This window comes from Speluncibacter jeojiensis (assembly GCF_029589495.1).
GTDB classification, from domain to species: domain Bacteria; phylum Actinomycetota; class Actinomycetes; order Mycobacteriales; family Mycobacteriaceae; genus Speluncibacter; species Speluncibacter jeojiensis.
Genome location: NZ_JAAIVF010000001.1, coordinates 1 through 114,166, shown reverse-complemented (window position 1 = coordinate 114,166; position 114,166 = coordinate 1). Strand labels below are relative to the sequence as shown.

Below are 114,166 nucleotides of genomic sequence, written 5' to 3'. Positions count from 1 at the left end.
TGCACGCCGACCTGACCGGGGGCCTCGGCGAGGCGGAGCTGGATCTGGCGGCGCTCGCGTCGGACCGCGCGGACGAGACGGCCGACGCGGAGGACGGGGCCGAGACGGTCGACGGTGTCGACGCGCAGGCGACCATCGCGGCGCTGCCGACCCCGCCGGGAGCCGAGGCGCCGACGGCGCGGCCGAGCTGGCCGACCGTCGAGGCCCGTCCGGAGGACCTGGTGGTTGTCGTCGGCGCCGGTGAGCTCGGGCCCTACGGCTCGTCGCGCACCCGCTTCGAGGTCGAGGTCGACGAGAAGCTCTCCGCCGCAGGCGTTGTCGAGCTCGCGTGGACGACGGGGCTGATCACCTGGGAGTCTTCGCCGAAGGCCGGCTGGTACGACGCCGAGAGCGGCGAGCTCGTCCCGGAGGCCGAGATCGCCGATCGGTACCACGACGAGGTGCTCTCGCGCTGCGGCATCCGCACGTTCGCGGACGACGGCGCGATGGTCGACCAGACCGCCCCGCTGCTCACGTCGGTCTTCCTCGACGACGACCTGAGCTTCGTGGTCTCGAACGAGGCCGAGGCCCGAGCCTTCCAGGACGCGGACCCGGAGCGCACGGTCGTCACCCCGGTGGCCGACAGCGGGGACTGGAAGGTCACCCGCAAGGCGGGCACCGAGATCCGGGTGCCGCGCAAGGTCAACCTGACCCGCACGGTCGGCGGCCAGATCCCGACCGGGTTCGACCCGACCACGTGGGGCATCCCGGCCGACATGGTCAGCTCGATCGACCGTGTCGCCCAGTGGAACCTGGTGTGCACGGTGGACGCGTTCCTCGGCGCCGGGTTCACTCCTGCGGAACTGCTGCGCTGGGTGCACCCGACGATGGTGGCCAACACCCAGGGCACCGGTATGGGCGGAATGTCGGCGATGCGTTCGCTGTACATCGACAACCTGCTCGGTGAGGCGCACGCAAACGACACGCTGCAGGAGGCGCTGCCGAACGTCATCGCCGCGCACGTGATGCAGTCGTACGTCGGCGGCTACGGCGCGATGGTGCACCCGGTGGCGGCGTGCGCCACGGCCGCGGTGTCGGTCGAGGAGGGTGTCGACAAGATCCACCTCGGCAAGGCGCAGTTCGTGGTGGCCGGCGGCTTCGACGACCTGAGCATCGAGGGCGTCGTCGGTTTCGGTGACATGTCGGCGACCGCGAACTCGGCGGCCATGGCGGCCAAGGGAATCGACGAGCGTCGGTACTCGCGGGCCAACGACCGTCGCCGTGGCGGCTTCGTCGAGGCGCAGGGCGGCGGCACGGTGCTGCTGGCCCGCGGCGACCTCGCCCTGCAGATGGGACTGCCGGTGCTCGGCGTCGTCGCGTGGGCCGGTTCGTTCGCGGACGGCGTGCACACGTCGATCCCGGCCCCGGGCATCGGCGCGCTGGGTGCGGCCCGCGGCGGCAGCGAGTCGGCGCTGGCCCGCTCGCTGGCGAAGCTGGGGTTGACCGCGGACGACATCGCGGTGATCTCCAAGCACGACACCTCCACGGCAGCAAATGATCCGAACGAGTCCGAGCTGCACGAGCGGATCGCCTCGGCGATCGGGCGCAGCGAGGGCAACCCGCTGTTCGTGGTCTCGCAGAAGTCGCTGACCGGTCACTCGAAGGGCGGCGCGGCCGCCTTCCAGCTGGCCGGCCTGTGCCAGGTGCTCGAGCACGGTGTGGTCCCGCCGAACCGCAGCCTCGACTGCGTCGACGAGAAGTTCGTCGAGTACCCGCACCTGGTGTGGGCGCGCGAGCCGCTCCGGTTCGGTGCCGACATGCCGCTGCGCGCGGGTCTGCTGACCAGCCTCGGCTTCGGACACGTCGCCGGGTTGATCGCGATGGTGCACCCGGAGGCGTTCGTCGCCGCGCTGGCGCCGGCCGAGCGCGAGGACTACGTGGCGCGGGCGACCGAGCGTGCGGTGGCGGGCCGGCGGCGCATCGCCGAGGCGATGTGCGGCGGCGAGGCGCTGTACCAGCGTCCCGAGGGCACCCGCTTCGACGGCTGCGGTTGCGGCCCGCAGGACCAGAAGGTCTCCAAGCGTGAGCACGAGGCGCAGGTGCTGTTGGATCCGCGGGCGCGGCTCTCGAGCGAGGGCGTGTTCCGGTTCGAGGGGGCGGGGGAGGATTCCGCTCGATGAGTTCGGTGCTGGGTGTCGGACTGGATCTGGTGTCGGTCTCCGAGTTCGCCGAGCAACTCGGCAGGCCGGGTACCGAGGTGCTGCGCAGTTTCACGGCGGGTGAACGCCGGGACAGCGCGCAGCGCTCCTCCGATCCGGCCCGGCACCTGGCAGCCCGGTGGGCCGCGAAGGAAGCGGTGATCAAGGCATGGTCCGGGGGCAACTTCGCCCACCGGCCCGCCCTGGATCAGGTCCGGCCCGAGGAGATCGAGGTGGTCACCGACGCGTGGGGGCGGCCGTCGATCCGGCTGTCCGGCGCGGTGGCGGCCGCGATGCCGGATGTGCGCATCCACGTGTCGCTGACGCACGACGGCGACATGGCAGGCGCGTTCGCGGTGATCGAGAGCGCCTGAGCGCGTTCAGGACTGAGTAATACAGCGGCACCCCCGGATTCTTTCGGGGGTGCCGCTGTGCGTCGTGGGGACGTTGACGAGGGGCGTGGGCGGGCCTACGAGGGGTCCGGGTCGTCGTCCGGCTCCGCATCGCCGTCCTGGGCGGCGAAGATCAGGTACGCGCGCATCATCCGCTTGAGCTCGACGACCACCTCGGTGTGGGACTGGCCGTCCTGCACCGAGAAGTTCAGCATCGAATAGACCATGTGCACGAGCACGTCGGCCATGATCGTGCGCAGGTGCCGCCGGTTGCGGGGGATCAGCGGGGCCAGCGCACGCGCCACCTGCTGCGCCAGCGCACGCTCGTGGATGGCGGCGGTGGCCCGGGTGGCCGGAGTGGCCTGGACGGCCAGCCAGACGGCTCTACGGGACGGGTCCGTCAGCCACAGCTGGGCGAGGTGGTCGACGAACCGGTCGAGGAAGCGCAGCCAGTCGAGCGAGGGGATCTCCCCGCCGAAGTCCGACAGCTCCTGCTGGACCGCCACCAGGTCCTGACGGTCGAGTTCGCACACGATGACGTACTTGTTCGCGAAGAACTGGTAGAGCGTCCCGATCGGCACCTCGGCCCGGGTCGCGACCTCCTCGCAGGTGAACGATTCGAAACCGACGTCGACCAGCAGTTCCCGCGACGCGGTGAGCAGGGTGTCGAAGCGTCGCTTGCTACGATCCTGGATCGGTCGACGACGGGGCACCAGTTCCAGGGGTTCTTCGGCGGCCTCCACAACCTGACGTTATATGTGAACGGCGGTGTTGGTGTCCAGGACGCGCCGCCGCCACGGTTGTCGTACGCGCGCACCGGATGCCGCTCAGTGGGCTCACAGCTTCGGATGGTTTCATGGACTACCCGACCGGGGTCGCTCCTCGGTCCTGCTCGGCGTGTGCCACGGCACCGACGGACGACGGCTATGGCAGACGAGGAGGCCCTGTTGGCAGTCCCGCCTGGACCCTCCCGTCACTCGCGCCCCAGCCACAGTCGCAGTCACAGCCGCAGAGCCAAGAGCAGCAACAGCCGCGCAGCCAGGACGAACGGTCGCGGAGTCGTCGGCAAGCTGCGCCCCATGGTGTTCCTGCGCGTCGTCGTGACGCTCGTCGCGATCGCCGTGGTCGCGGTCACCGGGGTCGGCTGGGCCGCTTATCGCAGCGTCACCACCGGGTTCACCCAGTCCGATGTGCTGGCGGAGGGCAACCAGCCCAAGTCGGCCGGCGGCGACCAGAACATCCTCATCATGGGTCTGGACAGCCGGCTCGACGAGAAGGGCAACCCGCTGCCCGCCGCGATGTATCAGGCGCTGCACGCGGGCGACCAGGAGAACGGCGGCTACAACGCGAACGTGCTGATCCTGCTGCACGTGCCCGGCGACGGCTCGAAGGCGACCGCGATCTCCATCCCGCGTGACGATTACGTCGACCTCGCCGGGTGTCCCGACGACCAGTGCAAGGGCAAGATCAAACAGGCCTACGGCCTGGCGGTCGCGCAGGCGAAGAACGAGCTCGACGCGCAGGGCGTCAAGGATCCGGTCACGCTCGAGCAGAAGGCGCGCGAGGCCGGCCGCAAGTCCGAGATCGCGACGGTGCGCCAGTTCCTCGGCGGCGTCCCGATCGACCACTTCGTCGAGGTCACCCTCGCCGCGTTCTTCCAGATCGCCGAGGTGGTCCAGCCGATCAAGGTGTGCCTGAACGAGGACACCTCCGACAGCTACTCGGGTGCGGACTTCCACAAGGGCGTGCAGGAGATCAACGCCTCGCAGGCGATGGCGTTCGTGCGCCAGCGGCGCGACCCGAACACCGACCTGAACTTCACCGACCTGGACCGCACCCGGCGCCAGCAGGCGTTCATCATCTCGCTTGCGCATCAGCTGCAGCAGCGCGGCACACTGACCGACGTCGGCCAGCTCCAGGGCATCCTCGACGTCGCCAAGCAGAACATCGCCGTCGACTCGGGGCTGAACCTGATCCAGTTCGCGAAGAACTCCACCAACCTCAGCGGCGCGAATACCACGTTCTTCACGCTGCCCGTCGACCACTTCGGCATGGATCCCAACGGCGAGGACGTCAATTTCGTCGACCTGCCATCGATCCACGCCATCGTGCGCCAGCTGCTCGGTCCGCCCAAGGGCAGCGCCGATCCGTCGGCCACCGCCGGCCCGTCGCCGGCCGCCACCCCGACCCCCGATCCGACCGCGAGCACGATCGACAGCGCGTCCGGGGTGGTGCTGAACGTGGTCAACTCGTCCGGTCGCAGCGGACTGGCCGGTCAGCTCGAGGAGTCGCTGTCTGCGCGCGGGTTCACCAGGGGCTCCGCGACCACCGGGTCGATCCGCTCGAGTTCGGTCGTCGAGTACGGCTCCGGGGCGGCCGCTCCGGCGCAGCAGCTGGCGAAGCTGCTCGGCGGGGTCACCTACGAGTCGAACTCCGATCTGGCCGCGGACACGGTGCGTCTGGTCGCCGGGACCGGACTGTCCGTGCCGGCGTCGCTGGGCGGGTCGGCCTCCGGCAGTTCTGACGGCTCCGATTCGTCGGACGGCTCGGACTCGACCACCCCGCCGACCCCGGTGACCGCGGTGATGGCGACCGGCAAGGGTGAGGATGCGCCGGCGCCCACCAACCTCAGCCAGATGGACAGCGGCGGCATCCCCTGCGTGAAGTGAGCGCCCCCGTGGAAGCGGGCCGCCGGGTTCGCGGTCAGGTCGTGACTTCGCCTGCCGCCAACAGTTGTCGCATCTTCGCCGCCGTGTCGCCGCGGTGGTCGGCCAGGTAGACGACGAGGTGGACGTCCGGCAGGTCCGAGGGGATGAGCCGGTGGTGCTCGAACACCAGCTCACCGGCCACCGGATGCAGGAACCGGCGTTCGCGGGATTCGAATCTCTCGACCCGGTGCGCCTGCCACGCGCGCTCGAAGTCCCCGCTCGTGGCGATGATCCGTTTGACCAGCGCGACGTGCACAGCCTGGCCCAGCAGCGGCCCGGCCGAGCCGCGGTACTCGGCGAGGAACCGCCTGCTCATGACCTCCCAGTCCGGCAGCAGATCGCGCACGTACGGATCGGTGAAGATCAACTGCAGCAGGTTCCGGTCCTCGGGCGCGACGGTGGCCACCCCCGGATACAGCGCCTCGTAGGCGCCGTTCCAGCCGGTGATGGTCCAGTCCGGGGAGACGGCGAACGCCGGAGACGGAAGCTGGGCGTCGAGCAGCCGCTGCAGATGTGCAGGCAGCGCGGACGGTAGGAGGGGACCGGCGGCGGAAGCCGGCGTGTATCCCGCGAGCGTGTACAGGTAGTCCTGTTCTGCGGCCGACAGACGCAGGGTGACGGCCAGGGCGTCGAGGACCTGCCGTGACGGGTTGATGTCACGACCCTGTTCGAGCCATGTGTACCAGGTGATGCTGACCCCCGCGCGATAGGCGATCTCCTCGCGGCGCAGGCCGGGTGTGCGACTGCGCCCGAGTGGGGGCAGGTCGAAGGCGGCGCGGTCGAGTTGCTCGCGACGACTGCGCAGGAACGCACCGAGTTCGGCCATCTTGCCGGGGTTCTGGCCCATCGGCGGATGCTAGCAGTCTCACTACTAGCATCCGCGCAGTCTTCCTCCACGACCGCGCCGATGGCGGAATGGACGTATGCCCACACTGCGCTCTCGAACCATCACCCACGGCCGCAACATGGTCGGCGCCCGCGCCCTGCTGCGTGCCGCGGGAGTCGACGGATCCGATTTCGGAAAGCCGATCGTCGCCGTGGCGAACAGTTTCGCCGAGTTCGTCCCCGGCCACACGCACCTGCAACCGGTGGGGCGGATCGTCTCGGACGCGATCCGGTCGGCGGGCGGCATCCCGCGCGAGTTCAACACCATCGCCGTCGACGACGGTATCGCCATGGGCCATGGCGGGATGCTCTACTCGCTGCCCTCCCGGGAACTGATCGCGGATTCGGTGGAGTACATGGTCAATGCGCACTGCGCCGATGCCCTGGTGTGTATCTCCAACTGCGACAAGATCACTCCTGGGATGTTGATGGCGGCCCTGCGCCTGGACGTCCCGACGGTCTTCGTCTCGGGAGGGCCGATGGAGGGCGGTACCGCGACACTCGTCGACGGCACCGTGCGCCCACGGCAGCATCTGATCTCGTCGATGTCGGCCGCGGCGGACGACAACGTGTCGGATGCGGATCTGCTGCGTATCGAGGAAAATGCATGTCCGACATGCGGTTCGTGTTCGGGAATGTTCACCGCGAACTCCATGAACTGCCTCACCGAGGCGTTGGGCTTGGCGCTGCCGGGTAACGGCACGACGCTGGCGACGCACACTGCCCGGCGGGCGCTTTACGAGCGGAGCGGGCAAGTGATCATGGATCTCGCACGCCGGTACTACGACGAGCACGACGCCCGAGTCCTTCCGCGGGCCATCGCCGGCGGGGCCGCGTTCGAGAACGCCATGACGATGGACATCGCGATGGGCGGTTCGACGAACACGATCCTGCACCTGCTCGCGGCTGCGCACGAGGCCGAACTGGATTTCACCCTGGACGACATCGACGCGATCTCCCGCCGCACACCGTGCCTGAGCAAGATCGCCCCGAACGGCGACTATCTCGTCGAGGACGTGCACCGCGCCGGCGGTGTCCCGGCGCTTCTCGGCGAACTCGATCGCGCCGGATTGCTCCATCATGATGTGGGCTCGATCCACAGTGACACGCTTGCAGGCTGGCTGCGCGACTGGGACGTCCGGGGCGGTGGTCCGACGCGCGAGGCACTCGACCTCTTCCATGCGGCACCCGGCTGCGTGCGGTCGGCCGAGGCGTTCTCCCAGTCCGAGCGGTGGGACACACTCGATCTCGATGCGGCCCAAGGGTGCATCCGCGATGTGGCCCACGCGCACTCCTCCGACGGCGGACTGGCGGTGCTGCGCGGCAACCTCGCTCCGGACGGATGCGTCGTCAAGACGGCCGGCGTGGACGAGTCGATCCTGCGTTTCACCGGACCGGCCGTGGTCCTCGAATCGCAGGAAGACGCCGTCGAGGCGATCCTTTCCGGACGCGTCCGGTCCGGCGACGCCGTGGTCATCCGCTACGAGGGCCCGCGGGGCGGCCCCGGCATGCAGGAAATGTTGCAGCCCACATCGTTCCTCAAGGGCCGCGGACTCGGCGGACACTGCGCACTGATCACCGACGGGCGGTTCTCCGGCGGCACCTCGGGACTGTCCGTCGGTCACGTCTCGCCCGAGGCTGCTGCCGGAGGGCCGATCGCATTGATCCAGGACGGCGACCTCGTGACCATCGACATCCCCGGCCGCCGCCTCGACCTGGACGTCACCGATGACGAACTCGAACACCGCCGCGCAGGATCGGCATCGGCGGGCGGCTACCGCCCCCGAGGCCGCGTTCGACGGATCTCGCCCGCCCTGCGCGCGTACGCGGCCTTCGCCTCGTCCGCCGACAGGGGTGCCGCCCGGTGGGTGCCGGAGCCGGACCTCACGATCGACTGAGCGTGCACATCCGGCGGACCGACGCGGCCGCCTGAATTGGTCATCGCGGTTGAACGGTGCATAGGTGTCAAAGGCGCGGCAGGAGAACGTGTCGACGACCTCGAATCCTTTCTGGCCGAGCGGTTGCCCGAACGACCTGATGTACGGCCGAAGCCGCGGCGCTCCGCCTCCGCTGCGCGCCCGCGACGGAAGCCGCCATGCCGGCCCCGACACCGGCGAAGTCGCGGCCCGGGGTGCGCGGCACGGTCGCGGGGTGAACTCGGCTCTGCACGACACGATTGCGGGCGTCGCCGGCCTCGACGCGCTGCGTCCGATGTTCGAGTCGGGCGACCTCGAACCGCCCGTGAATGTCTTTGCGCGACCGCTCTCCGCGGCGGTGGAGACCTACCGCGATCTCGCGGCGGGAGCGCCGGGGAAGTTCGTGCTGGTACCGGAGGCATGAGAACCGACGTCATGCCGTCGCCTCACCTTCAGGATACGGCCGGCACGGGGACTTGCGGCAAGGCCCGGGTGATGAGGCAGACTCGCTCGTCCAGCCCGGCGGACGAGAGGATCACAGATGCCCGGAGTGCTCGACGAGGGACCGTTCTTCCACGGCACGATCGCGGACCTGCGGGTCGGCGAGCTCCTCACGGCAGGCCGCAGATCGAACTACCGTCCCGAGATCGTGATGAACCACATCTACTTCACCGCGCTCGTCGACGGAGCCGGCCTCGCGGCGGAGATCGCCGCGGAACTCACCGCGGGCGAAGCGCTTCCGCGGGTGTACGCGGTGGAGCCGACGGGAGAGTTCGAGAACGACCCGAACGTGACCGACAAGAAGTTCCCCGGCAACCCGACCCGGTCGTACCGCAGCGGCGCCCCACTGCGCATCGTCGGCGAGATCACCGACTGGACACGACTGACCCCCGACCAACTGCAGGCCTGGCGGGAGCGCTTGTCGACGCTCCTCTCGGACGGGGGCGGCGAGATCCTGAACTGACGGGCGATCAGTCCCGGTCGCCGAACGCGGGCACTGCCGCTCTCACAGCAGCCCGCGTTTGCGCGCCTCGACGACGACCTTCGTGCGGCTGTCCACGCCGAGCTTGCCGAAGATGTGCACCAGGTGCGACTTGACGGTCGCCTCCGAGATCGTCAGTGCGCGGGCGATGTCGCGGTTCGAGTCGCCGTGCGCGAGGCGCCCGACGATCTCGAGTTCGCGGGCGGTCAGCGCCGTGTCGGGCGACTGCATCCGTCCGAGCAGTCGCGAGGCGACAGGGGGAGCGAGGACGGTCTCGCCCTCGGCTGCCGCGCGGATAGCGCGGATCAGCTCGTTCGGATCGGCGTCCTTGAGCAGGTATCCGGTCGCGCCGGCCTGGACGGCACGGAGGATGTCGGCGTCGGTGTCGTAGGTGGTCAGGATCAGCACGTGCGGCGGATCGGGAAGTGCGCGGATCATCTTGGTGGCCTGCACGCCGTCCGCGCCGTCGCCGAGTCGCAGGTCCATCAGCACCACGTCCACGTCACCGACCCCCGCGCGGGCTACCGCGTCGACGGCATTGCCTGCCTCCCCGGCCAATTCGAGCCCCTCGGCGGGCTCGAGCACCGCGCGCAGCCCGGCCCGCACCACCGGATGGTCGTCGACGAGCAGCAGCCGGATCACGACGGCACCCCCGGACGCTCGTCCGCGGAAGAGGGTTCGGCCGCCGCAGGTTCGATCGGCGCGGGTTCGACGGGGACGGTGGCGCGCACCGCGGTGCCGCGGCCGGGCTCGGATTCGATGGTCAACTCGCCGCCTCTCTCGGTGATCCGTGCGCGCATCGAGGTCAGACCATAGCCGGAGCCGTCCGCGCGGATCCCGCCGACCGCGGCCGGGTCGAAGCCGGCGCCGTCGTCGACGATGTCGATGCTGATCTCGTCGCCCTGGAAGGTGAGCGTGATGGTGGCGTGCCGGGCGCGGGCGTGTTTGCGCGCGTTCGACATGGCCTCCTGGGCGGCACGCAGCAACGCCACCTGCACCGAGGTGTCGAGCGTGCGGACAGCGCCGTCGTGCCGGAACTCGGTGGGCAGGCCCAACTCGGTGCTCTCCTGCGCGAGCGCGCCCAGTGCCTGCGTCAGCCCGTTGCGTTCGATGGCGACAGGATCGAGGCCGCGGATGAACTGCCGGGTCTCGGCGAGCGCCGCCAGCGTCGTCTCGAGCGCGGTCCGCAACTGGTTATCCCGTTCCGACTGCGGGTCATCGGATTTCGCCGGGGCCAGCGCGGCCCGCAACAGCAGCGCAACACTGGCCAGGCTCTGTCCGACGGTGTCGTGGATCTCGCGGGCCAGGCGCTCACGCTCGCCCAGCATGCCCGCCTCCCTTTCGCGAGCCGCCAGCGCCTGCTGGGTGGCCATCAACTCCTGCAGCAGCCGCCGGCGTTCCTCGGACTGCGCGCGCAGCCCCTGGTACACACCGGTCATCACGACGGCCGAGGCGATGCCGACCGTGGGTCCCAGGATCGCGCCGATCACCCACTGCCCCTGGTGGATTCCGAACGCGACGACGGTGGCGACGGTCACCGTGATCACCAGCGGGAGTGCGGCGCGCGGCGGAAACAGATGCCAGATGAGCATCGCCAGCAGGAACGCGAGCCAGATGAACTCCGAGGAAAGGCTGATCAGCCCGAACCACAACACGATCAGCCCCAGCAGCCACAGCCGGGGGATCAGCGCGCCCGGCTGCCGCGACGCCCACACGGCGCCGGCGCAGTACCAGAGGGCGGTCACCACCGCCGCGCAGATCGGCGCCCACTCGGTCGACGTGGTGAGCACCGCCCGGATGGTGCCGATGGCCAGCAGCACGGTGAACAGCACGTGCCCGGCGATCAGCACGTACCGGTCGGCCTCGGCGGTGCGCTCGGGACTCTCGATGGGGGACTGCACGCGTCCAGTATGGGTGGAATCCGCGGTCGTCGCCGCGTCTACGACTTTTGATGGATACGGACGTCAACCCGATGACGGCGAAAGACCCATCCGCGCACCGATGTGCCGTTGACCTCGGGAAACGATGCTGGATGGCAACAGTTGACGTGGCTCGCCCCGCGTCTGCCGGCTAGCCAGGAGGTTGACGCCGATGTTCATCGGTATCCGTGACATCAAGTACGCCAAGGGACGCTTCGCGCTCATCGTGTCGGTGATCGCGATGATGACGTTCATGGTGGTCGCGCTGTCCGCGCTCACCAACGGATTGCAGAGTCAGTCGATCTCCGCGATCACGCGGCTGCCCGGCCAGACCCTGGTGCTGCAGTCGGGCATCGACGGCCAGGCGCCGACACTGTCGGAGTCCACGCTCGGCGACGCCGAGGTCGCCGCGCTGCGACAGCAGCACCCCGGCGATGTGGCCGAGCTCGGCGTGACCACCACCCGTCTGATGCACGACGGAAAGGCCACGGCGGCAGCGGTGTTCGGTGCCGATCCGCGACTGATGCCGGGCGCAGCCGACGGGTCGCAGCCCAACTCCGGCGGGTTGATGCTCGACTCGACCACCGCGGACGACCTGGGCGTGAGCATCGGCGACACGGTGACCGCCGGCGGGGTGACCCTACGGGTCGACGGCATCGGCGACACGGGCTCCTACGCCCACACGCCGGTCGTCTACGCACCGGTGGACACCTGGAACGACATCTCGCACACACAGGGTCTCAATGCGGTCGTGTTGATGTCCGGCAGCTCGACGGTGTCCGGGACGACCGCGCTGCCGATGGACAAGGCCACCACCGCGGTGCCGGGGTACGGCTCGGAGCACGGGTCGCTGCTCGCGATGCAGGGACTGCTGCTGGCCATCTCGGCGCTGGTCGTCGGCGCGTTCTTCGCGGTGTGGACGATCCAGCGGCTGCGCGACCTCGCCGTCGTGCGGGCCATGGGCGCCGACCGCTGGTACCTGCTGCGCGACGGGCTCGGCCAGGCACTGCTGGTGCTGGTCCTCGGCGAGGCGATCGGCGCGGCCCTGGGCATAGGGCTGGCGCTCGCGGCCGCCGGTGTCGTACCGATCGCCCTCACGGCCGGCGGCATCGTCGTGCCGATCGCGGCGATGACCGTGCTCGGTGCACTGGGCGCGCTGCTGGCGGTCCGCAAGGTCACCGTGGTGGACCCGCTGGTCGCGATGTCCGCCTGAGTCCAACCGAACCGACCGAACCGACCGAACCGAAGGACGAGGAGCCGAAACAATGAGCCTGAACCTGTCGAACGTCACGCTGACCTACCCCGACGGCCGTGAGCGGCTGACCGCGCTGGACTCGGTCGACCTATCGGTGCGCGCAGGCGACTTCGTCGCCGTCACCGGACCGTCCGGTTCCGGCAAGTCCAGCCTGCTCGCGGTCGCCGGGACGCTGGTCACGCCCGACTCCGGCGTGGTCGTCGTCGACGGCATCGAGGTGTCGGAGCTGTCCTCCGCGGACCGTGCCCGGGTGCGCCGCGACCACATCGGCTTCGTATTCCAGCAGGACAACCTGTTGCCGTCGTTGACCGCGCTCGACCAGTTGCTGCTGACCGCGCACGTCCGCCGGCGTCGGCCGTCGAAGCATCGCGCCGAGGCGATGGCACTGCTCGACGAGGTCGGTCTGGCCGACTCCGCGCAGCGCCGCCCGCACGAGCTGTCCGGCGGCATGCGGCAGCGGGTGAACATCGCCCGCGCGTTGATGGGCGAGCCCTCGCTGCTGCTCATCGACGAACCGACGTCCGCGCTGGACATCGAACGGGGCCGCGCCGTGGTCGCGCTGATCTCGCGCCTGGTGCGCGAGCGGAATCTGGCGGCGGTGCTGGTCAGCCACGATCTGGACACGCTCTCGCCCGGACAGCGCACCGGGGTCGACGCGACGGTGCACATGCAGGACGGCCGGATCGACACCCGCGTCGCCCACGCGGCGGCCTGACCGAGAACCCTAGTCTGCGCGGAGAAGGGGAGGATCGTCGATGTCGCTTGTGCACGACGTGCGGTCGGCCGCGGATCGGCCGCGGATCGGCCGGCGTCGGACGGCCCGTCCGGGGGCCTGGCCGTGAGCTGCCTGGAACTGGCCACGCTCACGGTCGAGCGCGGGCACCTGCCCACTGCCGGTGAGCTGACGGCGATCCGGTCGCACGCCGCGGACATGACGCGCGCCGGTGTACCGATCGAACGGGTGCTCTCGGCCTGCCACTGCGCCATCGAGTCCGCCCACGACCGCGTCCTCGACCGGATGATGCCGGGCGAGAAGCGGATCCAGGACAGCGCCCACCTGTTGTTCGCGCTTGCCCAGCAGGTCAGTGTGGTCGCCGCGACTGCGTGTGCGGTGGAGACGCTGCGGCCCGGCATGGACGGGACCGACGGGACCGTGAACGTCGCCGCGCTGGTCCGTGCGCTGCTCGGCAGCGCGGACGCGTCCTCGACGCTGCTCCGATGGGGTGTCGAGGTCGCCGACGAGTATCTGGTGGTCGTGATCGCGGCCGACGGTACGCAGGCGGCCGACGCGCAGGAACCGCTGCTGACGGCGCTCCAGACCGCGCTCGGAACCGATTCGGGTGCACCGCTGTTGGCGTCGTCCGATGCGGGCCACGTCACCGTGCTGCTCCCCGGGACCCCCGGTCGCGACGAGGTGGCCGCGGCGCTGCGCCGAGCCTCGGCGGCGGCCGGGGCCGAGCTCGTCGGGGCAGCCGTTCAGGCCGCCACCGCGTTGCTGCGGCCCGCGGCGGATCAGGCTCTGGACCTGCTCGCGCTGGCCTCGGTGCTGGGTCGGGCACCGGGCCTCTACGGCGTCGCCGAACTCGCGCTGGAATACCAGCTGACCCGTCCCGGTCCCGGTCGCACCCGGCTGTGCGGGCTGCTCGATCCGCTGGACCGCAAGCCCGAACTGCTCGACACGTTGCGCGTGCACCTGCGCAACGACCTGAACCGGCAGCGCACGGCCGGACTGCTGCACCTGCACGCCAACACCGTCGACTACCGGATGCGGCGGATCGCGCTGCTCACCGGGTGCGACCCGGGGCGGCCGTCGGGCGCGCGAAGGCTCAGCGCGGCGATCCTGGTCCGCGACTATCTGCGGACGAGGACCGACTGACCGGACCGCTCAGAGCGACAGGTCGCGTCGCAGCTTGGCGACGTGCCCGGTGGCGCGCACGTTGTACTGCGCGACCTCGATCTTGCCGTTCTCGTCGACGAGGAAGGTCGAGCGGATCACGCCTTGTACGGTCTTGCCGTACATCTTCTTCTCGCCGAAGGCGCCCCAGGCGGTCAGCGTGGTCTTCTCGGGGTCCGACAGCAGCGGGAAGGTCAGCTCGTCGCGCTCGCGGAACGTGGCCAGCTTGGCCGGCTTGTCCGGCGAGATGCCGACGACGTCGAGTCCGGCGCCGTTGAGTTCGGCGAGATTGTCGCGGAAATCGCAGGCCTGCTTGGTGCATCCGGGGGTCATCGCGGCAGGGTAGAAATACACGATGACCTTGCGGCCGCGGTAGTCCGACAGTGACACGTCGTTGCCGTCCGCGTCGGGCAGGGTGAACTCGGGTGCGGTGTCGCCGGGAGACAGGCGGTGGTTGTCGGTCACAATCGGTCACATTACCGATCGCGACGCATCCCCGAGCGGACCGCTGAACTACGGTTGTCGAGTCGTACGAACACATTGGAGGACACGTGCCCAGGGACACCGAGAGCATCGAGCGTGAGATCGAGCGCGCCCGCGACGAGCTGGCCAGCACGCTCGACGAACTGACCGTGCGCGCCAATCCCAAGCGTCTGGTCGACACGGCCAAGCAGGCTGCCTTCGCGAAGCTGAACGAGCCGCCGGTGCGCTACGGGCTGATCGGCGCGGGTGTGCTCGCGGTCGTGATCGTGGCGGTCAAGATCTTCCGCTGATCCGTCCGGACGGGCGGTTGTACGGACATCGGCCGGGAGCCGATCCGCGCAACCGCCCTTTCGCGTATCGCGGGGCCCGAACCGTAGCCGGACAGACGAAAAACACCCCATCCTCATCGAGAGGACGGGGTGTTTCGCTGTGCGCCGCCAGGGACTCGAACCCCGAACCCGCTGATTAAGAGTCAGCTGCTCTGCCAGTTGAGCTAGCGGCGCGTACGCGCCTCGGGGACATTCCGTTTCCGGTTGCTCCCTCGGTGCGAAGAGAACATTAACAGCTGTTGTGTCCGGATGTGAAATCGCCAGGTGAAAGTGGGAATCGGCGGCCTTTGTGGGCGTCGTCGGGCGTGGGTGCACAAGGCGTCGGACGGCCCGGTGCTTCGATTCATCCGATCGGATGAATCGGCCCCCTCGATCTACAGGAAACCCGCAGGTGAAATGGGAGTGTTCCGGGCGGGTCCTTGTGTTATTGGACGCATGTCCGTATAAAAGCGCGGGAGTGTTTCAACTCACATCGGGCGACGGGCGACCAGCCTTCGCACCGCACCCTCTCGTGCAGCTTTTGATCGGAGTTCCCATGTCCCGCATCTCGATGCGCCGCGCCGTCGCCACCGCGGCTGCAGCCACCATGGTCGGCGCCGGCCTCACCGTCGGTCTGGGCAGCGGCATCGCCGCGGCCGCCGATGCGCCGGTGTGCTCGGCGTCCAGCCACGCCACCAAGAACGACATCAGCACCGTGGGCGTCACGCATACCTACGACAAGTCGGTGACGGAGCAGTTCGTGGCCGTCGGCACGACGGTCACCTACAAGATCGTGGTGGGCACCACCGGCATCGGCAACCCCTACGTCAACACCATCACCGACTATCCGCCGACTGGGTTCGGCAAGCCGATCTCGGCGAGCGTGACCGCCTACCACCTCGGCATTCCGAACGGACAGCAGACCGAGAAGGTCACGCCGGAGCCGAACGGCGCCGGCTGGAAGGTCACCAGCACCGGATGGTTCGTGAACTCGGGAAACCCGGTCACTGCGACCTTCACCTACGCGGTTCCGGCCGCGGTCAAGGTGGGCCAGCAGATCACCAGTGGCGGCATCTCCACCGCCGGCACCGTGGGCGTCGGCACCACCCTGACGGACCTGACCGCCTGCTTCACCGCGCGCGCCAAGAACGCAGGCGAATCGGTCACCGGCAGCCTCGGTCAGAGCGGCCTGGGCTCGTCCGAGGGGCAGCTCTCGAGCACGGGCTCGGTCAGTGACGTTCTCGGCGATGCGATCGGCAAGGCGATCGGCGGAATCCTCTGACGCCCTAGCTCTGCGCCGCTGGGCCCGTCCCCCGAGTTCAAGGGGGGCGGGCCTTCGGTGTCGTCGGGCCCGATCAGGCGTCGGCCGCAGCGACGACCGCGCGCGGCTCGGTGAAGACGACCGGTCCGGTGACGATGGCGGGCTCGGCGATCGGGAACTCGGTGAGCTGGACGTCGACCGCCCCGCGGGGGCAACCCACCGAGTGGATCGTGCAACTGGACCTCCTCTGCACGGACACCTCGCAGCCGGGCCGCGCCTGCTGCCACCACCCGGCCACGGCGAGGACGACGTCTCCGCACCACGGCGTGGAGTAGCCGACGTCGAGGCGGGTGCGCACCGAGCGGCCCGCGGTGATCGCCCTGCCGATCGCCTGTTGCGCCGACCGATGGCGGTGAGGGCCACGGTTCGACTGGTGCGCTCGAAAAGTATTGCGCCGACGTGCCGTTCGAGGGCTTGATGGCCTGACTGATTCGGCCGGGGGTGACGTGGAGCCGCTGCGCGGTCCGCCCGAAGTGTAGTTCGTCGGCGAGCTCTCAAACGGACCCCGGGGCGCGAACTGCAGGTGCACGGAGCTGGGAACTGGCCCGCACGCTGCACCATGTGGGTGTCGTCGACGAGTACCGCTTGCTGGTCTTCCCGGTGACCGTCGGCCCGGGCAAGCGACTCTTCGGCCCGGGCAGCTCGCCCGCACAGCAAAGAGGCGCCCACGAAACTCGTGGGCGCCTCTTTCGGTGGGGTGAGTGACGGGGCTCGAACCCGCGACACCTGGGATCACAACCCAGTGCTCTACCATCTGAGCTACACCCACCATCGTGCTCTCGCCGCCGTGCGTCGAGAGCGAACCGATACTAGCGTGCCTTCACCCGTCGGTGCCAATCGGCAGGTCAGGACGTGGGCGGAACCACCTCGGCGGCGATCGCGGCTATCTCGCCGGTCGACGGTCCCGGGCTCGCGACGAACGCGGTGCGGCGGTAGTACTCGAGTTCGCGGATCGACTCCTCGATGTCCGCGAGCGCGCGGTGCGACAGCCCCTTCTCCGGCTGCCCGAAGTAGATGCGCGGGTACCAGCGTCGGCACAATTCCTTGATCGAACTCACGTCGACCATCCGGTAGTGCAGGAACGTGTCCAGTTCCGGCATGTCCCGCGCGATGAATCCGCGGTCGGTGGCGATCGAGTTGCCGGCCAGCGGGACGGTCCCCGCGGTGGGCACGTGCGCCCGCACGTAGTCGAGGACCATCTTCTCCGCCTCGGCGAGGCTGACGGTCGACCGGCGCACCTCCTCGGTCAGCCCGGAGTTCGCGTGCATCTTCTTGACCACCGCGGGCATCGCGGCGAGCGCCGCGTCGTCGGCGTGGATGACCACGTCGACACCCTCGCCGAGCACGTTGAGGTCACCGTCGGTCACCAGTGCGGCGATCTCGATGAGTTTGTCCGAGCCCAGGTCCAGCCCGGTCATTTCACAATCAATCCATACCAATTTGTCCTGCACGACAATCACCCTAGTCAGGGCGCAGCCCGGATATGGTGCTGAGCGGGCAGATTCGTCGCCTCGGCGCGGCGATCGACGCGTGATCGTGCAACCAGGAGGTTCATCGATGACATCCGACGCCACCGCCGGTGCCGCTGCGCAGATCGCCGCCGGCTATGCGACGGGCGGGACCGCACTCGAACTCGGCACGGTCGTGATCGACGGCACCGTCGATCCGGGCGCGCAGGTACGTATCCCGCTCGCGACGGTCAACCGGCACGGGCTGATCGCCGGGGCCACCGGCACCGGCAAGACCAAGACCGTGCAGGTGATCGCCGAACAGTTGTCTGCCGCCGGGGTACCGGTCGTGCTCGCGGACATCAAGGGCGACCTGTCCGGACTCAGTGCGCCGGGCGCCGAGAACGACAAGGTGCGCGAGCGTGCACGGGACACCGGGGACGACTGGGCCCCGACCGCGTATCCGGCGGAGTTCGTCTCGCTCGGCACCGGTGGGATCGGCGTGCCCATCCGCGCGACCATCACCGGGTTCGGGCCGATCCTGCTGAGCAAGGTGCTGGGCCTCAACGCAACTCAGGAATCGACACTCGGACTGATCTTCCACTGGGCCGACCAGCAGGGGCTGGCGCTGCTGGATCTCAAAGACCTGCGCGCGGTGGTCACCCACCTCACCTCGGCCGAGGGCAAGGAGGACCTCAGGGGCATCGGCGGGGTCTCTGCGGCGACGGCCGGGGTCATCCTGCGGGCGCTGGTCAACCTCGAGGCCGACGGCGGCGACACGTTCTTCGGTGAGCCCGAACTGGATCCGGCGGATCTGCTGAGGGTGGTCGAGGGCAAGGGCGTGATCACGCTGTTCGAGCTCGGCGCGCAGGCGGCCCGCCCGCAGCTGTTCTCGACGTTCCTCATGTGGGTGCTGGCGGACCTGTTCCAGAACCTGCCGGAGGCCGGTGATCTGGACAAGCCGAAGCTGGTCTTCATCTTCGACGAGGCGCACCTGCTGTTCGCCGAGGCGTCCAAGGCGTTTCGGCAGCAGGTCGAGCAGACCGTCAAGCTGATCCGGTCGAAGGGGGTGGGGATCTTCTTCTGCACCCAGCTGCCCACCGACATCCCGAACGAGGTGCTTTCGCAGCTCGGCGCGCGGGTGCAGCACGCGCTGCGCGCGTTCACCCCGGACGATCAGGCGGCGCTGACAAAGACGGTCCGCACGTATCCGAAGACACAGGTCTACGACCTCGAGCAGGCGCTGACCACGTTGGGCACCGGCGAGGCCGTCGTCACCGTGCTGTCCGAGAAGGGTGCACCCACGCCGGTCGCGTGGACGCGAATGCGGGCGCCGCGGTCGTTGATGGACACCATCGGCGACGGCGCGATCCGCGGTGCCGCGCAGGCGAGCGAGCTCGGCGCCAAGTACCGGGAGACGATCGATCGCGAGTCCGCCTATGAGCGGCTCACCGCGAAACTCGCCGCCCATCAGGTCGATTCGCTGAATTCCCCGCCGGCACAGGGGCAGCCGGCGGGTGAGCTGGTCGAGAAGATCCTCGGCAACTCCGCGGTCAAGAGTTTCATGAGGTCGGCCGCGTCCGCGGCGGGCCGGGAGATCTCCCGGACCCTGTTCGGCGTCGGCCGGAAACGCTGACCGCCCGCCGGACTGGAGAAGGGCGCGGGCCCCCCGACAGAAAGCCCGCGCCCGTGGTGGTCGGCTCAGCTCAGCCGGCCGCCACCAGCCACTTGTCCGGACCGAACACCTCGTAGTGGATGTTGTCGGCCGGGATGTTGCGTCCGATCAGACCCTCGCGCACGAACTCCATGAACGGCATGGGACCGCAGAGGTACACCTGCGCGTCGGCGGGAACGTCGAGCTCGGCGACGTCGATCCGGCCGAGCGAGACGCCGTCGGTGCTCGGGCGGGTGCCGATGTCCTCGTACCAGTGGTGCAGGGTCGCGCTGGGCAGCTGATCGACGAGCTCCTGCAGCTCACGCCGGTGCGCCTGGCGGGCCGGCGACCGGTCCGCGTGCACGACGCGCACGGTGCGGTCGGTGGTGGTGCTGACCAGGTGGTCGAGCATGCCGACCATCGGGGTGCAGCCGATCCCGGCCGAGACGAGCACAACCGGGTCGGTGCCCTCGTCCAGCACGAGGTCGCCGTACGGCAGCGAGACCCTCAGCTCGTCGCCGTCGAAGACGTTGTGGTGCAGGAAATTCGACACTTCTCCGGCCGGTGCGCCGGCGAGTTCGCCGATCGCCTTGACGGTGATGCGCCACTCGTCGTGCATCGGCGCCCGCGAGAGGCTGTACTGACGGATCTGGTGGGCGCCGTCGGCCAGCTCCACCTGGACCGAGATGTACTGGCCGGGGCGGAAGTCGGGCAGCGGGGCGCCGTCCCTGGAACCGAGGACGAACGCCACGGTGTCGGGGGATTCCTGCACGCGGCGGCGCACGACCACCTGCTGCCAGACCTGACCGGGCTCGACGCCTGCATCGGCGTACAGCTTGCGCTCGATCTCGAGCAGGTCGTTCGCCATGGCCCAGTAGACCTCGGTCCACGCCTCCGCGACGTCGGCCGTGACAGCCTCCCCGAGCACCGCCACGATCGCCTCGAACAGGTACTTGTACACGATCTCGTACTGATCTTCGGTGATGCCGAGCGAGGCGTGCTTGTTGGCGATCCGGGACAGCAGCGCCGACGGGGCCGGCGCGTTCTCGTCGACGAGGATGGTGGCGTACACCGCGATGGCGCCGGCCAGCGCCCGTTGCTGGTCGCCGGCGGCCTGGTTGCCGCGGTTGAACAGGTCCTTCTCCAACTCGGGATGAGCGGCGAACATCTTGCCGTAGAACAGCGGCGTGATGTCGCCGATCGCGCCACCGATCGCAGGCAGTGTGGCGCGGACGACCTCGGTCGACTTGGCAGAGAGCATGGCATCCTCCCGACGGATGAGATGAGGGTCGAGCTAACGTGGCGGACGCGCTGTCAGGGACAACAGCACGCCCCGGGTCGGAGCGGCGGTCAGATCTTCGACCGTGAGGAGATCGAGTTCTGCGAAGAAGGCATCCTTGGCCCGGGCCAGCGCGTGGCGTAACCGGCACGCCTGGCTCAGGGGACAGGGGTTGTCGCCCTCGCAGTCGATCACCTCGTGCTCGCCCTCGAGTTCGCGGGCGAGCCGGCCGATGGAGACGGTCCGACCGGATTCGGTGATGTGCAGGCCGCCACCACGGCCCCGCCGGGTTTCGACGACTCCCAGCACATTCAGTCGCGCAACGACTTTCGCTGCGTGGGTGTAGGGGACGGAGAGTTCGTCGGCCACCTGGCGAGTGGTCGGGTGGCTCGGGGCCGGCCCATTATCGGTAACCGCCAGGCGCATCACGATGCGAAGCGCCAAATCGGTGAACCGGGTCAACTGCACGTTCCCAAAGGTAATTAATTGGTATTTGGGAGTCCAGTTAAAGTGAGCGCAATCACTACGATATGTAGTAGACGTGATCCGCGGTTCCGGGAACAGGGACCTAGGTCCCGGATTTTGCGGGGCTGCAACGGATTTGATTGAAAAATCAGTCACCGAGCTTCTGGTAGAACCGACCCACGATCGGCGCGGTGATCGCCCGGGGGCTGTACTGTCCGGCAAGCGACATGGCCTTGCTCAGCACGCCGGGGACGATCCGCATCTTGTTCCGGCCGAGCGAGTCGAGCGACAGCTTCGCGGTGTACTCGCTGGAGGTCCACAGGAAGTCCGGCACCATCCGGTCGACGATCGAGGCGTCTTCGGGCGCGGGCTGCTCGGTGCGCACCGGACCCGGAGCCAAAAGGGTCACGTTGACGCCGGTGCCCTTGAGTTCGCCGCGCAGTGATTCCGAGAACGTGTTGACGAACGCCTTGGTCGCCGCGTAGGTCGCGTTGTTGGGGATGGCCATGTTGCCGGCGGCGGACCCGACCATCAGGATCGCGCCCTCGCCACGCTCGATCATCCCGGGCAGCACGGCCAGCGTCAGATCGTGCACGGCGACCGCGTTGAGCTCGACCTGGGCGCGCTCGTACCCGGCGTCCAGACCGGCGACCGGTCCGAAGGTGGCGATCCCCGCGTTGTTGCACAGCACGCTGATCGGGCGCGCGGCGAGCTCGTCGACCAGGGTGGCGCGGGCGTCACGGTCGGACAGGTCGAGGCCGCGTACCTCCACGGTGACGCCGTGCTGCTCGGTCAGCCGGGCCGCCAGCGCCTCGAGCAGTTCCGTGCGGCGGGCCACGACGATCAGCGAGTGGCCGCGGGCCGCCAGATCGGCGGCCAGGGCCGCACCGATGCCGGACGAGGCGCCCGTGATCACAGCGCGGGCGTCGGCGGTCGGGGTCGGCAGGGCCATTTCATCTCCTCATCGCGGTGGTGCAGCCCGGTGATGGTACCGGCGTCCCGTGCGTGAGTTTGCGGTGTCGGGACCCCGCAACTCACGCGCCGGGGTCGAGGAGGACCTTGATCGCCCGCCGCTCGTCCATCGCCGAATACGCGTCGGCGACCTGCTCGAGCGGCAGCGTGAGGTCGAAGACCAGTCCGGGTGCGATGGCGCCCGACAGCACATCGGGCAGCAACTCGTCGATGTACGGGCGCACGGGCGCGATCCCGCCGGCGACGCGCAGGTTCCGGCTGAACAGGTACGGCATCGGGAGTTCGGGCTCGCCTGCCGGCACCCCGACGAACCCGAGCGATCCACCGGGGCGGGTCGCGCCGAGCGCCTGCCGCATCGACTCCTTCGTGCCCACACACTCGAGCACCGAGTCGGCACCGATGCCGCCGAGGAGTTCCTCGACCGCGGCGATCCCGTCCTTGCCGCGCTCGGCGACGACGTCGGTCGCGCCGAACCGACGCGCCAGATCCTGGCGATCGCCGTGCCGGGACATCGCGATGATCCGCTCGGCGCCCAGGCGTGCGGACGCGAGCACCGCGCTCAGCCCGACCGCGCCGTCGCCGACCACGACCACCGTCGAGCCCTCGCGCACGTTGCCCGAGCGGGCGGCATGGTGCCCGGTGCCGAGGACGTCGGCCAGCGTCAGCAGATGTGGATAGAGGGTGGCGTCGGGCTGCTCGGGTACGGCGACGAGGGTGCCGTCGGCGAACGGCACCCGCACGTACTCGCCCTGTGCGCCGTCGAGCGCGGAGCCGTCCGTGCTCTTGCCGCCCCACACCCCGAAGTTGACGCACGAGGTGGTGATCCCGTTCGCGCAGTGGACGCAGGTGCCGTCGCTGTGGGTGAACGGGGCGATGACGAAGTCGCCGACCCGGACGCCGGTGACGCCGCTGCCGATCTCCTCGACGATGCCGATGAACTCGTGACCGATCGGGTGCGGGGCGGTCGTCTCGCGGACACCGCGGTACGGCCACAGGTCCGAGCCGCAGACGCAACTGCGCACCACCCGCACCACCGCGTCACCCGGTGCCTCGACGCGCGGATCCGGCCGGTCCTCCACGCGGATGTCGCCGGGACCGTGGATCACTGTTGCGCGCATTGCCGTGCTCGCCTCCGTCTGTCGATGCGGTGACGGGCGGCGTCTCCGGTGGAATCGCCCGCCGGGGTCACCCTACGCGTCACGTGCCGGTGTGCATCTGCGTGCGCGGACCGATATACACGAAGGTGACCGAAGTCGGCGGAGCCGTGGTCGCCACCACTGCGGGGCGTGCGGTGCCGTCGCCCCCGACGCGTTTCGCGAGGGGAGTTCCGACCGAGGCGAGGAGAGCAACGCAACATGACAGTGGACCAGACGATGGAAGTGGCGGATTCGGCTGTGACGGACCGCTATCCGACGCGCATGGGCGAGAGTCCGCGCTGGGTGCGCCGTACCGACCCGACCGTGTGGGCGGGGAACGACGGCCCGATGACCGTGCCGGAACTGCGTGCGCACGACCGCGCCGGGTACACGGTCGTGCCGGAGGCGTTCGCAGCCGAGGAGATCCTGCGACTGCGTGCCGAGGTGTCCCGGCTGGCGGAAGATCCCGCACTGCGTGGCGACGAACGCGTCGTCCGGGAACGGGGGACCGGTGCGGTGCGGTCGATCTTCGAGGTGCACCGCGTCAGCCCGGTGATCGCGGGGCTGGTCGCGGACGACCGGATCGTCGGCAGGGCAAGGCAACTGCTCGGATCGGACGTCTACATCCACCAGAGCAGGGTCAACCTGATGCCGGGCTTCGAGGGCACGGGCTTCTACTGGCATTCGGACTTCGAGACCTGGCACGCCGAGGACGGGCTGCCCCGGCCGCGGGCGGTGAGCTGCTCGATCGCGCTGACCGACAATCTGCCCTACAACGGCGCGCTGATGGTGCTGCCGGGGTCGCACCGCACGTTCGTGCCGTGCGTCGGCCACACCCCCGAACAGAACTACCGAACCTCGTTGGTGCAGCAGCAGATCGGGGTCCCGAGCAGACGTGACGTGGAGGCGCTGGTCGCGGAGCACGGCATCGAGCAGTTCACCGGATCGGCGGGCTCGGCGCTGTGGTTCGACTCGAACATCATGCACGGCTCCGGATCGAACGTCACCCCGCATCCACGGTCGAACATCTTCCTGGTGTTCAACAGCGTCGACAACGCGCCGGGGGAGCCGTTCGCCGCCGGCGCGCCGCGACCGGAGTTCATCGCGGCGCGCACGGCCGAACCGGTGCGGTAAGGGTCAGATCGTTGCGGCGAGCCGGGTGCCCTGCGCGATGGCGCGTTTGGCGTCCAGCTCGGCCGCGACGTCTGCGCCGCCGATCACGTGATGCGTGACGCCGGCTGCGGCGAGAGCTTCGACCAGCTCGCGGACCGACTCCTGACCGGCGCACACGACGACGTTGTCGACGTCGAGCACCCGCGGGTCCTCGTGCTTGTCGCCGAAGCTGATGTGCAGGCCCGCGTCGTCGATCCGCTCGTAGTTGACACCGCGCAGCTGCTCGACGCCTTTGGCCTTGAGTGCGGCGCGGTGCACCCATCCGGTGGTCTTGCCCAGGCCGATCCCGATCGGCGTGGACTTGCGCTGGAGCAGGAACACCTGACGAGCTGCCGGGGCGGGGCGGGGCGTGGTCAGCGCGCCGCGGGCATCGTCGCCGGGACCGGCGACGCCCCATTCGGCCTTCCACTCGGCCAGGTCGAGGGTGGGGGAGCTGTCGTGGGTGAGGAACTCGCTGACATCGACGCCGATGCCGCCGGCGCCGATCACCGCGACCCGGCCGCCGACCGGCCGGCCCTCGCGCACCAGTTCCGCGTACGAGAGCACCTTCGGATGATCGATCCCCTCGATGGACGGGACGCGGGGGATCACGCCGGTGGCGACGACGACCTCGTCGTATCCGCCCTGGATGAGCTCCGCGGCCGTGACCCGGGTGTTCAACTGCACCTTGACGTTCGCGAGCTCGAGCTGGCGACCGAAGTAGCGGATCGTCTCGTCGAACTCCTCCTTGCCGGGGATCCTGCGGGCGATTTCGAACTGCCCGCCGATCTCGCTGTGCGCCTCGAACAGGTCCACCTCGTGGCCCCGCTGCGCCGCGCCGAGCGCCGCGGACAGTCCGGCCGGTCCGGCGCCGACGACCGCGACCTTCTTGGCGCGCCGGGTCGGCAGCAGTTGCAGTTCGGTCTCGTGGCAGGCGCGGGGGTTGACCAGGCAGGACACCGTCTTGTTGGCGAACGCGTGGTCGAGGCAGGCCTGGTTGCAGCCGATGCAGGTGTTGATCTCGTCCGCACGGTCCTCGGCGGCCTTGCGCACCCAGTCGGGGTCGGCCAGCATCGGTCGGGCGATCGAGATCAGCTGCGCGCCACCGCTTGCCAGGATCTCCTCGGCGATTTCGGGGATGTTGATCCGGTTGGCGGCAGCCACCGGGATGCGCACGTGCTCCGACAGCGCGGCGGTGAACTCGGCGAACGCGGCGCGCGGCACCGAGGTGACGATCGTCGGTATGCGGGACTCGTGCCAGCCGATGTCGGTGTTGAGGATGTTCACGCCGACTTCCTCGAGTTCGGTTGCCAGCGCGACGATCTCGTCCCAGGTCTGCCCCTGGTCGACCAGGTCTGCCATCGACAGCCGGAACAGGATGATGAAGTCGGTTCCCACCGCCTCGCGGGTGCGTCGGACGATCTCGACGGCGATGCGACGTCGCCCGGCCGCGGTGCCACCCCACTCGTCGGTGCGCCGGTTGGTCCGCGGTGCCAGGAACTGGTTGATGAAGTAGCCCTCGCCGCCCATGATCTCGACGCCGTCGTAGCCGGCCTCGCGGGCGAGTCGCGCGGTGCGGACGAAGTCGCGGATGGTGTGCTCGACCCCGACCGGCGTGAGTCTGCGGGGCCGGAACGGGTTGACCGGCGACTTGATCGAGGAGGCCGAGACGCTCAACGGCTGATACGAGTAGCGCCCGGCGTGCAGGATCTGCAGCGCGATCTTGCCGCCCTCGGCGTGCACGGCAGAGGTGATCTTGCGGTGGCGCAGGGCGGCGGTGTGCGAGGTCAGCTGGGCGCCGAACGGCACCAGCCAGCCGGTTCGGTTCGGCGCGTAGCCACCGGTGACGATCAGCGCCGCGCCGCCGCGTGCACGCTCCGCGTAGTACTCGGCCAGCCGGGGGATGTGCTTGGCGCGGTCCTCGAGGCCGGTGTGCATCGAGCCCATGATCACCCGATTGCGCAGGGTGGTGAAGCCGAGGTCGAGCGGGGAGAGCAAGGTCGGATACGCGGTCATCGCTGAGCCTTTCGGGGCGCGGATTCGAGTGCGGTCAGGGTCGTGTGTGCGCGGTCGGGTCGTCGGGTCAGGTCGTGGTGGGCGGGCTCAGCGCGTCGAGCACCTCGGCGCACCACTGCGCGAATCCCTCCTCGACGCGGATGCCGCCGCGCAGCACCAGGTACTGGTGCAGCTGGGTTCCGGTGAGCCGGTCGGGGGCGGGGAAGTCCCGCTTCTCGATGAGCCGGTAGAGCTCGAGCCGCTCGGCGTGCAGGTCGCGGTGGCGGGTGATCTCGGCGAGTAGCGCGGCGGGGTCGCCGTGCGCGGCGCCGCGCAGCTTGACGCCGAGTTCCTCGCGGACCTGCGAGGGTTGGCCGGGTTCGGCGATCCAGCGGCGCAGTTCCGCACGGCCCGACTCACTGGCCGTGTAGACCTTCTTGTCCGGCCGGCCCTCCTGGGCGACCGCCTCGCACGTGACCCAGCCGTCGGCGTCCATTCGCTTGAGTGTGCGGTAGATCTGCTGGTGGCTGGCGCCGACGAAGAAGCCCATCGACTTGTCGAATCGCCGGGCCAGTTCGTACCCGGTGCCGGACTGTTCGGTCAGGGACACCAGGATCGCGTGCTCGAGCGCCATGTCCGGCACGCTACCTATGCAACCGGGTGTTGTGCAACAGGATGCATATAGAACGTGCGTGACCGGCCGGAACAGCACGGGAGCGCCGCCCATCGGAGAACAATGGGGCCGGTGAGGTGGTGTCCGATGAGCGCGGGTGTCGATGGAGGTGCCGGCGGCCGGACCGTCGCGGGCGTGCCCGAAACAGATCTCGCGTCGGGGTTGCTGCTCCCGTATCTCGACGAACAGCGCGTTCGACTGGCTGACGCGGTCGCCCGCGTCGGCGCCGGAGACGATGGCAGCGGTGAGGGGGACGGCGTACACGACGCACGGGTTGCCGCGCGCCGGATACGGAGCGCGCTGCGCACCTATGCGCCGGAACTCGGCGCCGAGTCTGTCGTGCACACCCCGGTTCGGGAACTGCGTCGGCTGGGCCGCAAGCTGGCGCCCGTACGCGACCTACAGGTGCAGCGCGCCAGGCTGAAAAACGCACTCGCCGAACTTGATTCGGGGCAGTCCTGGGGTCCGGTGCTCCGGCGGCTCGATCGCGTGATCGGAGCCCGCGAGAGGGCGGCGGCTGCCGCGGCGGCGCACACGATCGGGGGCAGGCGGCTCGCCGAGTTGCTGTCGGGCCTCGACGCCCTGGCCGCGCACGCGCAGTGGGCGGAACCGGGCGTGGCACCGTCCGGCGCGGTCGGGAGGGCGCTGCGCGGTCGCCGTGACGTCGTCGATGCGGCGCTGGCGTCCTGCGGTGCGGATCGGGACGCAGGCCGGGGCGCGGACCCGGTCGATGTGGTGTTGCACCGTCTGCGCAAGGACGTCAAGACCCTGCGGTACGCGGTCGAAGTGGCGCGCCCGCTGGCGCCGGGCCGGGCTCGCGAGGTGCTGTCGGGGTTCACCGTCCTGCAGGACGTGCTCGGCCGGCACCAGGATGCCGTGGTCGCGCAGCAATGGCTGTGGGCGCTGGCGGTCGAGGCCGGGCGCCACGACGAGCCGACATTCACCTACGGCGTGCTGTTCCGACGTGAGCAGGAGATCGCCCGGGTCGACCTCGATGCGCTTCGGTCCGATTGGCGGTCGGTGCGCGCAGCGCTGGGCTCACTGCTCGACGACCTCTGAAGAGGTGCCACGGGGCTGCGAGTTCGATGCAGGCAAAGTCGTTGTCCCCAAACGCCTGTGGTCGCTGTTGCCGATGATGCTGATGGTACGCAAGGGGATCTGTGGCGCGATGACACGATAATCGAATCTATCTGCGGGGCAAGGGGTTCGAGACGAAAATCGACCGGCGACGGGCTTCGCCGTGGGGGCGGGAAAAACGTCGTCACATGATCGCTTCGGGTCTTATTCTAGTTGATGTACCTGACGGTCTCCGGCCTGTTCAGGGGCCGTCTTCGCACGATGAGGGGAGCCCCAGTGAGAATCCACAAAGCCACTGCTGTGTCTGTCCTGACGATCGCGGCGATGGGGGTCGGCGCCGGCACCGCGTACGGGGCTCCGGCGCCACCTCCCACCGGACCGTCCGTGATCCACTACGAGACGTCGGTGACGCCGAACGAGGTCGTTCAGACAGTGCTGGACTCCGGCACGTTCAAGGTCGAGGCCGGCGGTCATGCCGTCGACATCGTCGACAACGCGGGCGACACACTGGCGCGGCTGCCGATGGCCTACAAGGTCGCCGACACCGTGCTGCCGATCAGCCCGTCGGTGACCAACGGCGGCAGGACCCTGCTGTTGACCCCGGGCGTCCAACCGGTCGCGGGTGACATCAACGGTGCCTATCAGAACCTGATCAACCAGTGGGAGAAGGGCTGGGTGAACGGCGGATCGCAGGAGGCCGGCGCCGGCGCGATCATCGGCGCCGTGGTCGGATGCGTGTTCTTCCTGTTCATCGGCTGCATCCCCGGAGCGGCGATCGGCGGCACCATCGGCGGGATCAACGGGACCTCCAACGCGAACCCCGACTTCCAGCCCGCGCTCTTCAACCTGCTCGCCCAGTTCTGAGTGCACTGAGCGCCGGACGGATGGTGCGGTCGCCGGGGTTCATGGGGCGGGAACCGCCGGCGATCGAGGCCCCAGATGGAGGTGGCCACCTGTAAAGAGTTGCGCCCGCGCCGTTCCCGGCCGCGTCGTTCACACCCCTCTTCGACGCGGTCGGGGGCGCGGACGATCGTCTGGGTCACCTGGTGTCGGCGTCGACCCGTTCATCGAGCTCGCGCAGGACCGACGGCAGGTCGCCTTCGGGACCCGCGGCCGCGGTGGCGAGGTAGTGGCAGACGCTCAGCAGCCCGGCGACGAGGTGGAACGGCATGTCCGGATCGCGCAGGGCACCGAGTTTGCGCAACTCGTCCTCGACAAGTTGCGTGTCGCCCATCGTGACGCCGTCCTCGTAGGAGAGGAACAGATCGCGGGCGATCTGCAATGTCCACGCGCGGCGAGCGTCCATGCGTCCATTGTCTCGCCGCCGGTATCGCAGCGTCCACGCGACGGTGCGTGAACAAGATCGCATCACAGAAAGGTGGCCACGGCCCAGATGATCACGAAGGCGATCAACCCGCAGACGGCGAGCGTGAGCAGACCGATCGCCGTCGCCTGCACGACGCGCGAAACCGGAGCGCTGTAGCCGTCCCGGAGGAAGCGGGTCACTCGGCCGGACATCGCGGGTGGATCCTCCCCTCGTCGACCGCATCGAGCCGTGACGCAACCTGCGTCACATTCTGTCTATCGCCGGGTGGTGGCGGGGTGTGACGCCGTCGAACCGTTGAGTTTGTGGTGAGCCGGGACCGGATATCGGTGGGGCGATGCGCTACGTCCCTGGTCAGAGCGCCCCCGGCAGGACTCGAACCTGCGACCTAGAGATTAGAAGGCTCTTGCTCTATCCATCTGAGCTACGGAGGCGTGGTCCGATGCCGGACCGGCTCTGCAGTCTACTGGGCGTGACACCGAACACGCGAACCACGAGTGCCGAGGACAGCGCCGCGTCCAGGGGTGCGCAATCTCATCTGGGCGCGATTTCGGGGCGCATTTATGCTGGTGGACATGGCTACACCCGATCTCGCCGCTCCGCCCGCGTCCGCGACGGGAGAGGAGTCGGCGAAGCCGGGTGGCAACGGCACCGCCGGGGTCTTCGTCGCCGGCGCATTGATCGCGGCATTCGTCGCGGCGGCGCTGGCGGGTCTCTCTCTGACCGAGGCGCTTTCGCGGCTCGGCATCCCCGACCCGGGGCCGGTCACCACCTACGGCCTGCCCATCCTGACCGCGATCGGCGAGGTCGCCGCGGTCGTGTCGGTCGGCTCGTTCCTGCTGGCGGCGTTCCTGGTCCCACCGCAGCGCAGCGGGGTCCTCGACGTCGACGGCTATCGCGCGGTGCGCACGGGATCGGTCGCGGCCGCGGTCTGGGCGGCCTGCGCGTTCGTACTGGTTCCGCTCGAACTCTCGCAGACCTCCGGCAAGCCGTTCACGGAGGCGATGAAGCCGTCGAACGTGATGACCGCGCTGGGGCAGGTCGAGAGCGCGAAGGCGTGGCTGTGGACGGCGGCCCTGGCGGCGATCGTCGCCGTGGGCAGCCGGGTGATCCTGCGGTGGGGGTGGACCCCGCTGTTGCTGCTGCTGTCGATCGGCAGCCTGATGCCGCTGGCGCTGACCGGCCACTCGTCGGCCGGCGGCAACCACGACCTGGCCACCAACAGCCTGATCCTGCACCTTGTGTCCGCCTCGCTGTGGGCAGGCGGCCTGTTCGCACTGCTCGCACATGCGCGTCGCCGCGGCGCGCACACCGACGTCGCGGTGCGCCGGTACTCCGCGGTCGCCACGGTCTGTCTGGTCGTCATCGGCATCAGCGGCGTCCTCAATGCCATGGTGCGGATGCCGTTGAGCGCGCTGTTCACCACCAACTACGGCTGGATGGTGTTCGGCAAGGTCGTCGCACTCGTGGTGCTCGGGCTGATCGGGTTGGCGCAGCGCGGCACCTCCGTGCGCGCGCTGCAGCAGGACCCGTCGGCACGCGGACCGCTGATCCGGCTGGCCGGCGTCGAGGTGCTCGTGTTCGCCGCGACGATCGGCCTGGCGGTCGGGCTCAGCGGGGCCCCGCCGCCGCCGGACACGAAGGTGCCGTCGGTGCTCGAGGTCGAACTCGGCTACAACCTGTCCGGCCCCCCGACGCTGTCGCGGCTGCTGTTCGACTGGCGCTTCGACCTGATCTTCGGCACCGCAGCGATCGTGCTGGCGGTCGTCTACCTGCTCGGTGTGCGGCGTCTGCGCCGGCGCGGCGACGCGTGGCCGATCGGTCGCACCGTCGCGTGGATCGCGGGGTGCGCGGTGCTGCTGTTCACCACGTCCTCCGGTGTCGGCCGGTACATGCCCGCCATGTTCAGCGTGCACATGGCCGCGCACATGGCGCTGTCGATGCTGGCCCCGGTGCTGCTGGTGCTAGGCGGCCCGATCACGCTGGCGCTGCGCGCGCTCAAGCCCGCCGGCAAGAACGGGGTCCCCGGCCCGCGCGAGTGGCTCCTCGCCGCGGTGCACAGCCCGGTCTCGAAGTTCCTCACCCATCCGCTGATCGCGGCGGTGCTGTTCGTCGGCGGGTTCTACGCGCTCTACCTCGGCGGGATCTTCGGTTCGCTCGTGTCCGAGCACGCCGGGCACCTGTTCATGAACCTGCACTTCCTGCTCAGCGGCTACCTCTTCTACTGGGTGGTCATCGGCATCGATCCGGCGCCGAGACGGCTGCAACCGGTGACGAAGCTCGGCGTCGTGATGGGCTCGCTGCCGTTCCACGCGTTCTTCGGCGTGACGCTGATGATGATGAACACCGTGCTGGGCTACACGTTCTACAAGGGCCTGAACCTGCCGTGGAACCAGGATCTGCTCAGCGACCAGCACGTCGGCGCGAGCGTCGCATGGGCGGCCGGTGAGGTCCCGCTGGTGGTCATCATGGTCGCGCTGCTGATCCAGTGGTCGCGCAGCGACACCCGCACGGCGCGGCAGATGGACCGTGCCGCCGACCGCGACGACGACGCCGACCTCGCCGCGCACAACGCGATGTTCGCGGAGCTCGCGCGGCGGGACCGCGAAGCGGGGCTGTGAGCCCGGATCAGCCCAGATCGAACAGGTTCGGCTGACCGGCCCGGTAGCGGGCCACGTCGGCCTGCCGGAACGGCTCGAACGCTGCCGGCGGCTCGCGGACGAAGGTCTTCGCCCGCGGCGCGGTCGACCCCGCCGCGTCCAGGATGCCGTTCACCGCATGGCGCGCGGCCTCGTTGGCGCCCTCCATGGTGGCCAGGTCGAAGTTCGTCTGGACATAGTCGGCGGCGAGGAAGAGGTTCGGGATCGCGGTACGCGCCGTCGGGCGCTTGCTCCACGACCCGATGGTGTTGACCAGCAGCGGCTCGTCATTGTTGTTGCGGGATCCGTCCCAGGTGATGCCGGGGTCGAGCATCCACCGGTGGACAATCCCGTCGGGGAGCTCGACCTTGCCGTCGTCGTTGAGTGCGGCAGCCAATTGCGCCCATGTCTCCTGGAAGATCTCGTCGTGCGTGCACAGCTTCGCGGGCTTGCCGAACAGGATGCCGGGGGTGTCCCAGTCCGCGATGTCGATGGTCAGCCCGTCCAGCGAGGTGCCGTCGCCGAACCGTCGCGGATAGTCGCCGGGCCAGAAGGCGCGCTGGGTGTACGACGTGAGGCGCCACGGTGCGTCCACGTAGATGTTGTATCCGTGGCCCAGTTGCAGTCGCTCGGTGACGAACATCTGCAGCCCGTTCATCCAGTCGAGGTAGAGGTCGTCCATGGCCGCGAGTGCCGGATCGAGCCGGCGCATCTGCGGTGACCACAGCGCACGGGCGCGGTCGGTCGGCATCGCGCTGACGTACCAGTCCGCCGTTTCCACCGTGCTCGAACCGTCCGGGCGCCCGATGCGGACGCCACCGATGCGGTCGCCGTCGACGACGAAGCCGCGGCATTCGTGGTGCGGGTTGAACTCGACACCGAGACCGCGCAGATGCGAAACCCACGGGTCCAGCCACGCCTCGTTCGTCGGCCCGTTGAGCACCTCGTAGGTCTTGGGCCCGCCGGCCAGCTCCTGCAGCATGGCGGTGAAGAAGGCCTCTGCCATGTTCCCGATCGTGCGGGTGCTCGCCTTGGTCTCCTTCGCCGCCACCAGGGCGCGCGTGAGCCCGGTCGCGGCCAGCGACCGGTATTGCCGGGACCGGCCGGCGGCGCCGATGTAGTTCCACCAACTCACGTGTTCCCATTGCCCGAACCGGCGCTCGTCGCACGAGGTCAGGTAGACGGCCATGCGGCCCGCCAAATAAGTCGCCTCCAACGGCGGGATCGCGGCGTCGCGGATGAACGACTCCGACATCACCCGCGTGAACCCCTGGGGCGTGAGTAGTTCGCTGGGGTCGGCGTAGAACCCGAACATCATCGGGAAGCCGTCGGGAAGGCCGTGTGCCCGCGGGTACCGGGGGTCGCCGACCGAGAACGGCACCAGGTTGTCGTACACGCCGTTTCTGTTGCCGGAGAACGGAATACGCCGCATCGTGTCGTGGGTGTGATGATAGAAGGACGTGAACCCCCGCGCGCCGTGCTCGCCCGGTAGCGGTGCGCGCCCGCCGGTGGCCGACTCCGGCAACGCGATGGTGCGGGACTTGCCGCCGAGTTCCTTGCGGTCGAACACGGTCACCTGAAAGCCGCGCTCGGCCAACTCGTGGGCGGTGACCAGCCCGCCGATCCCGGCCCCCAGCACCGCCACGCGGCCGCCGGTGTTCCCGGCCCGCCGGGGCGGCTGGGCAGCTTGCGCGGGGTAGGCGACACCCCCGAGCCAACCCGCCGCCCCGGCGGCCGCGGCACCGCGTAAGACCGTCCGCCGGGTCGGCCCGTTCCTGTGCTGCTCTGCCATCACGCACCCCCGAAGATCTGACATATATGTGACTATGGTTGTCGTCATATTTAGCGCACGCGCTGGCGGAGGGGCGGAGAATCGGGGAAATCCGACATCGAGGAGGGCGTGATGGCCGATGACGGCCGAGTGCGGCGCGATCGTCGCTACGGCGGGGTCGCGGCGCCCGAGCGGACCGCGTTGCGTCGCGCCGCACTGCTCAGGTCCGGAAGAGAGTTGTTCGGCGCGCACGGTTTCCGCGGGGCGGGCGTCAAGGATCTGTGTGCTGGGGCGGGGGTGACCGACCGCTACTTCTACGAGTCCTTCCGCAACACCGGTGAACTGTTCGCCGCGGTCTTCGACGAGGTCGTCGACGAGTTGTTCAGCGCGGTCGCCAGAAACGTCGCCGGCAGCGCGCCGACGGGGACGAACAAGCTGCACGCCGGGATCGCGACGTTCCTGGACCTGCTGGGGGAGGATCCGCGAATGGTGCGGATCGTCTTCATCGAACCGCCGGCGGTGGGGTTCGAGGCCGAGGAGCAGATGGGTCGTGCGTTGGCGCGCTTCGCCGGCCTGGTCGCCGAGACGGTGGTGCGCGCGCGCCCGGACGACGTCGTCCCGGAGGTCATGACCCAGATCTTCGCGCTGTCGCTGGTCGGGATGATCGAGCGGGTCGTCATCGAAAAGATCAGCGGCCGAATCGATCTGCCGATGGCGGATCTGGCGGATCGGTGCACGACGCTGGCGGCCGGGACGTTGCGCGGACTCTACGACGACCGTTCTGCGCGCTGAGCCGTCATGCCGTGGCGGGCCCGGCCCGTACACCCGACCGCCGACAGCACGGCGCCCTGGACGCCCACCCTCGCGCGGTTGTGCACAGCCGCGGAGGTTCTGCACAGTTCACCCTTCGACGGGCCGGCGGTCGGCGGGCTCGGGCGACGATGGGGACACCGACTCGATCGAGCGGGACCGGCGTCTTCCGCCGGTGTCACACGAGGGGGATGTTCATGTACGAGACGCACACCGCCGTGGTCGGCACGGTGATCACCGATCCGCGTCAGCGCACCACGTCGAGCGGGGACGTGGTGCTCAGTTTCCGGATGGCCTGCAACGGCCGCCGGCTCGACCGCGAGACCGGCGAGTGGCACGACAACGGCACGCTCTACCTGAGCGTCAGTTGCTGGCGGCGGCTGGTGATCGGGGTGGGGGCCTCGCTCACCAAGGGCGATCCCGTCATCGCGTACGGGCAGCTGCGCACCAACGAGTACACGACCAAGGACGGCGCACCGCGCAGCGATCTCGAGATGCGGGCGAGCGCGGTCGGTCCCGACCTGGCCCGCTGCATCGCGCCGCTCGCGCGCGGCAGGAAGGCCGCCGTGCTGGTCGGTGAATCCCGGCCCGACGGTGAGGTCGGCGAGACCGCGCAGGATCCGTCGCTCGGGCAGTCGTCGACCTTCGGCGAGCCCACGTTCGGCGCGATGACCGATCGCGATCACGCAGTCGACGACGTGGCGGCGAAACCGTCGCAGGGGGAGGAGCTGGAGCCGGTGCCTGCCTGACGGGATGTGCGTATCGGTGCCGCGGCGGTCGGCCCGGGGGATCGGCCGCCGCAGCCTGGTCGTGAGCACTGGTGAGGAACCACTACCCTGGTGGGCATGGCTGAGTTCATCTACACCATGAAGAAGGTGCGCAAGGCGCACGGCGACAAGGTCATCCTCGACGACGTCACCATGAGCTTCTACCCGGGCGCCAAGATCGGCGTGGTCGGGCCGAACGGCGCCGGCAAGTCGAGCATCCTCAAGATCATGGCCGGACTGGACCAGCCGGGTAACGGTGAGGCCTTCCTCGCCCCCGGGGCGTCGGTCGGCATTCTCATGCAGGAGCCGCATCTCGACGAGTCCAAGACGGTTCGGGAGAACGTCGAGGAGGGCCTCGGCGAGACGATGGTGCAGCTCAAGCGATACAACGAGATCGCCGAGCTGATGGCCACCGACTACTCGGACGAGCTCATGGAAGAGATGGGCACGCTCCAGGAGGCGCTCGACCACGCCAATGCCTGGGAGGTCGACTCCCAGCTCGAGCAGGCGATGGACGCGTTGCGCTGCCCGCCGGCCGACGAGTACGTCACCCATCTGTCCGGTGGCGAGAAGCGCCGTGTCGCGCTGTGCAAGCTGCTGCTGAGCAAGCCGGATCTGCTGCTGCTCGACGAGCCCACCAACCACCTCGACGCCGAGTCGGTGCTGTGGCTCGAGCAGCACCTGGCGGCCTACCCCGGCGCCATCCTCGCCGTGACCCACGACCGCTACTTCCTCGACCACGTCGCGCAGTGGATCTGTGAGGTCGACCGTGGCCGCCTTTACCCCTACGAAGGCAACTACTCCACCTACCTGGAGCAGAAGGCCGCCCGCCTCGAGGTGCAGGGCAAGAAGGACCAGAAGCTGCAGAAGCGCCTCAAGGAGGAACTCGCCTGGGTTCGCTCCGGCGCCAAGGCCCGTCAGGCGAAGAACAAGGCCCGTCTCGACCGTTACGACGAGATGGTCACCGAGGCCGAGAAGCACCGCAAGCTCGACTTCGAGGAGATCCAGATCCCGACGCCGCCTCGACTGGGCAACGTCGTGGTCGAGGTGGAGAACCTGGACAAGGGCTTCGACGGCCGCCTGCTGATCAAGGACCTGTCGTTCACCCTGCCGCGCAACGGCATCGTCGGTGTCATCGGCCCCAACGGTGTCGGCAAGACGACGCTGTTCAAGACCATCGTCGGGCTCGAGGAGCCGGATTCGGGCACCGTGAAGGTCGGCGAGACGGTCAAGCTCAGCTACGTCGACCAGAACCGCGCGAACATCGACCCGAAGAAGACGGTGTGGGAGACGGTCTCGGACGGCCTCGACTACATCGAGGTGGGGCAGAACGAGATGCCCTCGCGCGCCTACGTTTCCGCATTCGGCTTCAAGGGGCCGGATCAACAGAAGCCGTCCGGGGTGCTGTCCGGCGGTGAGCGCAACCGGCTGAACCTGGCGCTGACCCTCAAGGAGGGCGGCAACCTGATCCTGCTCGACGAGCCGACCAACGACCTGGACGTCGAGACCCTCAGCTCGCTCGAGAACGCGCTGCAGGAATTCCCCGGCTGCGCCGTGGTGATCTCCCACGACCGCTGGTTCCTGGACCGGACCTGTACCCACATCCTCGCGTGGGAGGGCGCGTTCGGCGACAACGAGGCCGCCTGGTACTGGTTCGAGGGCAACTTCGAGGCCTATGAGGAGAACAAGGTCGCGCGGCTCGGTGCGGATGCGGCCCGCCCGCACCGCGTCACCCACCGCAAGCTCACCCGGGACTGACCGATGTCCGAACCGTTTCGCTGTGAACTGCAGGTGCGCTGGGGCGACTCCGACCGCCTCGGACACGTCAACAACGTCATGTACCTGGAGTACGCGCAGGAGGCGCGGCTGCGCTTCTTCCGTGCGATCTTCGACGGCACGGACACGGGGTCGGTCGGCCCGGTGGTGGTGCGCCGGCTCGAGGTGGACTTCGAGCGGTCGCTGACCGACGAGTCCGACCCGCTGTCGGTCGAGGTGACGGTGACCAAGCTGGGCCGGACGTCGATGACGATCCGCAACCGGATGTTCGACCGCCACGGGGTGCTGCACAGCACCGTCGACGCCGTGCTGGTCGCGCTCGACATGGCGACCAACACGCCGCGGCCTATCCCGGACGAGGCCTGCGAGGTCCTGCTCGCGTACTCGGAGGAAACCCTGGTTCGCGCCGCGACGTGACCTCCGGACGCCTAACCTCGACGTGAAGCCCAACGGCGGAAGCGGGGTCGGCGATGACGGATGCGGTTTCCCACCCGGAAGCCCCGGGACCGGAGGAGGACGCGGGGGAGATCGCCGCGCAGGCGATGGACGACCCGGAGCTGGCCCAGCTATATCGCGGCTACTACCGCCAGGATGCGACGGTCGCTCCCGACGCCGGCAGTGCGCGGGCCGAGGAGGAACCGCAGGAATCGCCGGAGGTCACACTCGGCCGGCGCGCGGTCGAGATGCTGCGTCGTCACCGGGAACTGGCGGCCTGTCGGAGTGAGGGCGTCCCGCTGGTGCGGCTGTGGCCGGACGGCACGCGGGGCTCTGGTGACGACGCGGCGGCCTCGGTGCTGCAGATCGTCACCGACGACTCGCCGTTCCTCGTCGAGTCGGTGACCGCGCTGCTCGGCAGTATCGGGGTGACCGTCGACCAGGTGGTGCACCCGATCCTGACGGTCGAGCGGGACGCCGACGGGAACCTGCTGCGAGTCCTGACCCGCCGCCCCGGCACCCCGCCGCCGGCGGATGTGCTGAACGAGTCCTGGATGTACCTGGAGCTCTCCGGTACGCCGCAGGAGGTGCTCCCGCAACTGCAGGAGCGCGTGGTCGAGGCGCTCAAGGACGTCCGCACGATCGTCGAGGACACCGACGCGATGCTGGCCGAGCAGTTGCGCGTCGCCGAGGAACTCGAGCGGTCCGGCACGGTCGGCCCGGCCGACGAGACCGAGGTACGGGAATGCGCGGCCCTGCTCAGATGGCTTGCCGCCGGGAACTTCCGGCTGCTCGGCTACCGGCGCTACGAGGTCACGCGAACCCAGGCGAGCCCGGGTGGCGGATTCACCACCGAGCAGCAGATCGTCGAGGGCAGCGCGCTCGGGGTGCTGCGCTCGGGCGAGGTCGTGGACCGTCGCTTCCGGTTGCACACCCCCGACGAGGACACCGCCAAGCAACTGCTGGTGCTCACCCAGGGGCAGTCGCCGCCGATGGTGATGCGGTCGGTGCACCCGTTCTTCGTGTGTGTGCGCACCTTCGATGCGCAGCACCGCCACGTCGGTGAGCACCGCTTCCTCGGGATCTTCACGGTGACCGCGATCCACCAGAACGTGCTCGAGATCCCGATCCTGGGCCGTCGCGCACGGCAGGTGCTGGAGCTGGCCGGCCAGACCGAGGACTCGTACAACGGTCAGTCGATGCTCGAGATCATCGAGTCCTATCCGCGCACCGAACTTTTCGCGACCGACACCGACACCCTGCTCAAGGTCGTCAGCTCGGTGCTCTCGGTCGGGCTCACCCGCGATCTGCGGCTGTTCCTGCGCGGCGACGCCAACGGCAACTTCGTCTCGGCCCTGGTGTACCTGCCGCGCGACCGCTACCGCACCGGCGTGCGGCTGGCGATGAAGGCGATCCTGCTCGCCGAGCTGGGCGGCTCCAGCGTCGACTACACCACCCGGGTCACCGAATCCTCCTTCGCCATGGTGCATTTCACCGTGCACATCCCTCGGGGGTGGGAGGACGGGCACGGCCCCGACCTGGGGGAGCAGAATCGGCTGCGCATCCAGTCGCTGCTGGCGGAGAGCTCGCGCAGCTGGGAGGACCGGCTGTCCGAGGTCGTCACGTCCGGCCGGACCCCGGTCCATGCGGCGGCGGTCCAGCGGTACGCCGCGACGTTCCCTGAGGCGTACAAGGAGGACTTCACCCCGGAGGACGGGCTCGCCGACATCGCGCGGCTGCAGGCCCTCGAGCCGGGCAGGATCCAGGTGGCCTGGCGTCGCGGGCACGGTCGAGGGGTCCAGTGGCGGTTCATGCTCTACCTCGCCGGGGCAGGGGTGTCGCTGAGCCAGATGGTGCCGATCCTGCAGTCGCTGGCGGTCGACGTCATCTTCGAGCGTCCGTACCCGGTCCTACGGGACGACGGAATGCACTGCTGGATATACGCGTTCGCGGTCGCCGTGCAGCGCGACCTCGTCGACCGCACGGACATCACGCCGGACAGCGACGCGGGCCGACGTTTCATCGGCGCGTTCGAGGCGCTCTGGTACGGCCACGCGGAGGTGGACCGGTTCAACGAACTGGTGCTGCGGGCCCGGCTCGACTGGCGTCAGGCGATGCTGCTACGAGCCTACGGAAAGTACCTGCGACAGGCCGGTTTTCCGTACAGCCAGACCCACATCGAGACCGTGCTGTGTGCGAACCCGGACACGGTCGCCGCCCTGGTCGAACTGTTCCACGCGAGCTTCGACCCGGACAGTGCCTCGCCCGACCGCGCCGAGGAGGTCGCCGACCGGATCACCGCGGACATCAAGAAGGTCTACAGCCTGGACACCGACCGGGTGCTACGCGCCTACCTGGCACTGATCCGGAACACGCTGCGCACCAACTACTTCATGACCGTCGCTGACGGCCGCCCGCACGAGTACCTGTCGATCAAGCTGGCCTCGCGTGAACTCGCCGAGCTGCCGCAGCCGCGCCCGATGTACGAGATCTACGTCTATGCGCCGCGAGTCGAGGGCGTGCACCTGCGCTTCGGCCCGGTCTCGCGTGGGGGGCTGCGGTGGTCGGACCGGCGCGAGGACTTCCGCACCGAGGTGCTCGGCCTGGCCAAGGCGCAGGCAGTCAAGAACGCGGTGATCGTGCCGGTCGGAGCCAAGGGCGGGTTCGTGGTGAAGAATCCGCCGACCCCGAGCGGGGATGCCGCGCGCGATCGGGATGCGCTGCGCGAGGAGGGGATCGCCTGCTATCGCCGGTTCATCTCCGGGCTGCTGGACCTGACCGACAACCTGGACAGCCGTACCGGCCAGGTGATCCCGCCCGATCGCGTCGTGCGCCGCGACGTCGATGACACCTACCTCGTCGTCGCCGCCGACAAAGGCACCGCCACCTTCTCCGACATCGCCAACGAGGTGTCGAAGTCCTATGGGTATTGGCTCGGCGACGCCTTCGCGTCCGGCGGCTCGGCCGGGTACGACCACAAGGAGATGGGGATCACCGCGAAGGGCGCCTGGGAGAGCGTCAAGCGGCACTTCCGCGAACTCGGCCTCGACACCCAGTCCGAGGAGTTCACCGCCGTCGGCATCGGGGACATGAGCGGTGACGTGTTCGGCAACGGGATGCTGCTGAGCGAACACATCCGGCTGGTCGCCGCATTCGACCACCGGCACATCTTCATCGACCCGACTCCGGTGGCGGCCACGTCCATCGCGGAACGCAGGCGCCTGTTCGCGCTGCCGCGCTCGTCGTGGGCGGACTACGACACCGCGACCATCAGTGAGGGCGGCGGGGTCTGGGAGCGTCAGCGCAAGTCGATTCCCGTCAGCCCGCAGGTTCGTGCGGCTCTCGGGCTGCCGGACGGGGTGAGCGAACTGCCGGCGCCGGAACTGGTGCGGGCGATCCTGCTCGCGCCCGTCGACCTGCTGTGGAACGGCGGCATCGGCACCTACGTGAAATCGGCCGCGCAGTCCAACGCGGACGTCGGCGACAAGGCCAACGATTCGGTGCGGGTGAACGGATCGGCATTGCGGGCCAAGGTGATCGGGGAGGGCGGCAACCTGGGACTGACCCAGCTGGGCCGGATCGAGTTCGCGCTGGCCGGCGGCAAGGTGAATACCGACGCGGTCGACAACTCGGCGGGTGTCGACTGCTCCGACCACGAGGTCAACATCAAGATCCTGCTCGACAACATGGCCGGCGCCGGACAGCTTGCCGTCGCCGGGCGCACCGCCTTCCTCGAGTCGATGACCGACGAGGTGGCCGAGCTGGTCCTCGACGACAACCGGCGGCAGAACGAGGTGCTCGGCATCTCGCGTGCGCATTCGGACAAGATGCTCGGGGTCTATGCGCGGCTGATCGACGACCTGGTGCGCAGGCACAACCTCGACCGCGACCTCGAGGCACTGCCCTCGCCCGACGAGCTGGATCGCCGGTCCGAGGCCGGGATCGGGCTCACCTCACCGGAGATGGCGACCCTGCTGGCGCACGTGAAGCTGGCGCTCAAGGACGACCTGCTGGCCACCGACCTGCCGGACCTCGCAGTGTTCGCGAACGTGTTGCCGCGGTACTTCCCCGGTCCGCTGCGCGAACGGTTCGGCGCCGACATCAAGAACCATCCGCTGAGCAGGCAGATCGTCGCGACGATGCTGGCCAACGACACGGTTGACGGCGGCGGCATCACCTACGTGTACCGGCTCGGCGAGGACACCGGCACATCGGCGACCGATGCGGTCCGAGCCTTCACAGCGGCCACGACGATCTTCGACCTGCCGGGGGTGTGGGAGGCGGTGCGCGCCGCGGGTGCCCCGGTCGTCGCCGAGGACAAGATGATGCTGGAGACCCGCCGGTTGCTCGACCGCGCCGCGCGCTGGCTTCTGGCCAACCGGCCGCAGCCGCTGGCGGTCGGCGCCGAGATCGCGCGCTTCGCCGACAAGGTGTCCAGCCTTGCGCCGCAGGTGCCGGGATGGCTGGCGGGATCCGGCGCCGAGACCCTCGACCGGCGCGCCGGCGCCGCGGTCGAGCTCGGTGCTCCCGAGCCCCTGGCCCGACGGATCTTCAGCCTGCTCGACGTGTTCTGCCTGCTCGACATCATCGAGATCGCCGACATCGGGGACCGCGACGGTGTCGAGGTCGCGGAGCTGTACTACGCGCTTGCCGCGCACCTCGACATCGAGCGGCTGCTCACCGCGGTCGCGGGGCTGCCGCGGGGGGACCGGTGGCATTCGCTGGCGCAGTTGGCGATTCGGGACGACCTGTACTCTGCCATGAGGTCACTGTGCATGGACGTGCTGTCCGGCGGCGAGCCGACGGAGTCCCCGGCGGAGAAGATCGCCGAATGGGAGTCCACCAACGCCTCGCGGCTCGCGCGTGCGCGCGGGTCGCTCGCCGAACTCGCCGCGTCGGGAACCCTCGACCTGGCGGGACTGTCGGTGGCCACACGTCAGATCAGGAGCATGGTCCGCGCGGCGGGCATGAGAGCGGAGGCAGCCAGGTGAGCGAAGCGGTCGGATTCCACAGCAAGGTCGAGGTGCGGTGGTCGGACATGGACGTCTTCCAGCACATCAACCACGCCCGGATGGTGACGCTGCTGGAAGAGGCCCGCATTCCCTGGCTGTTCCTCGACGACCGCCCCACCGCCGCGCTGCGCGAGGGTGCGGTCATCACCGACCTGCACGTGAAGTACCAGGGTCAGCTGCGGCACTCGGACAGCCCGCTGGACGTGCTCATGTGGACCTCGCAGGTGCGGGCGGCCGACTTCACCATCAACTACGAGGTCCGCGCGGTCGGGCAGGACCTGTCGGTGCGCCCGTCGATCGTGGCGCAGACGCAGGTGGCGTCCTTCGACATCGGCGGTCAGCGGCTGCGACGGCTCACTGCCGCCGAGCGGGAGTATCTGGAAAGCTGGAAGCGTGCTTGAGCGAACACTGGACATCCCGGATGCGGCCGAGCGGGAGAACCTCGCGGCGTTCGTGTCCCGGGCGGTGCGCCTGGACCCGGCCGCGGTGGTCCGGATCCGGCGGCGCGACCCCGATCGGCTGACGGTGTGGTGCACTACGGCTGGTTTCGAGGCGCTGGCGGTGCGGGTGGTCGGTGGTCGGGCCGGGCAGGCGGACACCTGTGTGGCGGCCGACGGGTTGCTGCGCGCACTCCAGGACACCGCAGACGGTCAGATCGACCCGGGCTTCTCGATGGACTCCGCCTGGCGCGGTTCGCTGCCGCCCGAGGACGGCTTCGTCCACGTCGACGATGTGCCGGCCCGTGAGCTCGTCGACCTGTCGGTGCAGGGCGCGGAACTCGCGCGTGAGCACAGCACCAGCGTTGGGCCTCCGAAGTCGCTGCTGGATCAGGAGGTCGTGCACGTGGAGGGCGGTGGGGAAGCTGCCGCTGTGCCGCTGCGCTGCGTCTTCGCGCTCACCGCAATGGGTTTCATCCCGGGAGTCACGCAGAACTCGAGCGGTCGGGTCGACGCGACGCGGCTCGACGCGGCGGAGCCGGTCCGGGTGCGGGCAACGAAGAACTGGCTGCGGCTCGACGCCCGCTACGGGTCGGTCTTCCACCGGCGCGCCGGCGGCCTCGCGCTGGACGTGCTGTGAGCGCCGATCTTCCACCGGAGGTCATGGCGGCCCTGCTGTCGCCGAAGACCGGGGTGCCGCAGGAGAATGGTGAGCTGGTGACTCCGGTCGATCCGGTCCGGCCCCGTGTGTCAGCATTCGACGACGACGAGGACGACGAGTACTTCCGGCAGCGTCGGTCACAGGGATGGCTGCAGTCCGGCTGGTGAGGGGTGACGGAGCCGTCGAGCTACTGCGGCCAGCCAGGGAACGGTGGGGGAGACGGTTGCCCGGACTTTGCTGGGTCCACAGGTGCTGTGTGCCGGCACTGCTCAGTCGCCCCCGAGTCCGGGGAGGCGGTTTCTTCCTTGGTCACGTACCAATCGCCGAACACGTTGTCTGAAGGCCGACGTGCCGGACCCGACTGATCCGCCGGTGGCGATGCACCCCGACGGGTGTAATACAGGTAGCTGACGTCGCTTCTCGTTCCTCCGAACCAAGAGCAGACTGTTGCCCGGACAACCCCATCCGGCAACTCCGCCAGGCCCCCGAGTCCGATGTACATCGCCGGCGAACCCATCTTGCTATCTGTCTGGAATACTCCCGGATTGATTGCGCCGTGATTCGCCCCGGCAAATCCTGGATACACGCCGCTGGCGCCACCTCCAACGGTTCCGGCGATCTCAGATTCTTCGAAGGCGCGAATGAAGGTCCCGTCCGATGTCATGAGCTCCGCCGCGGGTGTCGTCCAGCGGATTGTGTAGTCGATATTGCTCAATGGCTCAGTCGAGTGCAGAGTTGATATATCACCTGTGGGAGGGGTGGAGGTGTGATCACTCCCACATCCAGCCGCTGCCAGCAGCAATGCGGCGATGGCGCCGCGCCGGAACCACTTCGGGAAGGTACGTGTGCTCATCGTGGCCAACCAGGAGATGGCGGCGGCGAGGGTTGCCCGGCCTTCGAAGGATTCACTGGCGCGGTGTGCTGGCATTGTTCGGCCGCAACGGAATTCGGGGGGGCAGCTTCTTCCTTGGTTGCATACCAGTCGCCGAACACATTGGCTGACGGCCGTCGAGCCGGTCCGGATTGATTCGTTTGGGGTGTCGTCCCCTCGCGGTGGTAATAGAGAAAGCTCCATTTGTCCTGTGTTCCACTATCCCAGTAGCAGATGGTGGCTCGCGTGCTGCCATCAGGAAGGTCGTCGACACCCCCCAGTCCGAAGTATGCCGTCGGTGCACCGAGTTGTAGATCGGTGTTGAAAATTCCCGGATTTATCGCACCGCGATTCGCGGTGGAGAAACCGGGGTATACAGAACCGATGCCGCCGCCGAGTTCGCCGATCGTTTCGGATTCCTCAAACGCGCGAATAAATGTACCGTCAGGGGTCATTAGTTGCGGTGTAGGAGACGTCCATCGGATGGTGAAGTCAGCGTCGCCGGGTTGCGCCAGCGGGGTGGATGGCGGGAGTGCCGATTGGGTGGGCTGATTGTGGATACTGCCACATCCAGCGATGCTGGAGAATACGGTAATAGCGATTCCGAGGCGAATGGCTGGGCGAGGTCCTTTGGTGATCATTTTGGCTGCTGTCCCGCATTCTTTGGACCCTGGTCATGCTCGATTATATTCTCGCTCGTCAGTCCATTTATGAACATTGTGTTGAAGTTCGCGGTGTTCAGATCTTGGATTTGACCAACATCGCGAACGAAGTTGTTGGTTGTAGTGTGACTCTCACTCACGAGACTCCAGTCGAGCTGGCCGTTTGTGGTGAAACCGGCGAACCTCGCGGCAGAATCCGGGTGCGCGTCCAGGTGGCCCTGCGCTTGGTCGAAGTTCGTCCGGACCGAGTCCATCTTGAAGTCGTTGCCCACGGCGGAAACCGCCGCCTGTGTCGGATCGGCCGTGACCGGATGCAGCGGGTCGCCTGGCGCGACGAGATCTTGCTTGAGCCAGATGTCCGTGACACCCGCCATCACACCGACCGCTGGAGTCGGTGCCAGCCAAGCGGCCGTTGCGGCGGTGTCGATCCACGCGGTCTGGTTGTTGTAACTCTTGACCTGTTCCCACTGGTCGCGTGCGTCGAGTTGGCTGATCTGGTCCGTCATGCCCTGCTGCATCGCGTGGTTCAGCTGGCCTGCCCGGAATGCGTAGTCAACATGAGACGGATCCACGCCGCCCTGATATTGCAGGAAGTCGATCCACTGCTGGCCACCATCGTTGATGATCCGGGCGGCCTTCGGATCCGAGTCGAGCACATTGAACAAGTGCGACAGGTCGGTCACGTTGTCGAATGGCTGCGCCGTGTGGTTCGCGAGGATGTGTGCACCGTCGTTGTCGGTGACACCGGCGAAGTTCCCCAGATAGGGCCGCATCGAGTTCGCGAGGCTCTGCGTCAGTTCGGGATTGACCTGCCCGAGCGAGTCGTACCCGTGGTTCGGCATGTTCTGCGACAGCGTCGCCGAGTGACTCGCCATGATCTGGGCCAGCGCCGACGCGGACTCGCCGCCCTGCTTGTTGGCGAACGAATCGAGCGGCTGCCCCGCGGACTCGCCGATCGACGCGAACATGTTCGCCGCCCCGTGCTGTCCGGGATCCCACTTGTGCTGCAACACCTCCAGTACGTGGTCGCTCGCGTTGTACGAGCCGCCATGGTCAACCGTCGACGCCATATTGCTCCCGGTGACGAAGTCGTGCACAGCCTGCGCATCATGCCCGCCCGCACCGAGCAGCCTGTCCGCGAGGGAGCCGACCTCGGAGTCGTGTACGCCTCGCCCCTCCATCGTCATCGTGACGTTGGGGCGGCCGGTCGCGCCGGCGATCTCCGCGCCCTGCTTCAAGAGCCCCCGGTCCACGTCAGACCCCTGGGCGAGGCTTTGGTCGCCGCGCCCCATGATGTTCGTCAACGCCTTGAAGTCGCCGGCCCGCGATACGTCCGCCGTGGTGAAGGGCCCTGCTGCTGTCCAGTTCGTGTGCATGGATACCGGATTGTCGGTGAGCAGCGTGCGTACCGGGGTCGGTAGTTGCGACATGCCACCGTGGTCGGCGACCGTCGGGACTGCGCCGGCAGTCAGCACGCTCGCGGTGTGCACGTTCGGCGACGACACCAGTTGCATGGCGTTGGCGAGGTCGGCCTGATTGCCCTGCGGCAGCGCCGATGTCATCTTGTCGATGTCCTGCACGCTCATGCCGTCCTGCGCGCGCATCACCTGGCGCAGATAGTCGAACTGCCCCTGCGTCAGGTTGACGGGTTTACCGCCGACCAGGTCGGTTTTCTGTTCATCGGTCAACTGGGCAGCCGCGTGGAGGCGCGCCAACTCGTCAGCGGTTGCCGTGCCGCTCTTCAAGTCGGCGAGGTCCTTGCCTGCGATCGTCCCGTTGAGTGCGGCTGTGGCCGGTGTGAGCGAGCTGATCTCGACATTGGCCGCGTTGATCGCGGCGGCACAGTTCTGATCTGCCGTACCGAGCGCGACCGCCAACCGCTTGAGCGACACCGTGCTGGTGGCAGCCTCGTCTCCGCGCTGCTTCTGCAACTGTCGAACCGGGTTCTGAGCCTGTGCGTTGTCACCGCAGGCTGCGATTGCTGCGCTGTAGTTGTGCTTGTCGGTGACGGTCCAATCCTCGGCCACGTCGAAGTTGTCGCTCTCGAGATTCGATGCCGTTCTCGTCAAGCCGGCGATCATCGGCTCCATCGCCCGGGCACCCGCCATGCACGCTGCCGCGAGGTCATCGAATGCCGAGCCCACCTTCCGCATCTGCTGATTCTCGCGATCGGCCCGATCGTCTGCGGCGCCGCGCGCTGTACCGGACCAGTGCAATCCGTCGATGCTCGAACGCATCTTGTCCGCGGAATCGTCGATCTGCTGCACCCTCGGTGCAACCATCGTCGCCACCGCCGCCAAGGCGTTGGCATCCCACCCCGCGACCTGCGACCGGGTCACAGCGCCCATGTATTCCTCACCCCCCGTTCAGATCGCCCATTGCTTTGAGGCGCGCAGCGGCGGCCTCGTTGGTCGACTCGTACGTATCTGCGGACTCGCTGAGCAGGTCCGCCATTTCCTGGTACCGACCGCTCATCACGTGCATCGCCTCGAAGCAGACCTGAGGAGACTTGTGCAGTGCCGCGGCCGTCGCGGAACCCGCCATACCCCGCCACCCTCCCCGATTGCGATGACAAGCACTCCACCCCGTGTATGTCGGGAGCCGTTGCCGCACTGGGTCTGCCGCTCCCGAGGCGAGAATCGCGTAGGGCGCGCAGGTTGTCAAACCGGAAGCGTCACCGTCCGCGCCGTCCGACGCCCGTATGATCGATCGGTCAACAGTTATGCCGACCCGATGACGGTCGGACATTGGGAAGGTGTGTCGACGGCGGGCGGGGCCCCGGCACGGCCGCTTCGGCGACCCCAGAATCCCGATGGGTTTCCATGATCAGCTCTGCCGTCGATACCGAGACCGACCCGGACCCCGATACGGAACGGCGCACCGCTGTGCGCCCGTTCCGGGCGCTGACCGCCGCCGCCGGATGGAGCTTCTACCCGGTCGGGCTGCTGGCCCGGCTGCCGTTCGCGATGCTCACGCTCGGCATCACCGCCTACGTGGCAACCGTGCGCGGCTCGTTCGCCGACGGCGGCCTTGCGGCCGGGGCCTACGCCCTCGCCGCCGCCGTGGGTGCTGCGGTCACCGGCGCGGCCACGGACCGCTTCGGCCAGCGTCGACTGCTACTGGTGTTGGCGATCATCAATGCGGCGGTGGTGCTCGGATTCGTGTCCGTCGCGGGGATCGCACCGCTGCCGCTGCTGGTCGTCGCCGCCGCGGTCGTCGGCGCGACCATTCCGCCGGTGGGCCCGCTGGCGCGGGTGCGGTGGGCGGCGCTGGTCGAGGACCGGGTCCCGCCGCCGCACCGGGCGCGGGTGTTCGGCACGGCGCTGAGCTACGAGTCGATGGCCGACGAGTTGACGTTCATGTTCGGCCCCGCGCTGGTCGGTGTGCTCTCGGCGCTGCTGTTCCCGTCGACGCCGCTGCTCGCGTGTGTGCTCATCATGCTGGTGTTCGGCGGACTGTTCGCGCTGCACCCGACCGTCGCCGCGGCGGCGCACGCCGACCACGGCTCCGGCGTGAAGCGGGCGCGGCTGCGGGAGTTCCTGCTGCCGGCGCGGCTGCTGCCGGTGCTGGGCATGCTGACGATCGGCTCACTGTTCGGCGCGTTGTCGACGTCGGTGATCGCCTACGCCGCGGACAACGGCAGCCCCAGCAGCGGCGGCATCATCTACGCCGGATTCGGGGTCGGATCGGCGCTGGCGTCGCTGGCGATGGCCGCGGTACCCGACCGCTTCGCGCTGTCGTTGCGCTGGGTCGTCGCGGCCGTCTGCAGTGTCGGCTTCGCCGCGTTGCTGCCGCTGGCCTCGGGGGCCTGGGTTCTCGCGGGCATGCTGGCCCTGCTCGGATGCGCGATCGGCCCGGTCATCGTCACGTTGTTCGGGATCGGTTCGCGGGTCGCGCCGGCCGGACGCGCCGGACTGCAGATGACGCTGCTGTCCGGCGGGATCATCGCGGGCAACGCCATCGGTGCGCCCATCGCCGGTGCGGTCGCGGACTCGTCCGGCAGTTCGATGGCATTCCTGGTCGTGGTGGCCTCCGCCGGGGTGCTCGCCGCGCTGGGCTTCGTCCACGCGGTCGCGGCGCGGCGCCGGCCCGAGTAGCCGGGCCGCGCTCCGGCGTCAGTCGGCCGAGTTCACCAGGAAGTCCGCCGCGGTGTCGATGTACTCCACCAGCGCCCGGCGGTGACCGTCGTCGAGGGTGGCCGTGTCGATCGAGTCGATCGCGGTGTGCATGCAGCGCAGCCAGGCATCACGCTCGACCGGGCCGATCTTGAACGAGGCGTGCCGCATGCGCAGCCGGGGATGGCCCCGCTCCTCCGTGTAGGTCCGCGGGCCGCCCCAGTACTGCTCGAGGAACATCCGCATCCGGCGCTCGGCGGGCTCGAGGTCCTCCTCCGGGTACAGCGGCCGCACGATTTCGTCCGCGGCGACCTCTTCGTAGAAGCGCGCGACGAGGGCGCGGAAGGTCTCGGCGCCGCCCACGGCGTCGTAGAAGCTCTGCTGCGGTTGATTCATGAGCCCCATCTTGCCCGCCCGGAAGCGGGGGATCATCGGGCGGCGTCGCTCACCGCCGCCCCGAAGGGACGACCGGTCGGGTAGGGGGCGCTGATCCCTTCGTCGTCGAACGCCTTGAGGATGCGGCGGTGCAGTTCCCGCTGCACCGACCATTGGGTGTTGGGGCGGACCTTGACGGTCAGGCGAAGGGTAACCGCGTCCGAGCTGACGTCGTCCACTCCCAGCATCTCGGGGGCCTCGAGAATGTGCGGACTGAGTTCGTCCTCCTCGACCGCAGCGTTCGCGGCCGCCAGGGCGACGGTGCACGCGAGGTCCACGTCGGAGGTGTAGGAGATCGGCAGCATCAACAGGGCGATCGCGTAGCCCTGGCTGTAGTTGCCCACGCGCGAGATCTCGCCGTTGCGGCAGTACCAGAGGGTGCCGAACTTGTCGCGGACCGTGGTCACCCGCAGGCCGACGGTCTCGACGGTCCCGACCGCCTCGCCGATGTCGATGATGTCACCGACGCCGTACTGGTCCTCGAACATCATGAACAGGCCGGACAGAAAGTCGCGGACGAGATTCTGGGCGCCGAATCCGAGCGCCACGCCGACGATGCCCGCCGAGGCGATGAACGGTGCCACGTTGATGCCGAGTATCGCAAGGGTCTGCAGGATCAGCCAGATCAGCACGGCGAAGGACACCGTGGACTTGAGTACCGAACCGATCGTGCCGGCACGCTGGCGGCGCCGCTCGCGCAGCGTCGAGTCCCGCATCGAATCCTGTGCCTTTTCGCGCAGCGGCTTGAGCAGTGCGGGCGTCGGCACACGCGCGTTGTCGCGCTTGGCGCGCGGCTTGGTCATCCGGTCGATCATGCGGTGCAGCAGGAATCTCACGGCCACGGCGAGCGCGACGTAGATGGCGATGTGCACCGGCCGGTCGATCAACCAGTCTCGGCCGGTGCCGGTCAGTTCGAAGGCTAGGTCAGACACGACCAGAGTCTGGCGGAGGACGTCGGCGGTGTCCGACCGCACTGCGCACGGCCATGCGCACACTTCGGCGCTTTCGACGCATGCGCACCGCTTTCCCTGGTGAGGTGATGTTCATCACGTATGGTGGTGGCGGTTCCACTGGCCTTCGGGTTGCGACAGTCTGGCAGGCAGCAGGGCACCGGCAGCACAGCGTGTGAGGCAGGCCTCATGAAGCATCGACAACACCGCACGCACCCGACCTCGGACGGCCGGCCATTGGCGGCGGTCGGTACCCGCCCCGTGCCGCGCTGGCTCGCGCGCCGTGTCCTGCTGCTCAATTCAACGTATGAGCCGCTCACGGCCTTGCCGGCGCGGCGTGCGGTGGTGCTGTTGGTGTGTGACAAGGCGGAGATCGTCCACGAGGATCCCGAGGGTGCCTTGATCCGCTCGGTGGACTGTGTCGTGCAGGTGCCCTCGGTGATCCGGCTGCGCACGTTCGTCCACGTGCCGTACCGGGCCCGTATCCCGATGACGCGCACGGCGTTGATGCACCGCGACCGTTTTCGGTGCGCCTACTGCGGCGGCAAGGCCGAAACCATCGACCACGTGATCCCGCGTAGTCGCGGCGGCGAGCACTCCTGGGAGAACTGCGTCGCGTGCTGCGCCCCGTGCAACCACCGCAAGGCCGACCGTCTGCTCAGCGAACTCGGCTGGACGCTGGGTGCCGCGTTGGTGCCGCCGAAGGGCAGGCACTGGCGGCTGCTGGCCTCGATAAGCGAGCCGGACCCGACCTGGCTGCAGTACCTGGGCGAGGGTGCGGCATAGGGAGGAGGGCGTAGCGCGAGGAAATGACGCCCCAGCTACCCCAAAGTGATCGCTCTCGACTAACGTCTCGGGCGTGAGCATCGCAGAGACAGTGTTGATCTATGGCGTGATCCCGCTCGCGATCACCGCGGTGATCGCCGGGCTGTCGTTCACCGCGCGAGTCCCCAAGCAGGCGCGGTACAAGCTCGGCGAGAAGTGGACGCGTGAGCCCATCTGGTGGGCCGCGGTCGACGAGCAGACGCACGGCGGACATGGTGGACACGCGGCCATCGAGTCCGGCCACAGTGTGATCGGAGGAGTGGCAAGTGGCAAGTGGTGAACTGACTTTCGCGCCGGTCGACGATTCGACGCTGCCGGTGGGCAGCGTGGTGACCGCGAGTGGACGGATCTCCGGCGTGGTCCAGCCGGGCAACCCGGTCTGTGATCTGCCGTTCGATCCGGTCGATCTGGCCCGCCTCGACGACGCGCTCACGCACGGCACCCGGAGCACCGGTGTGCGCTTCACCGTCTACCTGGGTGCGCTGGGTGCGAGCCCGGCCGACCGGGCCCGTGAGCTGTTCCCGGCCCTGCCGGATCCGGCGAACTCCGCGCTCATCGCGGTCTCCCCGGCAGAGCGGACGATCGAGATCGTCTCCGGTGCGGCGGTCGAGTCGAAGCTCGACGACCGTGTCGCGCAGCTCGGTGTGTCCGCGGCCATCGCGTCGTTCAAGGACGGACAGCTGATCGACGGGATCACCAGTGCCGTCCGCGTGATGACGGCGGCGATCCACCCGGTCTCTGCCTGACCGCACCCGACAGACCCTCCGGCGGGGCCCCGCGGTTCGTGTGAACTGCGGGGCCCCGCCGTCGTTCGTCAGTCGATCGCCGGCACCGGGTCACCGGCGTCCGCCGCCCGGGCCCGCAGCGCCCGCACGATACCCGCGCGCCCCTCGACGACCAGCCGGCGCAGGGCCGGCGGGTGATCGCCGGCCAGGAACGCGTCGGTGGCGGCCAGCGTGGACGGGCTGATCGACCACGACGGGTACAGCCCGATGATCACCGCCTGCGCGACCTCGCTGCTGCGCCGGGCCCACACGTCCGAGATCGCGTCGAAGTAGCGGGCGACGTAAGGCTCGAGCAGTTCGGACTGGCCGGGCCAGGCGATGCCGGCGATGATCGCGCGGCCGAGCGTGTGCGAGAGCGAGTCGTCGCCGACCACCTTGTCCCACGCCTCCTGCTTCGCCGCGAGCTGCGGACGCATCGCCGCCGCCTGCGCGCCCTGCCGGGCGCCCGCGGACGTCGGGTCGCGCAGCACCTCCGCGTCGATGAGCGGGGTGGCGGGGCTGTCCGCGTCGATCACGCCGGCCGCGGCCAGCGCCTGCACGATCCGCCAGCGCAGATCGGTGTCGATGTCGAGACCGGTTAGCCCCTGTGCTTCGGCGGATCCGTCCAACAGCGGCTCGAGCACGGCCGTGTGCCGTTCGGCCAGCACCGATGAGCACAGCGAGTTGACGAACGCCAGCTGATGGTCGGACCCCGGGGCGGCCGCGCGGGCCAGTTCGACGAGCCGGTCGGCGAAGTCGGCCCAGCCGGTGGTCTTGGCCCAGCCCGGTTCGGCGTAGGCGGACAGTGCGGTCTGGGCCTGCAGCAGCAGCCGCTGCACGACGCCGATCTCGGTCTCGGCCCCGATGCCGGCCTGGACCAGCGCGAGGAAATCGCGGGCACGCATCTCGGCCTGCCGCGTCATCTCCCAGGCGGCGGACCAGCACAGCGTCCGGGGCAGCGGCTCGACGATGTCACCGATGCGGGTGGTCAGCGTCCGCAGCGATTCCGGGTCCAGCCGTAGCGCGCAGTAGGTCAGGTCGTCGTCGTTGACCAGCACGAGCTTGCCGCGCCCTGCTCCGATCAGCTCCGGCACCTCCGTCAGCTCGCCGTCCACGTCGAGCTCGACGCGGCTGGTGCGCACCAACTTGCCGGAGCCGTCGTCGTCGTAGACGCCGACCGCCAGCCGGTGCACGCGCAGCTCGCCGGCACCCGGCACGGCCCCCTCCTGCCGGACGGCGAAGCGCGTGAACCGGCCCTGCCCGTCGACGTCGAAGTCCGCGGACAGCGTGTTGAGTCCGGTCGTGCGCAGCCACTGCGCGCCCCAGCCGGACAGGTCCCGGCCCGACGACTGCTCGAGCGCGGCGAGCAGATCGGAGAACTCGGCGTTGCCGTAGGCGTGGGTGCGGAAGTATTCGCGCAGCCCTGCCAGAAAGCCCGGCAGTCCGACGTACGCCACCAGCTGTTTGAGCACGGAGGCGCCCTTGGCGTAGGTGATGCCGTCGAAGTTCACCTCCACCGCGGCGATGTCGGGAATGTCCGCGGCGACCGGATGGGTCGAGGGCAGCTGGTCCTGCCGGTACGCCCACGACTTCTCCACGTTGGCGAACGTCGTCCACGCGTTGGTGTACTCGGTTGCCTCGGTCTGGCACAGCACCGACGCGAAGGTGGCGAAGGACTCGTTGAGCCACAGGTCATCCCACCAGCGCATGGTCACGAGATCGCCGAACCACATGTGCGCCATCTCGTGCAGCACGGTCTCCGCGCGCCGCTCGTAGGAGTAGCGGGTCACCTTGGACCGGAACACGTAGTCCTCGAGGAAAGTGACCGCGCCGGCGTTCTCCATCGCGCCCGCGTTGAACTCGGGGACGAACAGCTGGTCGTACTTGCCGAACGCGTACGGCACCCCGAAGTTGCTGTGGTAGAAGCCGAATCCCTGCTTCGTCTCGGCGAAGAGGCGGTCGGCGTCCATGAACTCGGCGAGCGAGGCGCGGCAGTAGATGCCCAGCGGGATCGTGCCGTGCTCGTCGGCGTAGCTGTCGGTCCACTGCGCGTAGGGGCCGGCGATCAGTGCGACCAGGTAGGTGCTCATCCGCGCGGTGGTGGCGAAGGTGTGCACGACGGCGCCGTTGGTACCGGAAGCGGTCTGCGCCGCCGGGGCGCCGTTGGAGATCACCTTCCAGTGCGCCGGCGCGGTGACCGTCACGTCGAAGGTGGCCTTGAGGTCGGGCTGGTCGAAGCAGGCGAACATCCGCTTGGCGTCGGCGGTCTCGAACTGCGAGTACAGGTAGATCTCGTCGTCGGTCGGGTCGACGAAGCGGTGCAGCCCCTCGCCGGTGTGCGAGTAGACGCAGTCCGCCTCGACGGTCAACTCGTTGTCGGCCGCCAGCGCGTCGAGCGTGATGCCCTTCGACTCGTCGAAGCCGGCGAGGTCCAGCGCGCGACCGTTGAGCACGGCGCTGTGCACCCGCGCGGCCATCAGGTCGACGAACGTCGAGGCGCCCTCGGTCGCGCCGAACCGCACCGTGGTGCGCGAGCGGAACGTGTCCGACCCGGGACCGCCCTCGGCGGCCGTGACATCCAACTCGATGCGGTAGTTCGAGACGCTGATCGTCGCCGCGCGTTCGACTGCCTGGTCGCGGGTGAGATTGGGCGAGGCCACGGTGGGTACGCTCCTTCGTTTGATCGGATTCGGGCTCGTTTGATCGAAATAGGACGTGCAATCCATCCCATCATGCGGGGAAGCATCCGGCCAGCAGGGTTGTTGAACCGGCCGGTGTTGTTGAATCAGATAGGGACGGATCGACATCCGTTTCCGTGCCTCCGGCCCACGCACGCGTAAGGAGCTGTCACATGACCCCCAGTCCAGCCGAGCGAGATCGCGTCGACTTCTGGTTCGACCCGCTGTGTCCGTGGTGCTGGATCACCTCTCGGTGGATCCTCGAGGCGTCCCAGGTCCGCGACATCGACGTGCATTTCCATGTGATGAGCCTGGTCGTCCTCAACGAGGGCAAGGACATCCCCGAGGAGTACCGCGCCAAGCTCGAGGCCGGCCTCGGCCCCGTGCGGGTGGCCATCGCGGCTGCACAGCGACACGGCGACGAGATCCTCGAACCGCTGTACACCGCCATGGGCACCCGCATTCACAACAAGGGGATCAAGGACTTCGACCAGGTCATCGCCGGCGCGCTCGAGGAGGTCGGGCTGCCCGCGGACCTCGCCGACGCCGCTCGCACCGACGCCTACGACGAGGAACTGCGCCGCAGCCACCACGAGGGCATGGACAAGGTCGGGCCCGATGTGGGGACGCCGACCATCCACGTCAACGGCATCGCGTTCTTCGGTCCGGTGCTGTCCCGGATCCCGCGCGGCGAGGACGCGGGCAAGGTGTGGGACGGTGCGCTCGCGCTCGCGTCGTACCCGCACTTCTTCGAGCTCAAGCGCAGCCGCACCGAGGACCCCGAGTTCGACTGAGCGGACTCCCGCGCCAGGGGCTCAGCCCAGCTCGCCGAGCGGCACCGCCGGATCGGCGAGCCGGGCCGGGTCGACCGGCTGCTTGGACTCGATCAGCCGTTTGAGGTCGTCCTGGGCGTCCCAGATGTTGACGTTCATGCCGGCCAGCACCCGGTTCGCGCCGTCGAGCCAGCACGCGACGAACTCGCGAGTGCGCGTGTCGCCGCGGGTGACGACCTGCGTGTAACCGGCGCTGTGGCCGACGTACTCCATGCCCAGGTCGTACTGGTCGGTGAAGAAGTACGGCAGGTTCGTGTACTCGGCGGACTTGCCGAGCATGCCCGCGACCGCGACCGCGGGCTGGTTGAGCGCGTTCGCCCAGTGCTCGGTGCGGATGCGCACGCCCAGGACCGGATGCTCGGCCGCGGCGATGTCGCCGACCGCGAAGATGTCCGGGTCGGAGGTGCGCAACCCCGCGTCGACCAGCACCCCACCGTCGCCGAGTTCCAGACCGGCCTGCTCGGCCAGTTCGATGTTCGGGTGGGCGCCGACCGCGACCAGCACGGTGTCGGCCGGCACGGTCGACCCGTCGCCGAGCCGCAGCCCGGTGGCGTGGCCGTCCGCGACGGTGATCTCCTCCACGTTGGCGCCCAGCCGCAGATCGACGCCGTGCTCACGGTGCAGTTCGGCGAACACGGTGGCGATCTCGGGGCCCATCGCCGCGAGCAGCGGCAGCTCCGCCGCCTCGACGACCGTCGCCTGCACGTCGCGTCCGCGTGCCGTGGCGGTGACCTCCAGTCCGATCCATCCCGCGCCGACCACGGCCAGCGTCGACCCGGGGGCCAGCGCGGCGTCCAGGGCGTCGGCCTCGTCCAGTGTGCGCAGCAGGTGGACCCCGGCCGCGTCGATGCCGGGAATCGGCGGCCTGCGCGAGCTCGAACCGGTCGCCAGCAGCAACTTGTCGTATCCGACGGTGGTGCCGTCGGGCAGCGTGACGGTGTGCGCGGACCGGTCGACCGCCGTGGCGGCGGTGCCGAGCCGCAGGTCGATGTGCATGTCCCGGTACCAGGCGGCCGGCTGCACGGTGAACTCGGCGCGCGACTTCTTGTGCGCCAGATACTCCTTCGACAACGGCGGGCGCTCGTAGGGCAGGTTCGACTCCTCGGCGACGAGGACGATCTCGCCGTCGAAGTCGTTGTCGCGCAGGGCCTGCGCCGCCTTGGCCCCGGCCAGGCCGCCGCCGATGATCACGAAGGTGGAATTCGAAGACATTGCTGCGTACTCCGTTCAATTTGGGAGCGTGTCGGCGGCGCGGTCCTTGCGCTGCCAGATCTTGGCCTGGCGCAACTGGACGATCAACCCCAGCGCCGCGGGGGACCGCGTCGCGCAGTGACTCGGGTTTGTCGAGCCCGTTGAAGCGGTCCATGACTGCCGACGGTAGTGCGTCGGGGGACAGCGCGACCGCGCTTCGGCGGACTGTCGGTGGGTGGGGTCATGATGAACGGGTGGACACAGCCATCGGCCATGCGCTGTTCGACACCGCGATCGGGTGGTGCGCGGTGGCGTGGAACGAGGCAGGCGTCAGTGCGGTTCAACTGCCCGAATCCGACGTGGCGCACACTCGGCAACGGATCCGCGCGGCAGCGCCCGGAGTGGCGGAGGCCACGCCCTCCGTGGTCGCCGGGCGGGCCATCCGCGGCATGCGGGCATTGCTGCAGGGGGAGAGTGTCGATCTGACCGAAATCCCCCTCGACCTGCGCGGTGTGCCCGAGTTCGCGCTGCGCGTCTACGCGGTCACGCAGCAGATCCGGCCGGGCAGAACCCTGACCTACGGGCAGGTCGCAGATCGGCTGGGCGACCGCGGATCGGCCCGTGCGGTCGGCGGCGCGCTGGGCCGCAATCCGGTCCCGCTGCTGGTGCCGTGTCACCGGGTGGTCGCCGCGGCGGGGCGGCCGGGCGGGTTCTCCGCCTACGGCGGGGCGGCCTCGAAGCTGCGGATCCTCGCCATCGAGCAGAGCGGGGCCGGGATCACCCTGTTCTGAGCGGACTGCCGATCCCCGTCAGGGGCGGGGCCGGAAGAACATCCGTCCCGCGCGCGAACGGTCCCGCAGCGCATGCGCGCGCCAGGTGTTGACCGGATGGCCGGCGAGCAGGTTGGCGAGCCAGGTGAAGAACCCGGTTTCGGTGACCGCGCGGTCCGCCATCTGGTGGAAGTCGACCAGCCCCAGCAGGTACTTGCCGGCGGACATCACGCCGATCGCGCCCTCCCGGCCGTCGGGCCGCACGTAGAACCCGTGGTTGTCGGCGGTGTACTCCTGCGCGCGCGACAGCGCCGGGCCGACCACGGGTACGAAGTTCGAGGCGAACATGCCGAGCTGGCGCCAGTACGACGTGTGACCCGCCGCGATGTGCCCGACCTCGTGGCCGATGATGAACTGCAACGCCACCGGATTCCGGGCCTGGCCGCCGATCTCGAACAGGTCGCTGTAGACGACCACGTACCGCCGGAACCCGTGCCCGGACGAGTACGCGTTGATCTGCCCGTTGCCGAGCACCACGTATGCGTCGGGAACCTTCGCCATCCGGAAGTGCTGGGCGGCGGCCACCACCATCGCGTGTGCCTCGGGGAACTGGGTGGGCGACACCTTGACGCCCGCCACCCGCGGCATCGCGTAACCCTGCCCGCGCCCCAGATACACGATGATCGGCGCTGCCAGCACGACGAGCACCCACACCGGGGCGGTCCCGACCGCTATCAGCACCAGCGCGGTCAGGTAGACCACCGCCATGATGACGATCGCGAGCACCAGCAGCGGGATCTCCCACGGGTGCCGCCGCGGCGGACCCAGCTGCGGCTGGGTCAGGTTCTGCGCGTAGGACCAGCCCGGCGGGGTGGCGGTGGGCGACGGGTGCATGGGGACGACCGTAATGCGCTCGTCCGTAAGGCATCCGTTCCCACACGACCGCGTCCGGTGTGGTCTGTGCCGCATCGTCCTGTGCGGGGCGGGGCCGGGGGACCTGACACAATCGACGCCATGCGCGTTTACCTAGGTGCCGACCACGCCGGCTTCGAGCTGAAGAACCAGATCATCGACCACCTCACGGCGACCGGGCACGAGCCCGTCGACTGCGGCGCCCACGTCTACGACGCGGTCGACGACTACCCGGCCTACTGCGTCGAAGCCGCCCGGCGCACGGTCGCGGATCCGGGTTCGCTCGGAATCGTGCTCGGCGGCAGTGGCAACGGCGAGCAGATCGCCGCCAACAAGGTGCCCGGCGCCCGGTGCGCGCTGGCGTGGAGCGTCGAGACCGCGCAGCTGGCCCGCCAGCACAACAACGCGCAGCTGATCGGCATCGGTGGCCGCATGCACACCCTCGAGCAGGCGCTCGAGATCGTCGACGCCTTCCTGGCCACGCCGTGGTCGGGGGAGGAGCGTCACCAGCGGCGGATCGACATCCTGTCGGAGTACGAGCGCACCGGCGTTCCGCCCGCACTGCCCGCGCAGTAGCGGGCCATGCCGGAGGGACACACCCTGCACAGGCTCGCCCGCATCCACCGCGACCGCTTCGTGGGGGCGCCGGTGCGGGTGTCCAGCCCGCAGGGACGGTTCACGGACGGTGCCAGGCTCGTCGACGGTCGGGTGCTCGAGCGGTCCGAGGCGGTCGGCAAGCATCTGCTGCACTACTACGACACCGACGTGATCGTGCACGTCCACCTGGGCATCTACGGCACGTTCACCGAGCAGCAGGTCCCGATGGAGCCGCCGCGCGGGCAGGTGCGCATGCGGATGATCGGCGATCACGTGGGAACCGACCTGCGCGGTCCGACCGCCTGCGAGGTCGTCGACGAGTCGGCGGTGGCGGCGCTGTTCGCCCGGCTGGGCCCGGACCCCTTGCGGGCGGACTCAGACCCGGAGCGCGCCTGGACGCGAATCGGCAAGTCCGCCACCCCGATCGGTGCGCTGCTGATGGATCAGAAGGTGCTCGCCGGGGTCGGCAACGTGTATCGGGCCGAGGTCCTGTTCCGGCACGGTGTGCATCCGCTGCGCCCCGGACGTCGGCTCACGCAGGCCGAATGGGATGCGATGTGGGTCGATCTGGTCGAGCTGATGACCGTCGGGGTCAGCGCCGGAGGCATCGTCGTCGTGCGACCGGAACACGACCACGGTGATCCGGCCTACGCCGAGGGCAAGCCGCGCACCTACGTCTACCGCCGGACGGGACGAGCGTGCCGGGTGTGCGGCGCCGCGGTGGCGCAGTCGGTTCTGCAGGGCCGCAACCTGTTCTGGTGCCCGGGCTGCCAGCAGGACTGATCACCCCGGGCCGCCGCGCGGTTGCGGCTCAGAAGAAGTCGCCGCCACCGAAGTCGCCGCCACCCCAATCGTCGCCGCCGCCCCAGTCGCCCCCGCTGGAGTCGAAGAAGCCGCCCTGGTCGCCGCCGTCGTAACCGGCCTGGTCGACGCCACCCTGGTCATAACCACCCTGGTCGAATCCGCCCTGGTCCATCTGACCCTGGTCGAATCCCTCGGCGAACCCGTCGCCGTAGCCGTTCTCGAAGGCCTGCGAGTCGTAGCCGACGCCGTGCATGCCGGAGAACATCGCGCTGAACAGCATCGCTGACCCCACGCCCCAGGCGCCGGCCACGAGGGCGGGCTTCCACCACGGTTCGGAGTACCACCCGGCCGGGACCGGACGGCCGGCGACGCGTCCGCCGGGGTAGTAGTTCGGGGTCTGCGCCGACGGGTTCGGTGAGGCCGCGACCTGCCGGCCCTCGACCTCGACCTGCCGGTTCTCGCTGACCTGGCCGGCGCTCTGCTGACCGTTGAGGTCGGGGAGGGCGGGGCCGGGGTCCATGCCCATCGCCGAGCGGGCGGCGCGCACGTAGTACAGGCCCTCCATCGCGCTCTCACGTGCCATCCGGGCCTGCGCGACCGAGTTCGCCTGGTCGATCTGCGACGCGGCCGCGTTGTAGCGCTCCGAGGCGTCGGCGAGCGCCTGCTTGGAGGCGTCGTCGGTGCCGGTGAGCCCGAGCACCTGCCCCCCGAGCCGCTCGATCCAGCGCCGCGCATCCGCCTTGGCGTCCTCGATCTGGTTCGCCGTCGACGCACCGGTGGTGCGGCGCTGGCGGGACATCACCACGAACGCCACGACCGCGATGACCGCAATGATCAGAATCAGTTCCACCAGATGCCTTCCGGATGTCCGTTCGCGGACTCGTTCCGCGTGGTCAACAGTCCAACGAGCGCCCTCGTCGCAGAGTTCCATCGGGTGCTCGCCCGCCGCGGGCGGGCCGCGGCGAGGGGTCTGTGATGTGCCGTTCACCGAGCGAAGCCTGGGTGTAATCGGGGCCCCATAGCGTGTGGCCACTCGACTTCTGGCAGACAGGTGGAACCGATGACCGTGGCACAGCCGACCCCCGCCGCCCGCGAGATCACCCTGCGTTTCCTGGCCGCTCCCACCGATGTGGCGAGCCTCGGCGGGGCCGTGCACGGCGGCCGGCTGCTGGAGTGGATCGACAAGGCCGCCTATGCGTGCGCCGTCGGGTGGAGCGGCGCGTACTGCGTGACCGCATACGTCGGCAACATCCGCTTCGCCCGCCCGATCGAGTCCGGGCACCTCGTCGAGGTCACCGCGACCTTGATCTACACCGGGCGATCGAGCATGCACATCCAGTGCTCGGTGTCGTCCGCGGACCCCAAGGTCGGCGTGTTCACCGAGGCGAGCAATTGCCTGGTCGTGTTCGTGGCGACCGGGCCGGACGGCCGGCCCGCGGGCGTTCCGCAGTGGGTCCCGGTGACCGAGCACGATCGGGTCCGCGCCGCAGAGGCGGCCATGCGGATCGAGTTGCGCGCGGACATCGAGCGGGCGATGAGCGAGCAGACCTACGACGACGACCGGTTCGCGCCGACGTCGACGATGCGGTTCCTGGCCGCGCCGACGGACGTCAACTGGGGCGGCAAGACGCACGGCGGGACCGTGATGCGGTGGATCGACGAGGCCGCCTACCTGTGTGCGAGCCGGTGGCACGGCGGCAAGTGCATCTCGGTCTACGCGGGCGGCGTGCGCTTCTACCGGCCGATCCCGATCGGGCACGTCGTCGAGGTCGAGGCCCGCCTGCTGCACACGGGTAGGGAGACCATGCACATTTCGGTCCACGTCCGGTCGGGGGATCCGCGGACGCTCGAGATGAACCTGACCACCCACTGCCTCACCGTGGTCGCCGCCCTCGACGAGGCGGGCGACGCGACCACGGTTCGGCAGTGGGTTCCCGAGGCCGACGAGGACGTGCGTCTCGACGCGCACGCGCGGCACCTGATCGAACTGCGCTCACGGGTGCATGCGCCGGCGATGGTCAGGTGAGCGTGGGTGGGCTCAGAGCGGCTGGAGGAAGTCGAAGAAGCCCGGGGTGGTGTCCTCACGGAGTCGGGTGAGCTTGCGGTAGCTGATCAGCCAGCGCCCGTTCACCTTCCGATACTCCTCGTGGTAGTGGCCGTAGCCGTGCAGGTGCTCCTCGTGGTCGCCGTTGGTCCACCACAGCTTGTCCTCCATCGCCCAGACGCCGCGGGCGGTGGTATCCGAGGTCAGCTCGATCTCGGGGGCGTGCCCGTGGTGCACGCTGGTGACCTTGGTCCGGCCGTCGAGCATCCTGCTGATCGCGCGGGTCAGCTTCTCCGTCCCGACCACCCGGTTCGAGGTGTCCGTGGTGCGCGGCTGCTTGTCTTCGGGCAGGCCGCCCCAGGTCTCCGAGATCACGTCGTCGGTGTGCAGGGTCGGGTAGATCTCCCACCTCTTCTCGTCCATGCACCGCAGGCGCCGCGCGAAGGTGCGCTTGATCTCCTCGATCGCGAGGAACTGCTCGGCGGGGGACATGGTCAGCTCGGGAACCGTCTCGGTCGTCATCGCGACACGGTCGCACCGGCTTGCTCGCCGGGCAACGGGCTGATCCGCTCAGTGGACGTGTGTCGGCCGACTTGTTGATCAGGTCGGCGTCGGACCGGAGTCCGGGAAATGACTTCGGCCCCTCACCTGCGCTGCAGGTGAGGGGCCGTTTCGTTGCGCGGAGCGGGCGACGGGAATCGAACCCGCGTAGCTAGTTTGGAAGACTAGGGCTCTACCATTGAGCTACGCCCGCGTGCAGACGACATTCGTGGGATCGCCAGCGATGTCGTGTGCGGTGTCAGACTGTACCGAACATCGCGCGAGGATCAAGTCACGGGGGTCACCCTGCGACTTCGACCGCCGAGCGTGCCCGTAGGATCGTGCCCGTACGATCCAGCGTGCGGTCTATTCCGTTCGTGTCCGTGCGACGCGGTGGATCGAGCACGGGGTGTGGCGCAGCTTGGTAGCGCATCCGCTTTGGGAGCGGAGGGTCGCAGGTTCAAATCCTGTCACCCCGACTGGGATCATCGCGTCGGCCGACGGTGGACGCGATCCCGGGCCGCACGTCGGCCGCGGTGCCGCCGTAGGCCCGGCGCATAAACTGTGAGAGTTCGACCCCCAGACGACAGGAGCAAGTCCGTGAAGAGCACCGTCGAGCAGCTGAGCCCGACGCGAGTCCGTATCAACGTTGAGGTGCCCTTCGAGGAGCTCAAGCCTGATTTCGACCGCGCGTACAAGGCCCTGGCCCAGCAGGTTCGTCTGCCCGGATTCCGTCCCGGCAAGGCGCCGTCGAAGCTCCTCGAGGCCCGCGTCGGCCGTGGCGCCGTGCTCGAGCAGGTCGTCAACGATGCGATCCCGGCCCGCTACAGCGAGGCCGTGACCACCTCTGACGTCAAGGCCATCGGCCAGCCCGAGGTCGACATCACCAAGATCGAGGACGGCGAGGTGCTCGAGTTCACCGCCGAGGTGGACGTGCGCCCGGAGATCACGCTTCCGGCGTTCGGCGAGCTCGAGGTCACCGTCGACCCGATCGAGGTCACCGACGAGGCCGTCGACGAGCAGTTGCAGTCGCTGCGCGCCCGCTTCGGCACCCTGACCGGCGTCGAGCGCGCCGTCGAGGACGGCGACTTCATCTCGGTCGACCTGTCCGCCACCGTCAACGGCGAGGACGTCCCCGAGGCCTCCACCACCGGGCTGTCGCACGAGGTCGGCTCCGGCCAGCTCATCGAGGGCCTCGACGAGGCCGTCCTCGGGCTCAAGGCCGGCGAGTCGAAGGACTTCACCTCGAAGCTGCTCGCCGGCGACCACGCCGGTGAGGACGCGATCATCACCGTGACCGTGGGCACCGTCAAGACCCGCGAGCTGCCCGAGGCCGACGACGAGTTCGCCCAGCTGGCGAGCGAGTTCGACACCCTCGACGAGCTGACCGCGGACCTGCGCGAGCGGGTCGGTCGCTCCAAGAAGGTCGAGCAGGCCGGTGCGATCCGCGACAAGGTGCTCGAGGCGCTGCTCGAGAACGTCGAGGTGCCGCTGCCCGAGACCATCGTCAAGGCCGAGGCCGACAACCAGGTCCACGAGGTGCTGCACAGCCTCGACCACGACGACGAGCAGCTGAACAAGCTCCTCGAGGCGCAGGGCACCACCCGGGAGAAGTTCGACGCGGATGCGCTGGAGGCGGCCGAGAAGTCGGTCAAGACCCAGCTGCTTCTCGACGCGATCGCCGACGAGGCCGGCACGCAGGTCGACCAGCAGGAGCTCACCGAGCGCATCCTGTTCCAGGCGCAGCGCTACGGCATGCCGCCGGAGCAGTTCATCCAGCAGATCCAGCAGGCCGGTCAGCTGGGCGCCGTCTTCGCCGACGTGCGTCGCGGCAAGGCCCTCGCCGAGGTGGTCAGCCAGGTCAAGGTGAGCGACACCACCGGTGCCGCCATCGACACCGACGAGCTGTTCGGTCGCGGCGACGCCGACGAGGCGGCCGAGGACGGCGACCAGGAGTGACCCACGCGGATTTCACGCTGTGAGCGAACGAGGGCGGTACCGGGACTCCGGTGCCGCCCTTGTTCGTTAGGGTTAATGACAGCAACACCGCACCCGGTGCCCTGGGCCCGGGAGTCGGTGGGACAGAATTTCATCCACGCACCCGGAGGCAAGCCCCGTGACTTTGCAGAACCCTTCCCTGCGTTCTGGCACCGCTGGACTCAATCTCAGCGATTCGGTCTTTGAGCGGCTGCTCCAGGAACGGATCATCTTCCTCGGCAGCCAGGTGGACGACGACATCGCCAACAAGCTGTGCGCGCAGATCCTGCTGCTCTCCGCGGAGGATCCGACCCGGGACATCTCGCTGTACATCAACTCGCCGGGTGGTTCGGTGACCGCCGGCATGGCGATCTTCGACACCATGCAGTTCGCCGAATGCGACATCGCCACCTACGCGATGGGCCTGGCCGCCTCGATGGGGCAGTTCCTGCTCACCGCCGGTGCGCCGGGCAAGCGTTACGCGCTGCCGCACGCGCGCATCATGATGCACCAGCCTTCCGCCGGCATCGGCGGTTCGGCCGCGGACATCGCCATCCAGGCCGAGCAGTTCGCGCAGACCAAGCGTGAGATGAACGCGCTCAACGCCAAGCACACCGGGAAGTCGGTCGAGCAGGTCACCGCCGACGCCGACCGCGACCGCTGGTTCACCGCGCAGCAGGCGCTCGAGTACGGCTTCGTCGACCACGTCATCAGCCGGGCACAGCAGGCGGGTGGAACCGGCAACTGACGCCGGACCGACCGCCCACCCTTCCCACAAGACGGAGACAATTGATGACCAACCACCAGATGCCCAGCTCCCGCTACATCCTGCCGTCGTTCATCGAGCACTCGAGCTACGGCGTCAAGGAATCGAACCCGTACAACAAGCTGTTCGAGGAGCGCATCATCTTCCTCGGCACGCAGGTCGACGACGCGTCGGCGAACGACATCATGGCCCAGCTGCTGGTGCTCGAATCGCTCGATCCGGACCGTGACATCACGATGTACATCAATTCGCCGGGCGGCTCGTTCACCTCGTTGATGGCGATCTACGACACCATGCAGTACGTCCGGGCCGACATCACCACCGTGTGCCTCGGGCAGGCGGCGTCGGCGGCTGCGGTGCTGCTGGCGGCCGGCACCCCCGGCAAGCGTCTCGCGCTGCCGAACGCCCGGGTGCTGATCCACCAGCCCGCCACCGAGGGCATGCAGGGTCAGGTGTCGGACCTGGAGATCCAGGCCGCCGAGATCGAGCGGATGCGTCGTCTGATGGAGACGACGCTGGCCCGTCACACGGGCAAAGACGCCGATGTGATCCGCAAGGACACCGATCGTGACAAGATCCTCACGGCGCCGGAAGCCAAGGAGTACGGGATCATCGACGACGTCCTCGAGTACCGGAAGCTCAGCGCCCAGAAGTGACCGTCCGTGTCCGGCCCGGTGCGACACGCCGTTCGCGGTGGATTGCACCGGGGCCGGACCGACAGGGTCCACGCTGACAATTCCAACCCAAGCTGTCGACCTTCGTCCGGCGGTACGGGTACCGTCGAATTACGGCAGCCACGAGTCCGAATGTGCTCACTTGCCGAGTACGACCGCCATTCGGCGGAGAAGGAGTAGGAGACCTCAGCTATGGCACGCATCGGTGACGGTGGAGATCTGCTCAAGTGCTCCTTCTGTGGCAAAAGCCAGAAGCAGGTCAAGAAGCTCATCGCAGGACCCGGCGTCTACATCTGCGACGAGTGCATCGACCTGTGTAACGAGATCATCGAGGAGGAGCTCGCCGAGGCGAGTGAGGTCAAGCTCGACGACCTGCCCAAGCCGGCCGAGATCCGCGACTTCCTCGAGAACTATGTGATCGGCCAGGATTCGGCCAAGCGGACGCTCGCGGTGGCGGTCTACAACCACTACAAGCGGATCCAGGCCGGCGACAAGGCGAAGGACGCGCGCGGTGAGACCGTGGAGCTGGCCAAGTCCAACATCCTGATGCTCGGGCCGACCGGCTGCGGCAAGACCTACCTGGCGCAGACCCTCGCCAAGATGCTGAACGTGCCGTTCGCCATCGCCGACGCCACCGCGCTCACCGAGGCCGGCTACGTCGGTGAGGACGTCGAGAACATCCTGCTCAAGCTGATCCAGGCCGCCGACTACGACGTCAAGCGCGCCGAGACCGGCATCATCTATATCGACGAAGTCGACAAGATCGCCCGCAAGTCGGAGAACCCGTCGATCACCCGCGACGTGTCCGGCGAGGGCGTGCAGCAGGCGCTGCTGAAGATCCTCGAGGGCACCCAGGCGAGTGTGCCGCCGCAGGGCGGACGCAAGCACCCGCATCAGGAGTTCATCCAGATCGACACGACGAACGTGCTGTTCATCGTGGCGGGTGCGTTCGCGGGGCTCGAGAAGATCGTCTCGGACCGGGTCGGTAAGCGTGGGCTCGGCTTCGGCGCCGAGGTGCGATCGAAGGCCGAGATCGACACCGCCGACCACTTCGCCGACGTGATGCCCGAGGACCTGATCAAGTTCGGTCTGATCCCCGAGTTCATCGGCCGGTTGCCGGTCGTCGCCTCGGTGACCAACCTGGACAAGGCCTCGCTGGTGCAGATCCTGTCCGAGCCGAAGAACGCGCTGGTCAAGCAGTACACGCGGCTGTTCGACATGGACAACGTCGAGCTCGAGTTCACCGATGATGCGCTCGAGGCCATCGCCGATCAGGCGATCCTGCGCGGCACCGGCGCCCGCGGTCTGCGCGCGATCATGGAAGAGGTCCTGCTTCCGGTCATGTACGACATCCCCAGCCGTGACGATGTCGCCAAGGTGGTCGTGACGGGGGAGACGGTCCGCGAGAATGTCAACCCGACCATCGTGCCGCGCAAGGCGGACGACCAGGAACGGCGCGACAAGACCGCTTGACCCATGAGCGGGCCGTTCGGCGGCGGGGTGCTGATCGCTGACGGCGGACTGGCCACCACCTTCGAGGCGCGCGGTCATGACCTGTCCGACGGACTGTGGTCGGCGCGGCTGCTGAAGGATGCGCCCGACGAGATCGTCGCGGTGCATCGGGCGTTCTTCGAAGCGGGAGCCGTAATCGCCACGACGGCGAGCTATCAGGCCTCGCTCGAGGGCTTCGTCGCCCGCGGTATCGCGCAGATCGAGGCAACCGAACTACTCACGCGCAGTGTCGAACTCGCGCGCCGGGCCAGGGACGAGGTCGCCTCGGACGGTCGACGACGCTGGGTCGCCGCGTCGGCCGGTCCCTACGGGGCCGCTCTCGCCGACGGGTCGGAATACCGCGGCCGCTACGGCCTGACCGTCGAGGAGCTCGCCGCGTGGCATCGACCACGGATCGAGGTGCTTGCCGCGGCAAAACCGGATCTGCTTGCGCTCGAAACGGTGCCCGACGTCGACGAGGCGCTGGCACTGATCCGCGCGCTCGACGGCATCGAGGTACCGGCGTGGCTGTCGTACACGATCAGCGGTGGACGCACCCGCGCCGGTCAACCGCTGGACGAGGCGTTCGCGGTCGCCGCCGAGTCGCCGCGCATCGCCGCGGTCGGCGTCAATTGCTGTGCACCCGAGGACGTTTCCGCGGTGCTGGCCGCCGCGCGGGCGGTCACCGACAAGCCGCTGGTCGCCTATCCGAACAGCGGCGAGCGGTGGGACGTGCAGCGCCGTCACTGGACTGGCTCGCGCACGTACTCGCCGGCACTGGCCCTGGAGTGGGTCGCCGCCGGCGCGCGGGTCGTCGGCGGATGCTGCCGGGTGGGCCCGCCCGACATGGCCGCGGTCGCAGCGGAATTGGGTGGTTTCGCCAAGCAATGAGGGCTGAATCGTTCCGGGCCGCTCACCGTCCTTTGCCGGCGACAGACTACGTTGGAGCGTCGATGGCGTGGGCCTGTAGATCGCCGGGAACTCATCTGGTAGCGCGCATCCGAGGATGTTTGTCCAGCCGGTCGGTGTTGAACCGGCCGGCCCACCCCGACGTGGCGGACTCGATGTTGTCGATCGTCTTGACCGAATGTCGGAATGGTCGCGCTCGGACGAGGGCGCCGAGACGGGACCGCGTTACCCGCGGCCCAGTCTCGGCGCTCATTTCCAGGGCGAGAGCACGCCGTCTCTCATAGTGACGTCGTGTGCCGCAGTCGGACCCACGATCCGTCGGGCGTTGAGCAACACGACCGCGGAGAGCGCCAACGGCACGACGTAGGCGATCCGCATGCTGCTCAGATCGGCGATCGGTCCGATCAGACCGGCACCGAGGAGGAAACCCACGTAGGTGAAGGAGTTGGCCCGGGCCACCGAGACTCCGGAGTCGTCGAGTCGGCCGGCCGCGGCGAAGGCCAACGGTGCGATGACGCACAGGCCCAAGCCGGCCAGTGCGAAGCCGAGGATTGCGACCGGCGCAACGGGAGCGATTACCACGAGGGCGGTGCCGACGAGGGCGATCAGAGCGCTGGAACGGACAACGGTCGGGGCGCCCAGCCGGCGGATGACGACGTCGGCTCCTACCCGCCCGAGCAGCATCGCGGCGCTGTACCCCGCAAAGGCCAGGGCCGCGACGGCCTGGGTGGACCCGATTGTGTCGTGGACGTAGACGGCGCTCCAGCTCGAGGCGGAGGATTCGATGAAGTACGCGGAGGTGAGCACCACGCCGATGCTGACGACCGGTAGCCACGGGACACGGTTCCGCTGGGCGTCGGTGGGGGTGGTGGCGGGCTCCGTCGGTCGCTGGATCCGGGCGGCGGCGAGCCACGGTCCGGTGGCCAGGAGGGGAATTGCGAGGACGACGGCGGCGCCGGTCAGGAACAGGCCGAGACTGAGTCCGCTCGCCACGGAGGCCGAGGCGGCGAGTGCGCCGACGATGCCGGCCAGGCTGTAGACGGCGTAGAAGCCGACCATGATGCTGCGGCCGTAGCTCTGTTGGAGCGCGACACCCTTCATGTTCATCGTTGCGTCCACGGTGCCGAAAGCGACGCCCATGAGCACCCAGCCGGGCAGGAGGACAGCCAAAGTGTCGGCATATCCGATGGTGACGAGGGCGAGGTACTCGAGCAGGATCGCCGCGCGCAGCAGCACCTGGCTGTTGATCCGGTGCGCAAGCGAACCGGTCACGAGAGTAGCGATGCCGGCCACTAGGGGAAGTGCGACCGTGAGGAGTGACAGGTCGGAGTCGGAGAGCGAGAAGCGGTCCTTGATCGTCGGCATCCGGGAGACCAGCAGTGCGAAGCCCGCGCCCTGGGCGAGGAAGACCACGAACAGGCCGACGCGGGCCCGCTTCAGTGTGGTGGGTATCGGCGACGCCATCTCAGTGGCCTCCATTGCGGCTTCCGTTCTGGACCCCGGTCTCCAGAATCGTTGTGGGGGGTGGGAGTGCGCGCAGCGCCTGCTTGTCGACCTTGCCGACCGGGAGCAGCGGTAGTGCGTCGAGAAAGGTGATCCGCTTCGGGACCTTGTAGTTGGCGAGGCGGTTGCGCAGCCATTTGCGGAGCGTGTCGCTGTCGAGGTCAGCGCGGGGGTGAAGGACGACGAAGGCGGCGCCGACCTCGGTGAAGACGGGGTCTGGCACGCCGATCACCGCGGCGATCGTGACCGCTGGGTGCTCCTCGAGAGCGAGTTCGATCTCGCGTGGGTAGATGTTGTAGCCGCCGGATTTGTACATTTCGGTCCGCCGTCCGACGAGGCGCAGGTTGCCGTCGGGGCGTAACTCGGCGACATCGCCGGTGCGGAAGTAGCCTGCCGGGGTGAAAGCGGCGTGGGTGGCCTCCGGCCGGCGGAAGTACCCCTTCATGAGGCACCGGTGGCGCACCCAGATCTCGCCCGACTCTCCGGGCAGGGCGTCGTGGCCGTCGTCGGTGACGATCCGCACGTCCATGTCCGGGTCGGGCCGGCCCACCGTGGTGGCCAGCACCTCGTCCGTCGCGGTGGGGTCGGTCCATGTGATCGAAGCGCTGGTCTCGGTCATGCCGTACACCGTCATCAGCCGGACGCCGAGCGCCCGGTAGGCGGCGAGCGTTTCGGCAGGCAGGGGTGCCCCGCCCCACACGACTGCGCGCAGGCAGGACAGGTTGCGGTCGGCGAAGTCTTCCTGCGCTGCGACGAGTTGGAGCACTGTCGGTACGTGGAGCAGCGAGGTCAGCTGCAACTCCTCGATGCGGTCGAGCAGTTCCTGGGCAGAGAACCGTTCAAGGAAAGCGACCATGCCACCCGCGACGAGTGTCGTGCCACAGATGTCGCCGATGCAGGCGATGTGATTGATCGGCAGGTTGCACGGCACCCGCGGCCGGTCGATGTCGAGTACCTCGGCCTCGGTGCGGAAGGCGTATACGAGCCCCTCATGGGCGAGCATCGCACCCTTCGGAGCACCGGAGCTGCCGGAGGTGTAGACGATTACGGCAGCGTCATCGGGCTGCACGGCAGCGCGTCGGGCGGCGTACTCGTTGTCGTCGGTGGCGACCGCATGTTCGAGCAGACAGCCCGAGGAGGTCAGCGGCCCAGCGGTCGGTCCGGCGTCGAGCCGGTAAGCCGCACGCACGCTCGGGAAGTCGGCCAGCAAACGTGCGGTGTCCTCGGTGTAGTTGCGGTCCTCGAAGGCGGCTAGTGAGAGCAGGAGGCTCGGCTCGCAGTCGCCGACGACGTGTGCCAGCTCTCGGTAGGTGTATCGCGGGTTGAGGCCGACCCACACCGCGCCGACCCGCATCGCGGCCAGGAGCGTCACAAGGAATTCCGGACGCGGCGTGCTGAGTACGGCGACCCGCTCGCCGGGCCGGATCCCGGCGCCGATCAGTGCCCGGGCGAGCTCGTCGACGCGTTGGTCAAGGGCGCCATAGTCAAGCACTTCGTCCTCGAACCAGGTGACGGGCTGTGCCGGCGTGTGCGCGGCGTGGTGGGTGACGTACTCGGCGAGGGTGCGGAGTTCCGTCGCGGTGGTGCCCATCACTGCTCGCCGGGGATGAAGAGTGACAGCCAGGTGGCGACCATCGCGGGCTTGTTCTGCCCCTCGACCTCGAGGGTGTTGGAGGTGGTGATGAGGAGTTGGCCGGCGCCCTTGTCCTGCACTTCTTCGATGGTGCAGACGAGACGCAGTCGCTGGCCGACGAACACCGGCGCGGTGAACCGGACCCGGTCCAGGCCGTAGTTGAGACCGTAGAGCGTTTCGCCAGCAGTGATCGGGTTGTGGTTGAAGTGGATCGAGGTGAGGAGTGAGAGCAGGAGAAACCCGTCGATCAGGTCCGGACCGAGCGGGTTGTTCTTGCCGACGGTGAGATCGGTGTAGTCGGGGTCGAGGTAGGTGGACCAGCCGAACTGGGCGAGGTGCTCGCGGTCGACGTTGATCCACTGAGAGGTGAAGAGTGTCTCCCCGATGTGCTCGGATGCCTTCTCCAGGGCCACTGCGTTGGTCATGCGGTTCTCCAAACATAAGTAAATATTTGCTTGCGTTTTGAGTGTGACGCGGATCTCGTCGTCGGTCAATGGTCTGGAGTCGAGCAGAGGCAGAATCGGGGGTATGACGAGCGAGCCGGCGCAGGAGCCTGGGAACCTCGGCACCCCCGAACGGCTACGGCAGCGTCGCAGCCCCCAGCAGCGACGGGGCCGGGCCGCGTTCGACCGCATCCTTCGGGCGACGGGAGAGTTGCTCGACGAGGTTGGGTATGACGGCGTCACCACGTTGAATATCGCCGAGCGTGCCGGTGTGAACATAGCGACGCTCTATCGCTACTTCCCCAATAAGTTGGCGGTGCTGCGTGCGCTGGCTGAGCGCCTGGACGGGGCGCGTGCGGAGGCGGTCGCCGTTGCCCTGGCGGGGATGTCCACTGGCGGTGACTGGCGGGCGACCATCCACTTCGCCGTCGCGGAGACTGCCCGGTTGCGGGCTGCCCAGCCTGGCGGGCGTGCCCTACGACGCGCGCTGCAGTCCTCGCCGGAGCTGTGGCAGGTCGATCATGACCAGACCGTGCGGGTCGCCGGCGGCCTCGCGGCGCGGTTGTGCGAACTCCGGCCTGCCCTCGACGCGGGGGTCGCGCACGACGTCGCGCTGGTCGTGGTCACAACGGTGACCGCGTTGCTGGACCTCGGCAACGCTCCGGAGATCGACCAGGACCGGATCCTGGCGCAGATGCAGGCAATGCTCGAGGGCTACCTGGCGCGATACCTCGACTGAATCCTGACCTGCATCATCCGAATGCTGCGAGCCCGCCCATCGGGTGCGCGTGTCGGCGTCGTGCGGATTCAGCAGATCTTGGAACTTCGGAGGGTCGATAGTTCTGCCGAATTGCATGTGTAAGAAGGACGTTGACATAAGGCTGCTCGCGCTCAGAACCAGTCATTGAACATCGGGCAATAGAGGGCTGAGTCCCTCGGAGGTCGGCGAGGTCAGGGTGACCGATGTCTGCACCTGGCATGGCGTCTGTGGGAATGCAAGGCCTACGGTCATCGCGCCGTGAATGCTCAGCTTGGAAGGACGCGAGTGGTGCGCCACTCGGGAATCGCCGCAGTCGGAGGGGGTTGGGCACCGAGGTTACCCCGAGGTGACCCGCTGCCCGCCGGTGTAGACGTTCATCGAGCGTTCCCGCAGGAAGCCGACGAGCGTCACGCCTGACCGCTCGGCCAGGTCGACGGCCAGCGACGACGGCGCCGATACCGCAGCGAGTACCGGAATCCCTGCCACGGCGGCCTTCTGCACGAGTTCGAACGACGCCCGGCCACTGACCATCAGCACGTGGCCGGTCAGCGGCACGAGCGATTCGCGCACCGCCCAGCCGATGGCCTTGTCGACCGCGTTGTGCCGGCCGACGTCCTCGCGGATCGTGAGCAATTCGCCTGTGCCGGTGAAGATTCCCGCCGCATGCAGCCCGCCCGTCGCATCGAACACCTTCTGTCCGTCGCGCAGCGCACCGGGCAGCGAGCGCAGGGTGTCGGGGGTCAGGACCAGCGGATCGTCGGAAACCGGGTGACGGCTGATCGTCTGCACGTCGTCGATCGAGGAGGTCCCGCACACCCCGCACGCGGAGGTCGTCACGAACGCACGCTCGCGGTGCACCCGCCGTCCGGCCGCGGCGGCGCTCAGTTCGACCTCGACGACGTTGTACGTGTTGGCGCCGGATTCGTCGACGCCCCCGCAGTACCTGGCAGTGACCACATCGTCGCGGCCGTCGATGATGCCCTCGCTCAACAGGAATCCGTGCACCAGGTCGATGTCGCTGCCGGGGGTGCGCATGGTGACGGTCAGCGCACGTCCGCCGACCATGATCTGCAGGGGCTCCTCGACGGCGACGGTGTCCGGGCGGTGCACGTCGCCGGTCGCGGTGATGCGCCGGACCGGGCGGCGGGCGGTGACACGACCCATCTACGCGCCCACCGGTTCCAGTCGCACCACGATGGCCTTGGACACCGGGGTGTTCGAGCGCTCGGCCACATGGTCGAGCGGGACCAGCGGGTTGGTCTCCGGGTAGTAGGCGGCGGCATTGCCGCGCGGCGTCGAATAGGCGACCACACGGAAACCCTCGACCCGGCGCTCCTCGACGGTGCCGTCGACGGGCCACTCGGACACCAGGTCGACCAGCGCCCCGTCGGTGAGCCCCAGTTCGGCGATGTCGTCCGCGTTGACGAACACCACTTTGCGTCCGCCACTGACTCCGCGGTAGCGGTCCTCGAGCCCGTAAATGGTGGTGTTGAACTGGTCGTGGCTGCGCATCGTCTGCAGGATCAGCCGTCCCGGCGGGGTGGGCACCCAGCTGAGTTCGTTGACCGAGAAGTTGGCTTTACCTGTGTCGGTGTGGAATTCACGCGAATCGCGCGGCGGGTGCGGCAGCACGAACCCGTCCGGCAGCCGGACCCGGGCGTTGAAGTCGTCGAACCCCGGCACGACGCGGGCGATCGAGTCGCGGATGGTGTCGTAGTTCGCCTCGAACTCCGCCCACGGGACCGGGTGGTCGGGCCCGAGCAGCGCGACCGCCAACCGGCACACGATCGAGACCTCGCTGCGCAGATACGGACTGGCCGGTTCGAGACGGCCGTGGCTCAGGTGCACCATCGACATCGAGTCCTCCACCGACACCTGCTGGTCGCCGGTGGCCTGCACGTCGGCCTCGGTGCGCCCGAGCGTCGGCAGAATCAGCGCGACTTCGCCGTGCACGACGTGACTGCGGTTGAGCTTCGTGGACACCTGCACGGTCAGCGCGCACTGGCGCAGCCCGGCCTCGGTGACCGCCGTGTCGGGTGTGGCCGAGACGAAGTTGCCGCCCATCCCGATGAACACCTTCGCCTTGCCGTCGCGCATGGCCCGCAGCGCGGCGACGGTGTCGTGACCGTGCTCGCGGGGACAGTCGATGCCGAACTCGCTCTCGAGCGCGGCCAGGAACGACTCCGGCATCTGCTCCCAGATGCCCATGGTGCGGTCGCCCTGCACGTTCGAGTGTCCGCGCACCGGGCACACCCCGGCGCCCGGCTTGCCGATCATGCCACGCAGCAGCAGCAGGTTGACCGCCTCGCCGATCGTGTCGACGGCCTTGGCCTGCTGGGTCAGGCCCATCGCCCAGCAGATGACCGTGCGCTTCGACGCGGCCATCGCCTCGGCCATGGTGCGGATCTGCTGCTCGGACAGTCCGGTCGCGGTGAGCACCTCGCCGAGATCCACCTCGCGCAGGTGCGCCAGGTACTCGTCGAAGCCCGCGGTGTGGTCGGCGATGAAGGCGTGGTCGAACACCGTGCCGGGGGCGGCGTCCTCGGCCTCCGCGAGCAGTCGGCCGAGCCCCTGGAACAGCGCGAGGTCGCCGCCGATGCGGATCTGCAGGTACTGGTCGGCCAGCGCCACGCCCTTGCCGATCACGCCGCTCGGCCGCTGTGGGTCCTTGAACCGCAACAGCCCGGCCTCGGGGAGCGGATTGACCGCGATGATGTTGGCGCCCGTGCGTTTCGCCGATTCGAGGACGGTCAGCATGCGCGGATGGTTGGTGCCGGGGTTCTGGCCGGCGATGATGATCAGGTCCGCATTCTCCACGTCCTCGACCGTCACCGAGCCCTTGCCGATACCGATCGCGGCGCCCAGCGCACTGCCAGACGACTCGTGGCACATGTTGGAGCAGTCCGGCAGATTGTTGGTGCCGAACGAGCGCACCAGCAGTTGGTAGACGAATGCCGCCTCGTTGCTCGTGCGGCCCGAGGTGTAGAAGATCGCCTCGTCGGGGCTGTCGAGCGAGCGCAACTCGTCGGCGATCAACTCGAACGCCTCACCCCACGAGATCGGCGCGTAGTGGGTCTCGCCCTCGCGCAGCACCATCGGGTGGGTCAGGCGGCCCTGCTGACCGAGCCAGTAGTCGGTCTTGCCGGCCAGGTCCGCGACGGAGTGGTCGGCGAAGAAGGCCGGGGTCACCCGCCGCAGCGTCGCCTCCTCGGCGACCGCCTTCGCGCCGTTCTCGCAGAATTCGGCGATCTTGCGTCCGCCGTGCCGCTCCGGCCAGGCGCAGCCGGGGCAGTCGAAGCCGTCGCGTTGGTTGATCCGCAGCAGCGTGCGCGCGGTGCGGACCGGCCCCATCTGCTCGACGTCGCGTTTCATGCTCACCGCGACCGCCGGCACGCCCGCCGCCCACTGCTTGCGTTCGTGCACGCTCAGGTCACGCTCGTCGATGTCCTTGTCGGGACCCTTCCACACCATTGCTCCATGGTGGACCCTTCACCGGGCGATTGCATCATCGCGGCCACCGACACCGCTGATCCGTGCGGGGACGCGCGGTGCGGGCGTGCGGTGCCGACCGCGCTCCTGTGCGAACCTGGAGGGCATGACGGTGACGGTGCGTAGCGCGACCAGGCACGACATCCAGGACGTCGCCGAGGTCCTTGCCTTGGCGTTCTACGACGACCCGGTCATGCAGTGGATGGTTCCGGACGACGAGCGGCGAATGACCGCGTTGCGCCGGTTGTACATTCGCGATCTCCGGTTCCATCACCTGTCCGCCGGCGAGGTGGACATGGCCTACGGCGACGACGGACTGCTCGGAGGAGTGGCCGCCTGGAACCGGCCGGGCCACTGGCATCCGTCGACGTGGCAGTCGCTGCGATCGCTGCCCGCGGTGTTGTGGGCGCTGGGCGGCCGGATCCGGGCCGGCGCGCAGATCGACGGGATGCTGACCGAGGCGCATCCGCGCGAGCGGCACTGGTACCTCGAATCGATCGGCACGGACCCGCAGGTGCGCGGCGGCGGATTCGGCAAGGCCCTGCTCGGCAAGGGACTCGCCCGCTGCGACGAGGCACGGATGCCCGCCTACCTGGAATCCTCGAAGGAGGCGAACATCGAGTACTACGAGCGGTTCGGGTTCGCGGTGCAGCGCGAGTTGGCGGTCCCCGACGGCGGGCCGATCCTGTACGCCATGTGGCGCACCCCCCAGTGAGCGAGACACCGGTGAGCGAGACGCCGGCACCAGAGACGGAGCGGGTCTGCGGCATCGTGCTCGTCGGAGGCCGCTCCCGCCGGATGGGGTCGGACAAGAGTGCGCTGCCGTGGGGTTCCTCCACACTGCTGGGCGCCATCGTCGACACCCTGCGCGGGGTGTTCGAGGAGGTCGTGGTGGTCGCCGCGCCCGGTCAGCGGCTGCCGGAGGTGGCGGCGCGGATCGTGCGCGACGAGGTCGCCGACGAGGGACCGCTGCGGGGCCTGGCGACCGGACTGGCCGCCGCTGTGGAGTTGGGTGCGACCGCCACGTACGTGACTGCGACGGACACGCCGAATGTAGTTGCGGCACTGATTCGTTCGCTCGTGCGAGGCTTGAACGGCGACGTGGACGCGGTGCTGGCGCACGACGGCGACCGCGACCAACCGCTGGTCGCGGTCTACCGCACCACCGTGCTGTCCGAGGCTCGGGAGGCACTGGAGTCGGGGGAGCGCAGCATGATGCGGTTCGTCGCCGGGCTCCGGGTCGCGCGTGTGCAGGCCGACCCCGCGCAGTTGGTCAACCTGAACACTCGCCGCGATTTCGAGCGGGCGCAGCGCCGCGCTGCCCGGGGGTAGTGGGCGCGGGCCTCTTCACTCACAGGTCGTCGGTCATCTCCCACGGCGCGCGCGACAGTACGTGTCCGGTCTCGAGCACCGACTTCAGGTTCGACAGCACCGCCGGCCACCCGCGCGCGGCGGCGGCATGGTCGGCGGGAGTCGGCAGGTGCTCGTGGGTGAGGGCCAGCCGCGAGGTCGCGCCGTGCGGATCGATACGGAACGTGACCAGCGGTGGGCGCGCGGCTTCGGTGGCCGCGGGATCTTCGAAGGTCATCGCAAGATGCCGGGGCGGGTCGGCCGTCACCACCGTGCCGACCACATCGGCCACGCCCGACCCGTCGGTGCGCTGGTGTTCCCACCGTGCGCCGGCGGTCCAGTCCGACACGTTGCGGTGGCCCCAATAGTCACCGGTCAGGTCGGCATCCGTCAGGGCGTGCCACACCCGCTCCGGGGCGGCCTCGATGTAGAGGACGTAGCCGAACTCCGACGACGCGTTCATGGGGTGCTCCTCAACTGCCGGTGCGGGTCCTCGATGCCCGGTGGCGGTTCCAGGCCGAAGCGCATGCCGCCGTCCGCGTCGACGTCGTAGATCTCGACGCCCTCTGATACATGCGCACCGTCGGACCCCGTGGAGACGGCGATCTTGTTGCTCGCGTTGCGCATCATGTCCGCGACCAGTTCGACGGCTTCGGCCGGAGTGAACCAGCGGCGCACTCGTGCGACGACCTCCTCGTCGACGAACCCGGGCTGCCACACGAGTGAATCGACCAATGCGAGGGCTGCGCTGTGCCGATCGGAGAACCGGTTGCTGAGCGCGTGATCGTCGAGCGCGTCGAACGTCGACTCGTCGGCGCCTGCGGCCAGCGCCGAACGGTTGCGCAGCGACCTGCACAGGCGGCAGTTGTGCTGGCGCGCAGCCCGCAGCCGGACCAGTTCGCCCGTCACCGGGTCGAGCTCGCGCAACTGCGCGACCCGCGTGAGGAACGTGTCGACCAGCGGCCATGCGTTCGCGGTGCGGTTCCACCGATCCGGTACCGGCCACGTTCCCGGGCCGGGGAACAGCTGGTCCAATGCCCGACGCGCCCGCGGTGCCCAGTCCGCGACGTACAGCGCGATCACGAACTCCCGGGTGCGCCCGCCCAATGCCGCCACGAGTTCCGCGCGTGCGCTGTCGGTGATCGCCGAGACGTCGACGCTGAACTGCTCGGCGAACCCGAGCGCCACTTGCGTCTCCGCCGACAGGGCGCCGGTGTCGAGGTCGTCCGGCCCGGACCAGGGAAGCGGCGGCAACGAGAGCGTGGCGGCGCATGCGCGCCGGACGAGCGGGATCAGCGGGGCGTCGCCGATCTGCGGTTCGAGCGCGACGAGGTCCTCGAGCACAGCGGCGACCGCGGGGGCGTAGCGCCGCAGCGCGACCGCGCCCGAAATCTCCGGCCAGGCGTCGTCCTGCGTTGCCACGCTGCTCACCTCGTTCGGGTCGACCGATCGGACCGCTCCAGTGTGACCCACGACACCGACAGGTCGTCGACGCCTCCCGCTGAGCGAACGCCGCCACCCCTCAGTCGCGTCCCCATCCGGCGACGAACTGCGCGAACAGCCGGACCGGCTCCGGGTGCGTCCGGTCCGTGCGCCAGACGGCACCGATGTCGCGGGTTGCATCGGGATCGCTCAGCGGCACGAGCGTCACGCCGTCCGGTGCCGGCTGGTGTCGCTGCACCGGCATCACCGCGACACCCAGCCCGGCGGAGACCAGCCCGCCGATCGTGGTGAGCTCGGCGCTCTCGAACGTGACGTTCGGCTCGAAACCTGCTGCCGCGCAGAGCTCGTCGAGGATGCGCCGCATACCGAAGTTCGGGTGCATGGTGATCAGCGGCTCGTCCGCGACCTCCCGCAGTCGCATCCGGCGGCGCCGCGCGAACCGGTGGCCGCGCGGCACGGCGAGTGCCAACTGCTGCTGGGTCAGCACGTGCCAGTCCAGCCCGTCGACGACCGGCCGGGGCGAGACCAGCGCGAGGTCGGAGCGACCCTCCAGGACCCGGTTCGCCAGCAGTCCCTGCGCACCCTGGAACAGCCGGAACTCGATCCCGGGACGGTCCCGATGGAAGTCCTTGATCAGTGTCGGGACCAACCACGTACCGAACGAGTGCAGGAAATCCAGCCGGACCGTGCCGCGGTCCGGGCTGACCAATGCGGTGATCTCCTCGCGCGCTGCCGTCAACTCGTCCAGTGCGCGTCGGGCATGCCGGTGGAGCACCTCACCGCACGGGTTCAGCGCGATCCGTCGTCCGTGGCGATCGAAGAGTTGCGCGCCCAGGTCGCGTTCGAGGCGTTGCAGCATCCGGGTCAGCGTGGGCTGGCTCAGGTGCAGTTCACGCGCCGCCGAGGTGACCTGGCCGTGCTCGGCCAGCGTCAGGAACCAGTGAAGGTCATCACTGAGCACGGCCGTCGCCCCCGTCTCCCGTCCGCAGACGCTCGCTCTATGTCGCTGCTGCATGAGCATGCCCGAATTGATTCATTTTGATCGATCCAAGGCGCAGATGACCATGGGTGCGGAGGAAAGATGACGACAACGACTCATTCATCGACCGAAGACTCTGCGCCTGCATCCGTCGACGAACGTCACCGCCGCGGCACCCGCGGCTTCAACCGGATCAGCCTGGCGCTGTTCGCGGCGGGCCTGACGACCTTCGTGTCGATGTACTGCACGCAGGCGCTGCTGCCCGCGCTGTCCGGCTCGTTCGGGGTGTCCCCGGCGTCGGCGGCGCTGGCGGTGTCGGTCACCACCGGAGTGCTCGCGCTCGCGATCATCCCGGCCAGTGCGCTCTCGGAACGCTTCGGCCGCACCCGGGTGATGGTGATCTCGGCCTCGACGTCCGCGGTGATCGGCCTGCTGCTGCCGCTGAGCCCGACCTTCTCGGCCCTGCTCGCCGGTCGCGCGCTGCAGGGTCTGACATTGGCAGGGGTGCCCGCTGTGGCGATGGCCTACCTCGCAGAGGAGGTGCACGCCGACTCGCTCGGCCTGGCGATGGGTCGTTACGTCGCGGGCACCACCCTCGGCGGGCTGCTCGGCAGGCTGGTGCCGTCGGGTGTGCTCGACGCGACCACCTGGCGTTGGGGCCTCGAGGCCGCGGCTGTGACGGCGCTGGTGTGCGCGGTCGTCTTCCTGCGCACGCTACCGCGCTCACGGCACTTCCGCCCGCAGTCGGTCGGCGTCCGGGTGCTCGTCGCCAACGTGCGCGGCCATCTGTCGTCCCCGGCGCTGTGCTCGCTGTTTGCGCTCGGATTCCTGCTCATGGGCGGGTTCGTGTCGGTGTACAACTTCCTCGGCTACCGGCTGATGCGGCCGCCGTTCGGGCTCTCCGAGGCGACGGTCGGGCTGGTGTTCCTGATGTATCTGGCAGGCACGGTCAGCTCGACGGTCGCCGGGCGCATCGCCGACCGCGCCGGCCGCGGCCGCACCATGACGGTGGCAGTGCTCGTCTCCGCGGCCGGGCTGCTCGTGACGATCCCGGACGAACTGCCGCTGATCCTGGTGGGCGTGCTGCTGTTCACCGGCGGGTTCTTCGCCGCGCACGCGGTCGCCAGTGGATGGGTCGGCGCGCTGGCCACCGGGCACCGCGCGGAGGCGTCGGCGCTGTACCTGTTCGCCTATTACCTCGGCAGCAGCGTGGTCGGCGCGCTGACCGGCCTGGCCTTCGCCGCGCAGGGGTGGACGGGCCTGGTGGTCGGGGTGTCGGCGCTGCTGGCCGTCGCGCTGGCACTGGTCGTCGGCCTGAGACTCAGGTCACACCCGGCGCGCCACTAGAATCGCGGCGTGACCAGTGCAGCTTCCGAATCGTCCCAGAACCCCGCCTCCGCGCTTCCCAAGTCCTGGGAGCCGAGCGCCGTCGAGGCCGAGCTGTACCAGGGCTGGGTAGACGCCGGGTACTTCACCGCCGACGCGACCAGCGACAAGCCCGGCTACTCGATCGTGCTGCCGCCGCCGAACGTCACCGGCAGCCTGCACATGGGCCACGCGCTCGACCACACGCTGATGGACGTGCTCTCGCGCCGCAAGCGGATGCAGGGCTACGAGGTGCTGTGGCTGCCGGGTATGGACCACGCCGGCATCGCCACCCAGATGGTCGTCGAGAAGCAGCTGGCCGCCGAGGGCAAGCGTCGCGACGAGATGAGCCGCGAGGACTTCATCGAGCGGGTCTGGAAGTGGAAGGCCGAGTCCGGCGGCACCATCGGCGAGCAGATGCGCCGCCTCGGCGACGGGGTGGACTGGTCCCGCGAGCGGTTCACCCTCGACGAGGGACTGTCCCGCGCGGTGCAGACGATCTTCAAGCGGCTCTACGACGCCGGACTGATCTACCGGGCCGAGCGGCTGGTCAACTGGTCGCCGGTGCTGCAGACGGCGATCTCCGACATCGAGGTCAAGTTCGAGGACGTCGAGGGCGAGCTCGTCTCGCTGCGCTACGGCTCGCTCGACGATGCCGAGCCGCACGTCATCGTCGCGACCACCCGTGTCGAGACCATGCTCGGCGACACCGCGGTCGCCGTGCACCCCGCCGACGAGCGCTACCAGGCGCTGATCGGCACCACTATCGAGCACCCGATCACCGGCCGGCAGATCCCGATCATCGCCGACGACTACGTCGACCCCGAGTTCGGCACCGGCGCCGTGAAGATCACCCCCGCGCACGACCCGAACGACTTCGAGATGGGCCTGCGGCACAAGCTGCCGATGCCCACGATCATGGACGAGACCGGCAAGATCGCCGACACCGGAACGCGATTCGACGGCATGGACCGCTTCGAGGCGCGGGTGATGATCCGCGAGGAACTCGCCGGGCAGGGCCGCGTGGTCGCGGAGAAGCGTCCGTACCTGCACAGCGTCGGCCACTCGGAGCGCAGCGGCGAGTCCATCGAGCCGCGGCTGAGCATGCAGTGGTGGGTCAAGGTCGACGAGCTCGCGAAGATGGCCGGCGACGCGGTCCGCGACGGCGAGACCACGATCCACCCGAAGAGCCTCGAACCGCGCTGGTTCGGCTGGGTCGACGACATGCACGACTGGTGCATCTCGCGTCAGCTGTGGTGGGGCCACCGCATCCCGATCTGGTACGGGCCCGACGGCGAGGCCGTGTGCGTCGGACCCGACGAGATCGCGCCCGAGGGCTACGTGCAGGACCCGGACGTGCTCGACACCTGGTTCTCCTCGGGTCTGTGGCCGTTCTCCACGATGGGCTGGCCCGACAAGACCGACGAGCTCGAGAAGTTCTATCCGACAAGCGTTCTCGTCACCGGATACGACATCCTGTTCTTCTGGGTCGCCCGGATGATGATGTTCGGCAAGTTCGTCGCCCGTGACGCAGGTGAGGACGCCGCGCCCGGTCCGGTGCCCTTCCACGACGTGTTCCTGCATGGACTGGTCCGCGACGAGCACGGCAAGAAGATGTCGAAGTCGCGCGGCAACGGCATCGACCCGCTGGACTGGGTCGAGCGCTTCGGCGCGGACGCGCTGCGCTTCACGCTGGCGCGCGGGGCGAACCCGGGCTCGGACCTGTCGGTCGGCGAGGACCACGCGAAGTCCTCGCGCAGCTTCGCCACCAAGCTGTTCAATGCCACCAAGTTCGCGATGATGAACGGTGCGCGCCCGGCCCCGCTGCCCGATCGCGCCGACCTGACCGACGTCGACCGCTGGATCCTCGACCGACTGGAGCAGGTCCGCGCCGAGGTCGACGCCGACTTCGACCGCTACGAGTTCGGCAAGGCCTGTGAGGCGCTGTACCACTTCGCGTGGGACGAGGTCTGCGACTGGTATCTCGAGTTGGCCAAGGTGCAGTTCGCCGCGGAACCGGCCCGAGTCGAGGCGACCCGCGCGGTGCTCGGCACTGTGCTGGACGCACTGCTGCGCCTGCTGCACCCGGTGATGCCGTTCGTCACCGAGACGCTGTGGAAGGTGCTCACCGGCGGCGAGTCCGTGGTGATCGCGCAGTGGCCGGCCGCGACCGATGTGGAGGCCGATGCCGTTGCTGCCCAGCGTGTCTCGGACATGCAGAAGCTGATCACCGAGGTGCGCCGGTTCCGCAGCGGTCAGGGCCTGAACGACAAGCAGAAGGTCTCGGCCCGGCTGACCGGCATGGGTGAGGCCGACCTCGAGGGCAAGCTCGGGTCGATCGCCTCGCAGGCGTGGCTGACCGACCCGGCGCCGGACTTCACGGTCACCGCGTCGCTGGAGGTGCGGCTGAGCCGGGCGACCGTCGTCGTCGAACTCGACACCTCGGGCACCGTCGACGTCGAGGCCGAGAAGCGCCGTCTGGCCAAGGATCTCGCCGCCGCGGAGAAGGAACTCGCGAGCACGACCGGCAAGCTCGGCAACGAGGCCTTCCTGGCGAAGGCTCCCGAGAAGGTCGTCGAGAAGATCCGCGGCCGTCAACAGGTCGCCACCGAGGACGTCGCCCGACTCAGGGCGCGTCTGGCCGAACTGGACGGAAAGTGAGCGGCAACCGGTGAACAGCACAGAGCCGTCCGCCGAGGAACTCGCGGAACTCGTCGCGGTTGAGGCCGAGCTGGACAAGCGCTGGCCCGAGACGAAGATCGAGCCGTCGCTGACCCGGATCTCGGCACTCATGGAACTGCTCGGCTCACCGCAGTCGAGCTACCCGGTGGTGCACGTCGCGGGAACCAACGGCAAGACGTCGGTGACCCGGATGATCGATGCACTGCTGACCCGTCTTCACCTGCGCGTCGGCCGCACCACCAGCCCGCACCTGCAACTGGCGACCGAACGGATCGCCGTCGACGGACACCCGATCTCGCCGCACAAGTACGTCGAGCTCTATCAGGACCTGCGCCCGTACGTGGAGATGATCGACGCGCAGTCGCAGGCCGCGGGCGGACCGGCGATGAGCAAGTTCGAAGTGCTCACCGCGATGGCCTATGCCGGATTCGCCGACGCGCCGGTGGACGTGGCGGTCGTCGAGACCGGCCTCGGTGGTCGCTGGGACGCGACCAATGTCGTCGAATCGCACGTCTCGGTGATCACGCCGATCGGGTTCGACCACATGGAATACCTGGGCAACGACCTCGAATCGATCGCGGGGGAGAAGGCCGGGATCATCAAGGGCTCGTCGGTGGCGATCATCGCCCAGCAGGAGCCGGAGGCGATGGACGTGCTGCTGCGCCGGGCCGTCGAGGTCGAGGCGCCGATCGCGCGTGAGGGTTCGGAGTTCATGGTGCGCGCCCGCCGGGTCGCGATCGGTGGACAGCAGCTCGAGCTGCAGGGACTCGGCGGCGTCTACGACGACATCTTCCTGCCCCTGCACGGCGAGCACCAGGCGCACAACGCCGCACTCGCGTTGGCCGCGGTCGAGGCGTTCTTCGGCGCCGGCAAGGACCGGCAACTCGACATCGAGGCCGTGCGGGAGGGGTTCGCGTCGGTCGTGAACCCGGGTCGGCTCGAGCGGGTGCGCAACGCGCCGACGGTGTTCCTCGACGCCGCGCACAATCCCCACGGTGCCAAGGCGTTGGCCGCGGCGCTGGCCGACGAGTTCGACTTCCGCAAGCTCGTCGGCGTCGTCGCCGTGCTCGCGGACAAGGACGTCGACGGTATCCTCGCGGCACTGGAGCCGGTGTTCGACGAGGTGGTCGTCACCGCCAACGGTTCGCCGCGGGCGCTCGCCGTCGACGACCTCGCCGACCGTGCGGTCGCCAGGTTCGGCGACGAACGCGTTGTCGTCGCGAACACCCTGCCCGACGCCCTGGAGACCGCGATCGGCCTGGCCGAGGAGGTCTCCGAACCTGGGGAGGCGGTCTCGGGCGCCGGTGTGGTGGTCACCGGATCGGTGGTGACCGCGGGCGCGGTCCGCACGCTGTTTGGAAAGGAACCCGCGTGAGCGAGCAGACCCCCGAGCCTCAGCAGGGGCCGTTCAAGCCGCCGGCGAAGGACCCGTGGAAGGGATTACGCGGCGTCATGGCCGGCACCCTGGTCCTCGAGGCGATCGTCGTGCTGCTGGCCCTGCCGGTCGTCGCGACCGTCGGCGGCGGCCTGACTCCCGCATCGATGGTCTACATCGTCGGCCTCGCCGTGCTGATGATCCTGGGTGCGGGATTTCAGGGCCGGTCGTGGGCGCTCTGGTACAACGTGACGCTGCAGGTGCTGGCCGTGGCGGCGTTCTTCATCCACCCGGCGCTCGGCGCGTGCGGACTGTTGTTCGCGGCGGTGTGGGCGTACATCTTCTATCTGCGCAGGGACCTCAAGGACCGGATCGAACAGGGTCTGCTGCCGGGTCAGCGGGACTGACCCACTAGGCTGACCACCCGTGACAGAGCGCACCCTCGTACTGATCAAGCCCGACGGCGTCGCCCGCGGATACGTCGGCGAAATCCTCTCCCGCATCGAGCGCAAGGGCCTGACCCTCGCCGCCATGGAACTGCGGACCGCCCCGACCTCGGTGGCCGCCGAGCACTACGCCGAGCACGAGGGCAAGCCGTTTTATCCGGGGCTGCTCGAGTTCATCACCTCGGGCCCGCTCGTGGCCGCGGTCGTCGAGGGTCCGCGCGCGATTGCCGCCTTCCGGCAGCTGGCCGGATCGACCGACCCGGTCGCCGCCGCGGCCCCGGGGTCCATCCGAGGCGATCTGGCGACCGAGACCCAGCGCAACCTGGTGCACGGATCCGACTCGACCGAGTCGGCCGACCGGGAGATCGGCATCTGGTTCCCCGAGCTGGGATAGCGCTCTCTCGGACCGTGGCCGGCGGTGCGCGGCAGGCGGCGCCGCGTCGCGTGGTGGTGTTGGCGTGGGTTCGGCGGCGGATGTGGGATACTGGCAGCAGTCGTAGCGCGAGCAGCAACTCGCGTGGCGACCGGATGTAGCCGACGGTTCTCCCGAGGTCATCGCAGCTCTGCCGGACGGGAAATCCCCGACGGAGCACGAGCATGCTGGATGACGAGGGGCGAACCGAGGTCATTCAGTCAGGTTCCGCGTCGAGACGCGGAGCGAGACCAGCCGATCTCGTGCCCTGCCGGGTTCGAGCACACAGAATTGCCCTCGCGTGGCCGCGTCGGACGCGCCCGGGGGTCCGAGGAGACTACGTGGCCGATCAAGCGCCGCCCGAGAATGTGAATACCGAGACCGGAGCCTCGACCGATCCACATGCGATCGAGTTCCCGAACCGCCTGCGGGTGCACGCGCTGGCGAAGCTGATCGGTGTCACCAGCAAGCAGGTCCTGGCGGAATTGGCCGCCCTCGGTGAGCAGGTGCGCACCGCGCAGTCCAGCATCGACCGAACCGTCGCCGAGCGGGTGCACGCGGCGTTGACCGGCGGTGGCAGTGAGGCCGCGCCGGCAGAAGCCGCCCCGGTCGAACCGGCGCAGGCAGCGACCGAGCCTGCCCAGTCCGAGCCCACCCCGGCCGCGCCGGTGACCGCCGAGCCGGAGAGTGCAGGGCCTGCCGCCGCCGAGCCCGCGACTGTCGAGGCGCAGGCCGTCTCGCCGCTGTTCGTCGCACCGGCGCCGGCCGCGGAACTCCCGCTGTTCCTGCCGCCCGAACCGGTGGAGGCACGTCCGCGTACCGCCCCCAGCGCACCGGCCGAGCCGGAGGCCGCAGCCGAGACGCAGCCGCAGGAGTCTGCCGCGGCCGAAACCGAGTCCGAGACCGAGGCGGAGTCCGAGTCGGACGAGTCGGGAGCGACGCGTCGTCGCCGCCGCGGCCGTCGCGGTCGCGGACGTGGGCGTGGCGAGCAGGGCGGCGGCGAGCCGGAGAAGGAAGGCGCGCCGGAGTCCGCGTCGTCCGCGGAGACCGAGCACGGCGACGTCGAGCAGCCGTCGGAGGGCAAGCAGGCCGAGGCCGAGCAGCCCGACGAGGTCGAGGCGGGGAAGTCCGGCGAGGAGAACGAAGCAGAGAACGCCGCCGACGGCGAGTCCGGTGAGGGCAGCCGTCGCCGCCGTCGCCGCCGCCGCCGCAAGTCGGGCAGCGGCGAGTCGGCCGAGGAGGGCGGCTCGCACGACGATCCGCCGAACACGGTCGTGCACGAGCGCGAACCACGCAACAAGGGTCGCGGGCGCGACGAGGTGCAGGGCATCAGCGGGTCGACCCGGCTCGAGGCCAAGCGTCAGCGCCGTCGCGACGGTCGGGACGCCGGGCGCCGTCGCCCGCCGATCCTCTCGGAGTCTGAGTTCCTCGCCCGTCGTGAGGCGGTCGACCGGGTCATGGTCGTGCGGGAGAAAAAGCTGACCGGCGAGCACGCCGGCGGAAACGGCCTGATGACGCAGGTCGGTGTCCTCGAGGACGGTGTGCTCGTCGAGCACTTCGTCACCAGTGCGGCGTCGGCCTCGATGGTCGGCAACATCTACCTCGGCCGGGTGCAGAACGTGCTGCCCAGCATGGAGGCGGCCTTCGTCGACATCGGCCGCGGGCGCAACGGCGTGCTGTACGCGGGCGAGGTCGACTGGGATGCGGCCGGGCTCGGCGGCAACTCGCGCCGGATCGAGCAGGCCCTCAAGCCGGGCGATCAGGTGCTGGTCCAGGTCAGCAAGGACCCGGTCGGGCACAAGGGCGCCCGCCTGACCACCCAGGTCAGCCTCGCGGGTCGATTCCTCGTCTACGTTCCCGGCGGCGGCTCGACCGGTATCAGCCGCAAGCTGCCCGACACCGAACGCAAGCGTCTCAAGGAGATCCTCCGCGAGATCGTCCCGTCGGACGCCGGCGTGATCATCCGCACCGCATCCGAGGGCGTCAGCGAAGAGGAACTCTCCCGTGACGTCACCCGGCTGCAGAAGCAGTGGGCGTCCATCCAGGAGTCCGCCGAGCAGGCCAAGGCGGGCAAGTCGGGATCCCCGAAGGCCCTCTACGAGGAGCCCGACCTGCTGGTCAAGGTCGTGCGCGACCTGTTCAACGAGGACTTCTCGAAACTCGTCGTCGAGGGTGAACGGGCGTGGGACACGGTCGAGACCTACGTCAAGACCGTCGCCCCCGACCTGCTCCCGCGCGTGGAACGGCACGACTCGAACCCGGACGTGTTCACCGTCTACCGGATCGACGAGCAGTTGGCGAAGGCACTCGAGCGGAAGGTGTGGCTGCCGTCCGGCGGCACGCTGGTGATCGACCGCACCGAGGCCATGACGGTCGTCGACGTCAACACCGGCAAGTTCACCGGCTCCGGCGGGAACCTCGAGGAGACGGTCACCCGCAACAACCTCGAGGCCGCCGAGGAGATCGTGCGGCAGATGCGGCTGCGCGACATCGGCGGCATGATCGTCGTCGACTTCATCGACATGGTGCTCGAGTCCAACCGCGACCTGGTCCTGCGCCGGCTCACCGAGGCGCTCGGACGCGACCGCACCCGCCACCAGGTCTCCGAGGTGACCTCGCTCGGACTGGTGCAGATGACCCGCAAGAAGCTGGGCACAGGCCTGGTGGAGGCGTTCTCGACGAACTGTGAACACTGCCACGGCCGCGGCATCGTCGTGCACGCCGATCCGGTGGTCGCCGAGGGCACGGACAATGCGAAGCCCGGCAAGTCGGAGGGCTCGCGCAAGAGCAAGCGCTCCAAGTCCGGCCGGTCGGAAGCGCAGCGTGAGGCCGGACATGACAACGCCGATAACAACACCGGCAAGGCCGACGTGGAGAAGGCGAAGGCCGACGCCGAGGCGCACGCACACCACGCGTCCGAGCACCCGATGTTCCGGGCGATGGCGGCCGCGCAGACCGACGACCAGCTGTCGGAGTCGGCGGCCGAGGGTGTGAAGGCCGACACCACGGTGACGGGCACCGCCCCGGCCGAGGCGGTCCAGATCGAGACCGTCGAGGTCGAGACTCCCGCCGAACCTGCAGCGGCGGAAGCTGTTCCGGCATCCGATACGCAGGCCCTCGAACCCCCCAAGCGCCGACGTTCCCGGCGTGCCTCGCGCCCGGCGTCGACGCCGGTGCACCACGAGGCGCCCGTCGCGGAGGTGATCGCCTCGACCGTCCCGACACCGAGCGAGCCGCCGGCGGAGGCCGTCGGCGGCGCCGAGCCCGCGGTCGACGCGGCCGGCCGGCCCGGAGACGAGCCGGACACGACCCCGCGACGTCGCCCCAGGCGGCGTGCGGCGGCGCGCCGGGCGGGGCCTCCGGTGAGCGCCGAGGCCTGACGGCCGACGGGAGGGTGGCCGGTTTGACCCTGCGTGCCGCCTTCCCGTAATCTTGACCAGTCGCTGCTCGGCGTCGTCAGTAGCCTGTGTCCGGCTTGTACCGGACGCGGCACCGAACCGGGTGGCAGTCACAGGACCAGTCGCGCCGCACCACCTGCGGTGTGAGCGAGATTTTCGAAAGCAAGGGGTAGCCCTCCATGTACGCGATCGTCAAGACCGGCGGCAAGCAGTACAAGGTCGCCGTTGGTGACCTCGTCAAGGTCGAGAAGATCGAGGGTCAGCCCGGCACCTCGGTCCAGCTCCCGGTCGCGCTCGTCGTCGACGGCGCCGACCTGACCACCGACGCGGCGGCGCTGGCCAAGGCCTCCGTCTCCGGCGAGGTCGTCGAGCACACCAAGGGCCCGAAGATCCGCATCCACAAGTTCAAGAACAAGACCGGCTACCACAAGCGTCAGGGTCACCGCCAGAAGCTGACCGTCCTCAAGGTCACCAGCATCAACAAGTAAGAGGCACGCGGTCCTCCGGATTCGCAGCCCGCTACTTTCTTCACTTCCCTAGGAGGGATCAGTCATGGCACATAAGAAGGGTGCATCCAGCTCGCGCAACGGTCGCGATTCGAACGCGCAGCGCCTCGGCGTCAAGCGTTTCGGTGGCCAGTCCGTCAACGCCGGCGAGATCCTGGTCCGCCAGCGCGGAACCCACTTCCACCCGGGTGTGAACGTCGGCCGCGGCGGCGACGACACCCTGTTCGCCCTCTCCGCCGGTGCCGTCGAGTTCGGCAGCAAGCGGGGCCGCAAGACCGTCAACATCGTTCCGGTCGAGGCGTAACCCGCCTACAACCGCGAAAAGCTCCACAGACAGGGGCGGGCAGGGTGCTGATACCCCGCCCGCCCCTGTTTCATGTTCGAGATCATTGTCGGGTCTCGACTCCGTCCCCCTAGGAGGACACAGTGTCCCGTTTCGTCGACCGAGTGGTCCTGCACGTGAGCGCCGGTAACGGCGGACACGGCTGCGCCTCGGTGCACCGCGAGAAGTTCAAGCCACTCGGTGGCCCCGACGGCGGCAACGGCGGACGGGGAGGCTCGGTGATCCTCGAGGTCGACCCCAACGTGCACACGCTGCTGGACTTCCACTTCCACCCGCACGCCAAGGCCGGCAACGGCAAGCCCGGCATGGGCAGCAACCGCGATGGCGCCAATGGGAGCGACCTGGTGCTGCTGGTGCCGGACGGCACAGTCGTCTTCGACTCGAAGGGCGACATTCTCGCCGACCTGGTCGGCAGCGGGACCCGCTTCGCGGCGGCGGCCGGTGGCCGTGGCGGGCTCGGCAACGCGGCGCTGTCGTCGCGGGCACGCAAGGCGCCCGGGTTCGCGCTGCTCGGTGAGGAGGGCATCGAGCGTGAGTTGGTGCTCGAGCTCAAGTCCGTCGCCGACGTCGGGCTGGTCGGCTTCCCCTCCGCGGGCAAATCGTCGCTGGTCTCGGTGCTCTCCGCGGCGAAGCCGAAGATCGCCGACTATCCGTTCACGACGCTGCAGCCGAACCTCGGTGTGGTCTCCAGCGGCGACACCACCTTCACGGTCGCCGACGTACCCGGGCTGATCCCCGGAGCCAGCGACGGCCGCGGGCTGGGACTGGACTTCCTGCGCCACCTCGAACGGTGCGCGGTGCTCGCCCACGTCGTCGACTGCGCGACCCTCGAGCCGGGCCGTGACCCGATCTCCGACGTCGATGCCCTCGAGGCCGAGCTCGCCGCCTACCAACCGGCTCTGGCCGGCGACGCGGGCCTGGGCGACCTCGCGGACCGCCCCCGCATCGTGGTCCTCAACAAGGTCGACGTGCCGGAGGCCGCCGAACTCGCCGACTTCGTCCGGCCCGAGTTCGAGGAGCGCGGCTGGCCGGTGTTCGAGATCTCCGCGGTGAGCCGGGAAGGGCTGCGGCCCTTGACCTTCGCGCTGGCCGACATGGTCCGCAACTACCGCGAGGCCCACCCGCCCGCCGAGCCGACCCGGCAGGTCATCCGTCCGGTCCCGATCGACGAGACCGGCTTCACCGTGGTCAAGGATCCCGACGTGCAGGGCGGGTTCATCGTCCGCGGTGTCCGGCCCGAGCGGTGGGTGCGTCAAACCCAGTTCAGCAACGACGAAGCCGTCGGCTACCTCGCGGACCGGTTGGCCCGCCTGGGCGTCGAGGACGCGCTGGTCAAGCAGGGTGCCCAGCCGGGCGCCTCGGTGACCATCGGCGACGTGAGCTTCGACTGGGAGCCGCAGACCCCGGCCGGCGTGGACGTGACCATGACCGGTCGCGGCACCGACGCGCGACTGGATCAGAACGAGCGCATCGGCGCCGCGGAACGCAAGCACGCCCACCGGGTCCGGCGCGGACTCGAAGGGCTCGATCCGGAGGAGCAGTGAGCGCCTGCGGAGACGGGGCGAGCACTCGCGAGGTCATCGCGTCGGCACGCAGTGTCGTCGTCAAGATCGGGTCGTCGGCGCTGACGAGCCTGTCCGGCGGGCTCGACGTCGACCGACTCGACCCACTGGCCGAGGCGATCGAGGCGCGCATGCGCGCCGGTTCCGACGTCGTGGTGGTCTCCTCCGGTGCGGTCGGGGCGGGCATCGCGCCGCTCGGGCTGACCAAACGTCCGCGCGACCTCGCCACCAAGCAGGCCGCGGCCAGTGTCGGACAACTCGCGCTGGTCAACGCCTGGGCGAGCTCGTTCGCGCGGTTCGACCGGGTCGTAGGGCAGGTGCTGCTGACCGCCGACGACGTCGCTCGCCGGGCCACCCACCGCAACGCCCAGCGCACACTGGACCGGCTGCGGGCGCTCGGCGCGGTCGCGATCGTCAACGAGAACGACACCGTGGCGACCGCTGAGATCCGGTTCGGCGACAACGACCGTCTCGCCGCGCTGGTCGCGCACCTGGTCGGCGCCGACGCGCTGGTGCTGCTCTCCGACGTGGACGGCCTCTACGACGCGGATCCGCGAAAAGGCAACGCGCAGTTGATCCGTGAGGTTGCGGGCCCCGAGGATCTGGACGGAGTGGTCGCCGGATCGGGTGGCGCGCTGGGCACCGGCGGGATGGCGTCGAAGCTGTCCGCCGCACGCCTGGCCGCCGATGCGGGTGTGCCGGTGCTGTTGACGTCTGCCGCCGAGGCCGGCGCGGCGCTGTCCGGCGGCTACGTCGGCACCGCTTTCGGGGCCCGACCGCACCGGATGTCGGCCCGCCGCTTCTGGGTTCGGCATGCCGCCGACGCGCAGGGGCGTCTGCACCTGGATGCCGGCGCGGTCCGCGCGGTCGCCCAGCGGCGCCGTTCGCTGTTGGCGGCGGGGATCACCGAGGTGGGCGGGCACTTCCACGACGGTGACGTGGTCGACCTGGTCGGCCCGGACGGCGCGTTGATCGGGCGCGGCGTCGTCGCCTACGACGCCATCGAACTGGCGACGATGCGCGGGCATTCGAGCGCCGATCTCCCGCCGGACCTGCAGCGTCCGGTGGTGCACGCGGACGATCTGGTGCCCGTGTAGGAGTCCGTGCGGCCAATGGTCCTGTCGGGCGGTAGGTTCTGCCGATGGGCACAGCATCGATCCGTTCGGGTGGCGCGGCGATACTGGCGGCGCTCGCCGCCGTACTGATCGGTATGTGTGCCGGTGTCGTTCTGGTGCAACCCTTCACGCCCGACCTCGCGGTCGCGGTGACCGCCACCGACTTCCGTTGGTGGGTGCTGAGCCATCCCTTGGGGGCGGTCGCGGGTGCGATCATGGCGCCGGTGGCGTGCCTGGCGACGTCGAGGCTGCGTGGCCGCAGACTGCCGGCAGTGACGCTCGGCGTCGTTGTGGTCGTGATGCTGGCCGAGGTCGGGCTCGGGCGGTCGGATTCGGTCGCGGTATTGGTGGCGGGGCGGTATGTCGAGGCGGTGTTCGCGGGCGCAGCACTGGGTGCCGCCGCGGCGGTGCTCCGCACGCGCCGGTCCGCGACCGCTGCGCTGGCCGCGGGAACCGTCGCGGCGTTCCTGCTCACGGCGGCCGCGGTGTCGGCCGGAGGTCCCCCGCGTCGCTACGCCGACTACCTGGAGCCGCAGTCGTCGACGACGGTATACGCCGGATGGCTGGCCGTGCTCGCCGGTGTCCTGCTGATGGTGACGATCGTCGTGGGATTCGGTTCGGGCGCAGACGAACACCTGCCCGCCGTGTCATGGCGGCCGGTTGCCGCGGTGGTGCTGCTGGCGGTGGGCGGGGTCGCGTCGGCGGCCGCCGCGACCGCGCAGACGCCGACGAACTGGTGGCTCGCCGGGCCGGCGCTGGCGTTCACTCTGGTGGTGGCGGGCGGAGCGGCGATGCTGTTACCGGGAGCCGACGGCGTGGTGGTGTTCGCCGCGACGGCGATCACCGCCGTCGCGGCGGTCGCGGCGACCGTGTTCGATTGGGCCGTACTGCCCGACCCGACCATGGTCGCGGCGCTCGCGGTGCTGATCCTGCTGGGCGTGGCGGCCGGGGTCCGGTGGCGTCAGCCGGCGCTTGCCATGGTGGTGCTCGCGCTGATCCTCGGGTGCGGGACCGTTCCGGTCGCGGATCCTGGCCTGCTGCACGCGGTCCTGCTGCTGGTCGGTGCGCCGACAGTGGGTGTGGTGGTCGGGTCGGCCCTGCCCGGACCGGCGGCGTCCGGGTCGTCTGTGAGCACGGGACTGGGGGCGCTGTTCCTGCCGGGAGCAGCGGCGGCACTGACCGGGGCCTACCGCGGCACCTGGGCGGTCTCCGGGACGGACTTCGGTTGGACCGCCTACACCCCGTTGACCGAGGTGCCGCCGCGCGCGTCGGGGCACTTGCCGTCGTTGTCGGACCTGTCGATCAGCGGGGGCAGCCCGCTCGACGCAGTCACCGCGTGGGCGTTGGCGGCGTTGATACTCGGTTGTGCGGGCGCGGCGGTGCTGCTGCGGCGAGCGCGGTGAGGACCTCCGAGCAACCGGCATCGATCTTCAGATCCGCGAGATCGTCACCGCGGGTGACGCCGCGGTTGACGATGACGATCGGCTTGCCGTCCTTCGCCGCGCGGCGCACGAACCGCAGCCCGGACATCACCGTGAGCGACGACCCCGCGACCAACACTGCGTCACTGTCATCCACCATCGAATAGCAGTGCAACACAACGGTCTTCGGGACACTCTCGCCGAAGTACACGATGTCCGGTTTGAGCGTGCCGCCGCAGAACGCGCAGTCGACCATCCGGAAGTGCGCGGTGTCGGCGACGACGGCGTCGGCGTCCGGGGCGATCTCGATCGCCCCCGCGGAGGCGACCGACGCGATGAATCCGGGGTTCGCGGCCTCGAGACGTTCGGCGAGCGACAGCCGCGACAGGACGGCCGAGCAGTCCAGACAGCGGACCCGCGCGTAACTGCCGTGCAGATCGACGACCGTGCGCTGGCCGGCCTTGGTATGCAGCATGTCGACGTTCTGGGTGATCACCCCGGTGACCACCCCGCCGCGCTCAAGGCGCGCCAGCGCGTGATGGCCCGCATTGGGCCGACGCGCGTCCATGTCGCGCCAGCCCAGGTGGTTGCGCGCCCAGTAGCGGCGCCGGAAGTCGGCGTCCCCGACGAACTGCTGATAGGTCATCGGGTTGCGGGGCGGCGAGTCCGGGCCGCGATAGTCGGGGATGCCCGAATCAGTGGAGATGCCCGCCCCGGTCAGCGCGACAACCCGCCGACCGGACAGCAGGTCGACGAGTTCACGCGCGTACGGGCTGGCATCTGTCTCCACGGGACCCAGGGTAGGTGGTGGAGCGGCGGCGGACGGTCAGCCGACCTCCACCAGCGGGTAGACCCCGTTCTCGTCGTGCACCTCACGGCCGGTGACCGGCGGGTTGAACACGCAGAGCATGCGCATCTGTGTGCGGGCGAAGACGCGGTGCTTCTCGTGGCCGTTGAGCAGGTACATGCTGCCGGGCCCGAGCGGGTAGCTGCGGTTGTTGTCGAGGTCGACGAGTTCGCCCTCGCCCTCGACCAGCCACACCGCCTCGACGTGGTTCTGATAGTGGAACTCGTTGATGGTGCCGGCCTCGATGGTCGTCTCGTGGAACGAGAAGCCCACGCCGTCGCCGGCGAGGATGATGCGCTTGCTGCGCCAGTTGCCGTTGTCCGCCGCGACATCGCGGTCGGTGTCGGTGATCTCGGTGGTGGTGCGGACGATCATGATGTCTCCGGTTCGTTGGTTCGGTCGGCCGGCGGCCGGGTCAGGAGCAGACCTTGGCGGTCGCCTCGGCGAGGATGCTCAGCCCGTGGGCGAGCTCCGCGTCGGTGATGGTCAGCGGCGGGAGGAGTTTGACGACCTCGTCCGACGGCCCCGAGGTCTCGGCGAGCAGACCCGACTCGAAGGCCATGGCGCACACCTTTGCAGCGCGGTCGGGCTGGTCGAAGACCAGGCCCTGGACCAGGCCGCGCCCGCGCGTGCTCACACCGGCGAACGAATCGGCCATGTTGGAGAAGGACTCTCGGATCCGCTCGCCCTTCGCGAGGGTGGCCTGGTGCATCGCGTTGTCGGACCAGTACTGCTCGAGCGCCACTCGCGCGGTGACGAAGGCCGGGTTGTTGCCACGGAAGGTGCCGTTGTGCTCACCGGGCCCCCAGACGTCAAGTTCCCGCTTGAACAGCGTCAGCGCCATCGGCAGTCCGTAGCCGCCGATCGACTTCGAGAGCGTCACGATGTCCGGGGTGATGCCGGCGACCTCGAACGAGAAGAACGGTCCGGTGCGGCCGCAGCCCATCTGCACGTCGTCGACGATCAACAGGATGTCCCGCTCGGCGCAGAGGTCTGCGAGGGCCCGAAGCCATTCCGGCCGTGCGACATTCACGCCGCCCTCGCCCTGGACTGTCTCGACGATCACGGCGGCCGGACGGTTGAGCCCGCTGCCGGAGTCGTCGAGCACCCGGGAGAACCAGTGGAAGTCCTCGGTGACGCCGTCGAAGTAGTTGTCGAACGGCATGGGCGTGGCGTGCACCAGTGGAATGCCCGCCCCGGCACGCTTCATGGAGTTTCCGGTGACCGACAGCGCGCCGAGCGTCATCCCGTGAAAAGCGTTGGTGAAGTTGATGATCGACTCGCGACCGGTGACCTTGCGGGCCAGCTTCAGGGCGGCTTCGACCGAGTTCGCCCCCGTCGGGCCGGGGAACTGCACCTTGTAGTCGAGTCCGCGCGGGCGCAGGATCAGGTCCTCGAAGGTCTCGAGGAAGTCGCGCTTGGCGACCGTGGACATGTCGAGGCCGTGTGTGATCCCGTCCTGGGCGATGTAGTCGATCAGCGCCTGCTTGAGCAGCGGGTTGTTGTGGCCGTAGTTCAGGGCGCCGGCGCCGGCGAAGAAGTCCAGGAACTCCCGGCCGTCCTCGGCACGCACCCAGGATCCCTGGGCAGAGCCGAACACCGTCGGCCAGCTGCGGCAGTAGCTGCGTACGTCGGACTCGAGATGGTTGAAGACGGACACGTCGATGTCGTCGATCACGGTCATGGTTGGTACCTCCGTGTTCTTCATTTGTCGTGCTGCTCGTCTGCGTCCTGCAATGCCTCGGAGCGGCTGGTGCCGCAGCCTCGAAGCCGACGAGCTGCTGGTTCAGGCGCGGGGTGCGCCCACGGTGTAGAGCTCTTCCGGCTCATGGCCGGGGGGGAAGTCCTCCGCGGTGAAGAGCGGTTGCCTGGTGATCGGCACGCCGCGGTGACGTGCGACCCCGGTGAACAGGGCCTGCGAGGCGGGGTTGTCCGGTGAGATCGTGGTTTCCAGGCGGGTGATCCCACGGTCGGCCACGCGATCGAGCAGTTCGTTCAACATGGCCGCCGCCAGCCGCTGCCCGCGCAACTGCTCGTCGACGGCGATCTGCCAGAGGAAGAGCGTGTCCGGCACGCGCGGTCGGACGAAGGCGGTGGCGAACCCGCCGACCCGGCCGTCGACCTCGGCGACGATCGAGGTGGCGGCGAAGTCGCGGCACCACAGCACGTAAGCGTAGCTGGAGTTCAGGTCCAGCACCCGCGAGTCGCGGGCGATCTCCCACATCCGGACGCCGTCGGAGATGCCGGGGCTGCGCAATTCGGTCAGGGGACCGGTCTCTGCCCTGCGCGAGGGCGTTTCGGCAGTGTGCACCGTGTCCGGAACGGTGCTCGGGATTGCACTTTCGTTGTCTGGCCTCATGTGTAGCCCGAACGTAACAAGTCGGACAACGGAATTCAGGTCCGCATCGAAATCGTTATGGGAATACCCATCGTCGTTGCAGGTCACGCCGTTACTGTGAGGCGGGTCACATTACTGTCAGTTCGCTGTTGCCAACGCGAAGGGGAGGACCGACCCTGCGCCCGCGCGGCGCAGTGCCCGAGCGGCCATCGTCAGCGTCCAGCCGGTGTCGCTGAGGCAGTCCACCAACAAGATCGGACCGGCGATCGCGGCCAGGTCCGGCTCTTCCCAGGCGCCGACCAGTCCGGCGACGCGGAAGGCCGAATTGACCGCGGTGACCTCGGGTCGGTCCGGTCGTCTGCGCAGCACGCCGAGGTCGGTGAGCCGGCCCACCTGGGCGAGGCGACCGGCAAGGGAGGTGACCAGACGTGGATGGGTGTCGGAGTCGAGTGCGATCACTGCGGCCGGTCGCTGTTGCCAGTCCCAGGCGGTCAGCACTGTGACGCATGCCTGCGCGACCTCGTCGGGCACCACGTCGTCCGGGGCGTCGAGCAGCGTGCGCAGGCGCTGGCCCCAGCCCAGGTCGGTGAGCCGGCCCAGCGCACGCCCGGGCTGGGGACCGTCGGTGATCTTTCCCGACAGATCGACACCCAGCTTGCCCATGCCGCTCGGCCACTGCCGCCGCGGGGCCAGCGTGACGCCCGGGCGGTCGAGCCGGTCCTGTGTCGCGCGGGTCGCCGTCTCGTCGACAGCTGACGACCGGTACGTCCCGGTGCAGTTGTCGCAGCGACCGCAGCGGCTCGGTTCGGCGGTGAGTTCGGGGTCGTCGAGCTGGCGACGCAGGAAGTCCATGCGGCAGCCGGAGGTGCGCTCGTAGTCGAGCATCGCCTGCTGCTCGGCCTGGCGGGCACGCTCGAGGCGGCCGTAGCGCTCGGTGTCGTAGACCCACGGCTCACCGGTGGCGACCCAGCCCCCGCGCACCCGCCGGACCGCGCCGTCGACGTCGAGCACCTTGAGCACCATCTCCAGCCGGCCCCGCGACAGGTCGACCAGCGGTTCCAATGCGGGCGTCGACTGCGGGCGGTCGGGCTCGAGCGTGCCGATCACCTTGCGCACCACCGACTCCGGCGGGAAGGCGACCGATGCGAAGTACCGCCAGATGTCGCGGTCCTCGGGGCCGGGCAGCAGCACCACCTCGGCGCGGTCGGTGGACCGCCCGGCTCGGCCGACCTGTTGGTAGTACGCGATCGGCGAGGACGGCGCGCCCAGATGCACCACGAACCCGAGGTCGGGTTTGTCGAATCCCATGCCGAGTGCGGAGGTGGCGACCAGCGCCTTGACCCGGTTGGCCAGCAGATCGGCCTCCAACTGCTCGCGCTCCGCCGGATCGGTCTGGCCCGTGTAGGCGGCCACCTGATGGCCCTGCGAGGACAGCAGGTCGGCGAGCTCCTTTGCGGCCGAGACGGTCAGCGTGTAGATGATGCCGGACCCGGTCAGCGATTCGATGTTCTGCACCAGCCACGCGGCGCGGTCCTGGGCGCGGTCGAGGCGCACCACCGACAGCTGCAGCGACTCGCGGTCCAGCCCGCCGCGCAGCACCAGCGTCTGCGCGTCGCCCACACCGAGCTGGGCCGCGACGTCGGCGACCACGCGGTCGTTCGCGGTCGCGGTGGTGGCGAGGACCGGGACGTCCGCGCCGAGGTCGGCGACCAGGGTGCGGATGCGCCGGTAGTCGGGGCGGAAGTCGTGGCCCCAGTCGGAGACGCAGTGCGCCTCGTCGACCACGACCAGGCCGGCGTCGCGGGCCAACGCGGGCAGCACCTGGTCCCGGAAGTCGGGGTTGTTCAGCCGTTCCGGACTGACCAGCAGGACGTCGAGTTCGCCCGCGGCGACCCCGGCGTGGATGTCGTCCCATTCGGTGACGTTGCCCGAGTTGATCGTCGCGGCCCGCACACCGGCCCGCTCGGCCGCCGCGACCTGGTTGCGCATCAGTGCGAGCAGCGGGGACACGATGACCGTCGGACCGTGGCCCCGACGGCGCAGCAGCAGAGCCGCGATGAAGTACACCGCGGACTTGCCCCAGCCCGTGCGCTGGACCACCAGGGCGCGCCGTCGGTCGACCACGAGCGCCTCGATGGCGGTCCACTGGTCCTCGCGCAGCACGGCCTCCGGCCCGGCCAGTTCCCTCAGGAGTTCTTCGGCGTCATCACGCAGCATGGGGCCATGGTGCCCGAAGCCCCCGACAAACGTCGGGGCGTGCGGGTGGGTTGGGCGATAGCGGTGTCGGCCGCGGCGCGACGTGTTATCTGTGGGGGATGACGGATTCGCGCGTGCAGGAGACGCTGGGCGGCTTCGAGGCCGCTGCCGACGATCTGGTCGCGCTGTACCGGGAACTGCATGCGAACCCCGAGCTGTCCTATCAGGAGCATCGGACCGCCGCGCGGGTCGCCGAGCGGCTGCAGGGTGCCGGGTACCAGGTGACCGCCGGCCTGGGTGGGACCGGCGTGGTCGGGGTACTCGGGGACGGGTCGGGACCGGTGGTGCTGTTGCGGGCAGACATGGACGCGTTGCCGGTCCGCGAGGACACCGGCTTGGCGTACGCCTCGACGGTCACCGTGACGTCCGAGTCGGGCGAGTCGATCCCGGTGATGCACGCCTGCGGACACGACATGCACGTGACGTGCCTGCTCGGCGCCGCCGCGCTGATGGCCGAGCGGCGCGCGTCGTGGTCGGGCACGCTGGTCGTGCTGTTCCAACCGGCCGAGGAACTCGGCAGCGGGGCGCAGGCGATGGTCGACGACGGACTGTTCGACACAGTGCCGCGACCGGACGTGGTGCTCGGACAACATGTGATGCCTGGCCCCGCGGGCACGGTGTTCGCGGCCTCGGGCACCGCGATGGCCGCGGCGCGCAGCCTGCAGGTGCGGATGTTCGGCCGCGGCGGGCACGGGTCGATGCCCGACGCCACGATCGACCCGGTCGTGATGGGCGCGTCGACCGTGATGCGGTTGCAGACGCTGGTGTCGCGGGAGGTGTCGCCGGCCAACCCGGCGGTGCTCACGGTCGGCTCGTTCCAGGCCGGGACCAAGGAGAACGTCATCCCGGACGAGGCCGTGCTCAAGCTCAACATCCGAGCCTTCGAGACGAGTGTCGCGGAGCAGCTGTTGGACGGCATCACCCGTATCGTCGACGCCGAGGCGACGGCGTCGCGCGCGCCCCGTCCACCGGAGATCACCGAGTTGAACGGATTCGAGGTGACCGTCAACGATCCGGACGCGACCGCGCGCACGCTCGAGGCCCTGCGTGGGGAACTGGGCGCCGACAAGGTGTTCGAGATCGGGCCGGTCTCGGGTAGTGAGGACGTCGGCGACCTGGCCAAGGCGGCCGAGGTGCCGCTGGTCTACTGGTTCATCGGAGGATTCGACCCGGCGCGGGACTATTCGGCCGAGCCGCCCGCCTCCAACCATTCGCCGCGGTTCGCGCCCGTCATCCGGCCCACGCTCGACGTGGGCGTCACGGCGTTGGTGACCGCCGCGCTCGAATGGCTCGGCTGAACGGGCAGGTCGCGGAGGGTTCACCCCGGCGCCGCGCTGTGATCTGATGGGGGCATGACGACACCGGCTGATCGGAATCGTGACTCGGGAACCCGCGAACTGGACGTCGTGGTTTACGGCGCAACGGGATTCGTCGGAAGACTGGTGGCCGGCCACCTGGCGCAGCACGCACCGGACGGTACCCGGATCGGTTTGGCGGGCCGCTCGGCCGAGCGGCTCGAGAAGATCCGTGACGGGCTGGGTCCCTCGGCCGCCGGCTGGCCGATCCTGCATGCGGACTCGGAGGAGCCGGACTCGCTCGCCGCGCTTGCCGCCGGGACGCGCGTCGTGGTGACCACCGTCGGCCCGTACGCGCGGTGGGGGATGCCGCTGGTGCAGGCATGTGCGCAGGCGGGCACCGACTATGTGGACCTGACCGGCGAGGTGCTGTTCGTCCGCTCCAGTATCGACTCGTGGCACGACACCGCGGCCGAGACCGGTGCCCGGATCGTGCACTCGTGCGGATTCGATTCCATCCCATCCGATCTCGGTGTGCTGATGCTGCACGAGCGGGTGCGGTCGGACGGCGAGGGCGAGCTGGCCGACACGACGTTGGTGGTGACCTCGCTGCGCGGTGGAATCAGCGGCGGCACCATCGATTCGCTGCGGTTGCAGCTGGACACGGTCAAGCGGGACAAGGGACTTCGCAAGATCGCCGCGAGTCCCTATTCGCTCAGTCCCGACCGGAACGCGGAGCCGGATCTGGGCGGGCAGTCCGACGTGCGGATAGTGGAGGGCTCGAAGATCGACCCGACGTTGCGGGGCTGGAAGGCGCCGTTCGTCATGGGCTCGTTCAACACGCGTGTCGTGCGGCGGAGCAACGCGGTGCTCGATTGGGCCTACGGGCGGACGTTCCGTTACAGCGAGGTGATGAGCGTCGGCTCGTCGCCGCTGTCCGTCGTGGTCGCGGGTGCGGTCGCCGCCGGTCTCGGCGGGCTGGTCGCGGGGCTGAGCTTCGGACCGACGCGAGCACTGCTGGACCGGGTGCTGCCGTCTCCCGGGGAGGGTCCCAGTGCGAAAACCCGGGAGAACGGGCACTTCACCATCGACGTGTTCACCGAGACCACGACCGGTGCGCGGTACCGGTCGCGTGTTGCGGCACAAGGCGATCCCGGTTACGCGGCCACCGCGGTCATGCTGGGTGAGAGCGCGCTGACGCTGGTACACGACCGTGATTCGCTGCCGGACAAGACCGGCGTGCTGACGCCGGCGACCGCGATGGGGGATGCACTGTTGGATCGGCTGCAGTTGGCGGGATTCACGATGGAGGTCGAGCGGCTCGGCTGACATTGCAGCGGCCGATATGTGTTGTCGGCCAGGTTGTGTCCGTGAGCGTATGCCTCATGTTGTCGGTGGTTGCGCGTAGCGTTCGGCGCACTCGAGATGGGTGAACTGTCACGAACGCAACAGGGGGCAATGTGGGCATCGAATGCGATTCAACAGAAGAAAGGGCCTATCGTTTCGCCGGTGTGCCACTAACAGCGAGCGTTTTCGCTGAACTCATATCACTGCTCGCATCGGGTCAGCAGGTCCGGCGATCAGACCTCATCACGCTGGTTTCGAGACATCACGCAGTGAACGGTGGTCTGCCTGCCAATGGCAAGGCGACATCGGTTGCGAAGAAGGCGTTGCAGACCCTCTCGCGGACGGGCAGAGCCGAACAAACGGGATGTTATGGCCTATGGCGTATTGCGGGTATTGCAAATGCCGATGCGGACTTCGCCTTGCCGGAGCCCGAGGTGGAGCCTTCCGATGAGGCAGCGTCCGCCCAATTCGTCTACGCCTACTACTTGCCGGCCTACGGTGCGCTTGCGCAGCATCAAGGCGCCACTGTGTGGCCGCACAAGATCGGGATGACGACGGTCTCGGTCAAGGACCGGATCGCGAGTCAGGTCGGTACCGCACTACCGGAACACCCGGTCGTCGTCCTGGCCCATGAAGCGGAGGATGCAGCGTTGCTCGAAGCGGCCGTGCACTCCATTCTGGAACTGCGAGGGCAGCGCATCAGCGGAGCGCCCGGCAGTGAGTGGTTCAGCACAAATGCGGATGAGGTTCGGGCCATCATCGACTGGTGCATCGCGGGGGTTCGCGTCACCCCCGCTTGAACCGCTCGCTCAACTCCGGGTCGTCCTCCCACCACAGCCTGCTCGGCCCGGGCACCTGTGATTCGTCGATCCCTGCCTCCGCGGCGGCGCGGGCGCGTGCCTCGTCCTGCGCGTCGAGTTCGGCGTCGATCTTGTCGGCACTGGCCTGCTCGTCCTTCGTCATCGCGCGCATCAGCGCGAACAGGAACGGCACGCCGATCAGGTCGCCGAGGATCCAGATGATGCCGGCGCCGACGATTTGGTCGGTCTGCAGATCCGGACCCCACGTGCGCGCGATCGCCTCGTAATGCTCGGGCGCGCGCAGCGGACCGAGCCACAGCGCGAGGCCGAGCGACGCGTCGACGAGGACCTCGGTGAACGTGATCGCGATCGACAGCATCGCCGGGTACTTGTGCGGCACCGGATCGGCCTGCAACCGGCTGTAGAAGTACAGGAAACCGACGGCGACCAGCGCCAGCTTGGTCAGGGTGTCGACCGTCGCGTTGTCGAGTACGGTCGGATACCACTGGGTGTAATACAGCAGCCAGGGCGTGGCGATGATGATGATCGACGTGGTCGCCGGTGCGGTGAGGATCCGTGCCACGCGGTGGTGCAGGATCCGGTCGAACCGCGCCCGGCCCGACTCTCCGAGCAACTCGCGCAGCACCGTCAGCGGCACGCCGAACGCGAGCATGAACGGGATCAGCATCATCAGCAGGATCACCTGCAGCGCGCGCACCCAGAACAGCACGTTCTCGTAGACGCCGACGAACGACATCGTCGCGAGCAACCACAACACCAGGCCGAACAGGAACGCGCCGCGCCGGCTGGGCTCGACGGGGGTGCCGCGTTGCTCGAGCTTGCGGGTGGCCAGCACGTAGCCGACCCCGGAGGCGACGACGATCACCAGCGTCACCCAGTCGACCTTCCACGCGGTGAGCGTCGTGATCAGGTGGAGCTGGGGGACGGATTGGGGCGCCATGACTTCTCATCCTCCGCCCGTGACGGTCGCCGTCAGCTGGCAGGTTTCTGTGAATCGCCGCGTTCGGCCGCGCCCGCCGCGTCGGTGACGCCGAGCCGGACGCAGCAGAACCCGTCCTCCGGTGCAAGCCGGGCACGCCGCCCGCCGCACCGGACCCCGTCGAGCAGACCCTCGATCAGCCGCAGGTTCATCCCGCACACCAACTCGGTGTGATCGTTGACCAGCGCGTGGAACGGGCAGTTGGCGAGTGCGATGTCGTCGTCGACCGTGCACGGCTCGTAGCCGCAGCGTTCGAGGGCGTCGTGCAGGGCCTCGTCCGTCGGTTCGCCGGCCTGGGCCAATTCCGCGCCGATGGTCTCGCCCAACTCGTGGGCGCGGCGGGCCAGCGCGGTGCCGGGCGACTCGCCGCGGCTCTCCGCATCGTCGATGGCCCCGGCGAGCAACCGTCCGGCCAACTCGTAGTTGCGTTCGGGCAGTTGCACGACGACGGGGCGGTCCGCGCGCCGGTACAACTTGGCGGGTCGTCCGGCGCCGGGGCCGGACCGGCCGCTGCGCCGCGCGAACTCGATGCTGAGCAGGCCCTCGTCGGCGAGTTTGTCGAGATGGAAGGCGGCGGTGGTGCGGGGCAGTCCGAGTGCGGCGGCGGCCTCGTCGCGCCCGACCGGTTCGCGGTGGCGACGGACGAAGTCGTACAGGCGCCGCCTCGCCGGCTCGTCGAGCGCGGAGACGGCTGACACATCGGCGTAGTGGGGCGACTGCCCGTCGCGTGACTCCATGCCCCCAGTGTAAAACCAACCGAGATTGACGTAATCTGCCGCGAGCTTCTAGCATTCAGTTGAACTGGTTTTAGAAGGAGGCGCTGATGTCGATCACCGAGGTGATGTCGCGGATCGGGCAGCCGGACCTGCACCAAGGCCTGCGGCAAGGCGGCGACGTCGCTGCCGCGGTACGTATCGATCGCCGACCGCCGGTGATCGATCTCGCGGCGGCCGAACTCGCCGTCGGCGACCTGCTGCGGGCGCTGGGACGCGACCCCGCCGACCTTCACCTGCACGACACCCCACGCCGGGTCGCCGCCTCGTTCGAGGAACTGCTCACGCCGCGTGCGTTCGACCTGACGACCTTCCCCAACGACGCCGGCTACCGGGAACTGGTGTTGGTCCGCGACATCGCGTTCACCTCGTTGTGCGAGCACCACATGCTGCCGTTCCGCGGAGTCGCGCACGTCGGCTACCTGCCCGGTGACCGCATCCTGGGCCTGTCGAAGCTGGCGCGCGTCGTCGAGTTGTTCGCCCGCGATCTGCAGGTGCAGGAGCGGCTGACGATGCAGGTGGCGGACTGGCTGACCGAGCACCTGCGGCCGCGCGGCGTCGGCGTGATGCTCGAGGCCGAGCACATGTGCATGTCGATCCGCGGCGTGCAGTCGCCCGGCTCGTGCACGGTCACCTCGGCGATGCGGGGCGTCCTCGAGGACGACCCGGCGGCGCGCCGAGAGTTCGTGGAGTTGGCCCGCGGCTGAGCCGCACGGACGAGTGTTGCCCCCGGGCTCGTCCCGGTGCGACCGCGCAGGCAGGGCGTGATGGCCGCCCCGGGCGATCGTTACCCTGTAGGCATGACGGTGGCGAACGAAACTGCAGCGAGTGGCACGGCCCAGACCGGCGGCGACATCGGCGAGGTCGTGCTCGAGGCCGCGCGCCGGGCCCGTACGGCGTCCCGCGCGCTGGCGCTGCTGAACCGGGCGCAGAAGGACGCCGCCCTGAACGCCGCCGCCGACGCGATCCTGGCCGCGACCGACAAGGTGCTGGCCGCCAACGATGCCGACATCGAGACCGCGCGCGCCGCGGGCACGGCGGAGAACCTGATCGACCGGCTGCGTCTGGACGAGGCCCGCCTCGAGGGCATCGCCTCCGGGCTCCGGCAGGTCGCCGGCCTGCCCGACCCGGTCGGCGAGGTCGTCAACGGATCGACGCTGCCCAACGGGCTGGAACTGCGTCAGCAGCGCGTACCGCTCGGTGTGGTCGGGATCGTCTACGAGGCCCGGCCGAACGTCACCGTCGACGGGTTCGGCCTCACCCTCAAGTCGGGCAACGCGGTGCTGCTGCGCGGCTCGTCGTCGGCCGCGAACTCGAACGCCGCCCTGGTCGAGGTCATCCGTGAGGCGCTGACCGGGCTGCATCTGCCGGCCGATGCGGTGCAGTTGCTTCCCAGCGAGGACCGCTCCAGTGTCACCGCGCTGATCCGCGCCCGCGGGTTGGTCGACGTGGTCATCCCGCGCGGCGGCGCCGGGCTGATCGAAGCCGTCGTGCGCGACGCACTGGTGCCGACCATCGAGACCGGCGTCGGCAACGTGCACGTCTACGTGCACGCGGACGCCGACCTCGACATCGCCGAAAAGCTGGTGCTCAACTCCAAGACCCGCAGGCCGAGCGTGTGCAACACCGCAGAGACCCTGCTGGTGGACAAGGCGATCGCCGACACCGCACTGCCGAAGCTCACTCAGGCGCTGCAGATGCACAGCGTCACCCTCCACGGCGACGAGCCCGGCATGGTCCCGGCCACCGAGGAGGACTGGGCGACCGAATACCTCTCGCTGGACATCGCGGTGAAGGTCGTCGACGGCATGGACGAGGCGGTCGCGCACATCGACCGCTACGGCACCGGGCACACCGAGGCCATCGTCACCCGCGACCTCGCCGCGGCCCGCGAGTTCACCACCCGCGTCGACGCCGCCGCCGTGATGGTCAACGCGTCGACCGCGTTCACCGACGGCGAGCAGTTCGGCATGGGCGCCGAGATCGGGATCTCCACCCAGAAGCTGCACGCGCGCGGGCCGATGGGCCTGCCGGAGCTGACCTCGACCAAGTGGATCGTCTGGGGCGACGGTCAGGTCCGTCCGGTCTGACCCCCACCGGCACCACCCGCACACCCTCAGGAGACTCCCGTGGACCGAGCCGTCCCGACCACCGTGCCGCACTTCGCCGACATCGAGGACGCGACCGCGCGTCTGGCCGAGACCGGCTACCTGGCCGACAAGGCGACCGCGACCGCCGTCTTCCTCGCCGACCGCCTCGGCAAGCCGCTGCTCATCGAGGGCCCGGCCGGCGTCGGCAAGACCGAACTGGCGCGCGCGGTCGCGCAGACGACCGGCTCGACGCTGGTCCGGCTGCAGTGCTACGAAGGTGTCGACGAGGCGCGCGCGCTGTACGAGTGGAACCACGCCAAGCAGATCCTGCGCATCCAGGCCACCCAGAGCGAGAGCAGTTGGGACGCAACGAAGGACGACGTCTTCAGTGAGGAGTTCCTGCTCTCGCGCCCGCTGCTGACGGCGATCCGCAACGCCGACCCGACGGTGCTGCTGATCGACGAGACCGACAAGGCCGACGTCGAGATCGAGGGCCTGCTGCTCGAGGTGCTCAGCGACTTCGCGATCACCATCCCGGAACTGGGCACCATGACCGCCACGCGCCGGCCGTTCACGGTCCTGACCTCGAACGCCACCCGCGAACTGTCTGAGGCGCTCAAGCGCCGCTGCCTGTTCCTGCACCTGGACTTCCCCGACGCCGACCTCGAGCGGCGGATCCTGCTCAGCAGGGTGCCGGAGCTGCCCGAGGCGTTGGCCGACCAGCTGGTACGGGTCATCCGCGTGCTGCGCGGAATGCAGCTCAAGAAGGTGCCGTCGGTGTCCGAGACCATCGACTGGGGCCGCACCCTGCTGGCGCTGGGCCTGGACACCATCGACGACGACTCGGTGCGCCAGACGCTCGGCGTGATCCTCAAGCACCAGAGCGACCAGGTGCGCGCCGCGGCCGAACTGCGGCTCAACTGACAGGGAGCAGATGATGGCACCGCCCGCGCCGTACGGACTGCCCGGCCATCTCGTGGGCTTCGTGGAAGCTCTGCGCGCCAAGGGGATTGCCGTCGGCCCTTCCGAGACAGTCGACGCCGGCCAGGTCATGTCGGTCCTCGACCTGCTCGACCGTGACGCGCTGCGCGAGGGACTGGCCTGCGCACTGCTGCGCTGTCCCGTGCACCGGAAGACGTTCGACGCGGTCTTCGACCTGTGGTTCCCGGTCGGGGTCGGGCGACGCGAGGACGGCGAGCGCACCGTCGAACTGCCCCGCACACCGGACGGCGAGATCGACCTCGAGTCACTCGAGGAGCTGATCGGCGAACTGCTCGCGGACGACTCCGAGGAGGCGCAGCAGGCCCTCGAGCTGCTGGTCTCGCAGATGGTCGAGGGCATGGGCAGCTACGAGTCGCCGAACGGGCCGTCCTTTTCGGCCTATCAGACGCTGCGGAACCTGTCGCCGAACAACCTGCTGGACAAGATCCTGGGCGGCCTGCTGGGGGCGCCGCCGGAGAAGGACCGGCCAGCCGAGTCGTTCACCAGCGCCGTCGACCGGCGCACCGCGCTGGAGCGGATGACCCGATTCCGTGAACTGGTCGACGCCGAGACCCGACGGCGGGTGGCCGAGCGGGTCGGCAAGGAACGCGTCGCCTCCTACGGGGTGCCGAAGATCGCCGAGCAGGTGGACTTCCTGCGCGCCAACGACTCGGACCTGCACGCGCTGCGCCGCTCGGTCACCCCGTTGGCCCGGCTGCTCGCGAGCCGACTGTCCGCGCGCCGCCGCCGCTCCCGCTCCGGCGCCATCGACCTGCGGCGCACGCTGCGCAAGTCGATGTCGACCGGCGGGGTCCCGATCGACCTGGTGCTGCGCAAGCCGCGCCCGGCGCGACCGGAACTGGTCGTGCTGTGCGACGTGTCCGGATCCGTCGCCGGATTCAGCCACTTCACGCTGCTGCTGGTGCACGCGCTGCGTGAGCAGTTCTCCCGAGTGCGGGTGTTCGCGTTCATCGACACCACCGACGAGGTGACCCGCTTCTTCTCCACCGGCGCCGACCTCGGGGTCGCGATGGCGCGGATGGTGCGCGAGGCCGACCTGATCGAATACGACGGCCACTCCGACTACGGCAACGCGCTCGGGGTGTTCGCCGAGCGGTTCGCGCACACGCTGACCAGCCGGACCTCGCTGCTGATCCTCGGCGACGCGCGCACCAACTACCGCAATCCGAACCTGCCCGCGTTGGCGAGGCTGACCTCGGTCGTCCGGCATGCGCACTGGCTCAATCCGGAGCCGCACCGACAGTGGGGCAGCGGCGACTCGGCGGCCCCGATGTACAACCAGATGATCACCATGCACGAGTGCCGCACGGCCGAGCAGCTCACCGATGTCGTCTCCGGCCTGCTGCCGATCTGATCGCGCCGTCGTGCCCGTAAGCTCGACACTCGTGCAGCAGCAACCAGACGTCGGGACCCCGGGCCTGCCGGACCCGCAGCGGGCGATCCGGCGGGCGCCGGACACGCGCCGGCTCGGCGTCATGGGCGGCACCTTCGACCCGATCCACCATGGTCACCTCGTCGCGGCCAGCGAGGTCGCGGACCTGTTCGACCTCGACGAGGTCGTGTTCGTGCCGACAGGTCAGCCCTGGCAGAAGGAGGGCCGACCGGTCAGCCCCGCCGAGGACCGCTACCTGATGACGGTGATCGCCACCGCGTCGAACCCGCGGTTCTCGGTCAGCCGGGTCGACATCGACCGCGGTGGGCGTACCTACACCGCCGACACGCTGCGCGACCTGCGCCGACAGCACCCGGACGCCGAGCTGTACTTCATCACCGGCGCCGACGCGATGTCGTCGATCCTGTCCTGGCAGAACTGGGAGGAGCTCTTCGAGCTCGCCAAGTTCGTCGGGGTGACGCGGCCGGGCTACGACCTCGATGTCGCGCACTTGGCCCAGCACCTCGAGAAGCTGCCCGGCGATGCGGTCACGCTGGTCGAGATCCCCGCGTTGGCGATCTCGTCGACGGACTGCCGCCGTCGCGCCTCGGCGGGGCGGCCGGTGTGGTACCTGGTGCCCGACGGTGTCGTGCAGTACATCAGCAAGCGCAACCTCTACCGGCCGCCGGAATCGACCCGACCCGACGGCACCCGCGGCACCTCCGAACCGGTGCCCACCGATTCCACCCGATCCACCAAGCAACAGGAGAAGTCCCAGTGAGCGCATCCGACGAGGCCAGGCAGATGGCGCGGGTCGCCGCGCTGGCGGCGACCGACAAGCAGGCCGTGGACGTCGTCGTGCTCGACGTGTCCGAGCATCTGGTGATCACCGACTGCTTCCTCATCGCATCGGCGCCGAGCGAGCGGCAGGTCGGCGCGATCGTCGACAACATCGAGGAGAAGCTGCGCGAGATCGGGCTCCGGCCCGCCCGCCGCGAGGGTGTGCGCGAGGGCCGCTGGGCGCTGCTCGACTACATCGACATGGTCGTGCACGTCCAGCACGAGGAGGAGCGCGAGTTCTACGCGCTCGAGCGGCTCTGGAAGGACTGCCCGTCGCTGGTCCTCGAGGGCGTCGACACGGTCCCGCCGCGGCACGGCAGCGTCCCCGACATCGACGGCAGCGGCGAGGGCAGCGCCGACGGCGCGGTGCAGACGGACACCGACGCGGTCGTCGACGCGCCGGTCACGGAGTCCCCTCGGTGAGGGTGCGTCGGCTGATCCTGCTGCGGCACGGCCAAACCGAACACAATGCCGAGAACCGGATGCAGGGGCAGATCGACACGCACCTGTCCGAGCACGGGCTGGCGCAGGCCAGGATCGCGGCGGTGGTGATGGCCGAGCGCCGGCCCCTCGCGATCGTGTCCTCGGACCTGACCCGGGCGCACGACACCGCCCTGGCGCTGTCCACGGTCACCGGCGTCCCGGTGCGCACCGACGACCGGTTGCGCGAGACGAACCTCGGCCAGTGGCAGGGGCTGACGCACCAGGACGTCGACGAGCAGTTCCCGGGCGCGCGGGCGACCTGGCGCGCGGACGCCACCTGGGCGCCGCCGGGCGGGGAGAGCCGTGTCGACGTTGCGCGGCGGACCGCGCCGGTGGTGCGTGAGCTGGTCGACGAACTCGGCGATGCCTGGGACGAGCGCCCGGTCATCGTGGTCGCCCACGGCGGTGCGATCGCCGCGCTGACCGCGTCGCTGCTCGACCTGCCGGTGTCGCGCTGGACCGCGCTGGGTGGCCTGGGCAACGCGAGTTGGGCGACGCTCAGTGTGCACGGCGAGTCCGCCGAGCACCCATGGCGACTGGACGTGTGGAACGCGTCGGCGCAGGTGAGTGCCGATGTCCTCTGATCCCGATCTCGAGGCTGCCGAAAGTGCTGCCACCGCCGCTGCCTCGGTCGACGATCGTCCGGTGCTGCTGGTGCTGGCCGACTCGCTGTCGTACTACGGCCCGAAGGGCGGGCTGCCCGCCGACGATCCCCGTATCTGGCCGAACTTGGTGGCAGCCGAGCTCGGCTGGCGCACCGAACTGGTGGCGCGGATCGGCTGGACCTCGCGGGACGTGTGGTGGGCGCTGACCCAGGACCCGCGGGTGTGGGCGTCGGTGCCGAAGGCCGGTGCGGTGGTGTTCGGCGTGTGCGGCATGGATTCGCTGCCCTCGCCCTTGCCGACCGCGCTGCGCGAGCAGATCCGCTACGTCCGGCCCGACGCGCTACGGCGCGTCGTCCGCGACGCCTACGGCTGGCTGCAGCCGCGGCTGGCGCCGCTCGGGTGGCCGTTGGCCCTGCCGCCGAGCCTGACCGCGGAGTACCTGGAGAAGTGCCGGGGCGCACTCGAACAACTGCGGCCGGAGCTGCCAGTCGTCGCGACGCTGCCCTCGGTGCACGCCTGCGACGCCTACGGGCGGGTGCACAGCGGCCGTCCGGCGACCGAGCGTGCCATCCGTGGCTGGGCGGGCCGGACGGACGTTCCGCTCGTCGACCTCGCCGAGGCCGTCGGCGAACACATCCGTGCCGGACGAGGGAACCCGGACGGAATCCACTGGGGCTTCGAGGCGCACGAACGCGTCGCTGAGGCGATGGTGACCGCGCTGCGGGCGAGGTGCGGACTGGATGGGACCGGGCTGGATGGGACCGGGCTGCACTCGGTCGACGCCACCGGCGGAATACGGTAGAGCCGTGGCCGTCATCGTCGTGACCGATTCGAACGCGCATGTCCCGTCCGCGCTGGTCGCGGAACTGGGCATCCAGGTGGTGCCGCTGCACGTGCTGCTCGACGACACCGACCTACGCGAAGGTGTCGACCAGGTGCCCGACGAGATCGCCAAGACCTCGGTGGTGACGACCGCGGGCGCCTCCCCGGGCGAGCTCAAGCAGAGCTACTTCGACGCGCTCAAGGCCAGCGGCGGCGACGGCGTGCTCGCCGTGCACATCTCCCGGCAGCTGTCGGGGACCTGGGATGCGGGACGGCAGGCCGCGCTGGAATTCGAGTCGCAGGTGCGGATCGTGGACTCCGGTTCGGCGGGGATGGGCACCGGGTTCCCGGTGCTCGCCGCCGCCCGCGCCGCCGCGGCGGGCGCCAACCTCGACGAGGTCTTCCGCATCGCGAACGACACGGTGGAGCGGTCGAACAGCCTGCTGTACGTGGACCGGTTGGAGAACCTGCGGCGTGGGGGCCGGATCGGTGCGGCGGCCGCGTTCCTCGGCACCGCGCTGTCGATGCGGCCGATCTTGCAGATGGTCAACGGGAAGTTGCTGCTGCGGGAGAAGACCCGCACCGCGTCGAAGGCGATGACCAAACTCGTCGAACTGGTCGTGGAGGGTGTCGGCGGCGGCCCGGCCGCGGTCGCCGTGCAGCACTGGCAGGCGAGCGAACGGGCCACCGAGCTGGGAGACCAACTGCGCGAACGTATCCCGGAGATCACCGAGATGCACATGGGGGAGTACGGGCCGGTGCTCGGCACGCATCTCGGGCCCGGCGCGGTCGGGGTGACGATCGTGCCCGGCGGGGCCGGCACCGCCAGCTGAGATCGGATGGGCGCCGGCAGTGGCCCGTAGCGGATCGCGCTCGGTCCGCGGCCAGGTGCATGCCGAGCGTCGCGTGGAGCGGTTGCGTCGCGGGCCGTCAGTGCTGGATGAGCGAGGGGTCCCACATTCCCGACCGGGTGGCGGCGCCCAGTTCGAGGGCTGCGGTACGGGCGTCGGGGACCAGCGGCGTGTACCGCTCCAGTGATCCCCAGTCGCGGCTCCAGTCGTGGTTCAGGTAGGTGGGGACCGTCTGGGCCGACAGTAATAGTTGTGCCCAGCCGACGGGGCCGCCGCCCTGCGGGCCCTCCCAGTTGGTAGCCACGACGGGAAGCCCACCGTTGGCCAAGATCCGGTACTTCGGCAGTTGCGCGACGCCGTTGAGCGTGTTCAGTTGCTGCTGGCAGGTGAACGCCAGCGGGACAGGCCAGTCCAGCAGCACCGGCGTGTGGGATCCGATCAGGTGCTGCAAGGTTTGCAGGTGCGGCACCCGCGGAGGTGTGAAAGCGATCCACTGGTCGGGTGCAGGGTTCCGGACGTCCGCCACGATCCGCACCACCTGCGCGGCCGCGGGAATCGACGACATCGGCAGGCGCAACGTCCGCCACGACGGCGCAGGGCCGACGTCGATCAGCGATGCCCGTCCCATCGGCTGGTACGCGCCACTGGTCTCGCTGCCGTATTCGATCTGCAAATTCGTATCGGTTACC

107 protein-coding genes and 5 tRNA genes (1 of these 112 cut by a window edge) are annotated in these 114,166 nt (G+C 69.2%); 66 read left to right on the top strand and 46 right to left on the bottom strand.

From position 1 onward, the window contains the following. Together G4X40_RS00560 and acpS are read left to right on the top strand one after the other, a co-directional pair. Positions 1-2,159, top strand: partial view of a fatty acid synthase subunit beta domain-containing protein gene (locus G4X40_RS00560; protein WP_408642078.1) — the 3' portion only. 7,231 nt of this gene lie to the left of the window's left edge; the window shows 2,159 of its 9,390 coding nt (coding positions 7,232-9,390); its start codon lies beyond the left edge, outside the window; the stop codon is at positions 2,157-2,159. Continuing rightward, on the top strand, positions 2,156-2,551 hold the full coding sequence (gene acpS, locus G4X40_RS00555; protein ID WP_277829505.1) for a holo-ACP synthase AcpS: 396 nt from the start codon (positions 2,156-2,158) through the stop codon (positions 2,549-2,551). The genes G4X40_RS00560 and acpS overlap by 4 nt, the downstream gene beginning before the upstream one ends. 95 nt (positions 2,552-2,646) lie before the next feature. On the opposite strand, the gene G4X40_RS00550 is transcribed toward acpS, so the two are convergent. Beyond that, on the bottom strand, positions 2,647-3,312 hold the full coding sequence (locus G4X40_RS00550; protein ID WP_277829504.1) for a TetR/AcrR family transcriptional regulator: 666 nt from the start codon (positions 3,310-3,312) through the stop codon (positions 2,647-2,649). A 336-nt stretch (positions 3,313-3,648) separates the two neighbouring features. Between G4X40_RS00550 and G4X40_RS00545 the strand changes: the two genes are divergently transcribed. Further along, positions 3,649-5,238: an LCP family protein gene (locus tag G4X40_RS00545; RefSeq protein WP_277829503.1), complete on the top strand. Its 1,590-nt coding sequence runs from the start codon at positions 3,649-3,651 to the stop codon at positions 5,236-5,238. 34 nt (positions 5,239-5,272) lie between these two features. On the opposite strand, the gene G4X40_RS00540 is transcribed toward G4X40_RS00545, so the two are convergent. Beyond that, positions 5,273-6,124 carry a helix-turn-helix transcriptional regulator gene (locus G4X40_RS00540; RefSeq protein WP_408642077.1) on the bottom strand — a complete coding sequence of 284 codons (852 nt, stop codon included), beginning with the start codon at positions 6,122-6,124 and terminating at the stop codon, positions 5,273-5,275. A 76-nt stretch (positions 6,125-6,200) separates the two neighbouring features. Here G4X40_RS00540 and ilvD point away from each other — a divergent pair, with 76 nt between their 5' ends. The 3 genes from ilvD (at position 6,201) to arr (ending at position 9,042) form a co-directional block, all read left to right on the top strand. Then, on the top strand, positions 6,201-8,060 hold the full coding sequence (gene ilvD, locus G4X40_RS00535) for a dihydroxy-acid dehydratase (protein ID WP_277829502.1): 1,860 nt from the start codon (positions 6,201-6,203) through the stop codon (positions 8,058-8,060). A gap of 88 nt (positions 8,061-8,148) precedes the next feature. Further along, positions 8,149-8,502, top strand: a complete 354-nt coding sequence (locus tag G4X40_RS00530) for a hypothetical protein (RefSeq protein ID WP_277829501.1) — start codon at positions 8,149-8,151, stop codon at positions 8,500-8,502. Between the two features lie 117 nt (positions 8,503-8,619). After that, positions 8,620-9,042, top strand: coding sequence for an NAD(+)--rifampin ADP-ribosyltransferase (gene arr, locus G4X40_RS00525; RefSeq protein WP_277829500.1), 423 nt, complete (start codon positions 8,620-8,622; stop codon positions 9,040-9,042). 42 nt (positions 9,043-9,084) lie between these two features. Here the strand turns inward: arr and G4X40_RS00520 are convergent, their stop codons facing one another. Continuing rightward, complete coding sequence (locus tag G4X40_RS00520) at positions 9,085-9,702, bottom strand: response regulator (RefSeq protein ID WP_277829499.1); 618 nt, start codon at positions 9,700-9,702, stop codon at positions 9,085-9,087. After that, complete coding sequence (locus tag G4X40_RS00515; protein WP_277829498.1) at positions 9,699-10,961, bottom strand: sensor histidine kinase; 1,263 nt, start codon at positions 10,959-10,961, stop codon at positions 9,699-9,701. The genes G4X40_RS00520 and G4X40_RS00515 overlap by 4 nt, the downstream gene beginning before the upstream one ends. Before the next feature lie 190 nt (positions 10,962-11,151). Between G4X40_RS00515 and G4X40_RS00510 the strand changes: the two genes are divergently transcribed. The 3 genes from G4X40_RS00510 to G4X40_RS00500 all read left to right on the top strand — a co-directional run bounded on the left by G4X40_RS00510 (position 11,152) and on the right by G4X40_RS00500 (position 14,110). Further along, entirely contained in the window at positions 11,152-12,192 is a 1,041-nt protein-coding gene (locus G4X40_RS00510) for an ABC transporter permease (RefSeq protein WP_277829497.1), read from the top strand. A gap of 52 nt (positions 12,193-12,244) precedes the next feature. Next, complete coding sequence (locus G4X40_RS00505; RefSeq protein ID WP_277829496.1) at positions 12,245-12,949, top strand: ABC transporter ATP-binding protein; 705 nt, start codon at positions 12,245-12,247, stop codon at positions 12,947-12,949. Positions 12,950-13,072: 123 nt separating this feature from the next. Further along, positions 13,073-14,110 carry a PucR family transcriptional regulator gene (locus tag G4X40_RS00500; protein ID WP_277829495.1) on the top strand — a complete coding sequence of 346 codons (1,038 nt, stop codon included), beginning with the start codon at positions 13,073-13,075 and terminating at the stop codon, positions 14,108-14,110. A 9-nt stretch (positions 14,111-14,119) separates the two neighbouring features. Here the strand turns inward: G4X40_RS00500 and bcp are convergent, their stop codons facing one another. Then, on the bottom strand, positions 14,120-14,593 hold the full coding sequence (gene bcp, locus G4X40_RS00495) for a thioredoxin-dependent thiol peroxidase (RefSeq protein WP_277829494.1): 474 nt from the start codon (positions 14,591-14,593) through the stop codon (positions 14,120-14,122). A gap of 86 nt (positions 14,594-14,679) precedes the next feature. On the opposite strand from bcp, the gene G4X40_RS00490 reads away from it, so the two are divergent. Beyond that, positions 14,680-14,901, top strand: a complete 222-nt coding sequence (locus tag G4X40_RS00490) for a DUF3618 domain-containing protein (RefSeq protein ID WP_277829493.1) — start codon at positions 14,680-14,682, stop codon at positions 14,899-14,901. Positions 14,902-15,041: 140 nt separating this feature from the next. Here G4X40_RS00490 and G4X40_RS00485 read toward each other — a convergent pair. After that, positions 15,042-15,114 (bottom strand) — tRNA-Lys (locus G4X40_RS00485). A gap of 361 nt (positions 15,115-15,475) precedes the next feature. Here G4X40_RS00485 and G4X40_RS00480 point away from each other — a divergent pair. Then, positions 15,476-16,201 carry a hypothetical protein gene (locus G4X40_RS00480; RefSeq protein ID WP_277829492.1) on the top strand — a complete coding sequence of 242 codons (726 nt, stop codon included), beginning with the start codon at positions 15,476-15,478 and terminating at the stop codon, positions 16,199-16,201. 73 nt (positions 16,202-16,274) lie between these two features. Here G4X40_RS00480 and G4X40_RS00475 read toward each other — a convergent pair whose 3' ends face one another. After that, complete coding sequence (locus G4X40_RS00475; RefSeq protein WP_277829491.1) at positions 16,275-16,538, bottom strand: hypothetical protein; 264 nt, start codon at positions 16,536-16,538, stop codon at positions 16,275-16,277. A 143-nt stretch (positions 16,539-16,681) separates the two neighbouring features. Here G4X40_RS00475 and G4X40_RS22870 point away from each other — a divergent pair, with 143 nt between their 5' ends. Beyond that, the gene (locus tag G4X40_RS22870; protein WP_332844323.1) at positions 16,682-16,945 is read left to right on the top strand and encodes a dihydrofolate reductase family protein; all 264 of its coding nucleotides are present in this window, start codon (positions 16,682-16,684) and stop codon (positions 16,943-16,945) included. On the opposite strand, the gene G4X40_RS00465 is transcribed toward G4X40_RS22870, so the two are convergent. Then, a tRNA-His gene (locus G4X40_RS00465) sits at positions 16,934-17,009 on the bottom strand. The two genes, G4X40_RS22870 and G4X40_RS00465, sit on opposite strands and share 12 nt — an antisense overlap. Before the next feature lie 76 nt (positions 17,010-17,085). After that, the gene (gene orn / locus G4X40_RS00460; RefSeq protein ID WP_277829489.1) at positions 17,086-17,691 is read right to left on the bottom strand and encodes an oligoribonuclease; all 606 of its coding nucleotides are present in this window, start codon (positions 17,689-17,691) and stop codon (positions 17,086-17,088) included. Between the two features lie 106 nt (positions 17,692-17,797). On the opposite strand from orn, the gene G4X40_RS00455 reads away from it, so the two are divergent. Further along, positions 17,798-19,324 carry a helicase HerA-like domain-containing protein gene (locus G4X40_RS00455; RefSeq protein WP_277829488.1) on the top strand — a complete coding sequence of 509 codons (1,527 nt, stop codon included), beginning with the start codon at positions 17,798-17,800 and terminating at the stop codon, positions 19,322-19,324. A 70-nt stretch (positions 19,325-19,394) separates the two neighbouring features. Here the strand turns inward: G4X40_RS00455 and G4X40_RS00450 are convergent, their stop codons facing one another. From G4X40_RS00450 to G4X40_RS00435, 4 genes are all read right to left on the bottom strand, one after another. Continuing rightward, complete coding sequence (locus G4X40_RS00450) at positions 19,395-20,603, bottom strand: globin domain-containing protein (protein WP_277829487.1); 1,209 nt, start codon at positions 20,601-20,603, stop codon at positions 19,395-19,397. Between the two features lie 33 nt (positions 20,604-20,636). Then, positions 20,637-21,089, bottom strand: a complete 453-nt coding sequence (locus G4X40_RS00445) for an RrF2 family transcriptional regulator (RefSeq protein ID WP_277829486.1) — start codon at positions 21,087-21,089, stop codon at positions 20,637-20,639. Positions 21,090-21,234: 145 nt separating this feature from the next. After that, entirely contained in the window at positions 21,235-22,038 is an 804-nt protein-coding gene (gene cmrA, locus G4X40_RS00440) for a mycolate reductase (RefSeq protein WP_277829485.1), read from the bottom strand. Between the two features lie 82 nt (positions 22,039-22,120). Next, the gene (locus G4X40_RS00435; RefSeq protein WP_277829484.1) at positions 22,121-23,176 is read right to left on the bottom strand and encodes a zinc-dependent alcohol dehydrogenase family protein; all 1,056 of its coding nucleotides are present in this window, start codon (positions 23,174-23,176) and stop codon (positions 22,121-22,123) included. Between the two features lie 237 nt (positions 23,177-23,413). Between G4X40_RS00435 and thpD the strand changes: the two genes are divergently transcribed. Further along, positions 23,414-24,328, top strand: a complete 915-nt coding sequence (thpD, locus tag G4X40_RS00430; protein WP_277829483.1) for an ectoine hydroxylase — start codon at positions 23,414-23,416, stop codon at positions 24,326-24,328. A 3-nt stretch (positions 24,329-24,331) separates the two neighbouring features. Here thpD and G4X40_RS00425 read toward each other — a convergent pair whose 3' ends face one another. Together G4X40_RS00425 and G4X40_RS00420 are read right to left on the bottom strand one after the other, a co-directional pair. Further along, complete coding sequence (locus tag G4X40_RS00425) at positions 24,332-26,362, bottom strand: NADPH-dependent 2,4-dienoyl-CoA reductase (RefSeq protein WP_277829482.1); 2,031 nt, start codon at positions 26,360-26,362, stop codon at positions 24,332-24,334. 67 nt (positions 26,363-26,429) lie between these two features. After that, positions 26,430-26,975, bottom strand: a complete 546-nt coding sequence (locus tag G4X40_RS00420) for a PadR family transcriptional regulator (protein ID WP_277829481.1) — start codon at positions 26,973-26,975, stop codon at positions 26,430-26,432. 126 nt (positions 26,976-27,101) lie between these two features. On the opposite strand from G4X40_RS00420, the gene G4X40_RS00415 reads away from it, so the two are divergent. Together G4X40_RS00415 and G4X40_RS00410 are read left to right on the top strand one after the other, a co-directional pair. Next, positions 27,102-28,073, top strand: coding sequence for a CHAD domain-containing protein (locus tag G4X40_RS00415; RefSeq protein WP_277829480.1), 972 nt, complete (start codon positions 27,102-27,104; stop codon positions 28,071-28,073). Positions 28,074-28,391: 318 nt separating this feature from the next. Further along, positions 28,392-28,955 carry a hypothetical protein gene (locus G4X40_RS00410; RefSeq protein WP_277829479.1) on the top strand — a complete coding sequence of 188 codons (564 nt, stop codon included), beginning with the start codon at positions 28,392-28,394 and terminating at the stop codon, positions 28,953-28,955. 175 nt (positions 28,956-29,130) lie between these two features. Here the strand turns inward: G4X40_RS00410 and G4X40_RS00405 are convergent, their stop codons facing one another. The 3 genes from G4X40_RS00405 to G4X40_RS00395 all read right to left on the bottom strand — a co-directional run bounded on the left by G4X40_RS00405 (position 29,131) and on the right by G4X40_RS00395 (position 29,849). Beyond that, entirely contained in the window at positions 29,131-29,397 is a 267-nt protein-coding gene (locus tag G4X40_RS00405) for a hypothetical protein (RefSeq protein WP_277829478.1), read from the bottom strand. 62 nt (positions 29,398-29,459) lie between these two features. Then, positions 29,460-29,609: a hypothetical protein gene (locus G4X40_RS00400; protein WP_277829477.1), complete on the bottom strand. Its 150-nt coding sequence runs from the start codon at positions 29,607-29,609 to the stop codon at positions 29,460-29,462. 166 nt (positions 29,610-29,775) lie between these two features. Continuing rightward, a tRNA-Arg gene (locus G4X40_RS00395) sits at positions 29,776-29,849 on the bottom strand. 141 nt (positions 29,850-29,990) lie between these two features. Here G4X40_RS00395 and G4X40_RS00390 point away from each other — a divergent pair. After that, complete coding sequence (locus G4X40_RS00390; protein ID WP_277829476.1) at positions 29,991-32,036, top strand: bifunctional copper resistance protein CopD/cytochrome c oxidase assembly protein; 2,046 nt, start codon at positions 29,991-29,993, stop codon at positions 32,034-32,036. A gap of 7 nt (positions 32,037-32,043) precedes the next feature. Here the strand turns inward: G4X40_RS00390 and G4X40_RS00385 are convergent, their stop codons facing one another. Continuing rightward, positions 32,044-33,846 carry a hydroxysqualene dehydroxylase gene (locus G4X40_RS00385; RefSeq protein ID WP_277829475.1) on the bottom strand — a complete coding sequence of 601 codons (1,803 nt, stop codon included), beginning with the start codon at positions 33,844-33,846 and terminating at the stop codon, positions 32,044-32,046. Between the two features lie 111 nt (positions 33,847-33,957). Here G4X40_RS00385 and G4X40_RS00380 point away from each other — a divergent pair, with 111 nt between their 5' ends. From G4X40_RS00380 to G4X40_RS00345, 8 genes are all read left to right on the top strand, one after another. Next, complete coding sequence (locus G4X40_RS00380; RefSeq protein WP_277829474.1) at positions 33,958-34,617, top strand: TetR/AcrR family transcriptional regulator; 660 nt, start codon at positions 33,958-33,960, stop codon at positions 34,615-34,617. 215 nt (positions 34,618-34,832) lie between these two features. Continuing rightward, on the top strand, positions 34,833-35,384 hold the full coding sequence (locus G4X40_RS00375; RefSeq protein WP_277829473.1) for a single-stranded DNA-binding protein: 552 nt from the start codon (positions 34,833-34,835) through the stop codon (positions 35,382-35,384). Between the two features lie 96 nt (positions 35,385-35,480). Next, complete coding sequence (ettA, locus tag G4X40_RS00370; RefSeq protein WP_277829472.1) at positions 35,481-37,160, top strand: energy-dependent translational throttle protein EttA; 1,680 nt, start codon at positions 35,481-35,483, stop codon at positions 37,158-37,160. Positions 37,161-37,163: 3 nt separating this feature from the next. Further along, positions 37,164-37,595, top strand: coding sequence for an acyl-CoA thioesterase (locus G4X40_RS00365; RefSeq protein WP_277829471.1), 432 nt, complete (start codon positions 37,164-37,166; stop codon positions 37,593-37,595). A gap of 53 nt (positions 37,596-37,648) precedes the next feature. Next, a complete protein-coding gene (locus G4X40_RS00360) occupies positions 37,649-42,604 on the top strand; it encodes an NAD-glutamate dehydrogenase (protein WP_277829470.1) in 4,956 nt (1,651 codons plus the stop codon). Further along, the gene (locus G4X40_RS00355) at positions 42,601-43,026 is read left to right on the top strand and encodes an acyl-CoA thioesterase (protein WP_277829469.1); all 426 of its coding nucleotides are present in this window, start codon (positions 42,601-42,603) and stop codon (positions 43,024-43,026) included. The genes G4X40_RS00360 and G4X40_RS00355 overlap by 4 nt, the downstream gene beginning before the upstream one ends. Next, positions 43,019-43,702, top strand: a complete 684-nt coding sequence (locus G4X40_RS00350) for a hypothetical protein (protein WP_277829468.1) — start codon at positions 43,019-43,021, stop codon at positions 43,700-43,702. The genes G4X40_RS00355 and G4X40_RS00350 overlap by 8 nt, the downstream gene beginning before the upstream one ends. Further along, the gene (locus G4X40_RS00345; protein ID WP_277829467.1) at positions 43,699-43,890 is read left to right on the top strand and encodes a hypothetical protein; all 192 of its coding nucleotides are present in this window, start codon (positions 43,699-43,701) and stop codon (positions 43,888-43,890) included. The genes G4X40_RS00350 and G4X40_RS00345 overlap by 4 nt, the downstream gene beginning before the upstream one ends. 682 nt (positions 43,891-44,572) lie before the next feature. Here the strand turns inward: G4X40_RS00345 and G4X40_RS00340 are convergent. The 3 genes from G4X40_RS00340 to G4X40_RS00330 form a co-directional block, all read right to left on the bottom strand. Then, positions 44,573-45,049 (bottom strand): hypothetical protein, encoded by a 477-nt coding sequence (locus tag G4X40_RS00340; RefSeq protein ID WP_277829466.1) that lies wholly within the window; start codon positions 45,047-45,049, stop codon positions 44,573-44,575. A gap of 182 nt (positions 45,050-45,231) precedes the next feature. Continuing rightward, entirely contained in the window at positions 45,232-47,604 is a 2,373-nt protein-coding gene (locus G4X40_RS00335) for a TPR repeat region-containing protein (protein WP_277829465.1), read from the bottom strand. A gap of 7 nt (positions 47,605-47,611) precedes the next feature. Further along, positions 47,612-47,800 carry a hypothetical protein gene (locus G4X40_RS00330; RefSeq protein ID WP_277829464.1) on the bottom strand — a complete coding sequence of 63 codons (189 nt, stop codon included), beginning with the start codon at positions 47,798-47,800 and terminating at the stop codon, positions 47,612-47,614. A gap of 278 nt (positions 47,801-48,078) precedes the next feature. Here G4X40_RS00330 and G4X40_RS00325 point away from each other — a divergent pair, with 278 nt between their 5' ends. Then, positions 48,079-49,353: an MFS transporter gene (locus G4X40_RS00325; protein WP_277829463.1), complete on the top strand. Its 1,275-nt coding sequence runs from the start codon at positions 48,079-48,081 to the stop codon at positions 49,351-49,353. Positions 49,354-49,371: 18 nt separating this feature from the next. On the opposite strand, the gene G4X40_RS00320 is transcribed toward G4X40_RS00325, so the two are convergent. Both G4X40_RS00320 and G4X40_RS00315 read right to left on the bottom strand, forming a co-directional pair. After that, entirely contained in the window at positions 49,372-49,767 is a 396-nt protein-coding gene (locus G4X40_RS00320) for a globin (protein ID WP_277829462.1), read from the bottom strand. Between the two features lie 32 nt (positions 49,768-49,799). Further along, entirely contained in the window at positions 49,800-50,738 is a 939-nt protein-coding gene (locus G4X40_RS00315; RefSeq protein WP_277829461.1) for a mechanosensitive ion channel family protein, read from the bottom strand. Positions 50,739-50,945: 207 nt separating this feature from the next. Between G4X40_RS00315 and G4X40_RS00310 the strand changes: the two genes are divergently transcribed. The 3 genes from G4X40_RS00310 to G4X40_RS00300 all read left to right on the top strand — a co-directional run bounded on the left by G4X40_RS00310 (position 50,946) and on the right by G4X40_RS00300 (position 52,327). Continuing rightward, positions 50,946-51,542, top strand: a complete 597-nt coding sequence (locus G4X40_RS00310) for an HNH endonuclease (RefSeq protein ID WP_277829460.1) — start codon at positions 50,946-50,948, stop codon at positions 51,540-51,542. Positions 51,543-51,615: 73 nt separating this feature from the next. Next, positions 51,616-51,861: an aa3-type cytochrome oxidase subunit CtaJ gene (gene ctaJ / locus G4X40_RS00305; protein WP_277829459.1), complete on the top strand. Its 246-nt coding sequence runs from the start codon at positions 51,616-51,618 to the stop codon at positions 51,859-51,861. After that, positions 51,848-52,327, top strand: coding sequence for a DUF5130 family protein (locus tag G4X40_RS00300; protein WP_277829458.1), 480 nt, complete (start codon positions 51,848-51,850; stop codon positions 52,325-52,327). The genes ctaJ and G4X40_RS00300 overlap by 14 nt, the downstream gene beginning before the upstream one ends. A gap of 68 nt (positions 52,328-52,395) precedes the next feature. On the opposite strand, the gene pepN is transcribed toward G4X40_RS00300, so the two are convergent. Continuing rightward, positions 52,396-55,005, bottom strand: a complete 2,610-nt coding sequence (gene pepN, locus G4X40_RS00295) for an aminopeptidase N (protein WP_277829457.1) — start codon at positions 55,003-55,005, stop codon at positions 52,396-52,398. A gap of 191 nt (positions 55,006-55,196) precedes the next feature. On the opposite strand from pepN, the gene G4X40_RS00290 reads away from it, so the two are divergent. Then, positions 55,197-55,817: a DsbA family oxidoreductase gene (locus tag G4X40_RS00290; RefSeq protein WP_277829456.1), complete on the top strand. Its 621-nt coding sequence runs from the start codon at positions 55,197-55,199 to the stop codon at positions 55,815-55,817. A gap of 21 nt (positions 55,818-55,838) precedes the next feature. Here the strand turns inward: G4X40_RS00290 and G4X40_RS00285 are convergent, their stop codons facing one another. Further along, positions 55,839-57,068 (bottom strand): NAD(P)/FAD-dependent oxidoreductase, encoded by a 1,230-nt coding sequence (locus G4X40_RS00285; protein WP_277829455.1) that lies wholly within the window; start codon positions 57,066-57,068, stop codon positions 55,839-55,841. Positions 57,069-57,301: 233 nt separating this feature from the next. Here G4X40_RS00285 and G4X40_RS00280 point away from each other — a divergent pair, with 233 nt between their 5' ends. After that, complete coding sequence (locus tag G4X40_RS00280) at positions 57,302-57,838, top strand: methylated-DNA--[protein]-cysteine S-methyltransferase (protein ID WP_277829454.1); 537 nt, start codon at positions 57,302-57,304, stop codon at positions 57,836-57,838. 18 nt (positions 57,839-57,856) lie between these two features. On the opposite strand, the gene G4X40_RS00275 is transcribed toward G4X40_RS00280, so the two are convergent. After that, positions 57,857-58,711: a M48 family metallopeptidase gene (locus tag G4X40_RS00275; protein ID WP_332518983.1), complete on the bottom strand. Its 855-nt coding sequence runs from the start codon at positions 58,709-58,711 to the stop codon at positions 57,857-57,859. Between the two features lie 120 nt (positions 58,712-58,831). On the opposite strand from G4X40_RS00275, the gene G4X40_RS00270 reads away from it, so the two are divergent. Then, complete coding sequence (locus G4X40_RS00270) at positions 58,832-59,305, top strand: ribose-5-phosphate isomerase (RefSeq protein WP_277829453.1); 474 nt, start codon at positions 58,832-58,834, stop codon at positions 59,303-59,305. Between the two features lie 6 nt (positions 59,306-59,311). Beyond that, on the top strand, positions 59,312-60,109 hold the full coding sequence (locus G4X40_RS00265) for an Fpg/Nei family DNA glycosylase (RefSeq protein ID WP_277829452.1): 798 nt from the start codon (positions 59,312-59,314) through the stop codon (positions 60,107-60,109). A 28-nt stretch (positions 60,110-60,137) separates the two neighbouring features. Here G4X40_RS00265 and G4X40_RS00260 read toward each other — a convergent pair whose 3' ends face one another. Beyond that, the gene (locus G4X40_RS00260) at positions 60,138-60,929 is read right to left on the bottom strand and encodes a DUF1542 domain-containing protein (protein ID WP_277831175.1); all 792 of its coding nucleotides are present in this window, start codon (positions 60,927-60,929) and stop codon (positions 60,138-60,140) included. A gap of 261 nt (positions 60,930-61,190) precedes the next feature. Here G4X40_RS00260 and G4X40_RS00255 point away from each other — a divergent pair, with 261 nt between their 5' ends. Further along, a complete protein-coding gene (locus G4X40_RS00255; RefSeq protein WP_277829451.1) occupies positions 61,191-62,156 on the top strand; it encodes an acyl-CoA thioesterase in 966 nt (321 codons plus the stop codon). Positions 62,157-62,168: 12 nt separating this feature from the next. Here G4X40_RS00255 and G4X40_RS00250 read toward each other — a convergent pair whose 3' ends face one another. Continuing rightward, complete coding sequence (locus G4X40_RS00250) at positions 62,169-62,696, bottom strand: nuclear transport factor 2 family protein (RefSeq protein ID WP_277829450.1); 528 nt, start codon at positions 62,694-62,696, stop codon at positions 62,169-62,171. A 161-nt stretch (positions 62,697-62,857) separates the two neighbouring features. Further along, positions 62,858-62,928, bottom strand: a tRNA-Gly gene (locus G4X40_RS00245). Positions 62,929-63,119: 191 nt separating this feature from the next. On the opposite strand from G4X40_RS00245, the gene G4X40_RS00240 reads away from it, so the two are divergent. The 6 genes from G4X40_RS00240 to mmuM all read left to right on the top strand — a co-directional run bounded on the left by G4X40_RS00240 (position 63,120) and on the right by mmuM (position 68,513). After that, positions 63,120-63,193 (top strand) — tRNA-Pro (locus G4X40_RS00240). A gap of 121 nt (positions 63,194-63,314) precedes the next feature. Beyond that, positions 63,315-64,673, top strand: coding sequence for a trigger factor (gene tig / locus G4X40_RS00235; protein WP_277829449.1), 1,359 nt, complete (start codon positions 63,315-63,317; stop codon positions 64,671-64,673). Between the two features lie 178 nt (positions 64,674-64,851). Next, positions 64,852-65,439 carry an ATP-dependent Clp protease proteolytic subunit gene (locus tag G4X40_RS00230; protein WP_277831173.1) on the top strand — a complete coding sequence of 196 codons (588 nt, stop codon included), beginning with the start codon at positions 64,852-64,854 and terminating at the stop codon, positions 65,437-65,439. Between the two features lie 44 nt (positions 65,440-65,483). Beyond that, positions 65,484-66,113 (top strand): ATP-dependent Clp protease proteolytic subunit, encoded by a 630-nt coding sequence (locus G4X40_RS00225; protein ID WP_277829448.1) that lies wholly within the window; start codon positions 65,484-65,486, stop codon positions 66,111-66,113. A gap of 210 nt (positions 66,114-66,323) precedes the next feature. Further along, a complete protein-coding gene (clpX, locus tag G4X40_RS00220) occupies positions 66,324-67,604 on the top strand; it encodes an ATP-dependent Clp protease ATP-binding subunit ClpX (protein ID WP_277829447.1) in 1,281 nt (426 codons plus the stop codon). A gap of 3 nt (positions 67,605-67,607) precedes the next feature. Further along, on the top strand, positions 67,608-68,513 hold the full coding sequence (gene mmuM, locus G4X40_RS00215) for a homocysteine S-methyltransferase (RefSeq protein WP_277829446.1): 906 nt from the start codon (positions 67,608-67,610) through the stop codon (positions 68,511-68,513). Positions 68,514-68,780: 267 nt separating this feature from the next. On the opposite strand, the gene G4X40_RS00210 is transcribed toward mmuM, so the two are convergent. From G4X40_RS00210 to G4X40_RS00200, 3 genes are read right to left on the bottom strand one after another with little or no spacing between them, the layout of a single operon-like run. Continuing rightward, positions 68,781-70,010, bottom strand: a complete 1,230-nt coding sequence (locus tag G4X40_RS00210; protein ID WP_277829445.1) for an MFS transporter — start codon at positions 70,008-70,010, stop codon at positions 68,781-68,783. Next, positions 69,997-71,625: a class I adenylate-forming enzyme family protein gene (locus tag G4X40_RS00205; protein WP_277829444.1), complete on the bottom strand. Its 1,629-nt coding sequence runs from the start codon at positions 71,623-71,625 to the stop codon at positions 69,997-69,999. Before G4X40_RS00205 ends, G4X40_RS00210 begins: the two co-directional genes overlap by 14 nt. Beyond that, the gene (locus G4X40_RS00200) at positions 71,625-72,092 is read right to left on the bottom strand and encodes a MaoC/PaaZ C-terminal domain-containing protein (protein ID WP_277829443.1); all 468 of its coding nucleotides are present in this window, start codon (positions 72,090-72,092) and stop codon (positions 71,625-71,627) included. The genes G4X40_RS00205 and G4X40_RS00200 overlap by 1 nt, the downstream gene beginning before the upstream one ends. A gap of 103 nt (positions 72,093-72,195) precedes the next feature. Between G4X40_RS00200 and G4X40_RS00195 the strand changes: the two genes are divergently transcribed. After that, positions 72,196-72,849, top strand: a complete 654-nt coding sequence (locus G4X40_RS00195) for a TetR/AcrR family transcriptional regulator (protein WP_277829442.1) — start codon at positions 72,196-72,198, stop codon at positions 72,847-72,849. Positions 72,850-73,206: 357 nt separating this feature from the next. Here the strand turns inward: G4X40_RS00195 and fdhD are convergent, their stop codons facing one another. Together fdhD and G4X40_RS00185 are read right to left on the bottom strand one after the other, a co-directional pair. Continuing rightward, positions 73,207-74,034, bottom strand: coding sequence for a formate dehydrogenase accessory sulfurtransferase FdhD (gene fdhD, locus G4X40_RS00190; RefSeq protein ID WP_277829441.1), 828 nt, complete (start codon positions 74,032-74,034; stop codon positions 73,207-73,209). Continuing rightward, entirely contained in the window at positions 74,035-76,341 is a 2,307-nt protein-coding gene (locus G4X40_RS00185; protein WP_277829440.1) for an FdhF/YdeP family oxidoreductase, read from the bottom strand. It lies immediately after the preceding gene. A 124-nt stretch (positions 76,342-76,465) separates the two neighbouring features. Between G4X40_RS00185 and G4X40_RS00180 the strand changes: the two genes are divergently transcribed. Both G4X40_RS00180 and mobA read left to right on the top strand, forming a co-directional pair. Beyond that, a complete protein-coding gene (locus G4X40_RS00180) occupies positions 76,466-77,074 on the top strand; it encodes a GNAT family N-acetyltransferase (RefSeq protein WP_277829439.1) in 609 nt (202 codons plus the stop codon). An 11-nt stretch (positions 77,075-77,085) separates the two neighbouring features. After that, positions 77,086-77,691 carry a molybdenum cofactor guanylyltransferase gene (gene mobA, locus G4X40_RS00175; RefSeq protein WP_277829438.1) on the top strand — a complete coding sequence of 202 codons (606 nt, stop codon included), beginning with the start codon at positions 77,086-77,088 and terminating at the stop codon, positions 77,689-77,691. A gap of 19 nt (positions 77,692-77,710) precedes the next feature. Here the strand turns inward: mobA and G4X40_RS00170 are convergent, their stop codons facing one another. The 3 genes from G4X40_RS00170 to G4X40_RS00160 all read right to left on the bottom strand — a co-directional run bounded on the left by G4X40_RS00170 (position 77,711) and on the right by G4X40_RS00160 (position 80,113). Further along, entirely contained in the window at positions 77,711-78,172 is a 462-nt protein-coding gene (locus tag G4X40_RS00170) for an SRPBCC family protein (protein ID WP_277829437.1), read from the bottom strand. Then, positions 78,169-79,131 (bottom strand): carboxymuconolactone decarboxylase family protein, encoded by a 963-nt coding sequence (locus G4X40_RS00165; protein WP_277829436.1) that lies wholly within the window; start codon positions 79,129-79,131, stop codon positions 78,169-78,171. The genes G4X40_RS00170 and G4X40_RS00165 overlap by 4 nt, the downstream gene beginning before the upstream one ends. A 100-nt stretch (positions 79,132-79,231) precedes the next feature. Continuing rightward, positions 79,232-80,113: a LysR family transcriptional regulator gene (locus G4X40_RS00160; RefSeq protein WP_277829435.1), complete on the bottom strand. Its 882-nt coding sequence runs from the start codon at positions 80,111-80,113 to the stop codon at positions 79,232-79,234. A 120-nt stretch (positions 80,114-80,233) separates the two neighbouring features. Between G4X40_RS00160 and G4X40_RS00155 the strand changes: the two genes are divergently transcribed. The 11 genes from G4X40_RS00155 (at position 80,234) to G4X40_RS00105 (ending at position 94,738) form a co-directional block, all read left to right on the top strand. Further along, positions 80,234-81,478, top strand: a complete 1,245-nt coding sequence (locus G4X40_RS00155; RefSeq protein ID WP_277829434.1) for an MFS transporter — start codon at positions 80,234-80,236, stop codon at positions 81,476-81,478. A gap of 9 nt (positions 81,479-81,487) precedes the next feature. After that, positions 81,488-84,157 carry a valine--tRNA ligase gene (locus tag G4X40_RS00150; protein WP_277829433.1) on the top strand — a complete coding sequence of 890 codons (2,670 nt, stop codon included), beginning with the start codon at positions 81,488-81,490 and terminating at the stop codon, positions 84,155-84,157. A 10-nt stretch (positions 84,158-84,167) separates the two neighbouring features. Further along, positions 84,168-85,553 (top strand): bifunctional tetrahydrofolate synthase/dihydrofolate synthase, encoded by a 1,386-nt coding sequence (gene folC / locus G4X40_RS00145; RefSeq protein WP_277829432.1) that lies wholly within the window; start codon positions 84,168-84,170, stop codon positions 85,551-85,553. After that, positions 85,550-85,960, top strand: coding sequence for a DUF4233 domain-containing protein (locus G4X40_RS00140; protein ID WP_408642076.1), 411 nt, complete (start codon positions 85,550-85,552; stop codon positions 85,958-85,960). Before folC ends, G4X40_RS00140 begins: the two co-directional genes overlap by 4 nt. A 19-nt stretch (positions 85,961-85,979) precedes the next feature. Then, positions 85,980-86,393: a nucleoside-diphosphate kinase gene (gene ndk, locus G4X40_RS00135; protein ID WP_277829431.1), complete on the top strand. Its 414-nt coding sequence runs from the start codon at positions 85,980-85,982 to the stop codon at positions 86,391-86,393. Between the two features lie 359 nt (positions 86,394-86,752). Continuing rightward, positions 86,753-89,791 (top strand): translation initiation factor IF-2 N-terminal domain-containing protein, encoded by a 3,039-nt coding sequence (locus G4X40_RS00130; protein WP_408642075.1) that lies wholly within the window; start codon positions 86,753-86,755, stop codon positions 89,789-89,791. A 197-nt stretch (positions 89,792-89,988) separates the two neighbouring features. Continuing rightward, entirely contained in the window at positions 89,989-90,297 is a 309-nt protein-coding gene (gene rplU / locus G4X40_RS00125) for a 50S ribosomal protein L21 (RefSeq protein ID WP_277829430.1), read from the top strand. A gap of 64 nt (positions 90,298-90,361) precedes the next feature. Further along, positions 90,362-90,619: a 50S ribosomal protein L27 gene (rpmA, locus tag G4X40_RS00120; protein ID WP_277829429.1), complete on the top strand. Its 258-nt coding sequence runs from the start codon at positions 90,362-90,364 to the stop codon at positions 90,617-90,619. Between the two features lie 122 nt (positions 90,620-90,741). Next, a complete protein-coding gene (obgE, locus tag G4X40_RS00115) occupies positions 90,742-92,202 on the top strand; it encodes a GTPase ObgE (protein ID WP_277829428.1) in 1,461 nt (486 codons plus the stop codon). Further along, positions 92,199-93,317 (top strand): glutamate 5-kinase, encoded by a 1,119-nt coding sequence (proB, locus tag G4X40_RS00110; protein WP_277829427.1) that lies wholly within the window; start codon positions 92,199-92,201, stop codon positions 93,315-93,317. The genes obgE and proB overlap by 4 nt, the downstream gene beginning before the upstream one ends. Before the next feature lie 44 nt (positions 93,318-93,361). Then, positions 93,362-94,738, top strand: coding sequence for a hypothetical protein (locus G4X40_RS00105; protein WP_277829426.1), 1,377 nt, complete (start codon positions 93,362-93,364; stop codon positions 94,736-94,738). Here G4X40_RS00105 and G4X40_RS00100 read toward each other — a convergent pair. The 5 genes from G4X40_RS00100 to G4X40_RS00080 all read right to left on the bottom strand — a co-directional run bounded on the left by G4X40_RS00100 (position 94,665) and on the right by G4X40_RS00080 (position 100,158). Then, positions 94,665-95,546 (bottom strand): Sir2 family NAD-dependent protein deacetylase, encoded by an 882-nt coding sequence (locus G4X40_RS00100; protein ID WP_277829425.1) that lies wholly within the window; start codon positions 95,544-95,546, stop codon positions 94,665-94,667. The genes G4X40_RS00105 and G4X40_RS00100 overlap by 74 nt on opposite strands. 36 nt (positions 95,547-95,582) lie before the next feature. Further along, positions 95,583-95,978, bottom strand: coding sequence for an ectoine synthase (locus tag G4X40_RS00095; protein WP_277829424.1), 396 nt, complete (start codon positions 95,976-95,978; stop codon positions 95,583-95,585). Between the two features lie 40 nt (positions 95,979-96,018). Next, positions 96,019-97,287, bottom strand: coding sequence for a diaminobutyrate--2-oxoglutarate transaminase (gene ectB, locus G4X40_RS00090; protein WP_277829423.1), 1,269 nt, complete (start codon positions 97,285-97,287; stop codon positions 96,019-96,021). 102 nt (positions 97,288-97,389) lie between these two features. Then, positions 97,390-97,962, bottom strand: coding sequence for a diaminobutyrate acetyltransferase (ectA, locus tag G4X40_RS00085; protein ID WP_277831168.1), 573 nt, complete (start codon positions 97,960-97,962; stop codon positions 97,390-97,392). Positions 97,963-98,079: 117 nt separating this feature from the next. Then, the gene (locus G4X40_RS00080; protein WP_277829422.1) at positions 98,080-100,158 is read right to left on the bottom strand and encodes a RecQ family ATP-dependent DNA helicase; all 2,079 of its coding nucleotides are present in this window, start codon (positions 100,156-100,158) and stop codon (positions 98,080-98,082) included. 98 nt (positions 100,159-100,256) lie between these two features. Here G4X40_RS00080 and G4X40_RS00075 point away from each other — a divergent pair, with 98 nt between their 5' ends. The 3 genes from G4X40_RS00075 to G4X40_RS00065 all read left to right on the top strand — a co-directional run bounded on the left by G4X40_RS00075 (position 100,257) and on the right by G4X40_RS00065 (position 103,639). After that, positions 100,257-101,495, top strand: coding sequence for an amidohydrolase (locus G4X40_RS00075; RefSeq protein ID WP_277829421.1), 1,239 nt, complete (start codon positions 100,257-100,259; stop codon positions 101,493-101,495). Between the two features lie 54 nt (positions 101,496-101,549). Next, positions 101,550-102,821 (top strand): saccharopine dehydrogenase family protein, encoded by a 1,272-nt coding sequence (locus G4X40_RS00070; protein WP_277829420.1) that lies wholly within the window; start codon positions 101,550-101,552, stop codon positions 102,819-102,821. Between the two features lie 131 nt (positions 102,822-102,952). Beyond that, the gene (locus G4X40_RS00065) at positions 102,953-103,639 is read left to right on the top strand and encodes a GIY-YIG nuclease family protein (RefSeq protein WP_277829419.1); all 687 of its coding nucleotides are present in this window, start codon (positions 102,953-102,955) and stop codon (positions 103,637-103,639) included. Here G4X40_RS00065 and G4X40_RS00060 read toward each other — a convergent pair. Beyond that, on the bottom strand, positions 103,626-104,600 hold the full coding sequence (locus G4X40_RS00060) for a cytochrome c oxidase assembly protein (RefSeq protein ID WP_277829418.1): 975 nt from the start codon (positions 104,598-104,600) through the stop codon (positions 103,626-103,628). The two genes, G4X40_RS00065 and G4X40_RS00060, sit on opposite strands and share 14 nt — an antisense overlap. Before the next feature lie 32 nt (positions 104,601-104,632). Continuing rightward, a complete protein-coding gene (locus G4X40_RS00055) occupies positions 104,633-105,376 on the bottom strand; it encodes a helix-turn-helix transcriptional regulator (RefSeq protein ID WP_277829417.1) in 744 nt (247 codons plus the stop codon). A gap of 86 nt (positions 105,377-105,462) precedes the next feature. Between G4X40_RS00055 and folE the strand changes: the two genes are divergently transcribed. From folE to G4X40_RS00010, 9 genes are all read left to right on the top strand, one after another. Then, on the top strand, positions 105,463-106,119 hold the full coding sequence (gene folE / locus G4X40_RS00050) for a GTP cyclohydrolase I FolE (RefSeq protein WP_277829416.1): 657 nt from the start codon (positions 105,463-105,465) through the stop codon (positions 106,117-106,119). 93 nt (positions 106,120-106,212) lie between these two features. After that, positions 106,213-107,502 (top strand): glutamate-5-semialdehyde dehydrogenase, encoded by a 1,290-nt coding sequence (locus tag G4X40_RS00045; protein ID WP_277829415.1) that lies wholly within the window; start codon positions 106,213-106,215, stop codon positions 107,500-107,502. 39 nt (positions 107,503-107,541) lie between these two features. After that, entirely contained in the window at positions 107,542-108,426 is an 885-nt protein-coding gene (locus G4X40_RS00040; protein ID WP_277829414.1) for an AAA family ATPase, read from the top strand. A gap of 10 nt (positions 108,427-108,436) precedes the next feature. Further along, entirely contained in the window at positions 108,437-109,858 is a 1,422-nt protein-coding gene (locus tag G4X40_RS00035; RefSeq protein ID WP_277829413.1) for a vWA domain-containing protein, read from the top strand. Between the two features lie 85 nt (positions 109,859-109,943). Further along, on the top strand, positions 109,944-110,657 hold the full coding sequence (nadD, locus tag G4X40_RS00030; RefSeq protein WP_277831167.1) for a nicotinate-nucleotide adenylyltransferase: 714 nt from the start codon (positions 109,944-109,946) through the stop codon (positions 110,655-110,657). Continuing rightward, positions 110,654-111,139: a ribosome silencing factor gene (gene rsfS / locus G4X40_RS00025; RefSeq protein ID WP_277829412.1), complete on the top strand. Its 486-nt coding sequence runs from the start codon at positions 110,654-110,656 to the stop codon at positions 111,137-111,139. Before nadD ends, rsfS begins: the two co-directional genes overlap by 4 nt. Next, positions 111,136-111,783, top strand: coding sequence for a histidine phosphatase family protein (locus G4X40_RS00020; RefSeq protein ID WP_277829411.1), 648 nt, complete (start codon positions 111,136-111,138; stop codon positions 111,781-111,783). Before rsfS ends, G4X40_RS00020 begins: the two co-directional genes overlap by 4 nt. After that, positions 111,773-112,606 (top strand): diglucosylglycerate octanoyltransferase, encoded by an 834-nt coding sequence (gene octT / locus G4X40_RS00015; RefSeq protein WP_277829410.1) that lies wholly within the window; start codon positions 111,773-111,775, stop codon positions 112,604-112,606. The genes G4X40_RS00020 and octT overlap by 11 nt, the downstream gene beginning before the upstream one ends. A 4-nt stretch (positions 112,607-112,610) precedes the next feature. Continuing rightward, positions 112,611-113,459 (top strand): DegV family protein, encoded by an 849-nt coding sequence (locus G4X40_RS00010; protein ID WP_277829409.1) that lies wholly within the window; start codon positions 112,611-112,613, stop codon positions 113,457-113,459. A 97-nt stretch (positions 113,460-113,556) separates the two neighbouring features. Here G4X40_RS00010 and G4X40_RS00005 read toward each other — a convergent pair. After that, a partial coding sequence (locus G4X40_RS00005) for an arabinosyltransferase C-terminal domain-containing protein (RefSeq protein WP_277829408.1) occupies positions 113,557-114,166 on the bottom strand: 610 nt, incomplete at its 5' end.

Excerpts from the sequence above, each read along its gene's own strand:
- acpS (WP_277829505.1), top strand. The coding sequence starts at position 2,156 with ATGAGTTCGGTGCTGGGTGTCGGACTGGATCTGGTGTCGGTCTCCGAG.
- G4X40_RS00545 (WP_277829503.1), top strand. The coding sequence starts at position 3,649 with ATGGTGTTCCTGCGCGTCGTCGTGACGCTCGTCGCGATCGCCGTGGTC.
- G4X40_RS00540 (WP_408642077.1), bottom strand. The coding sequence starts at position 6,124 with ATGGGCCAGAACCCCGGCAAGATGGCCGAACTCGGTGCGTTCCTGCGC.
- ilvD (WP_277829502.1), top strand. The coding sequence starts at position 6,201 with ATGCCCACACTGCGCTCTCGAACCATCACCCACGGCCGCAACATGGTC.
- arr (WP_277829500.1), top strand. The coding sequence starts at position 8,620 with ATGCCCGGAGTGCTCGACGAGGGACCGTTCTTCCACGGCACGATCGCG.
- G4X40_RS00510 (WP_277829497.1), top strand. The coding sequence starts at position 11,152 with ATGTTCATCGGTATCCGTGACATCAAGTACGCCAAGGGACGCTTCGCG.
- G4X40_RS00505 (WP_277829496.1), top strand. The coding sequence starts at position 12,245 with ATGAGCCTGAACCTGTCGAACGTCACGCTGACCTACCCCGACGGCCGT.
- G4X40_RS00480 (WP_277829492.1), top strand. The coding sequence starts at position 15,476 with ATGTCCCGCATCTCGATGCGCCGCGCCGTCGCCACCGCGGCTGCAGCC.
- G4X40_RS00455 (WP_277829488.1), top strand. The coding sequence starts at position 17,798 with ATGACATCCGACGCCACCGCCGGTGCCGCTGCGCAGATCGCCGCCGGC.
- G4X40_RS00450 (WP_277829487.1), bottom strand. The coding sequence starts at position 20,603 with ATGCTCTCTGCCAAGTCGACCGAGGTCGTCCGCGCCACACTGCCTGCG.
- cmrA (WP_277829485.1), bottom strand. The coding sequence starts at position 22,038 with ATGGCCCTGCCGACCCCGACCGCCGACGCCCGCGCTGTGATCACGGGC.
- G4X40_RS00435 (WP_277829484.1), bottom strand. The coding sequence starts at position 23,176 with ATGCGCGCAACAGTGATCCACGGTCCCGGCGACATCCGCGTGGAGGAC.
- thpD (WP_277829483.1), top strand. The coding sequence starts at position 23,414 with ATGACAGTGGACCAGACGATGGAAGTGGCGGATTCGGCTGTGACGGAC.
- G4X40_RS00425 (WP_277829482.1), bottom strand. The coding sequence starts at position 26,362 with ATGACCGCGTATCCGACCTTGCTCTCCCCGCTCGACCTCGGCTTCACC.
- G4X40_RS00420 (WP_277829481.1), bottom strand. The coding sequence starts at position 26,975 with ATGGCGCTCGAGCACGCGATCCTGGTGTCCCTGACCGAACAGTCCGGC.
- G4X40_RS00415 (WP_277829480.1), top strand. The coding sequence starts at position 27,102 with ATGAGCGCGGGTGTCGATGGAGGTGCCGGCGGCCGGACCGTCGCGGGC.
- G4X40_RS00405 (WP_277829478.1), bottom strand. The coding sequence starts at position 29,397 with ATGGACGCTCGCCGCGCGTGGACATTGCAGATCGCCCGCGATCTGTTC.
- G4X40_RS00400 (WP_277829477.1), bottom strand. The coding sequence starts at position 29,609 with ATGTCCGGCCGAGTGACCCGCTTCCTCCGGGACGGCTACAGCGCTCCG.
- G4X40_RS00390 (WP_277829476.1), top strand. The coding sequence starts at position 29,991 with ATGGCTACACCCGATCTCGCCGCTCCGCCCGCGTCCGCGACGGGAGAG.
- G4X40_RS00385 (WP_277829475.1), bottom strand. The coding sequence starts at position 33,846 with ATGGCAGAGCAGCACAGGAACGGGCCGACCCGGCGGACGGTCTTACGC.
- G4X40_RS00380 (WP_277829474.1), top strand. The coding sequence starts at position 33,958 with ATGGCCGATGACGGCCGAGTGCGGCGCGATCGTCGCTACGGCGGGGTC.
- G4X40_RS00375 (WP_277829473.1), top strand. The coding sequence starts at position 34,833 with ATGTACGAGACGCACACCGCCGTGGTCGGCACGGTGATCACCGATCCG.
- ettA (WP_277829472.1), top strand. The coding sequence starts at position 35,481 with ATGGCTGAGTTCATCTACACCATGAAGAAGGTGCGCAAGGCGCACGGC.
- G4X40_RS00365 (WP_277829471.1), top strand. The coding sequence starts at position 37,164 with ATGTCCGAACCGTTTCGCTGTGAACTGCAGGTGCGCTGGGGCGACTCC.
- G4X40_RS00360 (WP_277829470.1), top strand. The coding sequence starts at position 37,649 with ATGACGGATGCGGTTTCCCACCCGGAAGCCCCGGGACCGGAGGAGGAC.
- G4X40_RS00340 (WP_277829466.1), bottom strand. The coding sequence starts at position 45,049 with ATGACCCCTGACGGTACATTTATTCGCGCGTTTGAGGAATCCGAAACG.
- G4X40_RS00335 (WP_277829465.1), bottom strand. The coding sequence starts at position 47,604 with ATGGGCGCTGTGACCCGGTCGCAGGTCGCGGGGTGGGATGCCAACGCC.
- G4X40_RS00330 (WP_277829464.1), bottom strand. The coding sequence starts at position 47,800 with ATGGCGGGTTCCGCGACGGCCGCGGCACTGCACAAGTCTCCTCAGGTC.
- G4X40_RS00325 (WP_277829463.1), top strand. The coding sequence starts at position 48,079 with ATGATCAGCTCTGCCGTCGATACCGAGACCGACCCGGACCCCGATACG.
- G4X40_RS00320 (WP_277829462.1), bottom strand. The coding sequence starts at position 49,767 with ATGAATCAACCGCAGCAGAGCTTCTACGACGCCGTGGGCGGCGCCGAG.
- G4X40_RS00310 (WP_277829460.1), top strand. The coding sequence starts at position 50,946 with ATGAAGCATCGACAACACCGCACGCACCCGACCTCGGACGGCCGGCCA.
- G4X40_RS00290 (WP_277829456.1), top strand. The coding sequence starts at position 55,197 with ATGACCCCCAGTCCAGCCGAGCGAGATCGCGTCGACTTCTGGTTCGAC.
- G4X40_RS00285 (WP_277829455.1), bottom strand. The coding sequence starts at position 57,068 with ATGTCTTCGAATTCCACCTTCGTGATCATCGGCGGCGGCCTGGCCGGG.
- G4X40_RS00275 (WP_332518983.1), bottom strand. The coding sequence starts at position 58,711 with ATGCACCCGTCGCCCACCGCCACCCCGCCGGGCTGGTCCTACGCGCAG.
- G4X40_RS00270 (WP_277829453.1), top strand. The coding sequence starts at position 58,832 with ATGCGCGTTTACCTAGGTGCCGACCACGCCGGCTTCGAGCTGAAGAAC.
- G4X40_RS00265 (WP_277829452.1), top strand. The coding sequence starts at position 59,312 with ATGCCGGAGGGACACACCCTGCACAGGCTCGCCCGCATCCACCGCGAC.
- G4X40_RS00260 (WP_277831175.1), bottom strand. The coding sequence starts at position 60,929 with ATGTCCCGCCAGCGCCGCACCACCGGTGCGTCGACGGCGAACCAGATC.
- G4X40_RS00255 (WP_277829451.1), top strand. The coding sequence starts at position 61,191 with ATGACCGTGGCACAGCCGACCCCCGCCGCCCGCGAGATCACCCTGCGT.
- G4X40_RS00250 (WP_277829450.1), bottom strand. The coding sequence starts at position 62,696 with ATGACGACCGAGACGGTTCCCGAGCTGACCATGTCCCCCGCCGAGCAG.
- G4X40_RS00225 (WP_277829448.1), top strand. The coding sequence starts at position 65,484 with ATGACCAACCACCAGATGCCCAGCTCCCGCTACATCCTGCCGTCGTTC.
- clpX (WP_277829447.1), top strand. The coding sequence starts at position 66,324 with ATGGCACGCATCGGTGACGGTGGAGATCTGCTCAAGTGCTCCTTCTGT.
- mmuM (WP_277829446.1), top strand. The coding sequence starts at position 67,608 with ATGAGCGGGCCGTTCGGCGGCGGGGTGCTGATCGCTGACGGCGGACTG.
- G4X40_RS00210 (WP_277829445.1), bottom strand. The coding sequence starts at position 70,010 with ATGGAGGCCACTGAGATGGCGTCGCCGATACCCACCACACTGAAGCGG.
- G4X40_RS00205 (WP_277829444.1), bottom strand. The coding sequence starts at position 71,625 with ATGGGCACCACCGCGACGGAACTCCGCACCCTCGCCGAGTACGTCACC.
- G4X40_RS00200 (WP_277829443.1), bottom strand. The coding sequence starts at position 72,092 with ATGACCAACGCAGTGGCCCTGGAGAAGGCATCCGAGCACATCGGGGAG.
- G4X40_RS00195 (WP_277829442.1), top strand. The coding sequence starts at position 72,196 with ATGACGAGCGAGCCGGCGCAGGAGCCTGGGAACCTCGGCACCCCCGAA.
- fdhD (WP_277829441.1), bottom strand. The coding sequence starts at position 74,034 with ATGGGTCGTGTCACCGCCCGCCGCCCGGTCCGGCGCATCACCGCGACC.
- G4X40_RS00185 (WP_277829440.1), bottom strand. The coding sequence starts at position 76,341 with ATGGTGTGGAAGGGTCCCGACAAGGACATCGACGAGCGTGACCTGAGC.
- G4X40_RS00180 (WP_277829439.1), top strand. The coding sequence starts at position 76,466 with ATGACGGTGACGGTGCGTAGCGCGACCAGGCACGACATCCAGGACGTC.
- G4X40_RS00170 (WP_277829437.1), bottom strand. The coding sequence starts at position 78,172 with ATGAACGCGTCGTCGGAGTTCGGCTACGTCCTCTACATCGAGGCCGCC.
- G4X40_RS00155 (WP_277829434.1), top strand. The coding sequence starts at position 80,234 with ATGACGACAACGACTCATTCATCGACCGAAGACTCTGCGCCTGCATCC.
- rplU (WP_277829430.1), top strand. The coding sequence starts at position 89,989 with ATGTACGCGATCGTCAAGACCGGCGGCAAGCAGTACAAGGTCGCCGTT.
- rpmA (WP_277829429.1), top strand. The coding sequence starts at position 90,362 with ATGGCACATAAGAAGGGTGCATCCAGCTCGCGCAACGGTCGCGATTCG.
- G4X40_RS00105 (WP_277829426.1), top strand. The coding sequence starts at position 93,362 with ATGGGCACAGCATCGATCCGTTCGGGTGGCGCGGCGATACTGGCGGCG.
- G4X40_RS00095 (WP_277829424.1), bottom strand. The coding sequence starts at position 95,978 with ATGATCGTCCGCACCACCACCGAGATCACCGACACCGACCGCGATGTC.
- ectB (WP_277829423.1), bottom strand. The coding sequence starts at position 97,287 with ATGACCGTGATCGACGACATCGACGTGTCCGTCTTCAACCATCTCGAG.
- ectA (WP_277831168.1), bottom strand. The coding sequence starts at position 97,962 with ATGAGGCCAGACAACGAAAGTGCAATCCCGAGCACCGTTCCGGACACG.
- G4X40_RS00080 (WP_277829422.1), bottom strand. The coding sequence starts at position 100,158 with ATGCTGCGTGATGACGCCGAAGAACTCCTGAGGGAACTGGCCGGGCCG.
- G4X40_RS00075 (WP_277829421.1), top strand. The coding sequence starts at position 100,257 with ATGACGGATTCGCGCGTGCAGGAGACGCTGGGCGGCTTCGAGGCCGCT.
- G4X40_RS00070 (WP_277829420.1), top strand. The coding sequence starts at position 101,550 with ATGACGACACCGGCTGATCGGAATCGTGACTCGGGAACCCGCGAACTG.
- G4X40_RS00060 (WP_277829418.1), bottom strand. The coding sequence starts at position 104,600 with ATGGCGCCCCAATCCGTCCCCCAGCTCCACCTGATCACGACGCTCACC.
- G4X40_RS00055 (WP_277829417.1), bottom strand. The coding sequence starts at position 105,376 with ATGGAGTCACGCGACGGGCAGTCGCCCCACTACGCCGATGTGTCAGCC.
- folE (WP_277829416.1), top strand. The coding sequence starts at position 105,463 with ATGTCGATCACCGAGGTGATGTCGCGGATCGGGCAGCCGGACCTGCAC.
- G4X40_RS00045 (WP_277829415.1), top strand. The coding sequence starts at position 106,213 with ATGACGGTGGCGAACGAAACTGCAGCGAGTGGCACGGCCCAGACCGGC.
- G4X40_RS00035 (WP_277829413.1), top strand. The coding sequence starts at position 108,437 with ATGATGGCACCGCCCGCGCCGTACGGACTGCCCGGCCATCTCGTGGGC.
- octT (WP_277829410.1), top strand. The coding sequence starts at position 111,773 with ATGTCCTCTGATCCCGATCTCGAGGCTGCCGAAAGTGCTGCCACCGCC.